Origin of the sequence: Streptomyces sp. NPDC048370, assembly GCF_043200825.1 — a bacterium.
Taxonomy (GTDB): Bacteria; Actinomycetota; Actinomycetes; order Streptomycetales; family Streptomycetaceae; genus Streptomyces.
In genome coordinates this window covers 170,629-277,456 of record NZ_JBICYI010000012.1, presented here as the reverse complement: position 1 = coordinate 277,456, position 106,828 = coordinate 170,629, and the positions used below count along the sequence as shown (strand labels likewise).

The 106,828-nt window shown below is 72.1% G+C and carries 97 protein-coding genes, 1 tRNA gene and 5 pseudogenes (1 of these 103 cut by a window edge); 50 read left to right on the top strand and 53 right to left on the bottom strand.

From position 1 onward, the window contains the following. Window positions 1–174: 174 nt before the first annotated feature. From ACGFYP_RS25595 to ACGFYP_RS25585, 3 genes are all read right to left on the bottom strand, one after another. Window positions 175–753 carry a TerD family protein gene (locus tag ACGFYP_RS25595; protein WP_361958413.1) on the bottom strand — a complete coding sequence of 193 codons (579 nt, stop codon included), beginning with the start codon at window positions 751–753 and terminating at the stop codon, window positions 175–177. A 216-nt stretch (window positions 754–969) separates the two neighbouring features. Next, a complete protein-coding gene (gene uvrB / locus ACGFYP_RS25590) occupies window positions 970–3,108 on the bottom strand; it encodes an excinuclease ABC subunit UvrB (RefSeq protein ID WP_393497856.1) in 2,139 nt (712 codons plus the stop codon). A gap of 71 nt (window positions 3,109–3,179) precedes the next feature. Beyond that, window positions 3,180–4,082 (bottom strand): MHYT domain-containing protein, encoded by a 903-nt coding sequence (locus ACGFYP_RS25585; RefSeq protein ID WP_393497853.1) that lies wholly within the window; start codon window positions 4,080–4,082, stop codon window positions 3,180–3,182. A 194-nt stretch (window positions 4,083–4,276) separates the two neighbouring features. On the opposite strand from ACGFYP_RS25585, the gene ACGFYP_RS25580 reads away from it, so the two are divergent. Both ACGFYP_RS25580 and ACGFYP_RS25575 read left to right on the top strand, forming a co-directional pair. Continuing rightward, a complete protein-coding gene (locus tag ACGFYP_RS25580) occupies window positions 4,277–4,810 on the top strand; it encodes a methylated-DNA--[protein]-cysteine S-methyltransferase (RefSeq protein ID WP_393497850.1) in 534 nt (177 codons plus the stop codon). 259 nt (window positions 4,811–5,069) lie between these two features. Further along, the gene (locus tag ACGFYP_RS25575; protein WP_393497894.1) at window positions 5,070–6,323 is read left to right on the top strand and encodes an MFS transporter; all 1,254 of its coding nucleotides are present in this window, start codon (window positions 5,070–5,072) and stop codon (window positions 6,321–6,323) included. Window positions 6,324–6,423: 100 nt separating this feature from the next. On the opposite strand, the gene ACGFYP_RS25570 is transcribed toward ACGFYP_RS25575, so the two are convergent. Then, complete coding sequence (locus ACGFYP_RS25570) at window positions 6,424–6,780, bottom strand: cupin domain-containing protein (RefSeq protein ID WP_393497847.1); 357 nt, start codon at window positions 6,778–6,780, stop codon at window positions 6,424–6,426. Window positions 6,781–7,340: 560 nt separating this feature from the next. On the opposite strand from ACGFYP_RS25570, the gene ACGFYP_RS25565 reads away from it, so the two are divergent. From ACGFYP_RS25565 to ACGFYP_RS25550, 4 genes are read left to right on the top strand one after another with little or no spacing between them, the layout of a single operon-like run. Further along, window positions 7,341–8,210, top strand: a complete 870-nt coding sequence (locus tag ACGFYP_RS25565; RefSeq protein ID WP_393497844.1) for a hypothetical protein — start codon at window positions 7,341–7,343, stop codon at window positions 8,208–8,210. After that, window positions 8,194–9,357 (top strand): hypothetical protein, encoded by a 1,164-nt coding sequence (locus ACGFYP_RS25560; RefSeq protein WP_393497841.1) that lies wholly within the window; start codon window positions 8,194–8,196, stop codon window positions 9,355–9,357. Before ACGFYP_RS25565 ends, ACGFYP_RS25560 begins: the two co-directional genes overlap by 17 nt. 49 nt (window positions 9,358–9,406) lie before the next feature. Then, window positions 9,407–10,321: a pseudouridine-5'-phosphate glycosidase gene (locus ACGFYP_RS25555; RefSeq protein ID WP_393497839.1), complete on the top strand. Its 915-nt coding sequence runs from the start codon at window positions 9,407–9,409 to the stop codon at window positions 10,319–10,321. Beyond that, on the top strand, window positions 10,318–11,214 hold the full coding sequence (locus ACGFYP_RS25550) for a carbohydrate kinase family protein (protein ID WP_393497836.1): 897 nt from the start codon (window positions 10,318–10,320) through the stop codon (window positions 11,212–11,214). The genes ACGFYP_RS25555 and ACGFYP_RS25550 overlap by 4 nt, the downstream gene beginning before the upstream one ends. Here the strand turns inward: ACGFYP_RS25550 and ACGFYP_RS25545 are convergent. Next, window positions 11,211–11,843 carry a uridine kinase gene (locus ACGFYP_RS25545; RefSeq protein ID WP_393497833.1) on the bottom strand — a complete coding sequence of 211 codons (633 nt, stop codon included), beginning with the start codon at window positions 11,841–11,843 and terminating at the stop codon, window positions 11,211–11,213. The genes ACGFYP_RS25550 and ACGFYP_RS25545 overlap by 4 nt on opposite strands. 44 nt (window positions 11,844–11,887) lie before the next feature. Here ACGFYP_RS25545 and ACGFYP_RS25540 point away from each other — a divergent pair. Then, window positions 11,888–12,641: pseudogene (locus ACGFYP_RS25540) on the top strand (SDR family NAD(P)-dependent oxidoreductase). A 3-nt stretch (window positions 12,642–12,644) separates the two neighbouring features. Beyond that, window positions 12,645–12,785 (top strand): annotated as a pseudogene (locus ACGFYP_RS25535) (MerR family transcriptional regulator); the annotation flags it as partial. A 35-nt stretch (window positions 12,786–12,820) separates the two neighbouring features. On the opposite strand, the gene ACGFYP_RS25530 reads toward ACGFYP_RS25535, so the two are convergent. Then, complete coding sequence (locus tag ACGFYP_RS25530) at window positions 12,821–13,267, bottom strand: cupin domain-containing protein (protein WP_393497830.1); 447 nt, start codon at window positions 13,265–13,267, stop codon at window positions 12,821–12,823. Between the two features lie 98 nt (window positions 13,268–13,365). Continuing rightward, window positions 13,366–14,019 (bottom strand): winged helix-turn-helix transcriptional regulator, encoded by a 654-nt coding sequence (locus ACGFYP_RS25525; RefSeq protein ID WP_393497827.1) that lies wholly within the window; start codon window positions 14,017–14,019, stop codon window positions 13,366–13,368. Between the two features lie 84 nt (window positions 14,020–14,103). Between ACGFYP_RS25525 and ACGFYP_RS25520 the strand changes: the two genes are divergently transcribed. Beyond that, window positions 14,104–15,315 carry a pyridoxal phosphate-dependent aminotransferase gene (locus tag ACGFYP_RS25520; RefSeq protein ID WP_393497824.1) on the top strand — a complete coding sequence of 404 codons (1,212 nt, stop codon included), beginning with the start codon at window positions 14,104–14,106 and terminating at the stop codon, window positions 15,313–15,315. 424 nt (window positions 15,316–15,739) lie between these two features. Here the strand turns inward: ACGFYP_RS25520 and ACGFYP_RS25515 are convergent, their stop codons facing one another. Continuing rightward, window positions 15,740–16,474, bottom strand: coding sequence for a hypothetical protein (locus tag ACGFYP_RS25515; protein ID WP_393497821.1), 735 nt, complete (start codon window positions 16,472–16,474; stop codon window positions 15,740–15,742). Between the two features lie 67 nt (window positions 16,475–16,541). On the opposite strand from ACGFYP_RS25515, the gene ACGFYP_RS25510 reads away from it, so the two are divergent. Together ACGFYP_RS25510 and ACGFYP_RS25505 are read left to right on the top strand one after the other, a co-directional pair. Further along, a complete protein-coding gene (locus ACGFYP_RS25510; RefSeq protein WP_393497818.1) occupies window positions 16,542–17,054 on the top strand; it encodes a hypothetical protein in 513 nt (170 codons plus the stop codon). Window positions 17,055–17,064: 10 nt separating this feature from the next. Next, window positions 17,065–17,724 (top strand): DUF2293 domain-containing protein, encoded by a 660-nt coding sequence (locus ACGFYP_RS25505; RefSeq protein WP_393497815.1) that lies wholly within the window; start codon window positions 17,065–17,067, stop codon window positions 17,722–17,724. A 29-nt stretch (window positions 17,725–17,753) separates the two neighbouring features. On the opposite strand, the gene ACGFYP_RS25500 is transcribed toward ACGFYP_RS25505, so the two are convergent. The 3 genes from ACGFYP_RS25500 to ACGFYP_RS25490 all read right to left on the bottom strand — a co-directional run bounded on the left by ACGFYP_RS25500 (window position 17,754) and on the right by ACGFYP_RS25490 (window position 22,986). Then, on the bottom strand, window positions 17,754–18,545 hold the full coding sequence (locus ACGFYP_RS25500; protein WP_393497812.1) for a chaplin: 792 nt from the start codon (window positions 18,543–18,545) through the stop codon (window positions 17,754–17,756). 287 nt (window positions 18,546–18,832) lie between these two features. Further along, window positions 18,833–20,140 carry an SWIM zinc finger family protein gene (locus ACGFYP_RS25495; RefSeq protein WP_393497809.1) on the bottom strand — a complete coding sequence of 436 codons (1,308 nt, stop codon included), beginning with the start codon at window positions 20,138–20,140 and terminating at the stop codon, window positions 18,833–18,835. Further along, entirely contained in the window at window positions 20,137–22,986 is a 2,850-nt protein-coding gene (locus ACGFYP_RS25490; RefSeq protein ID WP_393497806.1) for a DEAD/DEAH box helicase, read from the bottom strand. The genes ACGFYP_RS25495 and ACGFYP_RS25490 overlap by 4 nt, the downstream gene beginning before the upstream one ends. A gap of 189 nt (window positions 22,987–23,175) precedes the next feature. On the opposite strand from ACGFYP_RS25490, the gene ACGFYP_RS25485 reads away from it, so the two are divergent. Beyond that, entirely contained in the window at window positions 23,176–23,511 is a 336-nt protein-coding gene (locus ACGFYP_RS25485) for a hypothetical protein (RefSeq protein ID WP_361958356.1), read from the top strand. A gap of 25 nt (window positions 23,512–23,536) precedes the next feature. Here the strand turns inward: ACGFYP_RS25485 and ACGFYP_RS25480 are convergent, their stop codons facing one another. Continuing rightward, window positions 23,537–23,989, bottom strand: coding sequence for a DoxX family protein (locus ACGFYP_RS25480; RefSeq protein WP_393497802.1), 453 nt, complete (start codon window positions 23,987–23,989; stop codon window positions 23,537–23,539). A 108-nt stretch (window positions 23,990–24,097) separates the two neighbouring features. Continuing rightward, the gene (locus ACGFYP_RS25475; RefSeq protein WP_393497799.1) at window positions 24,098–24,793 is read right to left on the bottom strand and encodes a class I SAM-dependent methyltransferase; all 696 of its coding nucleotides are present in this window, start codon (window positions 24,791–24,793) and stop codon (window positions 24,098–24,100) included. Window positions 24,794–24,932: 139 nt separating this feature from the next. Between ACGFYP_RS25475 and ACGFYP_RS25470 the strand changes: the two genes are divergently transcribed. Continuing rightward, on the top strand, window positions 24,933–25,205 hold the full coding sequence (locus tag ACGFYP_RS25470; protein WP_393497796.1) for a DUF6343 family protein: 273 nt from the start codon (window positions 24,933–24,935) through the stop codon (window positions 25,203–25,205). Window positions 25,206–25,247: 42 nt separating this feature from the next. On the opposite strand, the gene ACGFYP_RS25465 is transcribed toward ACGFYP_RS25470, so the two are convergent. The 4 genes from ACGFYP_RS25465 to rpsA form a co-directional block, all read right to left on the bottom strand. Next, a complete protein-coding gene (locus tag ACGFYP_RS25465; protein WP_361958344.1) occupies window positions 25,248–25,616 on the bottom strand; it encodes a tetratricopeptide repeat protein in 369 nt (122 codons plus the stop codon). 187 nt (window positions 25,617–25,803) lie between these two features. Then, a complete protein-coding gene (coaE, locus tag ACGFYP_RS25460; protein WP_393497793.1) occupies window positions 25,804–26,412 on the bottom strand; it encodes a dephospho-CoA kinase in 609 nt (202 codons plus the stop codon). A gap of 31 nt (window positions 26,413–26,443) precedes the next feature. Then, on the bottom strand, window positions 26,444–27,382 hold the full coding sequence (locus tag ACGFYP_RS25455) for a PAC2 family protein (protein ID WP_361958339.1): 939 nt from the start codon (window positions 27,380–27,382) through the stop codon (window positions 26,444–26,446). A 250-nt stretch (window positions 27,383–27,632) separates the two neighbouring features. Then, window positions 27,633–29,141 carry a 30S ribosomal protein S1 gene (rpsA, locus tag ACGFYP_RS25450; RefSeq protein WP_393497789.1) on the bottom strand — a complete coding sequence of 503 codons (1,509 nt, stop codon included), beginning with the start codon at window positions 29,139–29,141 and terminating at the stop codon, window positions 27,633–27,635. Between the two features lie 357 nt (window positions 29,142–29,498). Between rpsA and ACGFYP_RS25445 the strand changes: the two genes are divergently transcribed. Both ACGFYP_RS25445 and hrpB read left to right on the top strand, forming a co-directional pair. After that, window positions 29,499–30,326, top strand: coding sequence for a class I SAM-dependent methyltransferase (locus tag ACGFYP_RS25445; RefSeq protein ID WP_393497786.1), 828 nt, complete (start codon window positions 29,499–29,501; stop codon window positions 30,324–30,326). 120 nt (window positions 30,327–30,446) lie between these two features. Further along, the gene (hrpB, locus tag ACGFYP_RS25440) at window positions 30,447–33,011 is read left to right on the top strand and encodes an ATP-dependent helicase HrpB (protein WP_393497783.1); all 2,565 of its coding nucleotides are present in this window, start codon (window positions 30,447–30,449) and stop codon (window positions 33,009–33,011) included. On the opposite strand, the gene ACGFYP_RS25435 is transcribed toward hrpB, so the two are convergent. The 3 genes from ACGFYP_RS25435 to ACGFYP_RS25425 all read right to left on the bottom strand — a co-directional run bounded on the left by ACGFYP_RS25435 (window position 32,995) and on the right by ACGFYP_RS25425 (window position 35,999). Beyond that, complete coding sequence (locus ACGFYP_RS25435; protein ID WP_393497781.1) at window positions 32,995–33,960, bottom strand: DUF3068 domain-containing protein; 966 nt, start codon at window positions 33,958–33,960, stop codon at window positions 32,995–32,997. The two genes, hrpB and ACGFYP_RS25435, sit on opposite strands and share 17 nt — an antisense overlap. 14 nt (window positions 33,961–33,974) lie before the next feature. Then, on the bottom strand, window positions 33,975–34,115 hold the full coding sequence (locus ACGFYP_RS25430; protein WP_315890806.1) for an SPW_0924 family protein: 141 nt from the start codon (window positions 34,113–34,115) through the stop codon (window positions 33,975–33,977). Window positions 34,116–34,289: 174 nt separating this feature from the next. After that, window positions 34,290–35,999, bottom strand: coding sequence for a lytic transglycosylase domain-containing protein (locus tag ACGFYP_RS25425; protein ID WP_393497776.1), 1,710 nt, complete (start codon window positions 35,997–35,999; stop codon window positions 34,290–34,292). A gap of 229 nt (window positions 36,000–36,228) precedes the next feature. On the opposite strand from ACGFYP_RS25425, the gene ACGFYP_RS25420 reads away from it, so the two are divergent. After that, window positions 36,229–37,101, top strand: a complete 873-nt coding sequence (locus ACGFYP_RS25420; RefSeq protein WP_393497773.1) for a DUF4184 family protein — start codon at window positions 36,229–36,231, stop codon at window positions 37,099–37,101. 136 nt (window positions 37,102–37,237) lie between these two features. Here the strand turns inward: ACGFYP_RS25420 and ACGFYP_RS25415 are convergent. Together ACGFYP_RS25415 and polA are read right to left on the bottom strand one after the other, a co-directional pair. Then, a pseudogene (locus tag ACGFYP_RS25415) lies at window positions 37,238–37,600 on the bottom strand (serine hydrolase); the annotation flags it as partial. A gap of 557 nt (window positions 37,601–38,157) precedes the next feature. Beyond that, window positions 38,158–40,869, bottom strand: coding sequence for a DNA polymerase I (gene polA / locus ACGFYP_RS25410; protein ID WP_393497770.1), 2,712 nt, complete (start codon window positions 40,867–40,869; stop codon window positions 38,158–38,160). Between the two features lie 124 nt (window positions 40,870–40,993). Here polA and ACGFYP_RS25405 point away from each other — a divergent pair, with 124 nt between their 5' ends. The 10 genes from ACGFYP_RS25405 to ACGFYP_RS25360 all read left to right on the top strand — a co-directional run bounded on the left by ACGFYP_RS25405 (window position 40,994) and on the right by ACGFYP_RS25360 (window position 53,276). Next, on the top strand, window positions 40,994–43,279 hold the full coding sequence (locus ACGFYP_RS25405; RefSeq protein ID WP_393497767.1) for an FdhF/YdeP family oxidoreductase: 2,286 nt from the start codon (window positions 40,994–40,996) through the stop codon (window positions 43,277–43,279). A gap of 358 nt (window positions 43,280–43,637) precedes the next feature. Next, the gene (locus tag ACGFYP_RS25400; RefSeq protein WP_393497764.1) at window positions 43,638–44,588 is read left to right on the top strand and encodes a hypothetical protein; all 951 of its coding nucleotides are present in this window, start codon (window positions 43,638–43,640) and stop codon (window positions 44,586–44,588) included. A gap of 109 nt (window positions 44,589–44,697) precedes the next feature. Further along, window positions 44,698–45,204: a hotdog fold thioesterase gene (locus tag ACGFYP_RS25395; protein ID WP_361958309.1), complete on the top strand. Its 507-nt coding sequence runs from the start codon at window positions 44,698–44,700 to the stop codon at window positions 45,202–45,204. 449 nt (window positions 45,205–45,653) lie between these two features. Beyond that, on the top strand, window positions 45,654–46,538 hold the full coding sequence (locus tag ACGFYP_RS25390) for a trypsin-like serine protease (RefSeq protein WP_393497761.1): 885 nt from the start codon (window positions 45,654–45,656) through the stop codon (window positions 46,536–46,538). A 48-nt stretch (window positions 46,539–46,586) separates the two neighbouring features. After that, entirely contained in the window at window positions 46,587–47,060 is a 474-nt protein-coding gene (locus ACGFYP_RS25385) for a hypothetical protein (protein WP_393497757.1), read from the top strand. Between the two features lie 446 nt (window positions 47,061–47,506). Continuing rightward, on the top strand, window positions 47,507–48,739 hold the full coding sequence (locus ACGFYP_RS25380) for a branched-chain amino acid ABC transporter substrate-binding protein (protein ID WP_393497754.1): 1,233 nt from the start codon (window positions 47,507–47,509) through the stop codon (window positions 48,737–48,739). A 106-nt stretch (window positions 48,740–48,845) separates the two neighbouring features. Next, window positions 48,846–49,778, top strand: a complete 933-nt coding sequence (locus ACGFYP_RS25375) for a branched-chain amino acid ABC transporter permease (protein WP_361958297.1) — start codon at window positions 48,846–48,848, stop codon at window positions 49,776–49,778. Window positions 49,779–49,783: 5 nt separating this feature from the next. Then, window positions 49,784–51,565, top strand: coding sequence for a branched-chain amino acid ABC transporter permease (locus ACGFYP_RS25370; RefSeq protein ID WP_393497891.1), 1,782 nt, complete (start codon window positions 49,784–49,786; stop codon window positions 51,563–51,565). Window positions 51,566–51,570: 5 nt separating this feature from the next. Beyond that, complete coding sequence (locus ACGFYP_RS25365) at window positions 51,571–52,563, top strand: ABC transporter ATP-binding protein (protein WP_393497887.1); 993 nt, start codon at window positions 51,571–51,573, stop codon at window positions 52,561–52,563. Next, on the top strand, window positions 52,560–53,276 hold the full coding sequence (locus ACGFYP_RS25360; protein WP_361958294.1) for an ABC transporter ATP-binding protein: 717 nt from the start codon (window positions 52,560–52,562) through the stop codon (window positions 53,274–53,276). Before ACGFYP_RS25365 ends, ACGFYP_RS25360 begins: the two co-directional genes overlap by 4 nt. An 81-nt stretch (window positions 53,277–53,357) precedes the next feature. Here the strand turns inward: ACGFYP_RS25360 and ACGFYP_RS25355 are convergent, their stop codons facing one another. Beyond that, window positions 53,358–54,014, bottom strand: a complete 657-nt coding sequence (locus ACGFYP_RS25355) for a response regulator (protein WP_315890818.1) — start codon at window positions 54,012–54,014, stop codon at window positions 53,358–53,360. Between the two features lie 98 nt (window positions 54,015–54,112). On the opposite strand from ACGFYP_RS25355, the gene ACGFYP_RS25350 reads away from it, so the two are divergent. Continuing rightward, window positions 54,113–54,187, top strand: a tRNA-Leu gene (locus ACGFYP_RS25350). Between the two features lie 110 nt (window positions 54,188–54,297). Beyond that, window positions 54,298–54,907: pseudogene (locus tag ACGFYP_RS25345) on the top strand (helix-turn-helix domain-containing protein). Between the two features lie 7 nt (window positions 54,908–54,914). Here ACGFYP_RS25345 and pyk read toward each other — a convergent pair. Both pyk and ACGFYP_RS25335 read right to left on the bottom strand, forming a co-directional pair. Further along, a complete protein-coding gene (gene pyk / locus ACGFYP_RS25340; protein ID WP_393497748.1) occupies window positions 54,915–56,351 on the bottom strand; it encodes a pyruvate kinase in 1,437 nt (478 codons plus the stop codon). A 145-nt stretch (window positions 56,352–56,496) separates the two neighbouring features. Continuing rightward, a complete protein-coding gene (locus tag ACGFYP_RS25335; RefSeq protein ID WP_393497745.1) occupies window positions 56,497–57,180 on the bottom strand; it encodes an SIMPL domain-containing protein in 684 nt (227 codons plus the stop codon). 134 nt (window positions 57,181–57,314) lie between these two features. On the opposite strand from ACGFYP_RS25335, the gene ACGFYP_RS25330 reads away from it, so the two are divergent. Beyond that, window positions 57,315–59,114, top strand: a complete 1,800-nt coding sequence (locus ACGFYP_RS25330) for a bifunctional metallophosphatase/5'-nucleotidase (RefSeq protein ID WP_393497743.1) — start codon at window positions 57,315–57,317, stop codon at window positions 59,112–59,114. A 58-nt stretch (window positions 59,115–59,172) separates the two neighbouring features. Here ACGFYP_RS25330 and ACGFYP_RS25325 read toward each other — a convergent pair whose 3' ends face one another. From ACGFYP_RS25325 to ACGFYP_RS25300, 6 genes are all read right to left on the bottom strand, one after another. Then, window positions 59,173–60,603 carry a lysine N(6)-hydroxylase/L-ornithine N(5)-oxygenase family protein gene (locus ACGFYP_RS25325; protein ID WP_393497740.1) on the bottom strand — a complete coding sequence of 477 codons (1,431 nt, stop codon included), beginning with the start codon at window positions 60,601–60,603 and terminating at the stop codon, window positions 59,173–59,175. Then, entirely contained in the window at window positions 60,600–62,060 is a 1,461-nt protein-coding gene (locus ACGFYP_RS25320) for a pyridoxal phosphate-dependent decarboxylase family protein (RefSeq protein WP_393497737.1), read from the bottom strand. The genes ACGFYP_RS25325 and ACGFYP_RS25320 overlap by 4 nt, the downstream gene beginning before the upstream one ends. 535 nt (window positions 62,061–62,595) lie before the next feature. Further along, a complete protein-coding gene (gene pepN / locus ACGFYP_RS25315; RefSeq protein ID WP_393497734.1) occupies window positions 62,596–65,088 on the bottom strand; it encodes an aminopeptidase N in 2,493 nt (830 codons plus the stop codon). 199 nt (window positions 65,089–65,287) lie between these two features. After that, window positions 65,288–66,286, bottom strand: a complete 999-nt coding sequence (locus tag ACGFYP_RS25310; protein WP_393497731.1) for an asparaginase — start codon at window positions 66,284–66,286, stop codon at window positions 65,288–65,290. Beyond that, window positions 66,283–66,591 (bottom strand): chorismate mutase, encoded by a 309-nt coding sequence (locus ACGFYP_RS25305; protein WP_361958269.1) that lies wholly within the window; start codon window positions 66,589–66,591, stop codon window positions 66,283–66,285. The genes ACGFYP_RS25310 and ACGFYP_RS25305 overlap by 4 nt, the downstream gene beginning before the upstream one ends. Window positions 66,592–66,602: 11 nt before the next feature. Next, a complete protein-coding gene (locus tag ACGFYP_RS25300) occupies window positions 66,603–67,490 on the bottom strand; it encodes an AraC family transcriptional regulator (protein ID WP_361958266.1) in 888 nt (295 codons plus the stop codon). Window positions 67,491–67,732: 242 nt separating this feature from the next. Here ACGFYP_RS25300 and ACGFYP_RS25295 point away from each other — a divergent pair, with 242 nt between their 5' ends. Next, a complete protein-coding gene (locus tag ACGFYP_RS25295) occupies window positions 67,733–69,493 on the top strand; it encodes a beta-galactosidase family protein (protein ID WP_393497726.1) in 1,761 nt (586 codons plus the stop codon). 223 nt (window positions 69,494–69,716) lie between these two features. Here ACGFYP_RS25295 and ACGFYP_RS25290 read toward each other — a convergent pair whose 3' ends face one another. Further along, window positions 69,717–70,502 carry a S1 family peptidase gene (locus ACGFYP_RS25290; protein ID WP_393497723.1) on the bottom strand — a complete coding sequence of 262 codons (786 nt, stop codon included), beginning with the start codon at window positions 70,500–70,502 and terminating at the stop codon, window positions 69,717–69,719. 159 nt (window positions 70,503–70,661) lie between these two features. On the opposite strand from ACGFYP_RS25290, the gene ACGFYP_RS25285 reads away from it, so the two are divergent. Together ACGFYP_RS25285 and ACGFYP_RS25280 are read left to right on the top strand one after the other, a co-directional pair. Next, on the top strand, window positions 70,662–71,546 hold the full coding sequence (locus tag ACGFYP_RS25285; RefSeq protein WP_393497720.1) for a hypothetical protein: 885 nt from the start codon (window positions 70,662–70,664) through the stop codon (window positions 71,544–71,546). A 180-nt stretch (window positions 71,547–71,726) separates the two neighbouring features. After that, on the top strand, window positions 71,727–73,250 hold the full coding sequence (locus tag ACGFYP_RS25280) for an ankyrin repeat domain-containing protein (protein WP_393497717.1): 1,524 nt from the start codon (window positions 71,727–71,729) through the stop codon (window positions 73,248–73,250). On the opposite strand, the gene ACGFYP_RS25275 is transcribed toward ACGFYP_RS25280, so the two are convergent. Continuing rightward, a complete protein-coding gene (locus tag ACGFYP_RS25275) occupies window positions 73,195–74,379 on the bottom strand; it encodes an FAD-binding protein (RefSeq protein ID WP_393497714.1) in 1,185 nt (394 codons plus the stop codon). The two genes, ACGFYP_RS25280 and ACGFYP_RS25275, sit on opposite strands and share 56 nt — an antisense overlap. Window positions 74,380–74,474: 95 nt before the next feature. On the opposite strand from ACGFYP_RS25275, the gene ACGFYP_RS25270 reads away from it, so the two are divergent. The 6 genes from ACGFYP_RS25270 to ACGFYP_RS25245 all read left to right on the top strand — a co-directional run bounded on the left by ACGFYP_RS25270 (window position 74,475) and on the right by ACGFYP_RS25245 (window position 80,059). Further along, complete coding sequence (locus ACGFYP_RS25270) at window positions 74,475–75,626, top strand: ABC transporter substrate-binding protein (protein WP_393497711.1); 1,152 nt, start codon at window positions 74,475–74,477, stop codon at window positions 75,624–75,626. A 166-nt stretch (window positions 75,627–75,792) separates the two neighbouring features. Further along, entirely contained in the window at window positions 75,793–76,680 is an 888-nt protein-coding gene (locus ACGFYP_RS25265; RefSeq protein WP_393497884.1) for an ABC transporter permease, read from the top strand. After that, window positions 76,668–77,561: an ABC transporter permease gene (locus ACGFYP_RS25260; protein ID WP_393497708.1), complete on the top strand. Its 894-nt coding sequence runs from the start codon at window positions 76,668–76,670 to the stop codon at window positions 77,559–77,561. The genes ACGFYP_RS25265 and ACGFYP_RS25260 overlap by 13 nt, the downstream gene beginning before the upstream one ends. Further along, window positions 77,558–78,628, top strand: a complete 1,071-nt coding sequence (locus ACGFYP_RS25255) for an ABC transporter ATP-binding protein (protein ID WP_393497705.1) — start codon at window positions 77,558–77,560, stop codon at window positions 78,626–78,628. The genes ACGFYP_RS25260 and ACGFYP_RS25255 overlap by 4 nt, the downstream gene beginning before the upstream one ends. Next, entirely contained in the window at window positions 78,625–79,278 is a 654-nt protein-coding gene (locus tag ACGFYP_RS25250) for an HAD family hydrolase (protein ID WP_393497702.1), read from the top strand. The genes ACGFYP_RS25255 and ACGFYP_RS25250 overlap by 4 nt, the downstream gene beginning before the upstream one ends. A gap of 25 nt (window positions 79,279–79,303) precedes the next feature. After that, window positions 79,304–80,059: a GntR family transcriptional regulator gene (locus ACGFYP_RS25245; protein ID WP_393497699.1), complete on the top strand. Its 756-nt coding sequence runs from the start codon at window positions 79,304–79,306 to the stop codon at window positions 80,057–80,059. Window positions 80,060–80,122: 63 nt separating this feature from the next. Here the strand turns inward: ACGFYP_RS25245 and ACGFYP_RS25240 are convergent, their stop codons facing one another. Then, window positions 80,123–80,674, bottom strand: coding sequence for a phosphonate degradation HD-domain oxygenase (locus ACGFYP_RS25240; RefSeq protein WP_393497696.1), 552 nt, complete (start codon window positions 80,672–80,674; stop codon window positions 80,123–80,125). Further along, on the bottom strand, window positions 80,671–81,360 hold the full coding sequence (locus ACGFYP_RS25235; RefSeq protein WP_393497881.1) for a TauD/TfdA family dioxygenase: 690 nt from the start codon (window positions 81,358–81,360) through the stop codon (window positions 80,671–80,673). Before ACGFYP_RS25235 ends, ACGFYP_RS25240 begins: the two co-directional genes overlap by 4 nt. Window positions 81,361–81,671: 311 nt before the next feature. On the opposite strand from ACGFYP_RS25235, the gene ACGFYP_RS25230 reads away from it, so the two are divergent. Continuing rightward, a complete protein-coding gene (locus ACGFYP_RS25230) occupies window positions 81,672–81,992 on the top strand; it encodes a hypothetical protein (RefSeq protein WP_393497693.1) in 321 nt (106 codons plus the stop codon). Between the two features lie 106 nt (window positions 81,993–82,098). On the opposite strand, the gene ACGFYP_RS25225 is transcribed toward ACGFYP_RS25230, so the two are convergent. The 5 genes and pseudogenes from ACGFYP_RS25225 to ACGFYP_RS25205 form a co-directional block, all read right to left on the bottom strand. Next, window positions 82,099–82,521, bottom strand: a complete 423-nt coding sequence (locus tag ACGFYP_RS25225; RefSeq protein ID WP_393497689.1) for a ribonuclease domain-containing protein — start codon at window positions 82,519–82,521, stop codon at window positions 82,099–82,101. Window positions 82,522–82,636: 115 nt separating this feature from the next. Beyond that, complete coding sequence (locus tag ACGFYP_RS25220; protein ID WP_393497686.1) at window positions 82,637–83,350, bottom strand: flavin reductase family protein; 714 nt, start codon at window positions 83,348–83,350, stop codon at window positions 82,637–82,639. Between the two features lie 30 nt (window positions 83,351–83,380). Beyond that, window positions 83,381–83,488, bottom strand: a pseudogene (locus tag ACGFYP_RS25215) (3-ketosteroid-9-alpha-hydroxylase); the annotation flags it as partial. A gap of 27 nt (window positions 83,489–83,515) precedes the next feature. Continuing rightward, window positions 83,516–83,734, bottom strand: a complete 219-nt coding sequence (locus tag ACGFYP_RS25210; protein WP_393497683.1) for a hypothetical protein — start codon at window positions 83,732–83,734, stop codon at window positions 83,516–83,518. Continuing rightward, entirely contained in the window at window positions 83,718–83,954 is a 237-nt protein-coding gene (locus ACGFYP_RS25205) for a hypothetical protein (protein WP_393497680.1), read from the bottom strand. Before ACGFYP_RS25205 ends, ACGFYP_RS25210 begins: the two co-directional genes overlap by 17 nt. Window positions 83,955–84,174: 220 nt before the next feature. Here ACGFYP_RS25205 and ACGFYP_RS25200 point away from each other — a divergent pair, with 220 nt between their 5' ends. Continuing rightward, complete coding sequence (locus ACGFYP_RS25200; RefSeq protein ID WP_393497677.1) at window positions 84,175–84,342, top strand: hypothetical protein; 168 nt, start codon at window positions 84,175–84,177, stop codon at window positions 84,340–84,342. A 179-nt stretch (window positions 84,343–84,521) separates the two neighbouring features. Here the strand turns inward: ACGFYP_RS25200 and ACGFYP_RS25195 are convergent, their stop codons facing one another. Beyond that, window positions 84,522–85,001 carry a 2-keto-4-pentenoate hydratase gene (locus tag ACGFYP_RS25195; RefSeq protein WP_393497674.1) on the bottom strand — a complete coding sequence of 160 codons (480 nt, stop codon included), beginning with the start codon at window positions 84,999–85,001 and terminating at the stop codon, window positions 84,522–84,524. 205 nt (window positions 85,002–85,206) lie between these two features. Between ACGFYP_RS25195 and ACGFYP_RS25190 the strand changes: the two genes are divergently transcribed. Continuing rightward, complete coding sequence (locus tag ACGFYP_RS25190) at window positions 85,207–88,380, top strand: trypsin-like peptidase domain-containing protein (protein ID WP_393497671.1); 3,174 nt, start codon at window positions 85,207–85,209, stop codon at window positions 88,378–88,380. A 103-nt stretch (window positions 88,381–88,483) separates the two neighbouring features. Here the strand turns inward: ACGFYP_RS25190 and ACGFYP_RS25185 are convergent, their stop codons facing one another. Together ACGFYP_RS25185 and ACGFYP_RS25180 are read right to left on the bottom strand one after the other, a co-directional pair. Next, a complete protein-coding gene (locus ACGFYP_RS25185) occupies window positions 88,484–89,365 on the bottom strand; it encodes an SDR family oxidoreductase (protein WP_393497668.1) in 882 nt (293 codons plus the stop codon). A gap of 1 nt (window position 89,366) precedes the next feature. After that, window positions 89,367–90,131, bottom strand: a complete 765-nt coding sequence (locus ACGFYP_RS25180; RefSeq protein WP_393497664.1) for an SDR family oxidoreductase — start codon at window positions 90,129–90,131, stop codon at window positions 89,367–89,369. A 67-nt stretch (window positions 90,132–90,198) separates the two neighbouring features. On the opposite strand from ACGFYP_RS25180, the gene ACGFYP_RS25175 reads away from it, so the two are divergent. From ACGFYP_RS25175 to ACGFYP_RS25155, 5 genes are read left to right on the top strand one after another with little or no spacing between them, the layout of a single operon-like run. Continuing rightward, on the top strand, window positions 90,199–90,960 hold the full coding sequence (locus ACGFYP_RS25175) for an enoyl-CoA hydratase family protein (protein ID WP_393497661.1): 762 nt from the start codon (window positions 90,199–90,201) through the stop codon (window positions 90,958–90,960). Next, on the top strand, window positions 90,957–91,802 hold the full coding sequence (locus ACGFYP_RS25170) for a CoA transferase subunit A (protein ID WP_393497658.1): 846 nt from the start codon (window positions 90,957–90,959) through the stop codon (window positions 91,800–91,802). The genes ACGFYP_RS25175 and ACGFYP_RS25170 overlap by 4 nt, the downstream gene beginning before the upstream one ends. Then, window positions 91,799–92,557, top strand: a complete 759-nt coding sequence (locus tag ACGFYP_RS25165) for a CoA-transferase subunit beta (RefSeq protein WP_393497655.1) — start codon at window positions 91,799–91,801, stop codon at window positions 92,555–92,557. The genes ACGFYP_RS25170 and ACGFYP_RS25165 overlap by 4 nt, the downstream gene beginning before the upstream one ends. After that, entirely contained in the window at window positions 92,557–93,606 is a 1,050-nt protein-coding gene (locus ACGFYP_RS25160) for a nitronate monooxygenase (protein ID WP_361967759.1), read from the top strand. Before ACGFYP_RS25165 ends, ACGFYP_RS25160 begins: the two co-directional genes overlap by 1 nt. Window positions 93,607–93,648: 42 nt before the next feature. Continuing rightward, entirely contained in the window at window positions 93,649–94,545 is an 897-nt protein-coding gene (locus ACGFYP_RS25155; RefSeq protein WP_393497652.1) for a tyrosine-protein phosphatase, read from the top strand. 15 nt (window positions 94,546–94,560) lie between these two features. Here the strand turns inward: ACGFYP_RS25155 and ACGFYP_RS25150 are convergent, their stop codons facing one another. The 6 genes from ACGFYP_RS25150 to ACGFYP_RS25125 form a co-directional block, all read right to left on the bottom strand. Beyond that, entirely contained in the window at window positions 94,561–96,204 is a 1,644-nt protein-coding gene (locus tag ACGFYP_RS25150) for a DEAD/DEAH box helicase (protein ID WP_393497649.1), read from the bottom strand. A 115-nt stretch (window positions 96,205–96,319) separates the two neighbouring features. Next, window positions 96,320–96,523, bottom strand: coding sequence for a cold-shock protein (locus ACGFYP_RS25145; protein ID WP_290114082.1), 204 nt, complete (start codon window positions 96,521–96,523; stop codon window positions 96,320–96,322). 234 nt (window positions 96,524–96,757) lie between these two features. Further along, entirely contained in the window at window positions 96,758–97,915 is a 1,158-nt protein-coding gene (locus ACGFYP_RS25140; RefSeq protein ID WP_393497644.1) for an acetyl-CoA C-acetyltransferase, read from the bottom strand. 26 nt (window positions 97,916–97,941) lie between these two features. Continuing rightward, window positions 97,942–98,571 carry a TetR/AcrR family transcriptional regulator gene (locus ACGFYP_RS25135; protein WP_393497641.1) on the bottom strand — a complete coding sequence of 210 codons (630 nt, stop codon included), beginning with the start codon at window positions 98,569–98,571 and terminating at the stop codon, window positions 97,942–97,944. 15 nt (window positions 98,572–98,586) lie between these two features. After that, window positions 98,587–99,369: an SDR family oxidoreductase gene (locus ACGFYP_RS25130; protein ID WP_393497638.1), complete on the bottom strand. Its 783-nt coding sequence runs from the start codon at window positions 99,367–99,369 to the stop codon at window positions 98,587–98,589. After that, the gene (locus tag ACGFYP_RS25125) at window positions 99,366–100,502 is read right to left on the bottom strand and encodes an acyl-CoA dehydrogenase family protein (protein ID WP_393497878.1); all 1,137 of its coding nucleotides are present in this window, start codon (window positions 100,500–100,502) and stop codon (window positions 99,366–99,368) included. Before ACGFYP_RS25125 ends, ACGFYP_RS25130 begins: the two co-directional genes overlap by 4 nt. 61 nt (window positions 100,503–100,563) lie before the next feature. On the opposite strand from ACGFYP_RS25125, the gene ACGFYP_RS25120 reads away from it, so the two are divergent. From ACGFYP_RS25120 to ACGFYP_RS25110, 3 genes are read left to right on the top strand one after another with little or no spacing between them, the layout of a single operon-like run. Further along, on the top strand, window positions 100,564–101,439 hold the full coding sequence (locus ACGFYP_RS25120; RefSeq protein WP_393497635.1) for an enoyl-CoA hydratase: 876 nt from the start codon (window positions 100,564–100,566) through the stop codon (window positions 101,437–101,439). Then, window positions 101,439–102,584 carry an acyl-CoA dehydrogenase family protein gene (locus ACGFYP_RS25115; RefSeq protein ID WP_393497631.1) on the top strand — a complete coding sequence of 382 codons (1,146 nt, stop codon included), beginning with the start codon at window positions 101,439–101,441 and terminating at the stop codon, window positions 102,582–102,584. The genes ACGFYP_RS25120 and ACGFYP_RS25115 overlap by 1 nt, the downstream gene beginning before the upstream one ends. After that, window positions 102,584–103,561 (top strand): acyl-CoA dehydrogenase family protein, encoded by a 978-nt coding sequence (locus tag ACGFYP_RS25110; RefSeq protein ID WP_393497628.1) that lies wholly within the window; start codon window positions 102,584–102,586, stop codon window positions 103,559–103,561. The genes ACGFYP_RS25115 and ACGFYP_RS25110 overlap by 1 nt, the downstream gene beginning before the upstream one ends. 10 nt (window positions 103,562–103,571) lie before the next feature. Here ACGFYP_RS25110 and ACGFYP_RS25105 read toward each other — a convergent pair whose 3' ends face one another. The 4 genes from ACGFYP_RS25105 to ACGFYP_RS25090 all read right to left on the bottom strand — a co-directional run bounded on the left by ACGFYP_RS25105 (window position 103,572) and on the right by ACGFYP_RS25090 (window position 106,600). Further along, the gene (locus ACGFYP_RS25105; RefSeq protein ID WP_393497623.1) at window positions 103,572–104,090 is read right to left on the bottom strand and encodes a pyridoxamine 5'-phosphate oxidase family protein; all 519 of its coding nucleotides are present in this window, start codon (window positions 104,088–104,090) and stop codon (window positions 103,572–103,574) included. Window positions 104,091–104,164: 74 nt separating this feature from the next. Beyond that, the gene (locus tag ACGFYP_RS25100) at window positions 104,165–104,539 is read right to left on the bottom strand and encodes a VOC family protein (RefSeq protein ID WP_393497620.1); all 375 of its coding nucleotides are present in this window, start codon (window positions 104,537–104,539) and stop codon (window positions 104,165–104,167) included. Window positions 104,540–104,592: 53 nt separating this feature from the next. Continuing rightward, window positions 104,593–105,312 carry a VWA domain-containing protein gene (locus ACGFYP_RS25095; RefSeq protein WP_393497617.1) on the bottom strand — a complete coding sequence of 240 codons (720 nt, stop codon included), beginning with the start codon at window positions 105,310–105,312 and terminating at the stop codon, window positions 104,593–104,595. Between the two features lie 58 nt (window positions 105,313–105,370). Further along, window positions 105,371–106,600 (bottom strand): acyl-CoA dehydrogenase family protein, encoded by a 1,230-nt coding sequence (locus tag ACGFYP_RS25090; protein ID WP_393497614.1) that lies wholly within the window; start codon window positions 106,598–106,600, stop codon window positions 105,371–105,373. 27 nt (window positions 106,601–106,627) lie between these two features. On the opposite strand from ACGFYP_RS25090, the gene ACGFYP_RS25085 reads away from it, so the two are divergent. Beyond that, on the top strand, window positions 106,628–106,828 hold the 5' portion of the coding sequence (locus ACGFYP_RS25085) for a flavin reductase family protein (RefSeq protein WP_393497611.1). Its footprint extends 360 nt past the window's final position; 201 of the gene's 561 nt are visible here — the first part of the coding sequence; it begins with the start codon at window positions 106,628–106,630; its stop codon lies beyond the right edge, outside the window.

The following is a 106,828-nucleotide window of genomic DNA, read 5'->3' as shown; positions in this document are numbered from 1 at the left end:
CCCGAAGGGCGGGGCTCGCGGCGTCCGGTGCGTGCGATCGCAAGGCGCCGGGATGCTCTCGTAGCGGAGCTACGTGGGCATTTCGGCAACGCGGCTGGGGGTGCCCCCTGCTCGAAGAGCTTGGGGGAGTGCGTGCCGGGCGTCGCGAGCCAGGCCAGACTTTCCGGACGCGACCTAGAGGTGCGGCAGGATCGCGGGCATGAGGTCCTGGAACGTCCGGCCGTTGGCCGGGTTGCCCAGGGCCGTCATCTGCCAGCCCGAGCCCGCCCGGTGCACCTTCGCCATGATCTGCGCGGTGTACTGGCCGCCGCCGTCCAGGGTGTAGCGCGCGAGCTCCTGGCCGTTGGTCTCGTCGACGATCCGGCAGAAGGCGTTCTGCACCTCCTGGAAGGTCTGTCCGGTGAAGGAGTTCACCGTGAAGACGATCTGGTCGATGTGGACGGGGACGCGCTGGAGGTCGACCAGGATCGACTCGTCGTCACCGCCCGAGCCCGCGCCGCCCACCAGGTTGTCACCGGTGTGCCGGACCGAGCCGTCGTCGCTGACCAGGTGCCGGAAGAAGACCACGTCGACCGGCTGCTTGTCGGCGAAGAGCACCGCGGAGGCGTCCAGGTCGACCTCGCGCGTACGCGAACCGAACAGGCCGCGACGGGGCGCCGCCTGCCAGCCGAGCCCCATCCGTACGGACGTCAGGCTGCCGCCGCCCTGCTTCTCCAGGCTGATGGCCTGACCCTTGGTCATGTTGACCGTCACGCGCTGTCCCCTCTCTAGCGATCCCCGCCGCCGCCTCCGCTGTGCGCGCGGTTGACCAGCACCCTACGCAGGGGCACTGACACCGCAGCAGAGAGGGACCGGTTTTGTGTCGGTCTTGCAACACACATCGGGCACTCCAGACCGTCCGGGACCGACGGACGGGCCGGATGGGCCGGAAGGTGCGGGCGGGCCGGACGGGCCGGTCCGCCCGTCGTGTCAGGCGAGTCCCGCCTCCTTCATCTGGCGCAACTCCTTCTTCAGCTCCCCCACTTCGTCCCGCAGCCGGGCGGCGACCTCGAACTGCAGCTCCGCCGCGGCGGCGCGCATCCGGTCGGTCATCTCCTCGATGATCGCGGCGAGTTCGGTCGCCGGGCGGTCGCCGAGCTCGACCGTGGAGCCCGCCTTGCCTCCCTTGGTCTTGCTCCTGGGCGCGTGCGCGGCGAGCGAGGGGACGGGGGCCTTGGCGCCCTTGCCGTCCTTCCCCTGGCGGTAGCCGGTGCCGAGGAGCTGCTCGGTGTCGACCTCCTCGCGGGCGATGGTGGCCACGATGTCGTTGATCTTCTTGCGGAGCGGCTGCGGGTCGATGCCGTGGGCGGTGTTGTACGCGACCTGCTTCTCGCGGCGCCGGTTGGTCTCGTCGATGGCCTTCTCCATCGCGGGCGTGACGGTGTCCGCGTACATGTGGACCTGTCCGGAGACGTTGCGCGCCGCACGGCCGATGGTCTGGATCAGCGAGGTCCCGGAGCGCAGGAAGCCCTGCTTGTCGGCGTCGAGGATGGCGACGAGCGAGACCTCGGGCAGGTCGAGGCCCTCACGGAGCAGGTTGATGCCGACCAGGACGTCGTACTCACCGGCCCGCAGCTCGCGCAGCAGCTCGATGCGGCGCAGGGTGTCGACGTCGCTGTGCAGATAGCGGACCTGGATGCCCAGTTCCAGGAAGTAGTCGGTGAGGTCCTCTGCCATCTTCTTGGTGAGCGTGGTGACGAGGACCCGCTCGTCCTTCTCGGTGCGCAGCCGGATCTCGTGGACCAGGTCGTCGATCTGGCCCTCGGTGGGCTTGACGACGACCTCGGGGTCGACGAGGCCGGTGGGGCGGATGATCTGCTCGACGAAGCCGTCGCCGCGCGACAGCTCGTACGTGCCGGGGGTGGCCGAGAGGTAGACGGTCTGGCCGATCCGCTCCTGGAACTCCTCCCACTTCAGCGGGCGGTTGTCCAGCGCGGAGGGCAGCCGGAAGCCGTGGTCGACCAGGGTCCGCTTGCGGGAGGCGTCGCCTTCGTACATGGCGCCGATCTGCGGGACGGTGACGTGCGACTCGTCGATGACGAGGAGGAAGTCCTCGGGGAAGTAGTCGAGGAGCGTGTTCGGCGCGGAGCCGGGCTCGCGGTCGTCGAAGTGCATCGAGTAGTTCTCGATGCCGGAACAGGAGCCGATCTGGCGCATCATCTCGATGTCGTACGTGGTGCGCATGCGCAGACGCTGGGCCTCCAGCATCTTGCCCTGCTTCTCCAGCTCGGCGAGCCGGACCTCGAGCTCGCGCTCGATGCCGTTGACCGCCTTCTCCATGCGCTCGGGGCCCGCCACGTAGTGGCTGGCGGGGAAGACGTACAGCTCGTGGTCCTCGCTGATGACCTCGCCCGTGAGCGGGTGGAGCGTGGAGAGCGCCTCGATCTCGTCGCCGAACATCTCGATGCGGACGGCGAGCTCCTCGTAGACCGGGAAGATCTCGATGGTGTCGCCGCGGACCCGGAAGGTGCCCCGGGTGAACGCCAGGTCGTTGCGCGCGTACTGGATGTCGACGAAGCGGCGCAGCAGCTGGTCCCGGTCGATCTCCTCGCCGACCTTGAGCGGGACCATCCGGTCCACGTACTCCTGCGGGGTGCCGAGGCCGTAGATGCAGGAGACGGAGGCGACGACGACCACGTCCCGGCGGGTCAGCAGCGAGTTCGTCGCCGAGTGGCGGAGCCGCTCGACCTCCTCGTTGATCGAGGAGTCCTTCTCGATGTAGGTGTCCGACTGCGGGACGTACGCCTCGGGCTGGTAGTAGTCGTAGTACGAGACGAAGTACTCGACCGCGTTGTTCGGCAGGAGCTCGCGGAACTCGTTGGCCAGCTGGGCGGCCAGGGTCTTGTTCGGCGCCATCACGAGCGTGGGGCGCTGCAGCTTCTCGATCATCCACGCGGTGGTCGCGGACTTTCCGGTGCCGGTCGCGCCGAGGAGGACGACGTCCTTCTCGCCAGCGCGGATCCGCCGGTCGAGCTCGGCGATCGCCGCGGGCTGGTCGCCGCTGGGCTGGTAGGGACTGACGACCTCGAAGGGCGCCACCGTACGTTCGATCTGGGAAACGGGCCGCATGGAACCACCGTACGACCCCCCACTGACAGTCGGGCCGCCTCCGGCTCACCGGTGGCCCTGATCCTCGCTCCTCACCACTCCTGGGAACGGTGGGCGCCCCGGCCGACGCCCTTGCGGCCGCCGCGTCCGGAGGGTCGGCGGGCCGACCAGTTCGCGGGCTCTCCGTAGGCGGGGGCGCGGCGCTGGGCGGGCAGTCCGGGGCGGTGCGGGCCCTGGGCTGTGGGGCGCTGCCAGTCCGGGTCGCCCATCACGAGCAGCGGGTCGAACATGACGACCACGGCGGCCAGGAGCAGGAAGACGGCCGGGCCGATCAGCATCGGCAGGAGGAGCGAGGTGGCTGATTCGCCGGCGCTCGTGGCGGCGCCCGTGCCGTGCACATGGACGTTGACGGCCGCCATCGCTGTGTAGTGCATGCCGCTGACGGCGAACGCCATCACCAGGCTGGCGCCGAGGCTGGCGAGGAAGCCGTGGACCGAGACGGCCGCCCAGAGGGCGGTGGTGGCCGCGACGACGGCGATCACGACGGAGAGGGCCACGGTGAGGGTGTCGTAGTCGATGGTCCCCTGGAGCCGCATTCCGGCCATGCCGAGGTAGTGCATGGTCGCCACGCCGAGGCCGGTGATGGTGCCGCCTGTGACCAGGGTGAGCGGGGTGGCGCCGCGGTAGCCGACGATGAATATCCCGATGCCCACCATCAGGATGGCGACGCCCAGGCTGGCGAAGGTGATGGGCCGGTCGTAGCTGATGGGCGCCCGGTCGACGGAGAAGCCGATCATCGCGATGAAGTGCATCGTCCAGATGCCCGTACCTATCGACGTGGCGCCGAGGGCGAGCCAGCCGGCCTTGAAGGTGTCGCGGTGGCGCAGGGATCTCGTGGTGCAGCGCAGGCCCAGGGCGCTGCCGAGGCAGGCCATGAGAAAGGCGGCGACCGGTGTGACGAGGCCGTAGCTGAAACCGTCGACCGTGCCCTGCATGAGCGTCTGTCCTCCACCCCGTGGTGTCACGTCGTCCGAAATCAGTCGGTACCGCTGAGTAGTGCTACCGGGGCGAGATTATGGCGCGCCGACGGCCGTGCGACCACGAGGTCCGGGAATTGGCATCGGTGAGATCGAGACGAGACCGGGCCGTGACGAACGCGATGTCAGTGGCCGGTCGTACCGTGAGGTTCATGGACACCACGGTGGAATGGGCGGTCGTGCCGAGTGAGATCGGCCCGCTGCTGCTCGCGGCGACCGATCGCGGCCTGGTGAGCGTGGTCTTCCACGCCGACGAGGCGGTGCGGAGGACGGCGGTCGACCGGCTGGCGGGGCAGCTCGGCGCGGAGCCGGTGCGGAGCACCTCGGGCCGGCTCTCCGAGCCGATACGACAGCTCGCCGAGTACTTCTCGGGCGGACGCAAGGCCTTCGACCTGCCGCTCGACTGGACGCTGACGACGGGCTTCAACCGCCAGGTGCTGCGCGAGCTGGCGGAGGGGGTGCCGTTCGGGGCGGTCGTCGGGTACGGAGACCTGGCGAAGCGGGTCGGGCAGCCGGGCGCCGCCCAGGCCGTCGGGGCGGCGATGGGCGCCAACCCGCTGCCGGTGGTCGTGCCGTGCCACCGGGTGGTGGAGAGCGACGGCGGGATCGGCGGCTTCGGGGGCGGCCTGGAGACCAAGCGGACACTGCTGGCACTGGAGGGCGTGCTGCCGCAGCCACTCTTCTGAGGTGCGGCGGTGGGGGCGGATGGCGCGGAGGGCTGAGTGTGGCCGTGGGGGCGGCGGCTGAGGCTGGTGGGTGGGGGCGGCCGCTGAGGCCTGTCGGTGGGCCGGCGGCGCGGAGGGGGCGTTCTCATGTGCGGGGGCGGCTGGCACACTCACGTCGGTGACCAACAGCCCCGATGCCCCTGACGCCCCTGACACGCCCGGAACTGCCCCTGCCGCCCCCGGCGTGCCCAGCGCCCCCGCCAAGGCGCTTCCGGCGGAGATGTCCGACCCCGTCACGGCCGCCGCCGAGCGCATACGCTCGCTCCGGCGGCGCACGCAGGCCGTGCTGATCACCGGCCAGATACTCGGCGGACTCGGCATCGCCACCGGTATCGCCCTCGCCGCCGTCCTGGCGAAGGACGTCAGCGGTTCGGAGGCCCTGTCGGGCCTCGCCTCGACGGCCTCGGTGGCCGGTCCCGCGCTGCTCGCCATGCCGCTGGCCGCCCTCATGGGCGCGCGCGGGCGGCGGCCCGGACTCGTCCTGGCCTATCTGATCGGGGCCCTGGGCGCCGGAGTCGTCGTCCTCGGGGCCGTCGTCGAAAGCTTCCCCCTGCTCCTCGCCGGCCTCGTCGGATTCGGCGCCGCGTCCTCGGCGAACCTCGCGGCCCGGTTCGCGGCCGCCGACCTCGCCGAACCGGACCGCCGGGGCCGGGCCATCTCCACCGTCGTCTGGGCCACGACCATCGGCGCGGTCCTGGGGCCCAACATCGCCGCGCCGGCCGGCGAGAGCGTCGCCGGTCTCGGCATCCCGGCGGCGGCAGGCCCCTTCGTCTGGGCGGCCGGCGTCTTCCTCGTCGCCGCGCTCGTGGTGGCGGTGCTGCTGCGCCCCGACCCGCTCCTTACGGCCCGCGCCCTGGCGGCCCCCGAGGAGGACCAGGCGCCCGACGCCCGCTCGTTGAAGGCGGGCATGCGGGCCGTACGGGAGTCCTCCGGCGCCCGCCTCGCGCTGGTGACCGTGGCCGCCTCGCACACCGCGATGGTCTCGATCATGTCGATGACCCCGGTGGCGCTGAGCCACCACGGCGCCGGGATCCAGCTGATCGGCCTCGTGATCAGCGGCCACATCGCCGGCATGTACGCCTTCTCGCCCGTCATGGGCTGGCTCTCGGACCGACTCGGCCGACTCTCCGTCATCGGGCTCGCCGTCGGGCTCCTCTCCGTGGCCGCGTTGCTCGCCGGCACGGCGGGGTCGAGCCACGGCCAGACCGCGGCGGGCCTCTTCGTTCTCGGCCTGGGCTGGTCGGCGGGCCTGGTGTCGGGCTCGGCGCTGCTCACGGACTCCGTGCCCCAGGCCGCCCGGGCGGCGGTTCAGGGGCTTTCGGATTTCATCATGAACACCGCCGCCGGGGTCGGCGGCCTGATGGCGGGGCTGATCGTGGCCAAGGCGGGCTACGGCTGGCTGAACCTGGTGGGCGCGTGCCTGCTGCTGCCGATGGCGGCGCTGGCGGTGCGCGGAGTCCTGCGCCGAGCCTGACCGCCCCGCGACCAACGGCGCGGATATTGGATATCGGATCTTGGATATCGGATCCAAGGTCCAAGAACGTGGATCTTGGATCCGATATCCGCCCGGGCGCTCAGAGGCTGATGTGGTACGCCTTGCGCAGCGTCTCGTGGACCGTCCAGGTGGTCCGGTCCCCCTCGCGCAGCACGCACGCGTCACCCGCGCCGATCTCCAACGTGGCGCCACCCTCGACGGCGACGGTGGCGCGCCCGCTGACGACGACGAAGAGTTCGTTGGCCTCCGTGTCGGTCACCACGCCGGGGGTGATCTGCCAGATGCCGCGCACCTGCTTGCCGTCGGCGGACTCCCAGAGGACCTTGCCGGTCACCTCGGGAGTGCCGGAGACGATCTGGGCGGGGTCGAGCGGCTCGGGCTCCAGCTCCGCGTCGGGGATATGGACGGCGAAGGAGGCCTGGTCATGTGTCGTCATGGGCGGTGACTGTAGCGGGGACCCGGGGCCTTCCCACGGCCGGGACAGGCTGGAGGAATCGACTCCACTTCCCTTCTGACCAGGCGACTTCGTCGGACCGCCGCCCGGCGACGGAATCCGAAGCAGGGCCTCGGAGCAGCGTCCGAGGGGGCCGAGCTGCGCACCCGCCGGACCCGGGGGCGGGCGCTCGCCCTCCCGGCCGGTCGCGGCGGCGACCCGGCCACCGATTTCGTACACGTCATCACACGCCCCCAGTTGGCCTACCTCAGGTCGTGGCCGGTCGGCGCGGCGGCGTATAGGTGACAGATGAACATCTCGGCCCCCTCGGGGGCGGAATCGCTCATACGCGCACACCGCCGAGGGCGGTGCCCTAGCGCCGCACGGCCGAAAACCGGGGGTGGCGGGACAGGTTACGGACCGATGTCCCCGCTGGTCACGCGTGGCGCCTTTGGTGCGCCCAATGTTGGTCGGGGGGAATCCGCCGAGCCCCCTGTCCCGCTTGGCGTGCGCGCGTCAAACTCCCTCGTAACCTCCTCCCCCACCTCCGACAGGAGAGTGCGATGCCCGCGATACCCCGCACCCGACGCAGCGCCCGCCGCACCGCCCGCCGCACCGCGGTCCTGACCTCCGCCGCGCTCCTCGCGGCCTTCGCGGCCGCCCCCGGGGCCCAGGCCGCCGCCGGACCCGACGCCCCCGAGCCGCTGGCCCCCGGCGCCTCCTACAAGGCCGCGCACGACACCCTCGGCCCGCAGCGCCTCACCCCGGCCCAGCAGAGACTGAGCGCCGCCAAGGAGGCCGAGGCGGCCAGAGGCTTCGACGGCGTCCGCACCCGGGCCGCGCTCGCCGGCTACAAGGTCTCCGGCGGACTCCACCAGTCACAGAAGAACTCGTACTGGTGCGGCCCCGCCACCCTCGTGATCACCCAGTCCGCGCGCGACGAGGTCGCGGGCCGCTCTCAGCAGAACGCGGCGACCCTCCTCAAGACCAACACCAGTGGCACGGCCTGGTACGGCATCAACATCAACGTGCCGAACCCGACCGGGTATCCGATGGCCGACGCGCTGAACAACCGCCTGCCCGGCGCCGGTTACGTACCCCGGGCACTGCCGTACACACCGACCGCCACCGACAAGGCGAACTTCAAGCAGCACATCACCCACAACACCGACAACGACTACGCGATAGCGGGCAACGCCTGGGAGGTGCCGGGCGGCCCCCACCTCGTGGGCCACCCGAACATCGAGATATTCCACTGGGTCTCGATCGACGGCTACAACACGGACAACGCCGCCGGACAGGTCAACTACCTGGACCCGGTGGGCGGAGTGAGCACGAGCGTGATCTCGTGGGCCGGCTCCGTGCCCAAGTCGGCGCACATCTCCTCCGACACCATCACCACCATCATGGGCGGCCGTGGCTACGTCTGGTAGGCGTCCCGGGCCTCCGTCATCGCCCACCGGAGCCCGGGCCCTCGCCCTGCTGCTGACGGGCGTCCTGTTCGCGGGATGCTCGTCGGCGCGGTCCGGTCCCGAGCCCGTGCCGGACCGGTCCACCGGTCCGGCACCGCGGCCGAGCGCCTTGGCGGCCGCGTGCGAGGTCGAACTCCCCACCGCCTGGCGCTCCGCGCTCGACGCCGGCGAGCTGCGGCCCCCGGCCGGACAGCGGGCGGTGCTGACCGACACCGGCCCCGGGTGGACGATCGTCCAGCTCACCGGCGGCGACCGTCGCCGAGCAGCCCTGATTCGCGCGGACGGTGCGCCCCGCACCCTGCTCGACCTCGCCGACCCCGTCGAGCACCAACTGCTCGCGGCCGACTTCGACGGCCGCCGATGGGCCGTCTTCGCCGTCCTGGAAGGACGGACCCTGGACAGCCCGTGGAGCCTGTACGTGTGGGACGCCGAGACGGGCTCGTCCCGGCGGCTCGCCCGGGCCGACCGTCCGGGCCCCCTCCCCCAACCGGTCGTCCGCGACGGCACGGTCCACTGGGCGCAGGGCGTCGGCGACGGCAAGGCCGCGGTGTACGCGGCCCCGGCGGCGGGCGGCGACCCACGCGCCCTGCGCAAGGGCGTGATGGACACGCCGTTCACCGCGGGCGGGCTCCTCGTGTGGCGCGAGTCGGCGGGCTCCGGCACCCGGCTCTCCGCCACCTCCCTCGCGGACGGCCGGCCCGCCGCGCTGCCCGACCCCCTGGCCGCGCTCCGGGACATCCGCTCCGTCGTCTCCGACGGAGGGACCTGGGCCTGGGTGGAGGGCGAGTCCGCGCCCCGGCTGATGGTGTGGCGGTCGGGGGACGCGCGGGCGACCCCCGTCGTGACCACCTCCCCGGCCGTCGACGGCATGGACCAGCTTCGGATCAGCGGCCGCCTGGTCACCTGGCGCACCCCGGAGACCTCCTACGCCCTGGACCTGAGCTCGGGCTCGTACGCGCAGATCACTCCGGCGTACGGCTACGCGCAGGCCCGGGGCGGGGCGTTGGCGGTCGCGTACAGCGTGGGCGACGCCAAGACCGCCGGCTCCCGCCCGGTGATCCAGGTGGTCGACGCGGGGCGGCTCCCCGGGCTGCCGCGCTGTGGCTGAAGCACGCCACCGAGGTTTGAGTGGTGTGCGGTCGCGCCAGAAATGGGACATGTCCACACAGGTGTCCGAAGAGGTGCGGGAAGCGCTCCACGAGGGGCGGCCCGTCGTCGCGCTGGAGTCCACGATCATCGCCCACGGTCTGCCGCGCCCGCGCAATCTGACCGTGGCCCGGGAGTTGGAGGCCCTGGTACGGAGCGGGGGTGCCGTGCCCGCGACGATCGCGGTCGTCGACGGGGTGGCGCGTGTCGGGCTCGACGAGGGCGGGTTGGTCCGGATCGCCGAGGACCCGGCGGTCCGGAAGCTGGGCCACCGCGACCTCGCGCCGGCGCTCGCGACCGGGGCGACCGGGGCGACGACGGTCTCCGCGACCGCGTGGCTGGCGGACACGGCCGGCATCCGGGTCTTCGCGACCGGCGGGCTCGGCGGGGTGCACAGGGAGTGGACCGAGACGCAGGACGAGTCGGCCGACCTGCGGCTGCTCTCCCGGGTCGGGATCACGGTGGTGTGCGCGGGCGTGAAGTCGATCCTCGACGTCCCTGCGACCCTGCAGCGCCTCGAAACCCTGGGCGTGACGGTGGTCGGGTACGGGACGGAGCACTTCCCCGGGTTCTATCTGGCCTCCTCCGGGGAGCCGGTCGACTGGACGCTGCGGACGCCCGAGGAGGTGGCGGGGGTGATACGCGCGAAGGACGCGCTGGGCGAGCCGTACGCCGGGCTGATCGTCGCCAACCCGGTCCCGGAGGCGGAGCAGTTGGATCCGGCGCTGCACGACCGGGTCCTCGCGCAGGGCCTCGCGGCGGCGAAGGAGAAGGGGATCGGCGGCCAGGCCGTGACGCCGTTCCTGCTGGAGTATCTGATGGTGCACACCGACGGGGCGTCCCTGGAGGCGAACCTGGCGGCGGTGCGCGGCAATGTGCGGCTCGGGGCGCGGATCGCGTCCGCGTACGCCGGCGTCGGCGCATGAGCGGTCTTCTGGTCGTCGGTGATGCGGTCACCGACATCGTGGCCCGGCACCGGACGCCGCTCGCTCCGGCGACCGACACGGCCGCCGAGATCCGCCGACTGCCGGGCGGAGCCGGGGCCAACGCGGCCTGCTGGGCGGCGCGTTCGGGCTGTCCGTCGGTGGCCCTGCTCGGCCGGGTCGGCACGGACGAGGCCGACTGGCACGACCTGGCGCTCCGCCGCGCGGGCGTGCGGCCGATGCTCGTCCCGGACGCGGAGGTCGGTACGGCGACGGTGATATCCCTGGTCGACGCGGGCGCCGAGCGCACGTTCCTGACCGACAGCGGCGCGGCACTGCGCCTCTCCCCCGCCGACTGGTCCGACGCGTTCCTCGACGGGGCGGCGCGCCTCCATCTGTCGGGGTATCTCTTCTTCGCCGAGTCGAGCCGTGCCGCCGCGCTTCGGGCGATGAGCGGCGCACGGCAGGCGGGGATCCCGGTGAGCGTGGACCCGGCGTCCGCGGGGTTCCTGAAGCAGCTGGGCGTGGAGAGGTTCCTCGCGGCCGTGCGAGGGGTGGAGGCGCTGTTCCCGAACGCCGACGAGGCCCTGCTGCTCACGGGGTGCGCCGATCCCGCCGAGGCGGCGGAGACCCTGAGCCGTACGTTCCCGCTGGTCGCGGTCACCCTCGGCGCCGGGGGCGCGCTGGTCGCCGAGGCGGGCGCGGTCACGGGCCGCGTTCCGGCGCCGGACGTACGGCCGGTGGACTCCACGGGCGCGGGTGACGCCTTCACCGGGGCGTTCCTCGCGGCCCGGCTGGCGGGCGCGGACGCCCTGGCAGCGGCCGAGGCGGGCTGCCGGGCGGGCGCGGAGGCGGTGACGCTGGTGGGCGGGCGCCCGCCGTCGGCGCACCCCTAGGGAAGGCCCGTCCAGGCCGGGTGGCGCGGGTCGTCGGCGCGGACGACCACGTCGGCGGCATCGGACGGACCGACCTCGTTCTCGTACCGCTCGAAGGCGGGCAGCGTCCAAGGTTCCTCGGCGCGGCGCGCGAGGGCTCCGGCCGAGAGCCGCAGATGCACGGTCGCGTCGAAGGGGAACCAGTGCCCGAGGAGGAACGGACCGTGCACCACGAGGACTCCGTCCGGCGGTAGTTCCGTGTAGGGGCTGCGGGTGGCGCGGTCGGTGGCGGGGTCCCACAGGTCGGGCAGTACGCGTCCGCTGCCGCCCGCCTCCAGCGGCCCGAACACCTCGCGCCACAGCGCTCCGGTGTCGAACCAGCCGCTGTAGTACGAGTCGGGGTCCTGCTTCCCGTACTCGTAGCGGAGCGACGCGGGCCGCAGGAACCCTCCTGTGCCGACGACGAGCACCGACCGGCCGCGCAGCCGCAGCGCCTCGGCGATCCGCTCGGCGGTCTCCCCGGTCGGCGCGGCGGGCGCCCCGTCGATGCCGACCTTCAGCCAGGCACTCCCGTCCCCGGGGGTCACGCCGTCGACGTGCGCGGCCAGGGCCTCGGAGAGGCGCTCCCAGGTGATCGCTTCGAATCGCACGGGCTTGACCTTGTCATTGGCGTCAGGGTTCGAGCATCGAGTCTATGAACAGCACAGACCCGCAGAGGATCATTGTCATCACCGGAGCCGGCACCGGCATCGGCCGGGCCACCGCCCGGTCGTTCGCCGCGGGGGGCGCCACCGTGGTCGCCGTCGGCCGCGGGTCCGGCCCGCTGGCGGAGACCGCCGAGGGGTTTCCGGGGATCCGACCGCTGATCGCCGACATCACGGCCGAGGGCGCGGGCGAGGAGATCGTACGAGCGGTGCTCGACGCCCACGGGCGGCTCGACGTCCTCGTCAACAACGCGGGCATCGCCACCGGCGGGCCCCTCGGAACGCTCGACCGAACCGTCGTCGGCCCGCTCGTCGAGACCAACCTCGTCGCCCCGATCCTGCTGACCCAGGCGGCCGTGCCCGCCCTTGAGGCGACCGGGGGTGTGGTCGTCAACGGTCACCACCACGGTCGGTCAGCGCGGCTGGCCGAACAACTCCGTCTACCCGGCGACCAAGAGCGCCCTGGAGGCGCTCACCCGCTGCTGGGCCGTGGAGCTCGCCCCGCGCGGCATCCGGGTGGTCGCCGTCGCGCCCGGCGCGATCGAGACGCCGATCGCCGACCACATGGGGCTGACTCCCGAGCAGCGCGCGGCGATCCGGACGTGGCAGATCGCACACACCCCACTCGGGCGGGTCGGGCTTCCGGAGGAGGTGGCGTGGGCGATCACCCGACTCGCCTCGCCCGAGGCCGCGTTCCTGACGGGGACGGTCCTGCCCGTCGACGGGGGTGCGCTGGTCGCGTGATACGGCGACATGACGTCCACGCCTCCGTCCCCCCGCGGCCTTGAGATCGCCCGCGAGCGGCTGGCCGTCCTGGAGGCGCGGATCGCCGCGCAGACCGCGGCCCGGGACCGCCTGGCCGCCGCTCTGGCGACCGCGCACACGTGACAGGCCGGCGGCCCTAGGGAGTTTCCGGACGCGACCTAGGTGAGGCGGAGAGCGCAGTCCGGCGCTTCCGCCTCGATCGAGAGCGGTGCGCCCTGGGGCAGCAGGCAGGTCATGTAGAGCACGACGGGCTCGGTGCCGAAGTTGTGTCCGATGTGCCGGTTCCTGCGGCCCGCGGGTTCGACGAACGCCTCGCCCGCGGAGACGGTCTCGACCGAGCAGTCGTGCAGGACGCGGGTCAGCGTGCCCGACTGGACGACGGCGATGATCTGGCCGGGGTGGTGGTGCCAGCCGGTGGAATCGCCCGGGGCGAGCGTGACGGTACGGAAGACGACGTCCGTCCGGCCCTTGGGCGGCTTGATCCGGAGCGTGCCGACGGAGGTTCCCTTCGCCAGCGCGCCATGGGTGTCCCGCGTGCCCGCCCGGCGGCCCACCAGGGTCTCACCGGGCTGTGCGGCCCGGTCGGTGCAGACGTCGATCCCCATGGAGCAGCCCTCCCACTTCCCCTCGCGACCCTCGGTTCATGGCCGCCAAACAGCCATACGCTACTCGTAAGGGGGATGACCCGGACGGGGATTGACGATCAGTTCACCGACAACGGCAGCAACCGCGCCCGCAGTTCACCGGCGGGAAGGCCGTCTCCGACCACCTCGATCCGACCGTCCCGCACCGCCTCCACGAGCGTCACCGCCCCGCCCGCCAGGGCCCGGCAGGTCGCGGAGTCCGTCCGCAGCAGCACGTCGGCGGGGTCGGCCGGCGGTCCGTCCCCGTACGAGGACGGGCCGTCGCCCCCGATCCGTACATGGAAATCCCCCTCGTCCACGGTCACCTGCACCACTCCCGTCACCACGCCCTCCAGGGCCCCGATGAGCGGGATGGCGAACCAGTGGGCGCGTACCGCGTCGGTCGGCCGGGGCTCCTCCAGTTCGGGCGCGCCCCACTCCGCAAGGGCCCGCAGGACGGGGAGCAGTTCCCGCCCGCGCGGCGTGAGTTCGTACACGTACGCGGAGACAGGCGGAGGCAGGCGGCGGCGAGTGACGAGTGCGGCGCCCTCCATGTCCTTGAGCCGGCCGGCCAGCATGTCCGTGCTGACGCCGGGCAGATCGGCGTGCAGGTCCGTGTAGCGGCGCGGCCCTGCGAGGAGTTCACGGACGATCAGCAGTGTCCAGCGGTCGCCCACGACGTCGAGGGCGCGGGCGGCGGCGCAGTACTGGTCATAGCTTCGACGACGTGGCATGCGACTCAGTCTAGACAAGTTGTTGGACTTTCCAAGCTCTCACTTGGTAAAACCAAGCATCAATACGTCTGGGGAGGTCGTCGCATGGAGTTCCGGCAGTCGAGCAAGCTGAGCGAGGTCTGTTACGAGATCCGGGGCCCGGTCATCGAGCACGCCAACGCCCTGGAGGAGGCGGGCCACAGCGTCCTGCGCCTCAACACCGGAAACCCCGCGCTCTTCGGCTTCGAGGCGCCCGAGGAAATCGTCCAGGACATGATCCGGATGCTCCCGAAGGCCCATGGCTACACGGACTCCCGTGGCATCCTCTCCGCCCGGCGCGCGGTCGCCCAGCGCTACCAGGCGATGGGCCTGCCGGAGGTCGACGTCGACGACGTCTTCCTCGGCAACGGCGTCTCCGAACTGGTCTCCATGGCCGTCCAGGCGCTCCTGGAGGACGGCGACGAGGTACTGATCCCCGCCCCGGACTTCCCTCTGTGGACGGCGGTGACCACCCTCGCGGGCGGCAAGGCCGTGCACTATCTCTGCGACGAGTCGGCCGACTGGTACCCGGATCTCGACGACATGGCCGCGAAGATCACCGACCGCACCCGGGCCGTCGTGATCATCAACCCCAACAACCCCACGGGCGCGGTGTATCCGCGCGAGATCGTCGAGGGCATCCTCGACCTCGCCCGCCGCCACGGCCTGATGGTCTTCGCCGACGAGATCTACGACCAGATCGTCTACGACGAGGCCGTCCACCACCCGGCCGCCTCCCTCGCCCCTGACCTCGTCGTCCTCACCTTCGGCGGGCTCTCCAAGACGTACCGCGTGGCCGGCTTCCGCTCCGGCTGGCTGGTCGTCAGCGGCCCGCAGCAGCACGCGAAGAGCTATCTGGAGGGCCTGACCATGCTGGCCTCCATGCGCCTGTGCCCGAACGCCCCCGCCCAGTACGCCATTCAGGCCGCGCTCGGCGGCCGGCAGTCGATCCACGAGCTCACCGCCCCCGGCGGCAGGCTCCACGAGCAGCGCGACAAGGCGTGGGAGAAGCTCAACGAGATCCCCGGCGTCTCCTGCGTGAAGCCGAAGGGCGCGCTCTACGCCTTCCCGCGCCTCGACCCGAAGGTGCACAGGATCCACGACGACGAGAAGTTCGTCCTCGACCTGCTGCTGCGCGAGAAGATCCAGGTCGTGCAGGGCACCGGCTTCAACTGGCCCCGCCCGGACCACTTCCGCATCCTGACCCTGCCGTACGCCGACGACCTCGACGCGGCGATCAGCCGCATCGGCCGCTTCCTCAGCGGCTACCGCCAGTAGGCGGGCGGCGGTCGACAGGCGGCGAGCAACAGGCGGCAGGGTGCGGGCGACAACAAGCGGGCGGGAGGCGGAAAAGGAGCGGGTCCGAGGGCGTAGCCTGCCCCCGGACCCTGTCGATGCCACTCACATCACACGCCGGCACACTTGAGAGCCCGGGTCAGTCGTCATTGCGTCGCGTCCTGCCGTTGGACCACCGCCGATCGAGCTCGGCGGACCAGATTCGAACTGGCATTTCGACGCACCAGGGCCCGGGCCCGGTCGATCCGGCGATGAGCGGCGCATACTGAATCTGGAGCAATAGTCTGAGTTTGAACGCGACCCCTCACAGAAGGGCCGCGCATTCACGACAAGGCTCAGCTTCAGCTTTGCGCTCCTCGCGCACCCCGACCGTGTTCTGTGGCCGGGGAGTTCATGGGTCTTCCCGCTACCCGAAGAGGTAGCCGAAGACGGCGTCGCCGACCCGCTGGTCGGTGACCTCGGCGCCGTTCGCCTCCTCGCGGGCGTACTTCACCGCCTGCTGCAGCTTCTCCACCCGCTCCAGGAGCTCGTTCACCCGCCGGGCCGGCAGGGCGCCGGAGAACTTCACGGTGGTCCAGTATCCGACCGGCACGTCCTCGTAGTACACCTCGACCTGCGCCGGGTGCTTGTCCGTCGCCTCCGCCTTGACGTGGTTGCGCGGCACCTTCTTCGTCCGGACCGTACGGACGACATCGGTCTTCCACGCGTCGGTCGACGGGTCCTGCGTCCACGACTCGGCCGCGTCGAGGACGGGCAGCTTGCGGACGAAGGTGTGAATGTCCGTCAGCTGCTTCTCCAGGAACAGGAGATACGCGACGGGCACCTGGTCCACGAGGACGCGGCCGTCGACGGTGACGTCGGCGCGCGCCTCGCAGTTGGCCCAGTCCTTGGTGGCGGTCACATCGAAGAGCCGCGTCAACGCCCGCGCGGTGTCGCGCAGTACGTCCTCGGCCTTCACCTGCACCAGCGTGGACTCGGGCGGAAGCTGCTCGCCCTCCTCGTCCTTCGGCTGGTAGGTACGGGAGATCCCGGCGAGCAACGCGGGCTTCTGGAGCCCATGGTGTGCCGCCGTCAGGTCCTGCTGCGCCCTGGACTTGACGCCCTTCTCCACTGCGATGATCTGATTGAGTTTCGTTGCCACACGACAGACCCTAGAGGGGGATGTGGCGATGAATCGAACGATTATTGCCTCCCCACTGTCGACCCCCATGTGCGTCGACCCACTCGTCGACACCACCGAGCGCGCCGAGGAGCAACCGGTCATGGATACGGCCCTGATAGCCGTGGCGGGAACCCTGCTGGGTGTGATCGCCACCCACTGGTTCCAGAACCGCGCCGACGAGCGCACGGCCTCGCTCGCCCGTGACGAGCAGCTGCGCCAGGAACGGATCTCCGCGTACAGCTCGTTCGCGGGCGCGGTCGTCGACTACCGGCGCAGCCAGAACGACCGCTGGTTCCGTGCCGCGCAGGACCCCGACTCGGAGCAGGCGGAGGAGTCGCGCCACGCCTCGTACCACCAGCGCACCGCCACCCGTCAGGCGCTCTTCCGCGTCCAGCTGATCTGCGACGATCCCGACACCCGCGCGTTCGCCGAGTCCGCCTTCGAGGCGACCAACTGCATGCACGAGGCGCCCGACGAGGAGGACCGCGCGCGGCGCTCCCGGGAGGCGAAGGAGGCCGTCGACCGGTTCATCGCGGCGGCCGCGCCCGGAGTGCGCTGAGGAGGCCGCCGTGGACCTGGTCGCACCCGTCGTCGTCGAACCGCTCAAGCGCCGCCGCTGTTCGGAGTGTTCCCAGGGGCCTCTGGAGCGGATGATCGTCGAGTTCAACGCACCGGTCTGCCTGGACTGCGCCGACCTGGGCCATCTGGTGTTCCTGCGCCGAGGGAACACCGCCCTCACCCGCCGGGCGCGGGAGGGCAGCGCGCTGTGGGCGGTGGTCGTACGGCACAACCGGCGCCGGACCCGGTACGAACGTCAGGGCCTCCTCGTCGAGGAGGCCGCGCTCGCCCGGGCCGAGGCGGCCTGCCTCGCGGACGCGGAGGCGCGGGAGCGGCGGCGGGTACGGGACGCGGCGCGCCGCGCGGAGCGGGACGCGGAGGTCACGGCGGCCCTGGAGGCCGAGATCCTGCGGCTGTTCCCGCGCTGTCCCGTGGACCGGGCCGCGGAGATCGCGGCCCACGCCTCCCGGAAGGGCAGCGGCCGGGTGGGGCGTACGGCGGCGGGGCGGGCGCTCGACCGGGGAGCGGTCACGGCCGCGGTGCGGGCCGCCGTACGGCATGTCGACACCGAGTACGACACGCTGCTCATGCGCGGGGTTCCCCGGCACCAGGCCCGGACGAGCGTCGCACCCACCATCGAGGCGGTGCTCCGGACCTGGCGCCCTGGATGAGGGCGGGGGAAGGACCCGCGCCGGGGGCGTCAGACCTGCGCGCCCGTGCCACGCGAACGGCGGTAGAGGAGCGCGCCACCGAGCAGCATCGCCGCGGCGGCCGGGGCGGCGTAGCCGACCATGTCCGAGCCGGTGCTGGCGAGCTCGACCGAGTCGCCCTGCGGGCCGGGCGCCGGAGCGGGGGCCGGGACCTCCGCCTCGTCGTCGACGGGGGCGGGCAGCGTCTTCGGCGGCACCGGCGGCTTCGGCTCCTCGCCGGGCCCCTCGGGCTCGGAGGGGCCGTTGACGGCGGTGTTGCCGATGGCCGGGTTGCCGATGCCGACGACGTTGACCGAGTTGCCGCTCACGTTGACCGGGAGGTCGATCGGCAGCTGGAGGCCGTTGCCGGAGAGCACACCGGGCGAGCCCTTCGCGATCCCCTCGGCGCTGGCGCCACCGCCGTTGGAGGAGCCGCCTTCGTGCGCGCCCCCGCCACTGTGGGAGCCGCCGCCCTCGTGCCCGATGCTGCGCGGGGTGCCGGGCTGGTCCTTGTGGTGCCGGCCGCCGCCTTCGGCGTCCGAGCCGTACCCGTCGGACGGGCTCGTGTTGGCACAGCGGTTGCCCACGGCCGGGTTGAGCAGTCCGACGACGTTGACGGTGTTCCCACAGACATTGACCGGGGCGTGCACCGGCAACTGGATCGCGTTGCCGGAGCCGACGCCCGGCGAACCGACGGCGGCGCCCTGTGCACCGGAGTCGGCGTGCGCGGCGCCCGCCGAGAGCGCGAGCGCGCCACCCGTGACCATCAGTGTGGCCAGACCACTTCGGCGAATCTGCCTCATGGCTTCCTGCCTTCCGGAGGTGTTCACGGGCATTCGCCCGTACCGCAATTAACGCGATCCTGGCGAGGCCGGATCAGGCCGTTGGCGGGTTTCACTCCATCGAGTGGGAATGACCTCGAACGGACGGGGTAAACGCTGCCGTTCGAACGACAAGCGACACGGCAAGGGATGCCCGCCACGCGGCAGGAGGTCGGCGACCGCGGTCAACTGCCGGCGGGGGGTGGTCAGCGGTCATCGGTCCGCCGTCAACTGCCAGCGGTCAGCGGTCAGCGGTCAGCGGTCAGCGGTCAGCGGCCCAGGAGATCCGTGAGTGCGCCGACGGGGTCGGCGTCGGGGCTACCGCGCGGCCACCAGTCCTCGCGGTCGGCGTCGGACTCGTAGCCGTACCAGAGTCCGTCGCGGCCCAAGCGGAGTTGGAGGGACCGGGTCGACAGGTGGTTGCGCCAGGGGCGGAAGGCCGGGAAGTCGGCGGCGAGCAGGGCGGGGCGAGCCCGGTCGAAGGGGCCGGCCGGCGGGTCCCAGGGCTCTTCGAGGACGGTGAGTCCGGCGATTCCGCCCTGCCGCCAGGCGGCGACGGCGCGGGCCAGGTCGGTGGGGGTGCGGTCGAGGGCGTGCGCCAGGTCGCGGTAGAGCGCGCGGGTGGAGGCCGTGAGCCCGGAGCCGGGGTGGGCGGCGGCCAGCCGGACGGCGTCCTGCCAGGGGGTGAGTGCGGCGACGGGGTCGTGGCCTGTGGTCAGAAAGGCGTGGGCGCGGGCGGCGGCCTCGGTGGCGAGCAGGTCCAGGGCGAGAGGGTCGGGGGCGTGGGGGTCCGGCGGGTACGCGGGCGGCCGGCCGGGCTGGGCGGGCGCGGGGAGCGGCGGCGGCAGCGCGGGCAGGGCGTGGCCCGTCTGCGGGGCGAGGGCGGTGCGGGCCGGGACGGTCGCCATGGGCGGTGCGCTCGCGCTCGTCTCGGCCGCCGAGCGGGCCGCGTTGCGGTGGGTGAGGGCGGCCAGGATCTCCTGCTCGCCACGGCCCCGCATCAGGAAGAGGACGAAGGGGTCCTCGTCGAGGAGCCGTGCCGACTGGTAGCAGAGGGCGGCGGCGTGCTTGCAGGGGAAGCCGTCGTCCGGGCAGGAGCAGTCGGGGACGAGGTCGCCGGGGGCGGGCAGCAGACCGGTGACGGCCTCCAGGGCGTGCGGGACGTCCTTGTCGAGGAGCGCGGCGATGTGGTCGGGGCGGGCGGCGACCTCGTTCAGGAACCGCTCCCAGCCGTCGTCGCCGAGCGTCCGCAGGCGGATCTCGGTGCGGTACGGGCGGGGGCGGCTGCCGTGGACGTACGCGATGACGCGGCCCGGGGTGACCGTGATCGCGTCGACGTGGCCGCGCCCCGCGTACGCCTTGCCCCGGGCCAGCCGCGCCGGGTCGAGGGCGGTGTCCTCCAGGGCCTCCACCCAGGCGTTGCCCCACCAGGTGGCGGCGAACCGTCCGTCCGGTGCCTCGCGCGGGGCGAGGGCGGGGAACGTGCGGCGCAGGTCGTCGTGGCGGGGGCCGGCGAACCTACCGCCCCCGGGGCGGTAGGCGGCGGAGCGCGGCGAGGAGCCGGAGCGGCGGTTCACGACGGCCTCCTCAGGGACACCAGGTCGGCCAGCTCGCGGTCGGTGAGTTCGGTCAGGGCGGCCTCTCCGGAGCCGAGGACGGCGTCGGCCAGGGCGCGCTTGGCGCGCAGCATCTCGGCGATGGTGTCCTCCACCGTGCCCTCGGCGATCAGCCGGTGGACCTGGACGGGCTGGGTCTGGCCGATGCGGTAGGCCCGGTCGGTTGCCTGCTCCTCGACGGCCGGGTTCCACCAGCGGTCGAAGTGAACGACGTGCCCGGCTCGGGTGAGGTTGAGGCCGGTGCCCGCCGCCTTCAGCGACAGCAGGAAGACAGGGACGTCGCCGGACTGGAAGCGGTCGACCATGCGCTCGCGCTCGGCCACGGGCGTTCCGCCGTGGAGCAGTTGGGCCGGGATCGCGCGGGCGGCCAGGTGGTCGGCGAGCAGCCGGGCCATGGAGACGTACTGGGTGAAGACGAGCACGGAGCCGCCCTCGGCCAGGATCGTGTCCAGGAGCTCGTCGAGCAGGGCGAGTTTTCCTGAGCGGCCGGCGAGCCTGGCCGTGCCGCCGCCCTTGGCCGTCTGCTCCTTGAGGTACTGCGCGGGGTGGTTGCAGATCTGCTTGAGCGAGGTGAGCAGCTTCATGATGAGTCCGCGGCGGGCGATGCCCTCGGCACCCTCGATCTGCGCCATGGTCTCCCGGACCACCGCCTCGTAGAGCGAGGCCTGCTCGCGGGTGAGGGCCACGGGGTGGTCGGACTCGGTCTTCGGGGGCAGTTCGGGGACGATGCCGGGGTCGGACTTGCGGCGGCGCAGCAGGAAGGGCCTGACCAGGCGGGCGAGGCGCTCGACGGCCTCCTTGTGCTCGATCTCCTCGTTGTTCTCGACGGCGCGCGCGTGGCGGGAGCGGAAGGCCTTGAGGGGGCCGAGGAGGCCGGGGGTGGTCCAGTCGAGCAGGGCCCACAGCTCGGAGAGGTTGTTCTCCACGGGGGTGCCGGTGAGGGCGACGCGCGCCGCCGTGGGGATCGTGCGCAGCGCCTTGGCGGTGGCGGAGAAGGGGTTCTTGACGTGCTGCGCCTCGTCGGCGACGACCATCCCCCACTCCTGTTCGGCCAGCTGGGGGGCGCTGGTGCGGAGCGTGCCGTAGGTGGTGAGGACGAAGCCGGCAGGGCCGGAGTCGGGGGCGAGTCCGTCGAGGGAGCGGTCGGCGCCGTGGAAGCGGCGCACGGGGACGCCGGGAGCGAAGCGCTGGATCTCCCGCTGCCAGTTGCCCAGCAGGGAGGCGGGGCAGACGACGAGGGTGGGGGCGCGGCGGGCGCGGCGCAGGTGGAGGGCGATGAGGGTGACGGTCTTGCCGAGTCCCATGTCGTCGGCGAGGCAGCCGCCGAGTCCGAGCGAGGTCATCAGGTCGAGCCAGGCCAGTCCGCGCAGTTGGTAGTCGCGCAGGGTGGCGTCGAGTCCCGCGGGGGCCTCGACCTCCTCGGGGCCTGCGACGAGCCGGTCCCGGAGCGTCGCGAGGGCGCCGACGGGCACGGCGCGGACGGTCTCGCCGTCCACCTCTGCCGTACCGCTGAGGGCGACCGCGAGGGCGTCGACGGGCTCCAGCAGGCCGAGTTCGCGCTTGCGGGCCTTGCGGACCAGGTCGGGGTCGACGACCACCCACTGGTCCCGCAGTCGCACGATGGGCCGGTGGGACTCGGCGAGCGCGTCCATCTCCCGCTCGGTGAGCGGGTCGCCGTCCAGGGCCACCTGCCAGTTGAAGCGGAGCAGTTCCTCGCTGTCGAAGAACGCGGTGCCGTCGGTGGCGGAGCCCGGGGCGGCGAGGGGCGGCCGGACGACGGCGGAGGCGCTGAGCGAGCGGGCCAGTTCGCGCGGCCAGTGGACGGCCACTCCGGCGTCGGCGAGACGGGCGGCTGCGGGGCCGAGCAGCTCGTACAGCTCGTCCTCGGTGAGGGCGAGGACATCGGGGACGTCGCGCTCCAGGAGCCTGCCCAGGGGTGGCCAGACGCGGGCCGCGCGGCGCAGCGCGAGGACGGCGTCGATCCGGGCGCGCGGCCCGAAGAGCTCCTCGCCGTCGCCCGCCCAGAGGGCGGCGGCGTCGATGACGAGGGTGGGGTCGGCGAGGCTGTGGATCTGGAGGAGGGCCGCCGCGGCCTGCCGCTCGTCGCCGCCCTCCTCGGCGATGTCGAAGAGTTCGTACCCGGCGAGGTCGAGGCGGAGCGAGACCCGGACCCCGGCGTCCATGCCGGCCGCGGCCTCGGCCGCCCAGGCACGCGCGCGGGGGAGGTGCTGGGGGGCGCGCGCGGCGAACGGCGCACCGGCCGCGTGGGCGGCGGCGGGCGTACGGGGCAGGGTGTCGGCGACCGCGTCCAGGAAGGCCCGCACCAGCGCCTCCGGCTCGGGCAGCTGGAGTGGGCTGCGGCCGGGCACGGGCACCGCGTGGGCTTCGTGGGGCATGGCGGCGGCGACGGCCCGCAGATGCGCGATGTCGTCGGCGTCCAGCGGCCCCGCCCGCCAGGCGTCGAGGTCGTCGGCGGTGAGGCCCGGCAGGAGTCGGCCCCTCGCGGCGAGGTGCAGGGCGTGCAGGGCGGCGGCGCCCCAGCAGGCGGTCGCGGGGTGGGCGCCCGGCCGGTGACGGGCGGCCACCAGATCCGGGAGCGCCTCGGCGACGCCGAGGACGACGGCGGGGACCGTCCGGCTGCGGACTCCGGCCCCGTGCCGCCGTACGACGGTGAGCTCGGTCGGCTCCGCGCCCCCGCCGACGGGAAGCTCGCCGCCGTCCGGGGCCCAGAAGGCGACGCGTCCCTCCCGGGGCAGCGCGGCGGGGAGGAAGACGGCGGCGCAGGTCTGCCGACTGTGCTGGGTCACTGTCCTGCTCACCTCCCGTTCCGCGACGGATTCCGACTGGATCTCCGACCTTACGGGTGGGGTCTGACAACGGGCCCTCGCCCCGCTTCGCCCGAGCGGCCCAGCAGCGGATGACAGCCCGGTCGGCAGGCGGCAGGGTGACGGGGAACAGGGCTTCTGCCGCCTTCGCCCGACAGACGAGGATCCGCCATGTCCGTTCACCGGCGTCTCGGCACCGCTGCCGGGGCCGCGCTCCTGACGCTCGCCGTCGCGGGCTGTTCTGGCCTCGGCCGCTCCGCGGTGGGAACGATCTCGTACGAGACCGAGCGCGAGGTCGTGATCACCGTGACGAGCCCCTCGGTCAAGGGCTGCCACCGGCTCGCGCCGTCCGGTGTGACGAAGGTCGAGAACCGGAGCCTGGTCGACCTGCGGATGTTCCGGACCCCGGACTGCAAGGGCAAGGAGAACATCTACGTCCCCAGCCGCTCGGGCAACACGATCGCGCCCGACACGCTCCCCTGGCGCAGCTACAACATCGTGCACTAGGGGATGTGCGGCGGATCAGGCCGGATCAGGGCCGGCGTCGGAGCCGTGCGACAAGCTCCGCGTTGTGGTGGCGACGGGTCCAGGCGATGACCGCGAGCGGTACGGCGAAGAGGACCGGCGTCAGGGCGTACTGGCCGTCGAAGACGGTCAGCTGCGTGACGACGGCCCCGATCATCAGGCCGATGAGCGCGCTCGCCGCGGCGCTGGACAGCACCGGGACGAGCAGCGCGACGGCTCCGGCCAGCTCCAGGGCGCCGACCACGTACATCAGCCAGTCACCCCAGCCGATCCGGTCGAAGCTCTCTGCGGCCGACCAGTGTCCGACCAGCTTCGGCCCGGCGCTCGGGATCGCGAAGGCGAGCGCGAGCAGGATCTGCAGGACGCGTACGGAGATGTCGGCGCGGCGGCTCAGCCGACTGCCGGCCCGTCGGCGTCCGGCGGTCGTGACGGCGGTGGCGGTCGCGGTGGTGGTGGTCATGGGTCCCCCCTGGTGTCGGCGTGGCGTGTTCGCTTCACAGGGGTAGACGGGGCGGGCGCCGGAAACTCATCGCCGTTCCGGCGCCCGACTCGATCTTTTCGATTCTCCTCAGGAGGACGTGGGGCGGGCCCTCACCCACGTGCCGTCGTCCGTCAGATAGGTGTCCACCGCGAGCCCCGCCTCACCCAGATACCGCTCGAAGTCCTCCTTGCTCAGGGGCCGCGAACGGAAGGTCTGGGTCCAGCGCAGATCCGGGAACACGTACTCGGCGAGGACCGAGTTCACGCCGTCGCCGACCGGTTCCGCCGACACGATCCGTACCGTGCAGCCGCTCGGGTCCTGGCGTTCGCGGGGCACGTCCAGGTGCCAGCCTTCGCCCTCGCGCTGGATCAGGACGCAGCCGTCGTCCCGCACATGACGTCTGCAGGTCTCCAGCAGCGCCTGCCGCTCACTGTGCTCTGCCGTGTGCACCAGGTACGACGCGAGCATCACCACGTCGAACCGCCGTGCCAGATCCAGCGATTCGATCGGGCTGCGCACGGTCTCCGTGCCCGGCACCCGCTCCCGTACCGCTTCGAGCATCTCCGCCGACTCGTCCACCGCCGTCACGGCGAAGCCCCGAGCGACCAGAGGCCCCGTCACCCGCCCTGCTCCGCAGCCCAGTTCGAGCAGCGAGGCGCCCGGCGGCACGGCGGCCTCGATCACGTCGGGCTCGATCCCGACGCCCAGGCGTCGATACACGTCGACGGCGCAGCCGTCCGGGGTGATGGCTCCGGTCCCTGTCCCTTGATGTCCCTCACGCATCGGTACGCTCATGCCCGGAAGAACGAGGTGGGCCGGGCGGCCGTTCCCGCCGACGCCCCGGCGGGCCCTACACCCCTCGTTCGAGTGACGTTCGCACGGGCGCCCCGGGGGTAGACCCTCAGTAGGAGATGCGAGCGTCATGCGTACTGGGAGTGAGCCGGTGACCGCACGCAGTCCCCTGCGGATGCGGTTCTGGCTGAGTCTGTGGGGTCTGCTCTGGGCCGCCTTCGGCACGACGGTGTTCGCCCTGGTCGGCAGCCCGGGATGGGCGGCCGCCTGCGGCGTGCTGTTCCTGGTCGCTGCTGTCGACATGTCGATGGTGCTGCGCCACATTCGACAGGGGCCTCACTGGCAGCCCGGACGGAACATCCCGCCGTACGAGCCCGACCACGGCGGCACGGGCCGCCGCTGAGGCGCCCGTCGCCGGGGCGCACCGTAGCCAGAGAGGCTCCGGTCAGCCCTCCGCGTCGAAGCGGGCCGCCTGGAGGTACTCGGGCTTGGGGTCGAGCGCGGCCGCGAGCCGGAAGTGCCGGGTGGCCTGGTCGGGCCGACCGGAGCGCTGGAACGTGCGGGCCAGAGCGAAGTGCGCGAACGCGTTGTCCGGCTCCCGCTCAAGCACCAGCTCGAACTCCAGCTCGGCGGGACGCAGTTGGGCGGAGGCGAAGAAGGCGCGGGCGCGCAGCAGCCGAGCCGCGGTGTTCTCGGGGTGGGCGGCGATCACCGAGTCGAGCAGTTTCACGGCACCACGAGGGTCCCGCGCTGCCAGCAGTTGCTCGGCGGCGCGGAAGTCGATGACGTGGGTCTCGGGGTTCCTCTCGGCCACGGTGGCATCCTTCCCTTGCTCCGGCGGTTCAACATCGGGTGCGGCAGGGCTATTCCGCGCCGGCGTACGACCGGCCGGGACAGCCCGGCGCGGCGGGCGGGTCCCGGTGAACCCGTGATCCGACCGCCGCATGCGCGATCCCTACCCAGCCGGGAGCGTGACCGATCGGCGCGGGCGCCCCGGCTTTCTACCGGGTCTCCTCCGCGGCTCGCCTGGTCAGCTCGTCCCAGACCTTGCGGACCTGGGGTTCCAGCGCCTCCAGCGGCCCGTCGTTGTCGATGACGAGGTCCGCGATCGCCCGGCGCTGCTCGCGCGTGGCCTGGGCGGCCATCCGGGCGCGCGCCTCGGACTCGGCCATGCCCCGCAGCCGTACCAGCCGGTCGAGCTGTGTCTCGGGGGACGCGTCCACGACGACGACCAGGTCGTAGAGCGGCGCGAGGGCGTTCTCGGTGAGGAGGGGCACGTCGTGGACGACGACGTCGTCCGGTCCCGCCGCTCCCTCCAGCTCGGCGGAGCGGGCACCGACGAGAGGATGGACGATCCGGTTCAGGGCGGCCAGGCGGTCGGCGTCCGCGAACACGATGGAGCCGAGCTTCGGCCGGTCAAGCGCTCCCTGCTCGGTCAGGATCTCCGGCCCGAACGCCTCCACGACGGCCGCGAGCCCGGGAGTCCCGGGCTCGACGACCTCGCGCGCGATCTTGTCGGCGTCGATCAGCACGGCCCCGTACGAGACGAGGAGCCGCGACACTGCACTCTTGCCGGCGCCGATACCGCCGGTCAGGCCCACCTTCAGCATGAGCGGCAGCTTAGGACCCCCGGCCCGGCGGTCAGGCGTCGCCCTCCCGCTCGGCGAGGAAGCGCTCGAACTCGCGGCCCAGTTCGTCCGCCGACGGGAGGTCGACGGGCTCGGCGACGAGGCTGCCCCGGGTCTCGGCGCCGGCCACCGCGTCGTACTGGTGCTCAAGGCCCTGGACCAGGGCCGTCAGCTCGTCGTCGCCCTCGCCGATCTGGCGCTCGATCTCGGTCTGGGTGCGCCGGGCCTCGGTGCGCAGGGTGTGCGCGACACCCGGGAGGACGAGACCGGTGGCGGCCGTGATGGCCTCCAGGGCGGTCAGCGCCGCGTCGGGGTAGGAGGACCGGGCGACGTAGTGCGGGACGTGCGCGGCGACACCGAGGGTGTCGTGGCCGGACTCGGTGAGCCGGAACTCGACGAGCGACTCGGCGCTGCCGGGCACCTGCGCCTCGTCGAAGGGGCTCTTGTGGCCGGGCATGAGGTCCGTGCGGCTGCCGTGCGGGGTGAGGCCGACGGGCCGGGTGTGCGGGACGCCCATGGGGATGCCGTGGAAGTTGACCGAGAGCCGGACGCCGAGCCGCTCGACGATCTGGCGGACGGCGACGGCGAAGCGCTCCCACTCCACGTCCGGCTCGGGGCCGGAGAGCAGCAGGAAGGGCGCGCCGGTGGCGTCCTGGACGAGTCGGACCTCGATGGCGGGCGTTTCGTACGCCGTCCAGCGGTCGCGTCGGAAGGTGAGCAGCGGCCTGCGCGCCCGGTAGTCCACGAGCCGGTCGTGGTCGAAGCGGGCCACCACCTGGTGGGGCAGTGTGTCCAGCAGACGCTCGACGATCTGCTCGCCGGCCTCACCCGCGTCGATGTAGCCGTCGAAGTGGTAGAGCATGACCAACCCGGCCGACTCCTGCGCCAGGGCCACGTCCACCACGGCCAGGCCCTTCTGGTCCCATTCGTACAAATCCTGGGGATCAAGCACGATTACCGCTCCTCCTCGCGTTCCTAGGAAAGAACGCTCCTCGGAGCACGAGCATTCCCCGAGTCCCGGTATTCGTGAACGGAGTGTCAGCGCGCGAGCACGCACCACGCGCCCCCGGCGATCACCGGGGGCGTACGGGGCGGGCCGTGCCGGGGCGGGGCGTGCCGGGGCGGAAAACGACTGAGGCCCGCTCCCCCGGAGGGGAGCGGGCCTCGATCGTTGGCTAGCTAGTGCCTGGCGCAGAGCTGATTCAGCTCTGGCCGCCGGCCAGCTTCTCGCGCAGGGCAGCCAGGGCCTCGTCCGACGCCAGGGCGCCGGAGTTGTCGTCCGACTCCGAGGAGTACGAACCACCCGTGACACCCGCCGGGGCGCCGGCCGGAGCGGCGGTGCCACCCTCGGCAGCGGCGGCCTCGTCGGCCTCGCGGGACTTGATGACCTGAGCCTGGTGCTGCTCGAAGCGCTGCTGCGCCTCGGCGTACTGGGTCTCCCAGGCCTCGCGCTGGGTCTCGTAGCCCTCGAGCCAGTCGTTGGTCTCGGGGTCGAAGCCCTCGGGGTAGATGTAGTTGCCCTGGTCGTCGTAGGACGCGGCCATGCCGTACAGGGTCGGGTCGAACTCGACCGACGCCGGGTCGGCACCGAAGGACTCGTTGGCCTGCTTCAGGGACAGCGAGATCCGGCGACGCTCGAGGTCGATGTCGATGACCTTGACGAAGATCTCGTCGTTGACCTGGACGACCTGCTCCGGGATCTCCACGTGGCGCTCGGCCAGCTCGGAGATGTGGACCAGACCCTCGATGCCCTCGTCCACGCGGACGAACGCACCGAACGGAACCAGCTTGGTGACCTTGCCCGGGACGACCTGACCGATCTGGTGCGTGCGGGCGAACTGCTGCCACGGGTCCTCCTGCGTCGCCTTCAGCGACAGGGAGACACGCTCGCGGTCCATGTCCACGTCGAGAACCTCGACGGTGACTTCCTGGCCGACCTCGACAACCTCGGACGGGTGGTCGATGTGCTTCCAGGAGAGCTCGGAGACGTGCACGAGACCGTCGACGCCACCCAGGTCCACGAAGGCACCGAAGTTGACGATCGAGGACACGACGCCGGAGCGGACCTGACCCTTCTGGAGGGTCGTGAGGAAGGTCTGGCGAACCTCGGACTGGGTCTGCTCCAGCCAGGCGCGGCGGGACAGGACCACGTTGTTGCGGTTCTTGTCCAGCTCGATGATCTTCGCCTCGAGCTCCTTGCCCACGTAGGGCTGGAGGTCGCGGACGCGACGCATCTCGACCAGGGAGGCCGGGAGGAAGCCGCGGAGGCCGATGTCGAGGATGAGACCACCCTTGACGACCTCGATGACGGTACCGGTGACGATGCCGTCTTCTTCCTTGATCTTCTCGATGGTGCCCCAGGCGCGCTCGTACTGGGCGCGCTTCTTCGAGAGGATCAGGCGGCCTTCCTTGTCCTCCTTCTGGAGAACCAGGGCCTCGATCTCGTCGCCGACCTTGACGACCTCGTTCGGGTCGACGTCGTGCTTGATCGAGAGCTCGCGGCTCGGGATGACACCTTCGGTCTTGTAACCGATGTCGAGCAGGACCTCGTCCCGGTCGACCTTCACGATGACGCCGTCGACGATGTCGCCGTCGTTGAAGTACTTGATCGTCTCGTCGATCGCGGCGAGGAAGGCTTCCTCGTTACCGATGTCGTTGACCGCAACCTGCGGGGTGGTGCTGGTGGCGGTGGTCTCGGTGCTGCTCGTCATGTGGGAAAGGGCTCCGGTTACGGACAGAAAGTCGTAGGTACTGCTACGCCGTGAGCCCGTGATCGCACCGAAGAAGCCGGACAGCCAATGAAGCGCCTTCCCGGATGAACGGGTGGGCGCCTCGAGAACCGAGGGGACATACAACCGTGCGAGCGCGGCCTGCTCCGTCTGAGGCGCGCAGGCCCGCAGCGCAACCTTTAGCATACGGGGGCAGCCGGACAGGGTCAATGCGCGAAGCGCGCACGCGGGGCGGATCCCCACATACCCGGCACAACTCAACTCTCCCCAGGCCATGACAGCCATGAGGGACCGGGGTTCGCACGGCGGCGCTGTGCGCAAAATACAACGACGGGCGAGATGAACCAAGAGTACGAACAGGAAGCCGGTCCCGAGGACGAGGCGGAGGCGACCCGACGGGACGCCGACGATTCGGAGAGCAGCCGGGCGAGCCGGGGCTGGTGGGACCGGAACGCCGACGAGTACCAGAGCGAGCACGGGGCGTTCCTCGGGGACGACCGTTTCGTCTGGGGGCCGGAGGGGCTCGACGAGGCCGAGGCGGGGCTGCTCGGCCCGAGCGAGGCGCTGAAGGGGCTCGACGTCCTGGAGATCGGCGCGGGGGCGGCGCAGTGCTCACGCTGGCTGGCGGCGCGGGGCGCGCGGCCGGTGGCCCTGGACCTCTCGCACCGCCAGCTCCAGCACGCCCTGCGGATCGGCGACGACGTGCCGCTGGTCGAGGCGGACGCGGGCGTGCTGCCGTTCCGCGACGGCTCCTTCGACCTGGCGTGTTCGGCGTACGGCGCGGTGCCGTTCGTGGCGGACCCGGTGAAGGTGTTCCGCGAGGTACGCCGGGTGCTGCGGCCGGGCGGCCGGTGGGTCTTCTCGGTGACGCACCCGATCCGCTGGGCCTTCCCCGACGAGCCGGGCCCCGAGGGCCTGTCGGTCGCGGCCTCCTATTTCGACCGCACTCCCTATGTCGAGCAGGACGAGCAGGGCCGGGCCGTCTACGTGGAGCACCACCGGACGATCGGCGACCGGGTACGGGACGTGGTGGCCGGCGGCTTCCGGCTGATCGATCTCGTCGAGCCGGAGTGGCCGGAGTGGAACAGCCAGGAGTGGGGCGGCTGGTCCCCGCTGCGGGGGAACCTGATCCCGGGCACGGCGATCTTCGTGTGCGAGCGGGACTGACGCACGGCTCACCGGCCGCCGGTCGCCACACTCGCCACACGAGGCGCGTCGGTCATATAAGAGGACAGGGCCTGTGGACAGCCGCGCCCGTCACCGGCGACGACGTATGAAACTGAGTGCGTGATCCGAAACGACGCACTCGATCGTCTCCCCGTCCGCCAGGCCGTCCCCGAGCTGCTGACCGCGCTCGAGGAGCGCGGTGCCGCGGTGCTGTACGCACCTCCCGGTACCGGCAAGACCACGCTGGTGCCCCTCGCGCTCGCGGGACTCATAGGGGACGGGCCTCGGCGGCGGGTGCTGGTGGCCGAACCGCGCCGGATGGCGGTGCGGGCGGCCGCCCGGCGGATGGCGTGGCTGCTCGGCGAGGAGGTCGGCGAGGCCGTCGGTTTCTCGGTGCGCGGCGAGCGCCGGACCGGTCCCGCGACCCTCGTCGAGGTGGTGACGACGGGCGTCCTGCTCCAGCGCCTCCAGCGCGACCCGGAGCTGGCGGGCGTGGACGTGGTGCTGCTCGACGAGTGCCATGAGCGTCATCTCGACGCGGACACGGCGATGGCGTTCCTGGTGGACGTCCGGGCGACGCTGCGACCGGAGCTGAAGCTGATCGCCGCCTCGGCCACGAGTGACGCCGAGGCATGGGCGCAGCTCCTCACGGTGCTCGACGGCAGCGGTCCTGCGCCGATCGTGTGGGGGAAGGGCGAGGGCCACGGGTACCGCGTGCACTTCGCGGCACCGCCCGCCGGCATCAGGCCCTCCCACGGCACCTGGGTGGATCCGGCCCTCCTGCGCCATGTGGCGGCAACCGTCCGGCTCGCCTGCGAGCGGCACGCGGGCGACGTCCTCTGTTTCCTGCCCGGTACGGGTGAGATCGCGCGGACGGCGGGCATGCTGGCCGACCTCGACGCCGAGGTCTTCCAGCTGCACGGGCGCGCCCCGGCGGCGGTGCAGGACGCGGTGTTGAAGGGGGCGGAGCCCGGTGGGCGGCGCAGGGTGATCCTCGCGACGTCCGTGGCCGAGTCGAGCCTGACGGTGCCGGGCGTGCGGATCGTCGTGGACTCGGGCCTGGCCAGGGAGCCGCGGATGGACCACGCGCGGGGCCTGGGCTCACTGGCGACGGTGGCGGTGTCCATCGCGGGCGCGACCCAGCGCTCGGGCCGCTCCGGGCGTGAGGCCTTCGGTGTCGTCTACCGCTGCTGGGCGGAGGCGGACGACGGGCGCCGGGCCCGTTTCCCCTCCCCCGAGATCGAGATCGCCGACCTGGCCTCGTTCGCGCTGCGGACGGCGTGCTGGGGCGACCCCTCGGCACAGGGCCTCGCCCTCCTGGACGCACCACCGGCCGGGGCGATGGCGGCGGCCCGTTCCGTGCTGACGGCGATCGGCGCGGTCGACGAGGAGGGGCGGGCGACGGACCGGGGGGTACGGATGTCCCGGCTCGGGGTGCACCCCCGGCTGGCCCGGGCCCTCCTGGACGGCGCCCCCGAGGTCGGGGCGCGGCGGGCGGCCGAGGTGGTCGCGCTGCTCAGCGAGGAGCCGCCCCGGGAGTACGGGGACGACCTCACGGCGGCCTGGCGGGCGGCGCGGCGGGGAGTCGACGGCTACGGGGCACGGTGGAAGGCGGAGGCCCGGCGCCTCGAACGGTCGGCGGGCGAGGCCGCCTCCGGTGTCGGAAGAGGGGACGGGGGTGGTGGCCTGGCCGGGGGTGGGGAGGACGTCGTGGCCGGGCTTGTGACGGCGTTCGCGTTTCCCGAGCGGGTGGCCCGGGCGCGGGAGGGGAGCGGGTTCCTGATGGTGTCGGGGACAGGTGCCGAGCTGGCCGAGGGGTCCGGGCTCGGGAGCGCGTCCTGGCTGGCCGTCGCCGTGGCGGACCGGACCGCGCGGAGCGCCACGGCCCGGGTGCGGCTGGCGGCCGTGGTGGACGAGGACGTGGCGCGGGCGGCCGCCGGGCATCTGCTGGCCTCGGGTGAGGAGGTGCACTGGGAGGACGGGGACGTCGTCGCGCGGTCGGTCTCCCGGCTGGGCGCCGTCGAGCTGGCCGCCCGTCCGCTCAGGGACGGGGCCGACCCCGTGCTCGTACGGGCGGCGCTCCTGGACGGGTTGCGGCGCGAGCGGCTCGGGCTGTTGCGGTGGAGCCGTGAGTCGGAGGAGCTGAGACAGCGGCTCGGCTTCCTCCACCGGGTGCTGGGTGATCCGTGGCCGGAGGTCTCGGAGGAGGCTCTGCTCGGCCGGGCGGACGAGTGGCTGGAGCCCGAGCTGTCCCGGGCCCGGCGGCGGGCCGACCTCGGCCGGATCGACGCGGGGCAGGCGCTGGGGCGGTTGCTGCCGTGGGCGACGGGAGAGGCGGGCCGGCTCGACGAGCTGGCGCCCGAGCGGATCCAGGTGCCCAGCGGGTCGCGGATACGGGTGGACTACAGCGGCGAACAGCCGGTCCTCGCGGTGAAGTTGCAGGAGATGTTCGGGTTGGCCGAGACGCCCAGGGTGGCGGCCGGGACGCCAGTCGTGGTCCATCTCCTCTCCCCCGCCGGACGGCCTGCGGCCGTCACCGCCGACCTCGCCTCCTTCTGGCGGGACGGCTACCGGGCGGTGCGGGCGGAGCTGCGCGGGCGCTATCCCAGGCATCCGTGGCCGGAGGACCCGGCCGGGGCGGAGCCGACGCGGCACACCAGCGCGCGGCTCAGGAGGGAGCGGTAGCGGGGCCGTCCTCGGCGGGGCGCCGGCCGCGGGCCTCGAGCCAGAGGGAGAGGGCGAGCAGAAGGAGGGACAGGGTGAGGAAGGTCCACGGCAGATAGGAGGTGACGAGCAGGATGATCGTCCGGTTGCCCTGGACCAGCTCGACGGTGTCGACGATGTAGTCCTCGCGCATCTTCACGTGGCCGGAGAAGGCGGTGACCTTCCAGTCGGTCTTGTCGTTGCGGAGCTCCTCCTCGTGGATCTCCTCGCCGTTGACCGGGGCGCCGGTGACCGGGTCGACCCAGAACATCCGCTTGGTCGTGTACCAGATGGACATGCCCGACTGGCTGATCATCTCGGGGGTGACGCCCTTGATCGGCATCGTCTTGGGCATGGGGACCTTGGTCCAGGGGATGGTCTGCTCGAAGTAGTAGACCTCCATGCCCCGGAAGTCGCGGGTGCCCTTGTAGTGGATGGGGGAGGTGGTGCGGGAGCGGGCGTCGAAGTACTGGTAGTCCCGCTTCTCGGTGAGGAAGGGCCACTTGAACTCGATGCCCTCGCGTCGGACCGCGTCGCCGTCGACCATCGCGCCGGTGGCGTTGACCGGGTCCTGGGTGTGGGCGTCGAAGACGTAGCGCTCGGGGATCTGGGAGACCATCTTGCCGTCGGGGCCGGTGATGTAGGTGAGGGCGTCCCAGACCACGACATCACGGCCGGCGTCCAGCTCGATCCGCTTCGACTCCTCCACGTTGCCCTTGAGGGTCTGGATGATCGTGAGTTTCTCGACCTTCTTGGCCGTCAGGGTGGAGTAGTCGACGAGGGTGGCGGGCTTCGCCTCCAGGACGATCTCCTGGTACTGGTTCGGCGGGATCTTCGCCACGCGGGGGAAGACGTACCAGCGGAGCGTGGGGGCCATCGCGGCGAAGAAGACCGCGAAGGAGAGCAGGACGAGGCTGGCTCGGCGGCGCATGGGCGGTGCTCCTCCTACTTCTTGGGGCCGGGGTCGGCGGTGAGGAGGGGCTTGGGCGATGTGGGCCCGTCGGGCGGCAGGTCGACCACGGAGACGAGGAGGACGACGAGGAGGACTGGGACCAGCCCGATGGCGGCGGCTACGAGGGCGCGCATGGTCGGCCTCCCGGTGCTCGATCTGATGCGGCGTCAGGGCTGGGGCACCGTAGCAACGTGGGCACGAGATGAGAACACGTTGCACTCAGAACGCAGAGCGCCGCCCTCCCGTCCGGGTGGACGGGAGGGCGGCGGCAGGACTGCAACGACGGCCGGGCCTGTGCCGGCGGTCGCTCAGGGAGTCGGCGTCGGCGTCGGCGTCGGCTCGGGCTCCGGGGCCGGGGCGGTGACCTTGAGCTCGATGGTCACGCTGCCGCCGCCGGGCGCCGTGAGCCGGAGCAGGAAGGTGCCGGTCTGGTCGTCCGCGAAGACGTCGGGGAGGGTGAGCAGTCCGGAGGCGTCCGTCTTCAGGCCGGTGAGGGTGCGGACCGGGTTGCCGTCGGCGTCCTTGAAGTACGGGCCCTTGGTGTTCTGCTGCGGGTCGTCCGCCGAGTTGATCATGGTGGCGGTCAGGCCGACCGAGGGGGCGACTGCGCCGTCGAGGGTGGCCTTCACCAGGATGCGGTCGGCGAACCGGCCGCCGGTGGTGGTGGTCAGCTCCGTGGAGTCGGCGCGGACCAGCGTGTCGGCCTGCCGCTCGGTGACGGTCGCGGTGAAGGAGACGGGCGCGATGTTCCGGCCCACGACCGTGGCGCGGACCGTGAAGGTGCCCGTCTGCTCGCCGGCCCGCACGGACGGGGCGACGGCACGGCCGGAGAGGCCGGTGACGACGGTCACGCTCTTCGCCACGCCACCGAGGTTGGCGTCGGTGGAGCCGACGATCTCGAAGCGCACGCCAAGCCCGGAGACGGGCTTGCCCGCGGCGTCCAGCGCCTCGACCGTAGGACGCCCGGTGAAGACGGTGCCGACGGTGGCCGTCAGCGTGCCGGTGCCGGCGTCCTTGAGCTTGACGACCTTCGCGGTCGGCGGCGCGGTGATGGGCGGCGTGACCGGCGGGGTGGTGCCGGGCTTCGACGGGTTCGGCTTCGGCGTCGTCGGGGAGGGCGACGGGGTGGGCGTCGTCGGCGTGGGAGTGGGCGAAGGGCCCGTGCTCGGGATGTCGTTGTCGCTGCGGTCGATCGGCAGGACGCCCGAGCCGTCCGGGACCTGGTGGCTGCCGCGCTGGTAGTACTCGAACCAGGAGAGCACGGTACGCAGGTACTCGGTCGAGCGGTTGTAGCTGAGGATCGCCCGGTCCAGATCCGCCTTGACCGCGAGGTCGCGGTTGTTGGCGCACAGGTAGAGACCGGCGGCCTGGGCGGCGTCGTAGATGTTGTTGGGGTCCTTGCGGCCGTCGCCGTTGGCGTCCTGACCCCAGGTCGCCCAGGTGGAGGGGATGAACTGCATCGGGCCGACGGCCCGGTCGTGCGTCGTGTCGCCGTCGAAGGCGCCGTCGTCGGTGTCCGAGATGTTGGCGAAGCCGACACCGTCGAGCTTCGGGCCGAGGATCGGCGAGAGCGTGGTGCCGTTGGCGTCGACGCGACCGCCGCGCGCCTGCCCGGACTCGACCTTGCCGATGCCGGCGAGCAGCTGCCACGGCAGGCGACACGAGGGGTCGCTGGACCGGATCGACTGCTCGGCCCGCTTGTAGGCGGCGAGCACGGTCGCGGGTATGCCGGCCTCGGCGGGACCGGTGATGATCGGCAGGTCTATGGAAGTGCCGGGCTTGTTCGGCGTGTTCAGCGGCGGCAGGTCGGTGTAGTACGGGGAGTCACCGGTCGCCGAACCGTCGGGCGGAGTCGGCGTCGCGTCACCGGCTCCGACCGGCCGGTCCCCGCCCGCACTGTCGGAGGGCGGCGGAACGACGCCGGGCGCCTGCGAGGCGGCCAGTGCCGCCACCGCCGCGGCGACGACGGCACCGCTCGTGGCTCCCCGGCGCAGACGGCGGCCGAATTGCGCTGCCATACGTGTGGTCCTCCCCCTCGACTGCACCCGCGCTCCCCGCGCGTGGCTTCAGGAGACCCTATGACACCGACCGGCCCCGGGACACAGCGCCCTGACCGCGTTTCACGCTTTCGTCACCTCTTGGTCGCCCATCGGCCGGACGGAGATCGCTCCCGCATACTGGGCGTGACCGCCGACCGCCGCCGTGGAGATGTCCGGGGCCGGCGCGGATTTCGAGGGGGATGTTCCGATGCCGTTCACGCTGAGCCATGCCGCCGCGGTGCTGCCAGGCATCCGCCGCGACGGCACCGGACGCGGACCGCTGATCGCCTGCGCGCTCGTGGCGGGGTCGTTCTCACCCGACATGACCTATTTCGCGGCCACCGCCGTCCCGGGTGCGATGCTCTTCGGGAGCGTCACGCACTCCCCCGTGGGCATCCTGACGGTCGATCTGCTGATCACCGCCGCGCTCGTGGCCGTGTGGCTGATGGTGCGTGAGCCGCTGGTGGCCCTGCTGCCGGGCCGTCGGCAGAGCCGGGTGTACGCCTTCGTCCGAGGCGGCTCCTGGCGGGGCCGGCCGGTCCTTCCGCTGGCCACCTGGTTCTGCCTGTCGGCGGCGCTCGGCGCCTCGACGCACGTGGTGTGGGACTCCTTCACCCACCTCGACCGCTGGGGCACCCGCGCGATCCCGTTCCTCGACGCGCTCGTGGCCGGCTTCCCGGTCTATCTGTACTTCCAGTACGGAGGATCGGCGCTGGCGCTCGTGCTGCTGGTGTGGTTCACGGTACGGGCGCTGCGGGCCGCGCCCGGCGAGGCGACGCCGCCCACCGAAGTGCCCGTCCTGACCCGCCGGGGCCGGTGGCTGGCCGGCGGGCTGATCGGCGCCTGCGTCCTGGCCGGGATCGTGCACCGGTGCCTGCGCTGGTACGCGTACTGGGGGCGGATCGAGACGCCCCTCGACATCATCCCGACGGCCTGCTTCGGGGCCGGCGCGGGGCTCGCCGTCGGCCTGCTGCTGTACGGGGCGGGGATGCGGCTGCGCGGAACGCGCCCGGGTCCTGCGGTGTCCCGTGAAGGGGCAGCGGGTCGTGAGCCGGCGCGCTCCCGTCCGGGATCTCGCTGATCGCGCTCTCCGGCGTGAAGCCGCGGGACGCGACACCGCCGGCGAGCCGCCGATGGACGGCGTTCGCCACGCGTTCCAGGGTGTTGACGCCGTAGCTCATGGTCGCGTTGTCGTGGCTGAGCAGGGCGAGGCGGTAGTCGTGGCCGCCGCCTCTGACGGCGCCGATGCTGTGCACCCGCCAGCCGTTGGAGGCACGGGGCAGCCAGCCGTTCTTGAGGTGGACGCGCGCGGCGCGCGGGGCGCCCGCCGAGACGCCCCAGGTCTGTGAGGCGATGACCTGCCCCATGAGCGTGAGCGCGGCGGGGCGGCGGGAGACGGTGGCGAGCAGGGCCAGCTGGTCCCGCGCGGTGGTGTGGGTGAGGCCCCAGTAGCGGTCGTGGCCGAGGACGGTGTCGTGGGCTCCGGCGTCGGTGAGGACCCGGCGCATCCGGTCGCGGGACAGGCCCCACCACAGGGCCGTCGCCGCGTCGTTGTCGGACCGGGTGATCATCGCCTTCATCCGGTCGGACTCCAGGCTGGTGGGCTCGCGTCCGAACTCTTCGGCCCGGCCCATGACCGACTCCATGATCAGTACCTTGGCGACGCTGGCGGCGTCGTAGTACTCGTCGTCGGCGAGCCCGCAGCGCAGGCCGCGTCCGGGGTCGTGGACGGCGACGGACACCGTGCTGTCACGGCCCTTGAGGGCGGCGGCGATGTCCGTGGACAGCCTCGCGGCCAGCGCGGGGTGGCCGGCGGAGGTACAGACGGGGGCCGCGGCGGCGGAGGCCCGGTGCACGGCCTCGGCGGGCGCGGCGACGCCCAGCACGCCGAGGACCGCGCCGAGGGCGACCCAGCTGCGCGGACGGGGACGACGGCTCCTGAACATGCACCCAGTCTCGGGAGCGCTCCGGTGCGAAGCGCTCCCGAACTGGTCCACCTGGCGCAAGCGACGCCCGGGCCGGCCCACGCCAGGTCGCGCCCGCCCCGGTCGGGACGGACGCCCGGTCGGGACGGACGCCAGGTCGCGCCCGCCCCGGTCGGGACCGTGGACGGCCCGACCGTCGACGGGCCGGTCCGTCAGTGGGCCGCCGACTCCCAGTCCTCGCCCACGCCGACCGACACGTCGAGGGGGGCGCGGAGCGAGGCGGCCGCGGACATCTGCTCGCGGACCAGGGCCTCGAGCTGCTTCCGCTCGCCCGGGGCCACTTCGAGGACGATTTCGTCGTGGACCTGGAGCAGCATGCGGGAGGCGAGACCGGCCTGGATGAGCGCCCGGTCCACGTTCAGCATCGCGACCTTCACGATGTCCGCCGCCGTGCCCTGGATCGGAGCGTTCAGCGCCATCCGCTCGGCGGCCTCGCGGCGCTGGCGGTTGTCGCTGTTCAGATCCGGGAGGTACCTGCGACGGCCGAGCATCGTCTCGGTGTAGCCCGTGGCCCGCGCCTCGTCGACGACGCGGCGCAGATACTCCCGTACCCCGCCGAAGCGCTCGAAGTAGGTGTCCTTCAGGGCCTGGGCCTCGCCCGGCTCGATGTTCAGCTGCTGGGAGAGGCCGAAGGCGGACAGGCCGTACGCCAGGCCGTAGGACATGGCCTTGATCTTGCGCCGCATCTCGGCGTCGACGGCGGACGGCTCGACGCCGAAGACCTGCGAGGCGACCGTGGTGTGCAGGTCCTCGCCGGAGTTGAAGGCCTCGATGAGGCCCTCGTCCTCGGAGAGGTGGGCCATGACCCTGAGCTCGATCTGGCTGTAGTCCGCCGTCATCAGGGCCTCGAAGCCCTCGCCGACGACGAAGCCGTGCCGGATCGCCCGGCCCTCGTCGGTGCGCACCGGCACGTTCTGCAGGTTCGGGTCGGTGGAGGAGAGCCGACCGGTCGCGGCCACGGTCTGGCTGAACGTGGTGTGGATACGGCCGTCGGCCGCGATCGTCTTGATCAGACCCTCGACCGTGGAGCGCAGCCGCGCCTGCTCGCGGTGGCGGAGCATGATCACCGGCAGCTCGTGCTCGGTCTGCCCGGCCAGCCACGCCAGCGCGTCGGCGTCCGTGGTGTAGCCGGTCTTGGTCTTCTTCGTCTTCGGCAGGTTCAGCTCGCCGAAGAACACCTCCTGGAGCTGCTTGGGCGAGCCGAGGTTGAACTCGTGCCCGACCGAGGCGTGCGCCTCCTTCACGGCCTGCTGCACCGCTCCGGCGAACTGCTGCTCCATGGCCTCCAGATGGGCCCGGTCGGCGGCGATGCCGTGCCGCTCCAGACGGGCCAGGAGCCCGGACGTCGGCAGCTCCACCTCGTGCAGCAGCTCCCGGGCGCCGACCTCGCCGAGCTTCTCCTCGAAGGCGTCGCCGAGGTCGAGGACGGCCCGGGCCTGCGTCATCAGGGCCTCGGCCTCCGCCGTGTCGTCGGCGCCGAAGGCGAGCTGGCCGTCGGCGGCGGACGCCGGCGCGAGCTCACGGCCGAGGTACTCCAGGGAGAGCGCGTCGAGCGCGAAGGAGCGGCGGCCCGGCTTGACGAGGTAGGCGGCGAGCGCGGTGTCCATGGAGACGCCGGCGACGCTCCAGCCGTGCTCGGGGAAGACTCGCATCACGCCCTTGGCGTTGTGCAGCACCTTGGGCCGGTCCGGGTCGGCGATCCAGGCGGCGAAGGCCTGCTCGTCGGCCTCGTCGAGCTCGGTGGTGTCGAACCAGGCGGCGGCGCCGTCGGCGGCGGCCAGCGCGATCTCGCCCACGTTCCCCGTGCCCAGCGCCCAGCTGTCGACCGTGGCCACACCGAGCGGCTTCGTGCCGTGCTCGGCGAGCCAGGGGGCGAGCTCGCCCGCGCCGAGGACCGAGCCGTCCAGCTCCACACCGGCGGCGGGCGCCGGGGCCTGCTCCTCGCCGGCGCCCGGGTCGACGGCGAGCAGCCGCTCGCGCAGCGAGGGGTTACGGATCTCCAGGGTGTCGAGGACCATCGCCACGCCCGTGCGGTCGTACGGCACGCGCTCCAGGTCCTGGACGGTGCTGGGCAGCTCGACGTCCCGCACCATCTCCGTCAGGACGCGGTTGAGCTTGACCGATTCCAGGTGGTCCCGGAAGTTCTGACCGGCCTTGCCCTTGATCTCGTCGGCGCGCTCGACCAGCTCGGCGAACGAACCGAACTGGTTGATCCACTTCGCGGCCGTCTTCTCACCGACACCGGGGATGCCCGGCAGATTGTCGGACGGGTCGCCGCGCAGCGCGGCGAAGTCCGGGTACTGCTGGGGCGTGAGTCCGTACTTCTCCTCGACCTTCTCCGGCGTGAACCGGGTCAGCTCGGAGACGCCCTTCGTCGGGTACAGCACGGTCACGTGGTCCGTGATCAGCTGGAAGGAGTCCCGGTCGCCGGTGACGATCAGGACCTCGAAACCGGCGGCCTCGGCCTGGGTGGCGAGGGTGGCGATGACGTCGTCGGCCTCGAAGCCGTCGATCGCGAACCGCGGCGCGCGCATCGCGTCCAGCAGCTCGCCGATCAGCTCCACCTGCCCCTTGAACTCGTCCGGCGTCTTGGAGCGGTTCGCCTTGTACTCGGGGAACTCCTGGGAGCGCCAGGTCTTGCGGGACACGTCGAACGCGACGGCGAAGTGCGTGGGCGCCTCGTCGCGGAGCGTGTTCGCCAGCATCGACGCGAAGCCGTAGATGGCGTTCGTCGGCTGTCCGGTCGCGGTCGTGAAGTTCTCCGCGGGCAGCGCGAAGAACGCCCGGTACGCCAAGGAGTGCCCGTCCATGAGGAGCAGGCGCGGACGGGTTTCTTCGGTCTTCTTCGATGCTGTATCAGCCACGGACACGATCCTGCCACGGACCACTGACAATCCCGCCCACAGCAGCCCTCGGGCACGCGCTGTCGGTGGCCCGTGACAGGATCGGAGACGTACGCCACACAATGACCGCTCAAGGGAGAGCGCGATGGTCAGCAAGCCCCCCGCAGGCGACCCGGTCCAGGACGCGCCGCAGGTCGAGCCGCCGCAGCACGCCGCCGCCGGCCTCGCCGCCGTCGCGCACACCCTGAGGATCTCGCAGGCGCAGATGGGCGTGCGGCGCACCGCGCGGACCCTGCTCAAGGTCAACCAGAAGGACGGCTTCGACTGCCCCGGCTGCGCCTGGCCCGAGGGCGACAAGCGGCACGTGGCCGAGTTCTGCGAGAACGGGGCGAAGGCGGTCGCCGAGGAGGCGACGCTGCGCCGCGTGACCCCGGACTTCTTCGCCGCGCACCCGGTGGCGGACCTGGCGAACCGCAGCGGGTACTGGCTGGGCCAGCAGGGCCGCATCACCCAGCCCGTCCATCTGGCGGAGGGCGCCGAGCGGTACGAGGCGGTGACCTGGGAGCGGGCGTTCGCGATCATCGCCGAGGAGCTGACCGCCCTCTCCTCCCCCGACGAGGCGCTCTTCTACACCTCGGGACGGACCAGCAACGAGGCCGCGTTCCTCTTCCAGCTCTTCGCCCGCGAGTTCGGCACGAACAACCTGCCGGACTGCTCCAACATGTGCCACGAGTCCTCCGGTTCGGCGCTCAACGAGACCATCGGGATCGGCAAGGGCAGTGTCTCCCTGGAGGACCTGCACCAGGCCGACCTGATCGTCGTCGCCGGCCAGAACCCGGGCACGAACCACCCCCGGATGCTCTCCGCCCTGGAGAAGGCCAAGGCGGGGGGCGCGCAGATCATCTCGGTCAACCCGCTGCCCGAGGCGGGCCTGGAGAAGTTCAAGAATCCCCAGACCCCGCAGGGGCTCCTCAAGGGCGCCTCGCTCACCGACCTCTTCCTCCAGATCCGTATCGGCGGCGACCAGGCCCTCTTCCGCCTCCTCAACAAGCTGGTCCTGGAGACCCCGGGCGCGGTCGACGAGGAGTTCGTACGGGAACACACCCACGGGTACGAGGAGTTCGCGGCGGCCGCGCGCGCCGCCGACTGGGACGAGACGCTCGCCGCGACCGGCCTCGACCGCGCCGAGATCGAGCGGGCCCTGGGGATGGTCCTCGCCTCGAAGCGGACCATCGTCTGCTGGGCGATGGGCCTCACCCAGCACAAGCACTCCGTGCCGACGATCCGCGAGGTCGTCAACTTCCTTCTGCTGCGCGGAAACATCGGCCGCACCGGCGCGGGCGTGTGCCCCGTGCGCGGCCATTCGAACGTGCAGGGCGACCGCACGATGGGCATCTTCGAGCGCCCCGCGCCCGCCTTCCTGGACGCCCTGGACAAGGAGTTCGGGATCGTCTCGCCGCGCCACCACGGCTTCGACGTGGTCCGCTCGATCCAGGCGCTCCGCGACGGCGAGGCGAAGGTCTTCTTCGCCATGGGCGGCAACTTCGTCGGGGCCACCCCCGACACGGAGGTCACCGAGGCGGCGATGCGCCGCGCCCGGCTCACCGTCCACGTCTCGACCAAGCTGAACCGCTCGCACGCCGTCACCGGCACGCGCGCGTTGATCCTCCCCACGCTCGGCCGCACCGACAAGGACGTCCAGGGCAGCGGAAAGCAGTTCGTGACCGTCGAGGACTCGATGGGCCAGGTGCACGCCTCGCGCGGCAACCTGCCGCCCGCGAGCCCGCACCTGCTCTCCGAGCCGGCGATCGTGGCCCGCATGGCCCGGGCCGTCCTCGGGGCCGGTTCGGCCACGCCGTGGGAGGAGTTCGAGAAGGACTACGCCACGATCCGCGACCGCATCGCGCGCGTGGTGCCCGGTTTCGAGGACTTCAACGCCCGCCTGGCCGCCTCCCCCGGCGGCTTCGCGCTCCCGCACGCGCCGCGCGACGAACGCCGCTTCCCCACGGCGACCGGCAAGGCCAACTTCACGGCCGCGCCCGTGGAGTACCCGACGGTGCCGGAGGGCCGGCTGCTCCTGCAGACCCTGCGCTCGCACGACCAGTACAACACCACGATCTACGGCCTGGACGACCGTTACCGCGGCATCAAGGGCGGCCGCCGGGTCGTCCTCGTCCACCCCGAGGACGCGGGGGCCCTCGGCCTCGCCGACGGGGCGTACACCGACCTCGTGAGCGAGTGGAAGGACGGCGTGGAGCGGCGCGCTCCCGGCTTCCGGGTCGTGCACTACCCGACGGCCCGGGGCTGCGCGGCCGCGTACTACCCGGAGACGAACGTCCTTGTGCCGCTGGACTCCACGGCGGACATCAGCAACACCCCCGCCAGCAAGTCCGTGATCGTCCGGCTGGTTCCGGCGGGGTCCGAGGGCTGACCGGCCCGGCTCGCGGTGGCGGGTGGCGGGCTCGGGCGACTGATCGGCTGCGGCTTGGGTGCGGCTCGCGGGCGGCTGGGGTGCGGCGGTTGCTCGGCAGGGTGGCCTGTTCTGCTCTGTCGGGGGTTCCGGGGCGTTCTGTATCCTCCACTCCCATTCACGGACGCCACGGGGGCTCCTGTTGTCCACTCCACCCTCCGCCGAGCCGCCACCGCCGGATCCCCCGGCCACACCGCCAACTCGCCCACCGGCACCGCCGGTTCCGCCGGTTCCGCCGGTTCCGCCGGTTCAGCCCGCTCGACAGGAGCAGTCGGCGCCGCCGCCCGAGCCGCAGGGGCCGTCCCTGAGCGATCTCGCGATGGAACGGATCGCTCCCGGCGCCGAGGTACCGCCCTCCCGGCGGACGCGGATCCTCGTCCGCGGGCTCGTGGTCATCGCCCTCGGAATCCTGGCGACGGCGGGCCTCGGACAGGTCGTCACCTACCTCTACGACACCCTCTCCACGGAGTCCCGGCTGCGCGCCGAGGACGACGCCCAGAAGCAACTGGACAAGGAGGAGGCGCCGTTCACGGCCACGACGGACGCCGACACCTCCGCGCTCGACAGCGACGACTGGACCCTCGTCCTCGACAGGACGATCACCCCGGCGGAACAACGCGAGCTGGCGGCCCTGGACATCGCCGTGCCCGACTACGGACGGAACGCGTGGCGGATCCTCGGGCCCCTCGGCGCGAGGGTCATCGGCGCGAGCCCCCGCCTGGCCGACGAGAGCCTCATGCTCGGGCCGACCACCGTCGTCAAACTCAACCTCTTCAGCGACCGGACCTCCCAGCTGTCGATCACCGACATGCGCGCGGTCGACGTCCGCTGTGCCCCCTCGACCGCCCGCTTCGTCCTGCGACACCCGGCCCAGGGCGAGGCGGCCTACCCAGGGGTCCTCTTCGACCTCCGGCGGAAGAACCCGGTTCCGGTCATCACCGACGAAGGTGACGATCAGGGCCTGCCGTACTTCGACCACCGGAAGATCGATCTCGGTGGCGGCAGCACACCCGGCGGCCTGCGGGTGGCGGCCACCGTCACCGAGCGCGAGAGCTGCGACTGGGAGATCGCGGCCGACTACCGGGACGCGGCGGGCACCCGCGGCGAGCTCCGGATCCGGGACGACGACGGCAATCCGTTCCGCGCGGAGGCGCCGCCCGTGGCGCCCGACCAGTACTTTCTGCTCCAGGTCCGCCCGTACCGGCTCGTCCCCTGCCACGAACCGCAGCACGCGGACGACCACCTCTGCAGGCTCTTCCTCCGAGGGTGACTGGGGGTGACTGGACCGCGCCCCGGATCCGTCTGGAACAATCGCCAGGCGCCTAAGCGTTTGCTCAGGCACGCACTGACGACGTACGAAGACGAACGGAGCCGGGCCGATGGGCGAGCAGCAGCACGTGAAGTTCCCGCAGGAAGTCCTCGACGAGTACGCCGCGCTCGGCGTCGACCTTCCCGCCCTGTTCTCGGCGGGCCACCTCGGCAACCGCATGGGCGTGCAGATCGTCGAGGCCTCGGCGGAGAAGGTCGTCGGCACGATGCCGGTGGAGGGCAACACCCAGCCGTACGGGCTGCTGCACGGCGGCGCCTCCGCCGTCCTCGCCGAGACCCTCGGGTCGATCGGCTCCATGCTGCACGGGGGCGTCTCCAAGATCGCGGTGGGCGTGGACCTGAACTGCACCCACCACCGAGGGGTCCGCAGCGGCCTCGTCACGGGTGTCGCGACCCCGGTCCACCGCGGCAGGTCCACTGCGACGTACGAGATCGTGATCACCGACGAGCAGGACAAGCGGGTCTGCACCGCCCGGCTCACCTGCCTGCTGCGAGAAGTCACGGCCAAGGACGCGGGGAACCTCCCGGACGCAGGCGCAACCGGCGGCGCGGCCTGATCACAGGCGGCCCGACCCCGCCACCGCAGACGGCCGGACCCGTCACCGCAGGCGGCCCGGCCCGCCACCACACCCGGCCCGGGACGGCGCTCCGTCCCGGGCCGTGCCGTGTCACGGCACACACAGAGTCACCGTCGGGGCCCCGAGTGCGGGCACCCGAGCCGGCGTTCTGCCCCCGGGAGCGGGCGCCGGTACCGGGACGAATCCCACGCTCGGGTGCCGGTTCGGGCCCGCTGCGGCGAAACCCGGTCTCCGGAGACGGAACGTCGGCTTCCGAACGTCGCGTCGCCGGGCTCCGGTACCAGCCTCCGGACGCCGGAACAGGGTCCGACCTGACTCACTCCACCAGCCACCCCCGGCCCTCTTGTCCCCGCACCCGACACCCGTTTCACTGACGCACCTCCCCCACAGGAGAGCACCGGTCCCACTCACACACCGAGGGGTTCTTCGTGACCGTCGTACGCTCCACCACCGTGGCGAGCGCCATCACCGCCGCGGCCTGCGCTGCCGCCCTCGCCACCGCGATCCCGTCCGCAGCGATCAACTCGTACAACGCCGCCCCCGCGCCCGAGCGCACCGAGGTCGGCGCGCTGGTCGCGACCTGGGACGCCGACGGCGACCCGGGCACGCCCGACCGGGTCGACTGGGTCTGCTCCGGCACCATGATCGACGCGGACACCTTCCTGACCGCGGCGCACTGCACCACCGACTGGCCGGAGAACGTCCGGTTCCACGTGTCGCTCGACCAGGACGTGCAGGCCGGCCTGGACAAGGCCGCCGCCGAGCACCCGGGCGACCCGACCGCCGTGGCGGAGACAGTCGCCGTCGAGGGCACCGCGCACAACCACCCCGCCTATCCCGGCCCGGCCTCCGACACCCACGACATCTCGGTGATCCAGCTGCCCGCCGCGAAGGTCGCCGAGCGCTGGTCCTTCAAGCCGGCCGCCCTCCCCGCCGCCGGCGCGCTCTCCGCACTCGGCCCACAGGGCCTCGACGACACCTCGTTCGTCGTCGCCGGCTACGGAACGCAGGAGGCGCGCCGCGGGCCCGGCGGGCACACCCACCCGGGCGGCGGCGTCCGCCTCAAGGCCCCGGTCACCTTCAACGCGCTCAACGACGCGTGGATCCGGCTCGCCATGAGCGCGCCGCAGGGCAACGGCGGTGCCTGCTACGGCGATTCGGGCGGCCCGAACTTCGCCACGCTCGACGGCAGGCTGACCCTGGTCGCCACCACGATCACCGGCGACACGCCCTGTTACGCAACCAACGTGGTGTACCGGCTCGACACCCCCGGCGCCCGCTCCTTCCTGGCGCCGTTCGTCCAACTGCCGTAGTCCGGACTGCTGTTGTGCCCGCACGCGGGATCCCCTAGCGTCCCACCCATGGGCTTCCCGCCGCGCGCACGCACGGACGCACGGACGTCCGTACGCGCGGGCGCACCGGCGTACGGACAGCCGCGCCCGCGGGCGTACGCACCGGCCAGGGCCGCACTCTCCGCGGCCCTGGCCGTCGGCGTTCTGACCGTGACCGCCGTCCTCTCCGGCTGCTCGCGCGACCACCCCGACCCCGCCCCACCGCAGGCCAGGACGGCCGTGGAGACCTGCACCGATCTCGTCGCGTACTGGGTCAAGGAGGCCCTGGTCGGGAGCAAGTGGGCAGGGCTCGACTGGGAGCAAAAGGGGCTGTCCAACGAGCAGTTGGTGATACACGACGAAATCCTCGCGCTCGCCCGCGCCCAGGAGCGCACCCGAGGCCGCGAGGCGGCGTCGGAATTCGTCGACAAGGAGACCCGAAGACGGTGCGCGTCGGCGAACGGCGCGACCGGAAGCTCGGAGAACTGGAAGCCCCCGCCGTAACACTCCGTAACATTCGCGCAATGAGAAAACGGAGCCCTGCACTCAGCGTTCCGTCCGCTGACATTGGGCGACTGTCCGATATCCGGAGACCCTCACGGGCGGCCCGACAGGAGCAAGATCCGCTCAAGCCCCTTAGCGGAACTGGGCATTCTCACCATGCGGACACCGGCGTGCTGACCGAATTGCGCCAATTTACCCACCCCCTGTCCACCTCCTCTCCCCCTCGCGATAACAAGACAGTCACATCCTGACCTCGCCGCTCCCCACCTCCTCCACCTGCGCTTAGAGTCACCGCCAGTTACCGCGCCGCCGGGCGCGTCCACTGCACGGCCCTGCATCACCCAGTCATCCCCAGTACGGCCCGGCATTCACAAACGGCACCTCCAGCTCCATGCTTCACGGCACCGCCTCAGCTCGAGGGGGCCGCGCCAGGGAAAGGATTCATCGTGCGACACCGTTCCTTGCTCATCCTCACCACCGTGATCACCACGGGAGCACTCACCCTCACCGCCTGCGGTTCGCGCGACGACAAGGGCGGAAGCGACAACTCCAGCGGCGGCACCACCGTCGTCATCGGTGTCGACGCGCCGCTGACCGGCTCGCTCTCGGCGCTGGGTCAGGGCATCAAGAACTCCGTGGACCTGGCGGTCCAGACCGCCAACAAGAACAAGGAAGTCCCGGGCGTCACCTTCAAGATCGAGGCCCTCGACGACCAGGCCGTCCCGGCCACCGGCAAGGCCAACGCCACCAAGCTCGTCGGCATCAAGGACGTCCTCGGCGTCGTCGGCCCGCTGAACTCCGGCGTCTCGCAGTCGATGCAGGCCGACTTCGACAAGGCCAACCTCACCCAGGTCTCCCCGGCCAACACCAACCCGTCCCTCTCCCAGGGCGACAACTGGGGCAAGGGCGAGTTCAAGCGCCCCTTCAAGACCTACTTCCGTACCGCCACCACCGACGTCATCCAGGGCAAGTTCGCCGCGAACTACCTGTTCAAGGACGCCGGCAAGAAGAAGGTCTTCGTCGTCAACGACAAGCAGACCTACGGTGCGGGCCTCGCCGCGATCTTCTCGGACGAGTTCAAGCGCCTCGGCGGCACCGTCGTCGGCACGGACTCCGTGACGGTCAAGGAGACGGACTTCTCCTCCACCGCCAACAAGATCAAGGGCTCGGGCGCCGACTCCGTCTACTTCGGCGGCCAGTACCCCGAGGGCGGCCTGCTCTCCGACCAGGTCAAGAAGGCCGGCGCCAAGATCCCCACCATGGGCGGCGACGGCATCTACGACCCCGAGTTCATCAAGGCCTCCGGCGAGGCCAACGACGGTGACCTGGCCACCTCGGTCGGCTTCCCCGTCGAGAAGCTCCCGACGGCCAAGAAGTTCATCGCCGACTACTCGGCGGCGGGCTACAAGGACCCGTACGCGGCCTACGGCGGCTACTCCTACGACGCCGCGTGGTCGATCATCCAGGCCGTCAAGGCCGTCGTCGCCGCCAACGACGGCAAGCTCCCCGACGACGCCCGCGCCAAGGTCACCGAGGCCATGTCGAAGGTCTCCTTCGAGGGCGTGACCGGCAAGGTCTCCTTCGACCAGTACGGCGACACGACCAACAAGCAGCTCACCGTCTACCAGGTCAAGAACGGCGCCTGGGTCGACGTCAAGTCCGAGACCTTCCAGGACTGACACCCCGCACTGCCCCGCACACGCACCACCTGAACCAAGCCGCGCGAGGGCGCAAACAGCGCCCTCGCGCGGTGTCATATCCGACACGCTCATCGGAGGCCCTGCGGTGAACGAACTGCCGCAACAGCTGGCCGACGGCCTTGCCCTGGGGGCCCTTTACGGCCTCATCGCCATCGGTTACACGATGGTCTACGGCATCGTCCAGCTCATCAACTTCGCCCACGGCGAGATCTTCATGGTCGGCGGCTTCGGCGCGCTCACGGCATACACGATCCTGCCCGAGGGCACCGCCCTCGTGATCGCGATCCCGATCATGCTGATAGGCGGCGCGGTGGTCTCCGTGGCCGTCGCCACCGCCGCCGAACGCTTCGCCTACCGTCCCCTGCGCGGGGCGCCACGGCTCGCGCCACTGATCACGGCCATCGGTCTGTCGATCGTGCTCCAGCAGCTCATCTGGGGTTTCTACCCGGGAGCCAAGAGCAAGGTCACCTTCCCCGAATTCAAGGGCGGACCCTTCGAGATCTTCGACGGCCTGTCGATCTCCCGCGCCGACACGTTCGTCCTCGTCGCCGCCCCCGCGTGCATGCTCGCCCTCGGCCTCTTCGTCTCGAAGAGCCGCAGCGGCCGCGCCATGCAGGCCACGGCGCAGGACCCGGACACCGCGAAGCTGATGGGCATCAACACCGACCGCATCATCGTGATGGCCTTCGCCATCGGCGCCGCGTTCGCCGCGGTCGCAGCGGTCGCCGAGGGCCTCGACAAGGGCCAGATCCGCTTCGAGATGGGCTTCCTGCTGGGCCTCAAGGCCTTCACCGCAGCAGTCCTCGGCGGCATCGGCAACATCTACGGCGCCATGATCGGCGGCGTGGTGCTCGGTCTCGCGGAGACCCTCTCCATCGCCTACGTCGAGCACATCCCCGGGATGGCGCAGTTCGGCGGCGGTGCCTGGAAGGACATCTGGGTGTTCTCCCTCCTCATCCTGGTGCTCCTGTTCAGGCCACAAGGTCTGCTCGGACAACGCGCCGCGGACAGGGCGTGATCGCGATGACCACCGACCTCACCAAGACCCCCGACACCCCCGAGACTCCCGCGGAGTCCGGCACGCCGGCCCCCGAGAAGACCGACGCCAAGGCGCCCGGCCTCCTCCACTGGATCGTCGCCGCCGGTGGCCTCGCCACCGTCGCCAGCACCTTCCTCGCCTGGACCTACACCACCGAGTTCCCCGGCGACCTCACCGTCACCGGCTACCCCGGCGGACTCCAGCTCCTCACCCTCGTCGGCGGCCTCCTCCTGACGCTCTTCGCCCTCTCCGGGCTCGGCGTCAAGGGCCTCGGCTGGCTCACCCCCGCCGGATCGACGAAGGCACTGCAGTTCCTCGCCCTCGGCACGCTCGGCACCACCTGGTACACCGTGATCGCCATCGCGGCCCAGCTCGGCGGCATCGCCCACTGGGAACCGGGCGCCTACGTCGCCTTCGTCGCGGCACTCATCCCCCTCGCCGCGTTCCTCGTCAAGGACGACAGCCACAAGGCGGCGAAGCCCCGGGAGATCCCCTCCTGGGCGGAGATCCTCCTCATCGTCGTGGCCTTCGCCATCGGCATGTACGCCGTCACCTACGGCATCTCCACCGAGTACCCCGAGCTGTTCCTCGGCTACCTGCTCCTCGTGGGCTTCGGCGCGGCCGCCCTCAACAAGGCCGGCCTCATGGGCCGCATCTCCGCCCTGGCCTCCAAGAACAAGCAGGTCGCCGCCGTCGCCGCGTTCGCCGCTGCGGCCGTCTTCCCCTTCACCCAGACCACCGACACGTTCACCGTGATCGCCGTGCAGATCCTGATCTTCGCGACGGTCGCCCTCGGACTGAACGTCGTCGTCGGCCTGGCGGGCCTGCTCGACCTCGGTTACGTCGCCTTCCTCGGCGTCGGCGCGTACACCGCCGCCCTCGTCTCCGGGTCCACGGCCTCCGCGCTCGACATCGAGCTCCCGTTCTGGGCCGCCATGATCATCGGAGCGCTCGCCTCGCTGATCTTCGGCGTGATCATCGGCGCTCCGACCCTCCGGCTCCACGGCGACTACCTCGCCATCGTGACGCTCGGCTTCGGAGAGATCTTCCGTATCACCGTCAACAACATGGACGGCGACAACGGACCCCAGATCACCAACGGCCCCAACGGCATCCCGAACATCCCGGCGCTGAACATCTTCGGCTACGACTTCGGCGAGACCCACACCATCCTCGGCGTGGAACTCGGCAGCTACGCCAACTACTACCTGCTGATGCTGCTCGTCATGGTCTTCGTCGTCCTGGTCTTCAGCCGGGCACAGGACTCCCGCATCGGCCGCGCCTGGGTCGCCATCCGCGAGGACGAGACCGCCGCGACCGCCATGGGCATCAACGGCTTCAGGGTCAAGCTCATCGCCTTCGCCCTCGGCGCCACCCTCGCCGGCGTCGCCGGCACCGTCCAGGCCCACTTCCAGGGCACGGTCCTCCCCGAGATGTACGTGTTCGCCGGCCCCGTCGCCCCGAACTCCGCGTTCCTCCTCGCGGCCGTCATCCTCGGCGGCATGGGCACCATCCGCGGCCCGCTCCTCGGCGCGGCGCTGCTCTTCCTCATCCCCGAGAAGCTGGCCTTCCTCAAGGACTTCCAGCTCCTCGCGTTCGGCCTCGCGCTCATCCTGCTGATGCGCTTCCGCCCTGAGGGCCTCATCCCCAACCGGCGCGCCCAGCTCGAGTACCACGAGCACGAGGAGAGCGCCGACAAGCTCGACGTACCGGACCAGCGGCCGCCCGCCGACCCGATCGTCGGAACCTCGAAGGCGGGTGCGTGAACGCCATGACGACGACCACCACCACGGAAAACACGGCAGCGGCCTCCACCGCCGCCACCGTCCTCGACGCCAGCGGCGTCACCATGCGCTTCGGCGGACTCACCGCCGTGCGCAACGTGGACCTCACCGTCCGCGAGGGCGAGATCGTCGGACTCATCGGCCCCAACGGCGCCGGCAAGACGACCTTCTTCAACTGCCTCACCGGTCTGTACATCCCCACCGAGGGACAGGTCAGCTACAAGGGCACGGTCCTCCCGCCCAAGCCGCACCTGGTCACCAAGGCCGGCATCGCCCGGACCTTCCAGAACATCCGCCTCTTCTCCAACATGACGGTCCTGGAGAACGTCCTCGTCGGACGCCACACCCGGACCAAGGAGGGCCTCTGGTCCGCGCTGCTGCGCGGCCCCGGCTTCAAGAAGGCGGAAGTCGCCTCCCGCGAACGGGCCATGGAACTCCTCGAGTTCGTCGGCCTCGCCGCCAAGGCCGAGCACCTGGCGCGGAACCTGCCCTACGGCGAACAGCGCAAGCTGGAGATCGCCCGCGCCCTCGCCAGCGACCCCGGCCTGCTCCTCCTGGACGAGCCGACCGCCGGCATGAACCAGAACGAGACCCGCACCACCGAGGAACTCGTCTTCGCCATCCGTGACAAGGGCATCGCCGTCCTCGTCATCGAGCACGACATGAAGTTCATCTTCAACCTGTGCGACCGCGTCGCCGTGCTCGTCCAGGGCGAGAAGCTCGTCGAAGGCACCTCCGAGGTCGTCCAGGGCGACGAACGCGTCGTCGCGGCCTACCTCGGCACGCCGTTCGAGGGCGCGCCCGGCGCGGAGGAGGTCGCCGAGGTCGAGGCGGCGGAGGCGCACGCGGAGGCCGAGGCTGAGGCCGAGGCCGCCGAAGCCGAGGCCGAGACTGAGGAGGCTCCCTCGGAGGAGGCCCCCGAGGCTCCCGAGGCCGACGCTCCGGCAGCGGACAGCACCACCGAAGGAGACACCAAGTGACCGCTCTTCTCGAGGTCGAGGACCTCAGGGTCGCCTACGGCAAGATCGAAGCCGTCAAGGGCATCTCCTTCTCCGTCGAGGCCGGCCAGGTCGTCTCCCTCATCGGCACCAACGGCGCCGGCAAGACCACGACCCTGCGCACCCTCTCGGGCCTCATCAAGCCCAGCAGCGGAAAGATCACCTTCGACGGCCAGGTCCTCAACGGGATCCCCGCCCACAAGGTCGTCTCCCTCGGCATGGCCCACTCCCCCGAGGGCCGGCACATCTTCCCCAAGCTCACCATCGCCGAGAACCTCCAGCTCGGAGCCTTCCTCCGCAAGGACAAGGACGGCATCGAGAAGGACATCCAGCGCGCCTACGACCTCTTCCCCATCCTGGGCGAACGTCGCAAGCAGGCCGCCGGAACCCTCTCGGGCGGTGAGCAGCAGATGCTCGCCATGGGCCGGGCCCTGATGTCCCAGCCCAAGCTGCTCATGCTCGACGAGCCCTCCATGGGCCTCTCCCCGATCATGATGCAGAAGATCATGGAGACCATCGCCACCCTCAAGGCCGAAGGCATGACCATCCTGCTCATCGAGCAGAACGCCCAGGCCGCCCTGTCCCTCGCGGACCACGGATACGTCCTCGAGGTCGGCAAGATCAAGCTCTCCGGCACCGGGCAGGACCTCCTGCACGACGACGAGGTCCGCAAGACGTACCTCGGCGAGGAGTAGCCCGTCCCCACGGACAGAAGGCCCGCCCCACAAGGATGTGGGGCGGGCCTTCTCGTACTCGGTGGCGCGTGGGCGCCGCTCCTACTGGCCCTTGGCCGCCTTCTTCTCCTCGGCGTCCTCGATGACCGCCTCCGCGACCTGCTGCATCGACATGCGCCGGTCCATCGACGTCTTCTGGATCCACCGGAACGCGGCGGGCTCGGTCAGGCCGTACTGCGTCTGAAGGATCGACTTCGCCCGGTCGACCAGCTTGCGCGTCTCCAGCCGCTGCGAGAGGTCCTCGACCTCCTTCTCCAGCGCCCGCAGCTCCGCGAACCGCGACACGGCCATCTCGATGGCCGGCACGACGTCACTCTTGCTGAACGGCTTCACCAGGTACGCCATGGCCCCGGCGTCCCTGGCACGCTCGACGAGGTCGCGCTGCGAGAAGGCGGTGAGCATGAGGACCGGGGCGATGGACTCGCCCGCGATCTTCTCGGCGGCGGAGATGCCGTCCAGGACGGGCATCTTCACGTCCAGGATGACGAGGTCGGGCCGGTGCTCCCGAGCGAGCTCGACGGCCCGGGCACCGTCGCCGGCCTCGCCGACGACCGAGTAGCCCTCTTCCTCGAGCATCTCTTTGAGGTCCATGCGGATGAGGGCCTCGTCCTCGGCGATGACGACACGGGTCGTCAGCGGCGGGACGTGCGACGCGTCGGCATCGTCGGCGGCGGGCTGGGGCGACTCGGGGGCGGTCACGGGGGCTCCTCGTTGGCGGGCAAGCTGCTCCCCATGAGCCTACCTAGCTGCGGTATGGTGGACGCGCAGCGGGTCATCGGAAACCTTTGATTTCGCGGGCCCCGGTAGCCCAATTGGCAGCAGGCAGTGGATTCAAAACCCACACAGTGTCGGTTCGAGTCCGACCCGGGGCACCTTTCCTTCGATTCCAAGGTCACGAGCTAGCGATCATCGTTCACTCTCTCCGGTGAACGACTCGCGAAACCCACCCGGCGGCTAACCGTCGCGCACGATGCTCGCATGTATGTACGACCTTCAGACGCGCAAGCGCGCCCTGACACTCGTCGCCGAGGGGCGCAGCCTCAACTCCGTCAGCAAGCAGACCGGCATCTCCCGAGCCGCGTTACGGGCATGGACGACGCGACTTGAGCCCTTGCCGAGCGTCAACAGCCAGACCGTTCCCTGCCCAAGGTGCCGTCCACTACCGGGGGTACCGGAGAACACCCCCGCGTACTCCTACCTGCTCGGCCTCTACCTGGGAGACGGCTGCATCAGCGAGCATCCCCAAGGCGGCCACCATCTCCGCATCGCGTGCGCGGACGCCTGGCCGGGTTTGATCGAGGCGTGCCGCGCGGCGGTCCTGGGCGTTCATCTGGGGGCTCATCCACTCCGACGGGTGCCGGATCGTCAACTGGACCGAGAAGCTCATCGGCGGGCGCATGAAGCGGTACGAGTACCCCCGGTATTTCTTCACCAACACGTCCGCCGACATCATCGGGCTCTTCACGGCCGCCCTCGACCTCGTCGGCGTCGAGTGGAAGGGCGCCAGACAGTCGCGTACCGCGCAGAACATCTCCGTCGCCCGCAAAGCCTCCGTCGCCCTCATGGACCTCCATGTCGGGCCCAAGTCCTGAACCACGGTCAGGGAGTTCGGGTGACCGGGTCGCCGATGTGGTGGACGTGGACCAGGTTCGTGGAGCCGGGGACGCCCGGAGGGGAGCCGGCCGTGATGACGATCGTGTCGCCCTTGCGGCAGCGGCCGATGCGGAGGAGCTCCTCGTCGACCTGGGCGATCATCGCGTCCGTCGAGTCGACGTGGGGGCCCAGGAAGGTTTCCACGCCCCACGTGAGGTTGAGCTGGGCACGGGTGGCCGGGTCGGGGGTGAAGGCGAGGAGCGGGATGGGTGAGCGGTAGCGGGAGAGGCGCTTGACGGTGTCGCCCGACTGGGTGAAGGCGACGAGGAACTTCGCGCCGAGGAAGTCGCCGATCTCGGCGGCGGCCCGGGCCACGGCTCCGCCCTGGGTGCGGGGCTTGTTGCGTTCGGTGAGGGGCGGGAGGCCCTTCGCCAGGACGTCCTCTTCCGCGGCCTCCACGATGCGGCCCATCGTGCGGACGGTTTCGATCGGGTAGCGGCCGACGCTCGTCTCGCCGGACAGCATCACCGCGTCCGTGCCGTCGATGACCGCGTTGGCCACGTCGCTGGCCTCGGCGCGCGTCGGGCGTGAGTTGTCGATCATCGAGTCGAGCATCTGGGTGGCGACGATGACCGGCTTCGCGTTGCGCTTGGCGAGCTTGATGGCGCGCTTCTGGACGATCGGGACCTGTTCGAGGGGCATTTCGACGCCGAGGTCGCCGCGGGCGACCATGATGCCGTCGAAGGCGGCGACGATGTCGTCGATGGCCTCGACCGCCTGGGGCTTCTCGACCTTGGCGATGACGGGGAGGCGGCGGCCTTCCTCGTCCATGATGCGGTGGACGTCCTCGATGTCGCGGCCGCTGCGGACGAAGGACAGGGCAATGATGTCGGCTCCGGTGCGCAGGGCCCAGCGGAGGTCGTCGATGTCCTTCTCGGAGAGGGCGGGGACGGAGACGGCGACTCCGGGGAGGTTGAGGCCCTTGTGGTCGGAGACCATGCCGCCTTCGACGACGCGGGTGTGGACGCGGGGACCGTCGACCGCGGTGACTTCGAGGGTGACGCGGCCGTCGTCGACGAGGATGCGCTCGCCGGTGGTGACGTCGCCGGCGAGGCCCTTGTAGGTGGTGCCGCAGGTGGTGCGGTCGCCTTCGTGGTCTTCGACGGTGATGGTGAAGTCGTCGCCGCGTTCAAGGAGTACGGGACCTTCACGGAAGCGGCCGAGGCGGATCTTCGGGCCTTGAAGGTCGGCGAGGATGCCGATGCTTCGGCCGGTCTCGTCGGCGGCTTTGCGTACGTGCTGGTAGCGCTCCTCGTGTTCGGCGTAGGTGCCGTGGCTGAGGTTGAATCGGGCGACGTCCATTCCGGCTTCGACCAGTGCCTTGATCTGGTCGTACGAGTCGGTGGCGGGGCCCAGGGTGCAGACGATTTTCGCTCGGCGCATGGTTCGAGCCTAGGGCTTACCGGCGGGTAGTTGAGGGGTCGGGCATGGCCGTTCAACAACCTTTGCGTGAAAGGTTGTTGACAAGTCTTGAATCTGTGCGGGTGGGTGCTCCGATGAGCACGTCGGGCCGGTTCGGGGCGACCCTCTACAGCGTCGGTGGGGTCATGGTGAAGCGGGCCATGACCTCGGCCGTGACGGTCTGTCGCTGGGGTTCGAGGTCGAGGGGTGGGGCCGTGTCGACGGATTCCGCCGCGAAGGCCATCCGCATGCCGCCCACCGGGGCGGGCGGGGGGACGAGGCCGGTGTCCGAGAGTTCGAGGAGGGCGGCCAGGGAGGTGCCGAGCGCGTCGGCGTAGGCGCGGGCGCGTTGGACGGCTTCCCCTACCGCCGTGCGGCGGGCCTCCGCGTAGGCCGGGGAGTCGGGGCGCAGTGCCCACCAGGGGCCGTCGACGCGGGTGAGGTCGAGGTCGGCGAGGCGGGTGACGAGTTCGCCGAGGGCGGTGAAGTCGCCGAGTTCGGCGGTGAGGTGGACGTGGCCCTGGTAGGCGCGGACGCGTTCGCCGCGTCCGTGTTTGGCGGGTTCGGGGGTGATGGAGAAGGAGCCGGTCTCCAGGTTCTCGACGGCTCGGCCGTAGGACTTGATGAGGTCGAGGGCGAGGGTGTTGCGCCGTGTGAGGTCGGCGAGGGTCGTGGTCCGGTCCGTGCCGCGGGCGCTGATGGTGACGCCGACGCGGGCGATCTCGGGGTCGACGTCGAGTCGGGCTTCTCCGCGGACCGCGACCTGCGGTGCTTCGGGGGTCGGGTGGGGCGTCGACCGGGGGGTCGTCATGGCTGGCTCCCTCGTGGGCGCATCGCTGTGGTCCCGGATACTTTCCCACTCCGTAACCGGAAACCTCTGTTGCCGGTGGGACGGCGTGGGCCAGAATCTACGCGCGTTGTGCGCCACTGGACCAAGGAGAACACATGCCGTTGAACCGTCGGACGTTCCTGGAGAGCTCCGTCGCGGTCGGAGCCGGAGCCGCTGTCGCCACGGGGGCCGCGGTCGCACCGGCGCGGGCCCACGAGTCTCGTCCCCGGCCGGCCAAGCGGTACTCGTTCACCGTGATGGGCACGACCGACCTGCACGGCAACGTCTTCAACTGGGACTATTTCACCGACAAGGAGTTCGACGACAAGGCGCACAACGACGTCGGCCTCGCGAAGATATCGACCCTGGTCGATCAGGTGCGTAAGGCGAAGGGGAGGCGCAACACGCTTCTCATCGACGCCGGTGACACCATCCAGGGCACCCAGTTGTCGTACTACTACGCCAAGGTCGACCCGATCACCGCTCGCCGGGGTCCGGTGCACCCGATGGCGCAGGCCATGAACGCCATCGGCTACGACGCCGCCGCGCTGGGCAACCACGAGTTCAACTACGGCATCCCGGTGCTGCGGAAGTTCGAGGAGCAGTGCGACTTCCCGCTGCTGGGTGCCAACGCGCTCGACGCGAAGACGCTGCGGCCGGCGTTCCCGCCGTACAGCATGCACCGGTTGCGCACTCCGCACGGTCGGGACGTGAGGGTCGCCGTTCTCGGTCTGACCAATCCGGGGATCGCCATCTGGGACAAGGCGAACGTCAGCGGCAAGATGGTCTTCCCGGGTCTGGAGGAGCAGGCGGCGAAGTGGGTGCCGAAGCTGCGGTCGATGGGCGCCGATGTCGTGGTCGTGTCCGCCCACTCGGGTTCCAGTGGCACGTCCTCGTACGGTGATCAGCTTCCGCACATCGAGAACGCGGCCGGTCTGGTGGCCGAGCAGGTCCCCGGGATCGACGCGATCCTCGTGGGGCACGCGCACACCGAGATCCCTGAGTACCGGGTGAAGAACAAGGAGACGGGTAAGGACGTCGTGCTGTCCGAGCCGCTGAAGTGGGGGCAGCGGTTGACGCTCTTCGACTTCGACCTCGTGTGGTCGCGGGGCCGCTGGGTGGTGGAGAAGGTCGGTGCGCAGGTCCTCAACTCCAACACGGTGGAGGAGGACCCGGAGATCGTGGGGCTGCTGGCGGACGAGCACAAGAAGGTCGTGGCGTACGTCAATCAGGTGATCGGTACGTCCTCCGCGACGATGGCCACGGCCCAGGCGCCGTGGAAGGACGAGCCGATCATCGATCTGATCAATCACGTGCAGGCGGAGACGGTGCGGGCGGCGCTGGCCGGCGGCGAGTACGCTGCTCTGCCGGTCCTGTCGCAGGCGTCCTGCTTCTCCCGTACGGCGGCGATCCCTGCCGGGCAGGTCACCATCAGGGACGCGGCGGGTCTGTATGTCTTCGAGAACACCCTGGAGGCGCGACTTCTGACGGGTGCGCAGATCAAGGACTATCTGGAGTTCTCCGCGCGGTACTACGTGCGGACGCCGGCGGGGGCGCCGGTGGACACGGCGAAGTTGACGAACGCGGACGGCACGCCGGACTACAACTACGACGCCGTGTTCGGGGTGACGTACGAGATCGACATCGCCAAGCCGGCGGGTGATCGGATCGTGAACCTGTCGTACGGCGGTCGGCCGATCGATCCGGCGGCGCGGTTCGTGTTGGCGGTGAACAACTACCGTGCCAGCGGCGGTGGTGCGTTCCCGCATGTGGCGAACGCGCCGCAGCTGTGGGCGAATTCGGATGAGATCCGCAACACGATCATCCAGTGGGTGAAGGCGAAGGGGTCGATCGATCCGGGCCAGTTCGCGTCGGTGGACTGGAGGCTGACCCGGGACGGCGTGCCGGTGTTCTGATCACGGCGGTTCAGCTGTGCGTTGAGCTCGGTGTTCAGCTCTGAGTTCAGTTCTGAGTTCAGTTCTGTGTGAGAGGCGTCAGCGCCTGGCCTTGGGCCGGGATGCGTGGCGCCTCTTGCCGTTCCAGGCCGAAGCTGGTGAAGGCGGTGCGGCGCGGGAGGGGGTAGGGCTCCTTGCCGGTGAGGGAGTTGAGGATGGTGGCGCTGCGCCAGGCGGCGAGGCCGAGGTCGGGGGCGCCGACGCCGTGGGTGTGCTTCTCGGCGTTCTGTACGTAGACGGAGCCGGTGACGGACGGGTCGAGGACGAGGCGGTAGTCGGTGTCGATCCTGGCGCGTCCGGCGGAGTCGTGACGGAGGTAGGGGTCGAGTCCGGCGAGCATCCGGTCGACGGGGCGTTCGCGGTAGCCGGTGGCGAGGACGACGGCGTCGGTGGTGATGCGGGAGCGGGCGGACTGCTGGAGGTGTTCCAGGTGGAGTTCGACCTTGGTGGTGGCGACGCGGCCCGCGGTGCGGACACGGACTCCGGGGGTGAGGACGGCGTCGGGCCAGCCGCCGTGGAGGGTGCGTCGGTAGAGCTCGTCGTGGATGGCGGCGATGGTGTCGGCGTCGATGCCTTTGTGCAACTGCCATTGGCGGGGCACGAGTTCGTTGCGGGTGGGTTCGGGGAGTGAGTGGAAGTAGCGGGTGTAGTCGGGGGTGAAGTGTTCCAGGCCGAGCTTGGAGTACTCCATGGGGGCGAAGGCCTCGGTCCGGGTGAGCCAGTGGATCTTCTCGGCTCCGGCGGGGCGGGCGCGGAGGAGGTCGAGGAAGATCTCGGCGCCGGACTGTCCTGAGCCGATGACGGTGACGTGGTCGGCGGTGAGGAGCTGCGCGCGGTGGAGGAGGTAGTCGGCGGAGTGGATGACGGGGACGGTGGGGGCGTCGGCGAGTGGTTTGAGGGGTTCGGGGACGTACGGCTCGGTGCCGACGCCGAGGGCGACGTTGCGGGTGTAGGCGCGGCCGAGGGCTTCGGCTTCTCCGTCGGCGTCGAGTTGGGTGAAGTCGACCTCGAAGAGGGCGCGTTCGGGGTTCCAGCGGACGGAGTCGACCTGGTGGCCGAAGTGCAGGCCGGGGAGTTGGCCGCTGACCCAGCGGCAGTAGGCGTCGTACTCGGCGCGCTGGATGTGGAACTTCTCGGCGAAGTAGAAGGGGAAGAGGCGGTCGCGACTGCGTAGGTAGTTGAGGAAGGACCAGGGGCTCGCGGGGTCGGCGAGGGTCACCAGGTCGGCGAGGAAGGGGACTTGGAGGGTGGCGCCCTCGATGAGGAGGCCGGGGTGCCAGTGGAAGGCGGGGCTCTGTTCGTAGAAGGCGGCGTCGAGGCCGCCGGGGACGCCGTGGGCGAGGGCGGCGAGGGAGAGGTTGAAGGGGCCGATGCCGATGCCGACCAGGTCGTGGGGCTGGTCGAGGTCGCGCGGGGGGTGGTGGGGGCGCTGGGGGGTGCTGCCGGTCATCGGTCGGTGCTGCCTTCCGTCTGGGCCTCTACGAGGGTGAGGAGCTGTTCCAGGTCGCCGGGGGTGGTGTGGGGGTTGAGCAGGGTGACTTTGAGCCAGAGCCGGCCGTCTTCGTGGGCGCGGCCGAGGACGGCGCGGCCTTCGGTGAGGAGGGTGCGGCGGACGGCGGCGACGGTGGTGTCGTCGGCGTCGGTGGGGCGGAAGAGGACGGTGGTGAGGGTGGGGCGTTCGTAGAGCTGGAGGCCGGGGGACTTCTCGACGAGGTCGGCGAGGTGGTGGGCGAGGGCGCAGACCTGATCGACGAGGGCGCCGAGTCCGTTGCGGCCGAGGGCGCGCAGGGTGACGGCGATCTTGAGGATGTCGGGGCGGCGGGTGGTGCGGAGGGAGCGGCCGAGGAGGTCGGGGAGGCCGGCTTCGGTGTCGTCGGGTGCGTTGAGGTAGTCGGCGGTGTGGGAGAGGGCGGTGAGGTCGTTCGCGTCGCGTACGGCGAGGAGTCCGGCGGCGACGGGCTGCCAGCCGAGTTTGTGCAGGTCGAGGGTGACGGTGCGGGCGCGGTCGAGGCCGGCGAGGAGGTGGCGGTGGGTGTCGCTGAAGAGGAGGGGACCGCCGTAGGCGGCGTCGACGTGGAGGTCGGCGTGGTGGGCGTCGCAGAGGTCGGCGATCTCGGGGAGGGGGTCGATGCGGCCGGTGTCGGTGGTCCCGGCGGTGGCGACGACGAGGAGGGAGCCGTGGCCGTGGAGATCGGTGAGGGCCTCGTCGAGGGCGACGGGGTCGAGGGTGCCGTTGGGGGTGGGCACGGTGACGGGTTCGGGGAGCCCGAGGAGCCAGGCGGCGCGGTGGAAGGAGTGGTGGGCGTTGGCGCCGACGACGGTCTGGACGGTGTGGCCGGGGCCGTGGCGTTGTCGGGCGAGGAGGAGGGCGAGTTGGTTGGACTCGGTGCCGCCGGTGGTGACGAGGGTGGTGGAGGTGTGGCGGGTGATTTCGGTGTGCGGGTGCGCCTCGGCGGCGCGGGCGTCGGGCGTGTGGCCGGTCTGCGGGTACACCTCGCGGGCGAGGGCCTCGGTGACCAGGGCTTCCAGGGCGGAGGCGGCGGGGGCCTGGTCCCAGGAGTCCATGGAGGGGTTGAGGACAGAGGCGGCGAGGTCCGCGGCGGCGGCGAGTGCGAGGGGTGGGGTGTGGAGGTGGGCGGCGCAGAGGGGGTGGGAGGGGTCGGCCGCGCCTTCCGCGAGGGTGCGGGTGAGGGTGTGGAGCGCGGCTTCGGGGGTGGTGCCGGTCTCGGGGAGGGGGGCTCCTCCGAGGGCCTCGCGGACGCGGGCGGTGACGGCGTCCGGGCCGCCGGGCGGGATCGGGCCGCCGCGTGCGGCCGCGCCTTCCTGGAGGGCGGTGAGGACGGTCTCCAGGAGGGGACGCAGGGCGGTGGGGTCGGTCGCGAGGGGCGGGGTGGGCTCGGCACGCATGGGCACGAGCCTGCCGGGGGTTTTCAGGGTTTGTCCGTCGATGTCGCCGGAGCAACCCGAACGGGGGACGGGGCCTGGACAAGGCCCCGTCCCCCGTGATGGACGGCTCGTGGTGCGGCCCGGTGGTCGGGTTGTGCCCACCCGTTCCGCCCTGCGGAACGATGGCCCACAACCGGGGTGGGCGGGGGTTGTTGGGCGGGGCGAAGCCTCCGGCCGGGGTGGGTGGGGGTGGGCGGGTCCCGGGCCCGGCCGGGGCGGGCGGGTCCCGGGCCCGGCCGGGGCGGGCGGGTCCCGGGCCCGGCCGGTGGGTTTCGGGGCCGGATGGTGGGTGGGATGGGATCCGGGCCGGGCCCGGCCGGTTAGGGAGTGTCCGGAAAGTATGGTCGTCCGCCCGAAGGGCGGGGCTCGCGGCGTCCGGTGCGTGCGATCGCAAGGCGCCGGGATGCTCTCGTAGCGGAGCTACGTGGGCATTTCGGCAACGCGGCGAGCGTGCGTGCCGGGCGTCGCGAGCCAGGCCAGACTTTCCGGACGCGACCTAGGGCTTGCGGGTCTTCAGGGCTCGGTGGAGGTCGGCGAGTTGGTCGGTCAGCTTGCGGTGGAGGGCCGGGGTGAGGGTGGGGTCCTCGAGGTGGGATTCGCCCAGGGCCAGGGAGTCCTGGTCGATCGCGTACGCCGGGAAGGCGTGGCGGCCCGCCGCCTCCGCGATGGCCGGGCCTCGGCGGGCGCCGAGTGCGATGGCCGCCGGGTAGAAGCGGGGGACGTACTCCCGTACCAGTTCGGCCTGTTCGGGCTGCCAGAAGCCCTGGGCCGTGGCCGTGAAGAGGTAGTTGGAGAGGTCGTCCGTGTCGAAGAGGCGGGACCAGGCGGCCGCCTTCGCCTCCGGGGTGGGCAGGGCGGCGCGACAGCGGGCGGCGCCTTCCTGGCCGGTGGCGCTGGGGTCGCGTGCCAGTTCGGCGTCGATCGCGGCGTCGTCGACGGCGCCGAGGACGGCGAGGCGGGCGAGGATGCGCCAGCGCAGTTCGGGGTCGATCTCGGGGCCGCCGGGGACGGTTCCGTCCGCGAGCCAGCCGGCGATGGTGTCGGGCTGGGTGGCGCTGCTGATGAACGTACGAACGGCGGTGAGGCGCAGTCCGGGTGCGTCGCCGTCCTCGGTGTGGCGGATGAGGGTGCGGGCCAGGGCCGTGAGCTGCGCGAGGGCCGCGGGACGTTCGTCGAGCGGGAGGTAGCGGTCGGCGATCTGGGTGCGGGCGAAGGCGAGGACGCCCTGCACGATGGCCAGGTCCGTCTCCTCGGGGAGGTGGGCCACCGCGGTCGTGAGGTAGGCGTCGGGCTCCAGTTCGCCGTCGCGGACCATGTCGCGCAGGGTGTTCCAGACGACGGCGCGCGTGAGGGCGTCGGGGATGCCGGAGAGACCGCGCAGGGCGTTCTCCAGGGAGTGCTCGTCCAGGCGGACCTTGGCGTAGCTGAGGTCGCCGTCGTTGAGGACCACGAGGGCGGGCCGCGGGCCGGGCAGTTCGAGGGGCTCGGTCTGCGGGACGTCGATCTCCAGGTGCTCGCGCGGGACGAGGCGACGGCTGTCGACGAGGTCGCGGTCGTGGACGCCGACGGCGATGCGGTGCGGGCGGCTGCCGTGCTGGTGGACGGTGAGCGTGGTGCGGGTCTCGTCGCCGCCGAGTTCGGAGGTGAGGGTGTCGACGCCGGTGGTGCGGAGCCACTCGTCGGCCCAGGCGTGGACGTCACGGTCGGTGGCGGAGGCGAGGTTGTCGATGAAGTCGGCGAGGGTGGCGTTGCCGAAGCGGTGGCGCTTGAAGTGCGTGTTGATGCCGGCGAGGAAGTCCTTCTCCCCCATCCAGGCGACGAGTTGGCGCAGGGCCGAGGCGCCCTTGGCGTAGGAGATGCCGTCGAAGTTGAGCAGCGCGGACGCGGTGTCGGGGACAGCGTCGGGGTCGGGCGCGACGGGGTGGGTGGAGGGGCGCTGGTCGGCGTCGTAACCCCAGGCCTTGCGCTCGATGCCGAAGTCGATCCAGGTGTCGGGGAAGCGGTCGGAGCACGCTTCGTTGATCGTCTGGTAGCCCATGTACTCGGCGAAGGACTCGTTGAGCCAGATGTCGTCCCACCACTGCAGGGTGACGAGGTCGCCGAACCACATGTGGGCCATCTCGTGGGCGATGACCATCGCACGGGTCTGGCGTTCGGTGACGGTGACGGCGGAGCGGTAGACGAACTCGTCGCGGAAGGTGACGAGGCCGGGGTTCTCCATGGCGCCGGCGTTGAACTCGGGTACGAAGGCCTGGTCGTAGGAGTCGAAGGGGTAGGGCTCGTCGAACTTCTCGTGGAAGCGGTCGAAGCAGGCCTTGGTGATGTCGAGGATCTCGTCGGCGTCGATGTCGAGGTGGGGGGCGAGGGAGCGCCGGCAGTGGAGGGCGAAGGGCAATCCGGCGTGTTCGGTGCGGACGGAGTGCCAGGGGCCGGCGGCGACGCAGACGAAGTACGTGGAGAGCAGCGGGGTGGTGGCGGCCTTCCAGCGGCCGTCGGGCTGCTGCTCGGTGATGCCGTTGGCGAGGACGGTCCAGCCTTCGGGGGCCGTGACGCTCACGTCGAAGACGGCTTTGAGGTCGGGCTGGTCGAAGGCGGCGAAGACGCGCTGGATGTCTTCCATGAACGCCTGGGTGTAGACGTACGCCTCGCCGTCCGTCGGGTCGGTGAAGCGGTGCATGCCCTCGCCGGTGCGGGAGTAGCGCATGGTGGTGCTGACGCGCAGTTCGTGCTCGCCCTGGGTGAGGCTGAGGGGGAGGCGGTTCTCGGCGAGTGTGGCGGGGTCGAGGGGGGTGCCGTCCAGGGTGGCGGAGTGGAGCGTGACGGGCTTCAGCTCGACGAACGTGTCCCCGGCGGTGCGGGCGGTGAACCGGATCGCGGTCGTGGATTCGAAGGTCTCGTCGCCTGTGGTGAGGTCGAGGTCGACCGTGTAGTGCTCGATGTCGAGGAGCTGGGCACGGGTCTGCGCTTCGTCGCGCGTCAGTACGGACATGGGCCCATGCTGCCCGATGGGGTGGTGGCGGGGCACGGGGGTTCCGCCCAGTTCCGCCGAGAGCTCAGCGGCGGGTCGTCGTTTCCTCCGAGAGCCGGGCGGCGGGCCTCGTTTCCGCCGCGGGCTCGGCGGCGGAGCTCGTCTCCGCCGCGAGCTCGGCCACGGGGCGTCGGGCGCGCTCTCGTCGGGCGCGCTCTTGTCAGGCGAGGCCCGCGCCGGTGACGTGCGCGAAGGCGGCGGTGATCCCGGGGCGGTCGTAGCCGCTGGGGCTCTTGGCGCCGGTGGAGAGGAGGGCGTGGAGGAGGAGCCGGGCCTTGGCCGGGTCGAGCGGCCCTGCGGGGATGAGGCCCCGGTGCAGGAGGTCGTGTTCGGAGCCGGGGCCCCGGTAGGTGTGGGTGAGGGTCGCGCCGGCGCCGGTGCGGGAGGCGAGGACGACGGGGATCCGGCCGGCGAGCCGCTCCAGGGGGTCGACGAGCCAGGTGGGGACGTGGCCCGCGCCGAAGGCGGCGACGACGAGGCCGTCGTGGCGGGAGTCGATGTCGTCGAGGAGTTCGCCCCGGTCGCCGACGGAGAGGGCGACGAGAGCGATCCGTACGGCCGGATCGAAGTGGAGGGGGTGGATCGCGCTGGTGCCGGCGGGGCGGAGCAGGATGCGGGGTTCGCCTTCGACGACGGTGCCGAGGGGGCCTGCGCCCGGGGAGGCGAAGGTGGTGACGGAGGTGGTGTGGGTCTTGCGGACGAGGCGGGCGGCGTGGATCTCGTCGGCGAGGACGACGAGGACGCCGAGGCCCGCGCAGCCGGGGTCGGCGGCCACGGTGATCGCGGCGGCGAGGTTGGCGGGGCCGTCGGCGCCGGGCAGGTCGGGGCGGCGCATGGCGCCGGTGACGACGACGGGCCGGGTGGTCTCGCAGAGCAGGTCGAGGAGGAAGGCGGTCTCCTCCAGGGTGTCGGTGCCCTGGACCACGACGACGCCGGATCCGGCGGCGATGGCCTCGCGGACGTCGTGGGCGAGGGCCGCGAGGTCCTCGAAGGTGAGGGAGGAGCTGGGGAGGCGGCGGAAGTCGCGCAGCTCGACGTCGGTGGCGGCGGCGTCGGCGAGGCCCAGGCCGGCGAGGACCTCCGTGCCCGTCATGCGGCTGGCGTCGCCGCCGCGGGCGGAGATGGTGCCGCCGAGGGTGAAGACGGTGACGCGGTTCATGGTTGTGCTCCGTCCGCGATGGTCTCGTGGTGGCGAATGACCTCGGCGATGATGAAGTTCAGGAGTTTCTCGGCGAACGCCGGATCCAGTTTCGCGCTCTCGGCCAGTTCGCGCAGCCGGGCGATCTGACGGGCCTCGCGTGCGGGGTCGGCGGGCGGGAGCTGGTGGCGGGCCTTGAGGACGCCGACCTGCTGGGTGCACTTGAAGCGTTCGGCGAGCATGTGGACGACCGCCGCGTCGATGTTGTCGATGCTTTCGCGCAGCCGGGTCAGTTCCGTGGTGACGGACTCGTCGATCTCACTCATGAGCAGCGAGCTTAGACGGATCGCGAGGCGATCGTCGGTGGGTGTTCGGGATCCGGGATGCGGTTGCTCCAGCCGCCGGGGACGGCCCTGCCCTGCTGTTCACGGAAGCGGACGGGGGCCGTGCCGACCCGGCGGGTGAAGAGCCGGGAGAAGTAGGCGGGGTCGTCGTAGCCGACGCGGCGGGCGACGGCGGCGACGGGCAGTTCGGTGGCGGCGAGGAGTTCCTTGGCGCGGCCGAGACGGATGGTGAGGAGGTAGTCCTTGGGGCTGCAGCCCGCGGCCCGGCGGACGGCGGTACGGAGTTCGGTCTGGGTCATGCCGTGCCGGGCGGCGTGTTCGGCGACGGACAGCGGCCGGAAGGCGTCGCGGGCGAGGGCGGTGAGGACGGGGTCGCCGTCGGCGTTGGTGTCGGCGCGGGCGCGGCGCAGGGCGACGAGGAGTTCGTGGACGGCGGCGCCGGTCTCGACCTCCAGGAGGGGGTTGCCCCGGCGGGCGGCGCGGGCGATGCGGCCGACGGCGGCGCGGGCGGGGGCGGCGTCGGAGAGGGGGACGACGGGCCGGTCGGGTTCGATGTAGCCGAGCTCGGTGTACGTGGTGGTGGCGGGTCCCGCGAAGTCGACGAAGGACTCGTCCCAGCCGGTTTCGGGGTCGGCGGAGTAGTGGTGGGGTACGCCGGGGGTGAGCCAGATCAGGGCGGGTGCGGTGATGGTCGTACGGCGGCCGTCGGGGCCCCGGTACCAGCCGCTGCCGGCGCTGACGACGACGGCGACGTGGTGGTCGAGGGTGCGGGGGCCGACGGTGGGCAGGGTGCCGTGCTGGAGTCCGACGCCGAGGCAGACGAGCCCGAGGCGGTGGTGGACCGGGCTGGGCGTGAAGTAACGCATCCAGGTGTGATACATCGGCGTACCTGCCTTCCTCCGCCGCATCCGCGCCGCTCTTGCGTGCTGCTCTGCTGTGCCGGTCTTCCGTGTTGGGCTTCCGTGCCTGGCTTCCGTGTTGGGCGTCCGTGCCTGGCTTCCGTGCTGCTTCGCGCGAGCTCTTCGGGCTGCTTCCGTGGCGCTCTTCCGCACCGCTCTTCCGTCCAAACAGCGACGATCTTTGTCCATGGACCCCTCCGGCGCCAGAGGGCGAAGGTGAGGCCATGAGCACGTTCGCTGTGGGTGACGAGGATTTTCTTCTGGACGGCCGGCCGGTGCGGCTGCTGTCGGGGGCGCTGCACTACTTCCGGGTGCACGAGGAGCAGTGGGGTCATCGGCTGGGGATGCTCCGCGCGATGGGCCTGAACTGTGTGGAGACGTACGTGCCGTGGAACCTGTACGAGCCGGAGCCCGGCCGGTACGGGGACGTGGCGGCACTCGGGCGGTTCCTGGACGCCGTGGCGGCGGCCGGGATGTGGGCGATCGTGCGGCCGGGTCCTTACATCTGCGCCGAGTGGGAGAACGGCGGGCTGCCGCACTGGCTGACGGGGCGCCTGGGGCGGCGGGTGCGGACGGACGACGCCGAGTTCCTGGGCCATGTGGAGCGCTGGTTCCGTGCGCTGCTGCCGCAGGTGGTGGAGCGGCAGATCGGCCGGGGCGGGCCGGTGATCATGGTCCAGGTGGAGAACGAGTACGGGAGTTACGGCTCGGACCAGGCATATCTGCGCCGGGTCGCGGATCTGCTGCTCGACTGCGGTGTGGAGGTGCCGCTGTTCACCTCGGACGGCCCGGAGGACCACATGCTGACGGGCGGGTCGGTGCCGGGTGTCCTGGTGACGGCGAACTTCGGCTCGGGGGCGCGGGAGGCGTTCGCGGAGCTGCGGCGGCACCGGCCGTCGGGGCCGCTGATGTGCATGGAGTTCTGGTGCGGCTGGTTCGACCACTGGGGTACGGAGCATTCCGTACGGGACGCGGGGGACGCGGCGGCGGCGCTGCGGGAGATCCTGGAGTGCGGGGCGTCGGTGAACGTCTACATGGCGCACGGGGGTACGAACTTCGCGGGTTGGGCGGGGGCGAACCGGACCGGCGAGTGGCACGACGGTGAGCTGCGGCCGACGGTGACCTCGTACGACTACGACGCGCCGATCGACGAGGCGGGGCTGCCGACGGAGAAGTTCTGGCGGTTCCGGGAGGTGCTCGCGGAGTACGTGGAGGGTCCGCTGCCCGAGGTGCCGGAGCCGCCTCGGCGGATCGCGGGGCCGGTGGCGGCGGGCTTGGCGGAGTGGGCGCCGCCGGCGGAGGTCCTGGAGGCCCTCGGCGACGAGGAGTCGGTGACGGCCGTGCCGCCGACCTTCGAGGAGCTGGGGGTGGACCGGGGTCTGGTGCGGTACCGGCTGGAGATCCCCGGGCCGCGGCAGCCGTATCCGCTGGTCGTGACCGGGCTGCGGGACCGTGCGGTGGTGTACGTGGACGGGGTGCGGGCGGGCGTCCTGACGGCGGAGGACGGGGCGCTGCCTGAGCCGGTGGCGGGACCTGCGGTGGTGGAGCTGTGGGTGGAGTCGCTCGGGCGGGTCAACTACGGGCCGCGGGTGGCGGAGCCGAAGGGGATCACGGGCGGGGTCCGGCACGAGCGGCAGTATCTGCACGGGGTGCGGGCCCGGGGCTTGCGTCTTGACGCCTTCGAGGCGGGGGCGGTGGCGAAGGTGCCGTTCCGGCCGGTGGTGGCCGAGGCGGCGGTCTCCGACGGACCACCGGGGCTCTACCGGGCGGTCGTGGAGGTGTCGGGGCCGGGTGACGCGGCGCTCTCGCTGCCGGGCGGGACGCGGGGCTTCGTGTGGGTGAACGGTTTCTGCCTGGGCCGGTACTGGGGTGTCGGCCCGCAGGAGTCGCTGTTCGTGCCGGGCCCGGTGCTCCGGGAGGGCGCCAACGAGGTGTGGGTCCTCGAACTGGAGGGCGGGGCGCCGGAGTCGGTGCGGCTCGCGTAGGCGTACGGGCTGGGCGGGACCGACAGAAGCCGACGGGGTCCGGCAGGGACGACGGGACCGACGGGGACGGGCGGGACCGACGGGGACGGGCGGGACCGACGGGGACGGGCGGGTACGGGGGCGGAGGCCCGTCCCGTACCCGCCCGGAGTGGTGCCTGTCGTGCCTGTGGTGCGTGCGGAGCGGGTACGGGGCGGCGGAGCCCCGCACCCGCTCGGGGTCGTACTAGAGGGTGGCCGCCGCGGACTTGATCTGGGCGGCGAAGGTCGAGACCTCGGTGTACACGCCGGGGTAGTTCGGGCGGGCGCAGCCCTGGCCCCAGCTCACGATGCCGACCTGGATCCAGGCACCGGCGTTGTCGCGGCGGAACATCGGGCCGCCGGAGTCACCCTGGCAGGTGTCGACGCCGCCCTGGGGGAGGCCGGCGCAGATCTCCTCGCCCGCGATGAGGTCGCTGCCGTAGGCCTTCTTGCAGTCGGTGTCCGAGACGAACGGGACGGTGGCCTTGAGCAGGTAGCGCTGCTGCGCGCCGCCCTCGCGTGCGGCACCCCAGCCGGCGACGGTGAACGTGCCGCTGTTGTACGCGGTCGTCTCGGCGATCTTCAGGGTGGGCACCGAGGTGATCGGCGAGGCCAGCTTGATCAGGGCCCAGTCCTTGCCCGAGCCGTTGTAGCCGGGGGCCTGGAGGACCTTGGTGGACCTGACCTTGATGGCGCTGCTGGACTGGAGGTCCACGACGCCGACGGTGGCGGTGATGCTGGTGTTGTTGCCGGAGCCGCTCACACAGTGGGCGGCGGTGAGGACGATCTGCGGGGTCAGCATCGAGCCACCACAGCCCATGGAGAGCCGGACCATCCAGGGGAACTCGCCCTGGGCGGCGCGGGTACCGCCGACGACGGGCGCGGGCGCGGCGGAGGCGGTGGTGGAGGGCTGGAGGCTGACGGCGGCGAGGACGACGACGCCGGCCGCGGCGATTCTCTGCAGGGCGCGGACGAACCTGTTCTTCTTCAAGTGTCTGCCTTTCGTGGGGGGTTCGCCTTGATGGCATGTGCCCGTCAAGGTTTGGTCCGGATTATGGACAGCGCCCGGCGGGGGCCACAAGGGGACGATTTCGGCCAGCGCGGTGGCACCGCGCGGACTCGTACAGTGGTGGAGGGAAGGGGGTGCCGCGTGCCGAACGGAAGCGGAGCCGACACGGTGGAGCACGGGTTCCCGCACCTCGCCACGGTCCGGGCCGCGATCACCGCGCTGTACCGGCGGCTCTCGGCGGACGGGGTACGGCAGTACGTGGCGAGCGTGCCCGCGACGGCCGTCGCCTTCTCCGGCGAGGAGGACCTCCACCTCGGGGCGCAGCGGGTCGCCAGGGCCCTGGTGCACCATCTGCGGCTGCCCGAGGCCCGGATGATCGTGAGCTTCCGGCAGATGGAGCACGCGGCGACCGTCGAACTGGCGGCCGGACCCGAGTACTTCGTCGAGCTGAACGACCGCTTCCGCGGCCACCGCAGGGACGTGGGCGCGGCGCTCGCCCATGAGATCACGCACGTGCTCCTGCACCGCCTCGACCTCGACTTTCCCGGCACCCGGGACAACGAGATCCTCACCGATGTGGTGACCACCTATCTGGGGGCGGGCTGGCTGCTGCTCGACGCGTTCCGGGAGGACGGGATGTCCAGCCAGAAGCTGGGCTATCTGACGCCGGAGGAGTTCGGGTACGTGCTGGCCAAGCGGGCGGAGGTGTTCGGGGAGGACCCCTCTCCGTGGTTCACCAGCCCGCGGGCGTACGAGGCGTGGACGCGGGGACGGGAGGAGGCGGTACGGGACTCCCGGCGGCCCCCGCTGGCGGCGGCCGGGTGGGCGGCCCGGCACCGGTACGCGAAGGACCGCCGCTACGGGCGGGCGGCGGCGGACGCTCCGTACGCCTTCGAGGGGAGCGGGGCCTCGGCGCGGGTCTCCTTCCCGTGTCCGGTGTGCCGGCAGCGACTGAGGGTGCCGGCGGGGCGGCGGGTTCGCGCCAGGTGCGGGGTGTGCGGGACGGTCCTGGAGTGCGACGCGTAGGACGTTCGCGGGGCGGGCGAGGGCGCGGGGGCGGGGTCCGGGGCGTGTGTCGGGGTGTGCTTGGACGTTTGGCCGGACGTGTGCCGGGCTCTGCGCATGCGCCTGGGCGTGCGCCTGGGCGCGCGCCTGGGCGCGCCAACTCATTTGCGCCGGATCGGCCCGGCGGGTGAAGGTCGGTGGATGAGCACGCTGTTCGACGCATTGCACGAGGGGGCCGACGCCGTGGTGCGCGCCCTGCGGGCCGGCGCCTCCGCCGAGACGGCCGACGAGGACGGGGAGACCGTGCTGTACCGGGCGGCCGTGGCGAACGAGCCGGGGATCGTCCGGCTCCTCCTTGCCGCAGGCGCGGATCCGGCGCGGGGCAGCGGCGAGGAGGCCGGGGACCTGCCGCTGTGCGGGGCGGCCTGCGGCGGGCACGCGGAGGTGGTGCGGGCGCTGCTCGCCGCCGGAGCGGCGGCCGACCAGGCGGAGGCGTACGGCTTCACGGCCCTGGACTGGGCGGTGCGGCTCGGGCACGCGGAGACGGTACGGATCCTGCTCGAACACGGCGCCGCCCCGAGTCGGCCCGGGCCCGACGGGCTGCCGCCGCTGGTGGCGGCCGCGCGGCGCGGCTCGACCGCGAGCGTGCGGGCGCTCCTGGAGTTCGGCGCCGGACCGGCCGAGGACGCGCTGCGCGAGGCGCGGCGCTGGATCGGCGTGGACATCGCCGAGGAGCTGCGGCGCGGGCTGCTCGACACGGGCGGACCCGAAGGCGCGGGCGGACCCGAAGGCGGGCCCGAGGGGGCTCCCGAGACCGTGGTGCGGCGGGTGCGGGAGGACGGTGGGGTGACCGTCGTCGTCGACGTGTTGCGGGAGGACGGCGCGCCGAGCAGGGGCAACGAGCAGCAGACCGGGCACGCGGCGGTCGCCACGCTCCTGGAGGGCGCGCTCGGTGTACGGGTCGCGCCCGAGGAGCTCGCCTCGCGGGCCCTGCGCTGCGGCGACCCGGAGTTGGACGACTGGAAGGAGGCGGTCCGCGCGCTGGGGGCCCGCGACGACGAGGAGTCCTTCCGGGCCGCGTCCGCCTGGTGCGCGAGCCAGGACCCGCTGCGCCGCGCCCTCGGCGCCCGCGTCCTGGGCGCCCTCGACAGCTTCACGCCCCGGGGCCTTCCGGTCCTGCGCCGCCTGGCGGCGGAGGCGGCGCGCGGCGAAGGGCCTGCGACGCCCGGCACCGCCCGTGAGCCCGCGCTCTCCGTCGCCGTCGCGCTCGGGCAGTACGGGGAAGCGGAGGCGTTGCCCGAGATGCTGGGGCTTGCCGCCCATCCCGACGTCGAGGTACGCCGGGCGCTCGGGTGCGCGCTGACCGGGCCCGTGCCCGCCGGGGACCCGGTGGCCGTGGCGACCCTGGTCGCGCTGAGCCGGGACCACGACCACGGGGTACGGGACTGGGCGACGCTCGCGCTCGCGGAGGTGCCCGAGGACACCCCGGTCCTGCGGGAGGCGCTCGCGGCGCGGCTCGCGGACGACGACGAGGACACGGTGGCCGAGGCGGCCCGGGGTCTGGCGATGCGTCAGGATCCGCGTGCCATAGAGGTGTTGGCGTCGATCCTGGCCGACGGGGACCCGGAGGGCACCGCCCGCGACACCGCGCTCGCCGCCGTCGAGTACATCAAGGACCCCCGGGCCAGGACCCGGTTGGAGTGGACGAGCCCGCGATGTCGTTGACGGCCGCCCACGCGAAGGCCATCGCGGGGCCGATCGTGGCGCCCGGTCCCGGATAGGTCTCCCCCATCACGGCCGCCGAGCAGTTCCCGGCCGCGTACAGGCCCTCGATGGCGCCGCCGTCCTCGCGCAGCACCCGCCCGTCGCCGTCGGTGACCAGGCCGCCCTTGGTGCCGATGTCGCCCGCGCGGGCGATGCGGACCTGGGCGAAGGGGTCCTCGGCGACCTGCTGGCCGTACGAGACGCGGAACCGCTCGCGGGTGGCGGCGACATGGCCCTCGTAGGCGCCCTCGGCGATGCCGACGATCGGGGTGGAGATGGTGGTGGTGAAGACGGAGGCGTACGGGAGCCGGTAGAGCGGCTCGGGGTTGGCGGCGAGGCCGGGCGCGTCGAGGGCGGTGACGGGTCCGAAGCTGAGCGCGCGGTGGTCGGGGACGAAGACGTCCTCGCAGACGACGTCGTTGGAGCCCGAGCCGCGCAGGCCGACGGTGTCCCAGACGTCGTCGACGCGGTAGGCGGTGCGCGGGACGAGGAAGGTGCGCATGTCGACGGGGCGGCCGTCGGCGTCGGTGACGAGGCCGCCGAGGAGGGCCCGGTCGGTGTGGTCGCAGCCGGACGAGAAGTGCCGGCGGCCGGTGAGGGTGAAGCCTCCGTCGACGGGGGTGACCTTGCCGGTGGGGGCGTACGAGGAGCAGATCCGGGCGTCGGGGTCGGCGCCCCACACCTCTTCCTGGGCCTTCGGCTCGTACAGGGCGACGTGCCAGGGGTGGACGCCGACGACCGAGGCGACCCAGCCGGTGGAGCCGCAGGCCTTCGCGATCTCCTTGACGGCCGTGCAGAAGGCGACGGGGTCGGCGGCGTGGCCGCCGTGGGCGCGGGGCTGGAGCAGCTTGAAGAATCCGGTCGCGGCGAGCTCCTCGACGGAGGCCTCGGGGACCTTACGCCGGGGGTGTTCCGAAACGGCATAGGGGGTTCCCGCTGAGCGGGAAGAGCCCGGGGGCCGACGCCTCCCGCCGAGCGACGCGGGCGGGGCGCGAGTGCGGGCGCGGGCGCAGGTGACCCTGGCAGCCTCGAACTCACGGGTAACCCGTTCCGCCGGGGAATCGCAGGGCGGGCTTCGCCTCGCGTTCACCGAGGGGTCATCGTGACCCCCCGTAATGCAGGAGTTGTATGGACAACAGTTGTTCATACATCTTGGCCCCGCTCCCCTTCCCTCATGGAGTACGCGTGACCTCCCCTGCCCGCGCCGCCGTCCTGCTCGGCGCACTCGGTCTGACCGCCCTGACGCTCACCGCCTGTGGTGCCGCCCCCACCAAGGGCGCCGCCGGCGCCGACGGGAAGAACCTCGCCACCGCCACCTCCGCCACCGAAGCCGGCGGCATGGACGCCCTGGTCGCCGCCGCGAAGAAGGAGGGCACGCTCAACGCGATCGCCATCCCGCGCGACTGGGCGAACTACGGCGCGATCATCGACGGCTTCACCGCGAAGTACGGCATCAAGGTGAACGTCGAGAACCCCGACGGCTCCAGCCAGGACGAGATCAACGCGGTGAAGTCCCGCAAGGGCCAGGACCGCGCCCCCGACGTCCTCGACCTCGGCGCCTCCTTCGCGCAGTCCGCCGGCGAGCAGGGCCTGACCGCCCCGTACAAGGTCGCCGCCTTCGGCAAGATCCCCGAGACCCAGCGCGACGCGCAGGGCCGCTGGTTCAACGACTACGGCGGCTACGTCTCCATCGGCTGCGACGCCAAGCGCGTCAAGGTCTGCCCGCAGACCTTCGCCGACCTGCTGAAGCCCGAGTACAAGGGCAAGGTCGCCCTCAACGGCAACCCGACCAAGTCGGGCTCGGCCTTCGGCGGCGTCTACGCGGCGGCGCTCGCCAACGGCGGTTCGTTCGACGACATCAAGCCGGGCATCGACTTCTTCGGCAAGCTGAAGAAGAACGGCAACTACAACCCGGTCGAGTCGACCCCCGCCACGATCGAGAAGGGCGAGACGCCCATCTCGATCGACTGGGACTACCTGAACGCCGGTTACGCCGAGCAGTTCGCGCCCAAGGGCATCGACTGGAAGGTCGCCGTGCCCACGGACGGCGTCTACGCCCAGTTCTACTCGCAGGCCATCAACAAGGACGCCCCGCACCCGGCGGCCGCCCGGCTCTGGCAGGAGTACCTGTACAGCGCCGAGGGTCAGAACCTGTGGCTCAAGGGTCACGCCCGGCCCGTGCTGATGCCGGCCATGGAGGCCGACGGCACGATCGACAAGACCGCCGCCGCCGCGCTGCCGAAGGTCGCGGGCACCCCGAAGTTCCCCACCGAGCAGCAGACCGCCAAGGCCAAGGAGACCCTGTCGCAGGGCTGGGCCGCGGCCGTCTCCGGGTGACGCCTCGATGACTCCGCACTCCTCCACCACCCCGTCCGGGGCAGCCGGCGCGCCCACCGCGCGCCCGGCCGCCCCGGCGGGGCCCGGCCCGGCCGCCGCGGCCGACCGGACCGCCACGGCCGCCCGGACCGCCGGGGCCGTGGCAGCCGGGGCCGCCGGTTCCCCCATGACCGACGGCTCCCCCACGGCCCCGGCCGTACCCGCGGCCCCGGCGCGACGGGCCCGGCGGCGGCCGTCGTCGGGCCGGCTCGCCGCGCTGCCGCTGCTGCTCCTCGTCGCGCTCGCCTTCGGGCTCCCGGCGCTCGCCATGACCGACGGCGCCTTCACCGTCGCCGACGGCGGGTACGGCCTCGACAACCTGTCCCGGTCCGTGGACGGCGCGTACGCGACCGCGCTGCTCGGCAGCGTCAGGCTCTCCGCGCTCACCGCCGCCGCCGGCACGGTCTTCGGTCTCTTCCTGGCCCAGGCCGTGGTCTCCTCGCGCGGCCGGGCGCTGCGCGAGGCCGTCCTCACCGCGTCCGGGGTGCTCGCCAACTTCGGCGGAGTCCCGCTCGCCTTCGCCTTCGTCGCCACCCTCGGCAACGCGGGCGTGCTCACCACCACGTTCGGCCTGGACGAGCACGGCTGGTCGCTGTACGGGTTCTGGGGCCTCTCCCTGACCTATCTGTACTTCCTGGTCCCGCTGATGGTGCTGACCGTGGCGCCCGCGCTCGACGGGCTGCGCGTCCAGTGGCGCGAGGCGGCCCACGACAACGGGGCGACGACCTGGCAGTACTGGCGCCATGTGGGCATCCCGGTGCTGCTGCCGTCCCTGCTCGGCGGCTTCGTGCTGCTCTTCGGCAGCGCGTTCGCCGCGTACGCGACGGCTGCGGCGATGGTCGGCAGCTCCGTGCCGCTGGTCACCCTGCAGATCGCGGACGCGCTCTCCGGCAACGTCCTGGTCGGCCAGGAGAACGTGGCGCTCGCACTGAGCCTCGACATGGTCGTGGTCGCGGCGCTCGTGATGGCCGTCCACCTCCCCCTCCAGCGAAGGAGCACCCGATGGCTCGCCTAGGACGTCCTGTCGTCCTCCTGGTCGCGGGGGTCTACTTCCTGGTGCCGCTGCTCGCGTCCGCCGTGTTCACCCTGGACGTCCCCGGGCAGGGGCTCACCCTCTCCTCGTACACGCGGATCTTCGCCGCGCCCGGCTTCACCGGCAGTCTGCTGCTCTCGCTCGGGCTCGCGGCGGCGACCGTCGCGCTGGTCCTGCTTGTCACCATCCCCGCGGCGGTCGCGGCGCGGCTCTCCGCGCCCCGGCTGCGGCCGGTCCTGGAGGTCGTCTGCACGCTGCCGCTGGTGGTGCCGCCGGTGGCGCTGACCGCCGGGCTCGGGACCGTGCTGCGCTGGGGACCGGAGAAGCTGTCCACGACCCCGCTCTACCAGACCTTCGTGGCCGTGCAGAACCCGGACTTCCCCTTCGTCCTCGTCCTCGCCTACGCGGTGATGGCGCTGCCGTTCGTCTACCGGGCGCTCGACGCGGGGCTGCGCTCCGTCGACGTCCGCACGCTGGTGGAGGCCGCCCGGGACTGCGGGGCCTCCTGGCCGCGCGCGCTGGTCTCGGCCGTGCTGCCCAATCTGCGCGGCGCGCTCCTGAACGGCTCGTTCCTGACGCTCGCGCTGGTGCTCGGCGAGTTCACGGTCGCCTCGCTGCTCGGCTTCCAGCCCTTCGCGGTGTGGATCGTGCAGGCGTCCGGCTCCGACGCCCGGCTCTCGGTGGCCGTGTCGCTGCTCAGCCTGCTGCTGACCTGGGTGCTGCTGCTCGCGCTGACGACCGTGGGCAACCGGCGCCGTCGCGCACCGCGCGGGTCCCGTACGTCCGCGTCCCGTACGTCCCCGTCGTCCCCGTCCCGTACGTCCGAAGCCCTCGCGGCTTCCCTAGGAAAGACCTCCCGATGACCGTGACCGACACCCCCACCCGGACCGGGGCGGCTCTCCACCTGCGCGGTCTGCGCCGGTCCTTCGGCTCCTCCGTCGCCCTCGACGGCCTCGACCTCGACGTCGCTCCCGGTGAACTCCTCGCCCTGCTCGGCCCGTCCGGCTGCGGCAAGACGACCGCGCTGCGCGTGCTCGCCGGTTTCGAGCGCCCCGACGAGGGCCAGGTGCTGCTCGACGGCGAGGACATCGTGCCGGTGCCCGCCAACCGCCGTGACACGGCGATGGTGTTCCAGTCGTACAGCCTCTTCCCGCACCTCACGGCCGCCGACAACGTGGCCTTCGGGCTGAAGATGCGCAAGGTGCGGGGCGCCGAGCGGCGCGCCCGCGCCGCCGAGCTGCTCGACCTCGTGGGGCTCGCGGGCCACGGCGACCGCTTCCCGCACCAGCTCTCCGGCGGCCAGCAGCAGCGGGTCGCCCTGGCCCGCGCGCTGGCGCTGCGGCCCCGGCTGCTGCTGCTCGACGAGCCGCTTTCCGCACTCGACGCGCAGGTGCGGGTGACGCTGCGGGAGGAGATCCGCCGGCTCCAGCTGGAGCTGGGCATCACCACCGTCTTCGTCACGCACGACCAGGAGGAGGCGCTGTCGATGGCCGACCGGGTCGCGGTGATGAACGACGGCCGACTCGAACAGTGCGCCACTCCCACGGAGTTGTACGAGCGTCCCGCGACGGACTTCGTCGCGGAGTTCATCGGCACCATGAACCGGGTGCCTGGCCGGGTCGTCGGCGACGGCCAGGTCGAGGTGCTCGGCGTCCGGCTGCCGGTCGAGGAACCGGACGGGCGCACCGGGGACGTACGGGTGCTGCTGCGGCCCGAGGCCCTGGAGGTCACGGAGGGCGGGACCGCCCGTGTCACCGGCACCTCGTTCCACGGGCCGACGACCCGGCTGCGGATCGCCCTGCCCGACGGTACGGACGTCAAGGCGGACGTCCCCACGCACGCGGCGGCCGGGCTGACCCCGGGCGCGGCCGTCTCGGTCCGGCCCCAGTCCCGGCCCGTGCTCCTCGCCTCCGCCGGAGGTGTGGTGTGAGGCGGCTGCAGGCGGTCCTCTTCGACATGGACGGCACGCTCGTCGACACCGAGGGCGTCTGGCTCGACGTCGTCGAGTCGGCGGCCGTGCGCCGGGGTCGCGCCCTGGACGCGGGACGCCGTACGGCGGTGACGGGACGGTCGGTCGAGGACTCGGCGGAGCTGCTGCACGCCTACCTGGACACCCCGGCGGAGGAGCTGGCCGCCGAGCTGGGCGGGGACTTCGCCGCCCGGCTCGCGGTGGCGGTGGCGCCCCGCCCGGGCGCGCTGCGGCTGCTCGCGGCGCTGCGCGAGCGCCGGGTGCCGACGGCGCTCGTCTCGGCCTCGCCCCGGGCGGTCGTCGACCAGGTGGCGAGCACCCTGGACGGGCACCGGTTCGACGCGCTGTTCGGCTCCGAGGACACCGTGCGGACGAAGCCCGAGCCCGATCCGTATCTGGCGGCGGCCGTGGCGCTCGGCGCCGAACCGGCGCGGTGCGTGGCGGTGGAGGACAGCCCGACGGGGGTCGCCTCTGCCGTCGCCGCCGGGTGCCGGGTCCTCGCTGTGCCGTCGACGGAGCCGCTGCTGGACTTCGCCGGGACCGAAGGCGTCACGCTGGCGGGCTCGTTGACCGAGGTCGACCCCGAGCTGCTGAACTCCCTGGTCGGGTGAGCCGCGCACATGGCAGGGTGGGCCCGTGAGTGAGGAACGCGGCAGGACACCGCTGTACCTGAAGGTCGCCGCGGATCTGCGGACCGCCATCACGGCGGGGGAGTACGGTTCGGGGGCGAAGCTCCCCGCCGAGGACGAACTGGCCCGCCGCTACGGCGTGTCCAGGGGCACGGTCCGCCAGGCGCTCGCCGCGTTGCGCACCGACGGTCTGATCACCTCGCGGCGCGGTTCGCGCCGGGTCGTCCTCGGCGGCCCGCGGCTCCACAGCTTCGGCGAGCTGCGCTCGTTCACGCGCTGGGCGCGCTCCCTCGGCGAGGAGCCGGGCGGCCGGATCGTGGCGGTCGACCGGGTGCCGGCGGACGCGGAGGAGGCGGAGAAGCTGCGCGTCGAGGAGGGTACGCCGGTCTTCCGGGTGCGCAGGCTGCGGACGTTGGCGGGCGTGCCGGTGATGGTGGAGCGGACGACGTATCCGGAGCGGATCGGGGAGCTGGTGGCCGGGATGCCGCTGGACACGGTCTCGCACTCGGAGCAACTGGAGCTGCACGGCGTGCTGTTCGCGGACGCGCGGCACACCATCGACCTGGTGCCGGCCGACGCCGACGACGCGGAGCTGCTCGGCTGCCGGGTCGGGGAGTCGCTGCTGCGGGAGCGGCGGCACTCGACGGATCCGGCGGGGACGCCGGTGGAGTGGTCGCAGGACCGCTATCTGCCGGGGACGGTGGCGTTCACGATGCAGAGCTCGACGGCGACGAGCGCGCTGGGCCGAAGACTGGGCGCGTGAATCGCCGTACACGACTGAACCCGGGGTCCTGGACCCCGGGTTCAGTCGTGTACGGAGGTGGTGTCACGCCGGCCGGAGCAGCGCCGCGAGCAGCGGCCGGAAGTGCTCGAAGCCGGGAGTCGGCATGTCCGGGTCCTTCGCCTGCTCGTCCCAGCGGCGTACGGCGACGGCGTCGGCCGCGCCCGGGTGGGCCTCGAAGGCGCGCACCTGCTCCTCGGTCATCGGGCCGCCCTGGACGGCCAGGGTGTGCACGGAGGCCTCGGAGAGGAGGGCGAAGTAGCCGGGCTCGACGGCGCAGAGGTAGCGCTTGGCGGCGACGTGCAGCCGTACGGGTTCGGTGACTTCGGGCCCGAACCACTGGTCGAGCCAGTCGGCTCCGGTGTGGCTGTGCCGGTTGTCGCTGCCGTTCTCCATCAGGTCGCGGCCGGTGACCGCGCCCCGGAAGTGGCCGACGTCGTGCAGGAGCGCGGCGGCGACCAGGTGCGCGGGGGCGCCGGCGGCCTCGGCGAGGGCGCCGGCCTGGAGCATGTGCTCGGCCTGGGTGACGGCCTCGCCGAAGTACTCGGCGCTGCCCTCGCCCTCGAAGAGCCCGGCGAGCGTGTCGAGCGGGTTCACTTCGCGTCCCCTTCCCTGCGCAGGACGGCGAGGGTGGAGGCAAGGCCGTCGATGTCGGCGTACGCACCCTGGAGGTGCCGGTCGCCGGACTCGGCGAAGGCCGTACGGGCGTGCAGCAGCCGGGTGTTGTCGAAGATCAGGCAGTCGCCGGGGGTGAGCCTGAAGTCCAGCTGGAGTTCCGGCCGCAGGAGGATCTCGCCGAAGCGCCGGTAGGCGGCGTAGAAGACGTCGAGCAGGTCGGCGGGGAGGCTCAGGGTGCCGATGGAGCGGTTGTTGAAGCGGATCTCGCGGAGTCGGCCGGTCGGGTCCGTGCCGATCAGGGGCCGGTGGGCGCGGAGTTCGGTGTGCTCGTCGGCGAAGGCGAAGGGGACCGGGACGCGGGTGAGGATCTCGTACGCCTCCGGGTCCTCCGCGCGCAGCAGCGCGGCGGCGTGGAAGCCGTCGACGAGTCCGGAGTCGCCGCCCTGGGCCGCGTTGGTGAGGCAGTGCAGGAGCTGGAGGGTGGGGACCGGGTCGCGGTAGGGGTTGTCGGTGTGCGGGGTGATGCGGGCGCCGGTGAAGGCGAGGTTGTTGGGGTCGGCCTCGACGCGGACCTCGAAGAGCTCGCCGTAGTTGGTCTCGCGTACGTGGCCGAAGGTGCGGGCCACGTCGAGGACCTGGCGGTCGCGCACGGGGACCGCGCGCAGCAGGACGAAGCCGAGGCGCAGGACGGAGTCGAGGGCGTCGGCGCGGACGGCCGGGTCGGTGGTGTACGTGTCCCAGGGGGCCTCAGGGAGTCCACCGTCGAAACGGTCCGCGGCCCAGAGTTCCTTGTCGTCCTCGGTGCGGCCGTCGCCGGGGGCGGTGGCCGCGCCGGGGAGGTGGGCGCCGAGCCAGGCCTCCGCGTAGACGGAGCGGTGGCCGTCGGGGGTCCGGCATCCCGCGCTCCTCGGCGCACCGCATCCTCGACCAGCTCGTCCAGCTGCGCTGGCTCGACCGGGAGGGCCGGGACTACCGCATGGGGATGCGGATGCTGGAGCTGGGCGCCCTCGCCGCGCACCACAACCGGCTGCGCAGGGCGGCGCTCCCCCGCCTCCACGCGCTCCACGAGTCGACGGGACACCTGGTCCATCTGTACGTCCTCGACGGCACGGAGGTCGTCCGCCTGGAGCGGATCGGCGGCGCGGAGGACTCCGCCGTCCCCTCCCGTGGTGACCTGTTCGGCCCGGGCCGGACCCCGGCGCCGCCCGCGGCCGCCGCGCCGCAGCCGAGGACCCGGGTCTCGGAGGGCGAGATGGACGCGATGATGGGGTGGCTGCGCTTCAGCGAGTGGATGTAGCCAGGGCGTGCTGCGGGAGGGCGGCGGGGGTTCCGCCCTGCCCGGTCCGCGGCCGGGGGCGTGGGGAAGATGCGGCCGCGGACCGGGTGTTCAGGGAGTCGCGCGGTCAGCAGTCGTAGTCGACGAGGTCGAACGAGGCGTAGTGGTCGGCGGTGTAGTAGTCCTCCTGGTGCGACTCGCCGGTCACGATGCGGCGCGCGCCCCGGGTGGTGGAGCCCGGGGTCTTGACCGTGTACTCGTGGTAGTAGCCGGTGGAGTGGGCCGGGAGGATGCCCTCCCGGTTCTGGAAGACGCTGCCGTCCTGGCGGTAGGGGAAGGGGCCGCCCTGCTCGATCAGGCGGAGGGTGTCGTGGGCCTGGGAGGGGAGGTCGGAGTAGCAGATGTCTCCGACGGGGGCGGCCGAGAACGCGGACGCGGCCGGTGCGGCGGAGGTCGGGGCGACGGCCGCGGTGGCCGGGGCACCGAGGAGGAGAGTCGAGACGAGCGCGGCCGCGCCGCCGATGGCTGAGATTCGTGGGGGGATCCTCATGGCTCGATGATGACGCGCGTAGAAGTGACTCGAACAGTCCAACTCCCTTCAATTCCACGGACGTTAACTTTTTCCGCACGTTGTGGGGACGGCGTGTGCGGCCCTCACTCGTACGTCACTTCCAGCCGCTCGCCGAGGGGCACCGCCTGGCAGGCGAGCACATCTCGGCCAGGTCCGACGGGTCCAGGACCTCGTTGCGGGCCATCTTGACCTCGCCCGCCGTGATCCGGCAGGTGCAGGCCGCGCAGGCGCCCTCGCGACAGGAGTACGGGGCGTCGACGCCGGCCGCGAGGAGGGTGTCGAGGAGCGGGGTGGCCGGTCCGCCGGTCACCCGGTGGACCTGGCCGTCCAGGCGGACCTCGGCGGTGTACGTGGCCTGGTCGACCACCGTCTCCTCGCGGGTGAAGACGTCCTCGGCGAGGGAGAAGTACCGCTCCCGGTGGACGCGGCGCCCGCCCGCCGACCGTACGGCCGTCTCCGCCGCCTCCATCAGCGGGGCCGGCCCGCACAGGTAGATGTCCCTGGCTGCGTACGGGGCGAGGGCGGGGGCGAGCAGGTCTGCCGTCGGCAGGCCCTGGAGGGACTCCAGCCAGTGGGTGAGGACGAGACGCCCTGCGAAGTCCTCGGCCAGTTCGCGCAGTTCGTCGCGGAAGACGACGGAGGACTGGTCCCGGTTGGCGTAGAACAGCGCGACCCGCCCCTCCCCCGCCACCAGCGCCGACTTGGCCAGCGAGATGACGGGGGTGATGCCGCTGCCACCTGCGACCAGCAGCATGTCGCGGCCGGGGAAGGCGGGGGTGAAGGTGCCGGCGGGCGGCAGAACCTCCAACTCGTCCCCGATACCGACCCGTTCGCACAGCCAGCCGGAGCCGCGCCCGCCCGGGACCTTCTTGACCGTGATCTTCGGAGCCTCGCCGGTGTGCGGCGAGCTGGCGAGGGAGTAGCAGCGGGCGCCGCCGTCGGGCAGCCGTACGGTGAGGAACTGGCCCGGGCGTTAGGGGAAGTCGGCGTCGAGGACGAGGGAGACGGCGTCGTCCGTCTCGGGGACGACCTCGGCGACCGTGACCCGGAGGCTACGGGCACGACCGATTCCGTCACTGCTTCGGGCGCTGGTCCCACCACTGTTCCAACCACCGGTCCCGCCGCCGGTCCCGCCGCCGGTCCCGCCGCCGGTTCCGCAGCCGGTCCCCGCGACGCTACGGAAGGTCTGCACCGGTCACCTCCAGCGTGCCGCTCGCCACCGCCGCGTCGATGGAGCCGCGCAGCTCCTCGCACGCGCGGACCCGCCCGGCGGGCTCGCCCCCGGCGACCCGCGCCCGGACGACCGGGCACACGGCCGCCGAGGGGCCCGACCACTGCACGGAGGTGTGCGCCGGGCTGAACTTCTCGCACAGCACCTGGTTCCCGCAGGCGGCGCACTCCACAGGGCGCATCACCGCGCGCGCCTTGCCAGGTTCTCGGCGACCTCGGCCTCCCACGCCCGGTTGGCCCGAGTGGTGTCGATCTCGAACTCGAACCGCTCGACCATCTCGTCCCCTCGGCGTCGAGGTGCGCGGTGAGGTTGGCGGGCGGGACGACGGCCGGGCCGAGGGCCGCGGGGGTCAGATCGACGGCCTTGATGCCGCGTTCGCGGTAGCGGGGAGCGTTGGCCCGGTGGACGAGCGCGGAGGTCGCCTCGAAGACGAGGTCGGGGAGTTCGGCCCCGTCGAGGAGCCGGTCGACCCCGTCGTCGAAGGTCCGCAGGCCGATCCTGCGGGCCCGGGCGAGCCCTTCGCTCTCCGGATCGACGCCGATCATCCAGCGGGGCTCGATGTGGGGTGAGCGCAGGAGCTTGTGGAGCAGGTCGGTACCGATGTTGCCGGAGCCGACGATGGCGGCGGTGAGGGTGGTCATCGTGCCTCAGCAGAAGGAGAGGGAGACGGAACCGAGCCCGGTGAACTCGGCGGTGTACGTACGCCCGGCGGTCACGTCGACGGCGCGGGTGCAGGAGCCGGGCAGGATCAGGTGCCCCTTCCTGAGCGGGACGCCGAAGCGGGCGACGGTCCTGGCGAGCCAGGCGACGGAGACGGCGGGGTCGCCGAGGACGGCGTCGCCGCGGCCTTCGGCGAGGGGCGCGCCGTCCTCGTGGAGCCGGGCCTCGACGGCCTTGGGGTCGACGTCGCCGGGTGGGCGGCCCTCGCCGTGACGACGAATCCGGCGGAGGAGGCGTTGTCGGCGATCGTGTCGCCGATGGTGATGCGCCAGTCGGCGATCCGGCTGTCGATCAACTCCAGGGCGGGGACGACGCGTTCGGTGGCGGCGAGGACGTCGGCCGGGGTGCAGCCCTCGCCGGGGAGGTCGACGCCGAGGACGAAGCCGATCTCGACCTCGACGCGGCGTGCGCAGTAGCGGGCGACGGGGACGGGCTCGTCGGAGCGGAGCTCCATGTCGTCGAGCAGGTGGCCGTAGTCGGGCTCGTCGACGCCCATCATGCGCTGCATGACCGGTGAGGACAGGCCGACCGACCGTAGGCCGGTGGGGCGGCGCGGGGGGAGCGCGGATTCCCGCTGTCCGGGAAACCGCCGCCTCGCGCATTGCGGGCGCCCCACGCGCCTCTTCACGCCCCCAACAGGGATGATTACAGTACGTGATGGTACGGGCACATCTCGTGACGAGCGCATTGCCGCGAACCCACTGGAGAGATCCATGTCGCACATCACCGGCACGGTCCAGACCTTGTCACCCGCCGTCGTCATCGGGCCCGCCTCGGGCGCGCCCCCGACCTCGCCCGGAACGTGGGCGATCGACTTCCCGTACACGCCCGCGCCGTCGGGCACGAAGCTGGTGGTCCTGCACTTCCAGGGGGTGAGCCTGCCGGCGAACAACCGCCTGGAGGTCGAACTCGGCTACGGCAAGGACGTGTTCACCGCCGCCCACGGCTCCGAGTTCTGGTCCCGCCCGGTCAACGTGTACGCGCTGCCCGGCGGGCGGGTGCCCATCCGGTACGTCACCGACGGCGCCGCGACCGGCGGGGCGACGCTCGACCGGTACGCACGCGGCGAGCGGCACGCGGGCGAGCAGGACCCGACGGCGTTCTCGAACAGCGACCCGTTCCTGGGCGAAGCGGTGTACACGGAGCCGAAGTACGACCCGTTCTGGTTCTGCAACACGCCACCGAACTGGGAGAACGCGGCCTGCGCGACCCCGGCTTCGGACGTGCGGGCCCGGGTCGCGAAGAGCGTCGGCATGATCGTGGCGGCCCACGGCCACCACTTCTCGACCTGCTCCGTCACGCTCGTCGAGCCGAACGTGGTGCTGACGGCCGGACACTGTCTGACGGACGTGGCCGCGGAGGCCGCCTCGGCCTCGGTGACCTTCGACTACGCGACGGACTGCGCGGGCGCCCGGCCCGCCGGGTACGCGGCGCGCTTCCACAAGGTCGTGAAGGTGCTGCGGCACCGCTGGGACCCGAGCTCGGGCCTCGACTACTGCCTGCTGCAACTGGAGGTGCCCGCGGCCGGGCTCGGGATCACGCCGATCCCGATCAGACCGGACCTCCCGGCGCCCGGCGAGGCCGTCTTCGGGGTGCACCACCCCAATGGAGCGGTGAAGAAACTCTCCCCGCCGCACGCCTCGTTCGGCGGGATCATCACCAGCTCGGCGGCTGGGGTGGACGTCAACTTCGACGTGTCGGGCGGCAGTTCGGGCTCCGGTCTCTTCGACACCTCCGGCCGGGTGATCGGCGTCCTGTCCCGCGGCGGCGCGTGCCGGCTGTCGTACTCCCCGACGGCGAGCGTCCTCCGCGACCTCGCCACACCGCCCGGGCCGCCCGCGAACCGGGACGTCATGGTGGTGGTCGACCGCTCCGGCAGCATGACGGAGAAGGCCGGGACGGGCCGCGACCGTACGAAGATCGAGGAGGCCCGGGACGCGGCCTCGCTCTTCGTCCGGCTGGTCCGCGCGGGCACCGGGAACCGGCTCGGGCTCGTCTCCTTCTCCACGTCCGCGAGCTCACCCGTCGACTTCGCCCTGGCGCCGGTCACCGACGCGACGAAGACGGCGCTGGCCGGGCCGCCGCCGTACTCGGGCGGTGTGGTCGGCGGGCTCTCGCCCGGCGGGATGACGACGATCGGCGGCGGACTCGACGCCGCGCGCGGCCAGTTCCCCGCGCCGGGCACCAACCAGCGCTCCGTGCTGCTGCTCACCGACGGGCTGCAGAACACCCCACCGATGATCGCCGACGTGCGCGGCGGGCTCGCCGGGATCGACGTCAGTGCCATCGGCTTCGGCACGGAGACCAGTCTCGACGGGGCGCTGCTCACCCAGCTGACGCAGGAGCGCGGCGGGCTCTACACCCGGGCCGGGAACGGTCTGGCGCTGAAGAAGTTCTTCGGCCTCGCCTTCGGGAACATCTTCGAATCGGGCGCGCTCTTCGACCCCGAGTTCGACATGCCTGCGGCGGTGCGACGGAGCGATCCGATCCCGTTCCATGTGTGCGGGGAGGAGTCGCTGACCGTGGTGGTCGGCTGGGACAACGTCGACGGGGAGCTCGGCATCGGGCTGCTCACACCGGACGGCGACTTCGTGTCGACGTCCACCGCCGGGGTCGTCTCGGAGCACGGGCACACCTGGACGTTCCTGCGGGTGCCGCTGCCGTACGGGGAGGAGCGCGACGGCCAGTGGAGGGTGCAGGTGTTCCGGCCGGGCGGCGGCGAGATCCCGCCTCCGGGGGTGGACCTGCGGTACTTCGTGCAGGTGGTGGCCTCCGGCGGGCCGAGGCTCGACCGGGTGGCGGGACCGAGCCGCTTCTACACCGGCGACGTGATCAATCCGCGGGTCTTCCTGCGGTACGAGGAGGGCGGCAGCCCGCACCACGCGCGCATCGACCTCACGGCGACGCGGCCCACGGCGGGCGCCGGCAACGTCCTGACCCAGGCGGGGCTCAGGGCGCCCGTGACCGTCGGCGGTGACACGATCCCGGCCCGGCACGCGACGCTGCGGGCGCTGGAGCGGGCGGCGGGGAGGCCACTGTTCGGATACGTGAGCGAGACGTTCCCGCTCTTCAACGACGCCGCCCACACGGAGGGGGCCTTCGAGGCGGGCGGCCTCTTCGGCAACCCGCAGACCGAACTGCTCACGGTGGAGGGGAACTACACGTTCCACGCCCGGGCGGTGTACGGCGAGGGGTGCGTGTCGACCCGGGAGACGCAGTGGACGGTGCACGTCGACGTCTCGGTGGACCCGGGCCGGACGACGGTCACGGTCACCGGACCGCCCGACGGCGGCACGCTCACGATCGTCCCGCGCGACCGGTACGGCAACCACGTGGGGCCCGGTCACCTCGACGACCTCCCGATCACGGGGGCGCCCGGCACGACGGTCACGGGACCGGTGAGGGACAACGGCGACGGCAGCTACACGATCCCGGTCACCTGGGACCCGGACGTCCCGGGAGCCCCCGGGGTCATCGTCACCCAACCGGGCCGCCCGCCGGTGGTCGTGGCCCCGCCGGCCCCGCCCCCGGGCGGCGGCGACCCCTGCGAGGCGACCCTCCGCCGCCTGCTCAAGGCCCTCTGCCGCTGCCTGACCCGCCCGCCGCACGGGCCGTGCGGGTGCGGGCCGCATGGGCCGGGGGGACCGGGTGGGCCTGGTGGACCGGGTGGACCGGGTGGACCTGGCCCGTGTGGGCCGCACGAGCCGGGTGGGCCGCACGAGCCGGGTGGGCCGGGTAAGCCGCACGGGCCCAGCGACCCCGGCGGCCCCGGCGGCTCCGGCGGCCCCGGCGGCCCCGGCGGCCCCGGCGGCTCCGGCGGCTCCGGCGGCCCCGACAAGCCGAAGCCGCCGCGCCCCGGCGGCGGTTGCTGCGGCGACCGCACCTGACGACCGGGCTCCTGGCGGGGGGCCGGGGGGCGGGGGCTCGGCCCCCCACCCCCCCACCCCCCCCCGCCCCCGCACCCCGCCGCCCCCGCACCCCGCCGGCCCCTCAGCCCGTCGCCCCGTACACCCGCCCCGGCACCTCCGCATCGGCCAGCAGCTTCAGCGTCGCCTCCCCCGCCTCCGCCGGGGTCCAGCGCGCGCCCTTGTCCGTCGAAGGGCCCGGCCGCCACCCCTCCATGACCCTGATCCGGCCCGCCTCCGCCTCGAAGACGCGGCCCGTCACGCCCGCCGAGGACGCCGAGCCCAGCCAGACCACCAGCGGCGAGACGTCCTCCGGCGCGCCCTCCAGACCCGCGAAGGCCTGCTCGGTCATCCGGGTTCTCGCGGCCGGGGCGATCGCGTTGACCTGGACGCCGTAACGGCCCATCTCCGCCGCCGCGACCAGCGTCAGACCGACGATCCCGGCCTTCGCCGCCGCGTAGTTCCCCTGCCCGACGCTGCCCAACAGGCCCGCCCCTGATGTCGTGTTGACGACCCGCGCCACCGGCTCGCGTCCCGCCTTCGCCTCCCCCCGCCAGTACGCGGCGGCATGCCGCAGCGGCAGGAAGTGGCCCTTCACATGGACGCGCATGACCGCGTCCCAGTCGTCCTCGCCGAGGTTCACGAGCATCCGGTCCCGCAGGAATCCCGCGTTGTTGACCAGCGTGTCCAGGCGGCCGAAGGCATCGAGCGCGGCGGCCACCAGCGAGGCCGCGCCCTCCTCCGTGGCGATGTCGCCGCCGTGCGCGACGGCCTCGCCGCCCGCCGTGCGGATCTCCTCCACCACCTGCCCGGCCGGTGACCCGGAACCGGCGGAGCCGTCGAGCCCCACCCCCAGGTCGTTGACGACGACCTTCGCCCCCTCGGCGGCGAAGGCCCGCGCATGCGCCCGCCCGAGGCCTCGCCCCGCGCCCGTCACGATCACGACCCGGTCGTCGCACAGTCCCATGTCAGCTCTCCTTGTTGACAGTCGCGGCATCCAGAAACGCGGGGCGCTCGCCGCCCCCGTGCACCAGCAGTGCGGCCCCCGAGACGTACCCGGCCCGTTCGGAGGCGAGGAAGACGGCCGCCTCGCCGACGTCCGACGGCTCGGCGAGCCGGCCGAGCGGCACGGTCCTGGCGACGGCCTCGATCCCGTCCTCGTCCCCGTAGTGCAGATGGGAGAGTTCGGTCCTGACCATCCCGAGGACCAGGGTGTTCACCCGGACGTACGGGGCCCACTCGACGGCCATCGACCGCGCGAGGTTCTCCAGGCCGGCCTTCGCGGCGCCGTACGCGGCCGTGCCCGGCGAAGGGCGGGTCGCGCTCACGCTGCCGATCATGACGACCGAGCCTCGCGCTTCCCGCAGCAGCCCGTGGGCGGCCAGCGAGGCCATGAGCGGGGCGGTCAGGTTCAACTCCACCACCCGCGCGTGCCGTTCGGCCTCCCCCTCCTCCAGCAGCCGGTACGGCGTTCCGCCCGCGTTGTTGACCAGGACGTCGAGCCGTCCGTACCGCTCGCCGACCGCGGCGAAGAGTTCGCCGACGGCCGTGGGGTCCCGCAGGTCGACGGGGACGAAGTCGGCCTCCCTGCCCGCGTCCCGCACCGGCTCGTCCGGTGGCCGGCGGGCGCAGACGACGACCCTCGCCCCCGCCCTGAGGAAGGCCCGCGCGATGCCCGCGCCGACCCCCCGTGTGCCGCCGGTGACGACGGCCACCCTCCCGTCCAGCTCCATCGGCTGCTACCTTCCTCACCAAGCAGTCACCTAACAAATGTTTGGTGGAAAGGTAGCTGATCCGCTCATGGGTGTCTCCACCTCAAGCCCCGGCAAGGGCATCTCACTCGTCACCGTCGACTTCCCACCCGTCAACGCCCTGCCCGTACAAGGCTGGTACGACCTGGCCGACGCCGTACGCGCCGCCGGCCGCGACCCCGAGACCCGCTGTGTCGTCCTCGCCGCCGAGGGCCGCGGCTTCAACGCGGGCGTCGACATCAAGGAGATGCAGCGGGACCCCGGCCACGGCAGCCTCATCGGCGCCAACCACGGCTGCGCGGAGGCGTTCGCGGCGGTCTACGACTGCGAGGTGCCGGTCGTCGCGGCCGTCGGGGGCTTCTGTCTGGGCGGCGGCATCGGGCTCGTCGGCAACGCGGACGCGATCGTCGCCTCCGAGGACGCCACCTTCGGCCTGCCCGAGCTGGACCGGGGCGCGCTCGGCGCCGCCACCCACCTCGCCCGGCTCGTCCCGCAGCACCTGATGCGCGCGCTGTACTACACCTCACGCACCGCCACCGCCGCCGAGCTCCACGCCCACGGCTCCGTCTGGAAGGTCGTGCCGCGGACGGAACTCCTCGATGCGGCCCTTGAGTTGGCGGGCGAGATCGCGCGCAAGGACGGGTATCTGATCCGGCTCGCCAAGGCCGCCATCAACGGCATCGACCCCGTCGACGTGCGCCGCAGCTACCGCTTCGAGCAGGGCTTCACCTTCGAGGCCAACCTCAGCGGGGTCGCCGACCGCGTCCGCGACACCTTCGGCAAGGACGAGGCCAGGGAGGCCGGCTCGTGACCGACAAGACGATGACACCCGACGAGGTGGTGGGCCGGCTGCGCTCCGGCATGACCCTCGGCATCGGCGGCTGGGGCTCGCGCCGCAAGCCGATGGCCCTGGTCAGAGCGTTGCTCCGGTCCGAGATCACCGATCTCACCGTGATCTCGTACGGCGGCCCCGACGTCGGCCTGCTGGCCGCCGCGGGCCGGATCCGCCGGTTGGTGGCCGCGTTCACCACCCTGGACTCCATCCCCCTCGAACCGCACTTCCGCGCCGCCCGCGAACGCGGCGACCTCGCCCTGACCGAGCTCGACGAGGCCATGTTCATGTGGGGACTGCACGCCGCCGCCAACCGGCTGCCCTTCATGCCGGTCAGGGCCGGTCTCGGCTCCGACGTGATGACGGTCAACCCCGAGCTGCGCACGGTGACCTCGCCGTACGAGGACGGGGAGACGTTCGTCGCCGTGCCCGCCCTGCGCATGGACGCCGCCTTCGTCCACCTCAACCGCGCCGACCGGCTCGGCAACGGCCAGTACCTAGGCCCCGACCCGTACTTCGACGACCTCTTCTGCGAGGCCGCCGACACCGCGTACGTCTCCTGCGAGCAGCTCGTCGACCGGTTCGACGCCGACACCGCCCCGCAGTCCCTGCTCGTCAGCCGGCACAGCGTCACCGGCGTCGTCGAGACCCCGAACGGCGCCCACTTCACCTCCTGCGTCCCCGACCACGGCCGCGACGAGCCCTTCCAGAAGATGTACGCCACCACCCCCTGGCCCGAGTTCGCCGAGCGCTTCCTCTCCGGCAAGAGCGAGGACGACTACCAGCAGGCCGTCCGGACCTGGCACGAGGAGCAGCAGTGACCACGACCACCACGACACGAGCCCCCCTCCTCCCGCCCACCCGTCCCGAGTACTGCGTCGTCGCCTGCGCCGAGGCCTGGCGCGACAACGGCGAGGTCCTCGCCGCCGCCATGGCCCCGGTCTCCTCCTTCGGCGCCCGCCTCGCCAAGCGCTCCTTCGCCCCCGACCTGCTCCTGACCGACGGCGAGGCGATGCTCGTGGGCCTCGACGGGGAGCCCGAGGGCTGGCTGCCGTACCGCCGCCATCTGACGATGGTCACCGGCGGCAAGCGGCACGTCATGATGGGCGCGAGCCAGATCGACCGGCACGGCAACCAGAACATCTCCTGCATCGGCGACTGGTCCCGGCCCGCCCGCCAACTCCTCGGCGTACGCGGAGCGCCCGTCAACACCCTCAACAACCCGGTCAGTTACTGGATCCCCAAGCACTCGCCCCGGGTCTTCGTCGAGCGCGTGGACATGGTCAGCGGCGTCGGCTACGACCGGGCGGCGGCCGCGGGGGCGGAGCGCTTCCACCGGATCCCCCGGGTCGTCTCCGACCTCGGCGTCTTCGACTTCGAGACGCCCGACCGCTCGATGCGGCTCGCCTCCCTGCACCCGGGCGTCACCGTGGAGCAGGTCCGACAGGCCACCGGCTTCGCGCTCGTGATCGGCGAGGACGTCCCGTACACCCGCGAGCCGACCGCCGAGGAGCTGCGGATGATCCGCGAGGTGATCGACCCCAAGGGGCTGCGGGACCGGGAGGTACGGGTCTGATGGAGACGGCGCTGACCCGGCTCACCGGGGTCCGGTACCCGATCGTCCAGACCGGCATGGGCTGGGTCGCCGGGCCCCGCCTGGTCTCGGCCACCGCCGAGGCGGGCGCCCTCGGCATCCTCGCCTCGGCGACGATGACCGTCGAGGAGCTGCGCGCGGCGGTCCGCGAGGTGAAGTCCCGTACGGACCGGCCCTTCGGGGTCAATCTGCGCGCGGACGCGGGCGACGCCCGCGAGCGGGTGCGGATCATCATCGACGAGGGCGTACGGGTCGCCTCCTTCGCGCTCGCCCCGTCCCGGGAGCTGATCGCGGAGCTGAAGGACGCGGGCGTGGTCGTCGTCCCCTCGATCGGGGCGCGGCGGCACGCCGAGAAGGTCGCGGCCTGGGGCGCGGACGCGGTGATCGTGCAGGGCGGCGAGGGCGGCGGGCACACCGGCGACGTGGCCACGACGGTCCTGCTGCCGCAGGTCGTGGACGCGGTCTCCATCCCGGTGATCGCGGCCGGCGGCTTCCACGACGGCCGCGGTCTGGTGGCCGCGCTCTCCTACGGGGCGGCGGGCATCGCCATGGGCACCCGCTTCCTCCTCACCTCCGACTCCACCGTCCCCGACGCCGTGAAGGCGAAGTACCTCGCCGCCACGGTGAAGGACGTGACGGTGACGACGGCCGTCGACGGGCTGCCGCACCGGATGCTCCGTACGGAGATGGTCGCCGCCCTCGAACGGGCGGGCCGGGTACGGGCGTTGGCGCAGGCGGTCCGCCGGGCGGCGGGCTTCCGCAAGCTCTCGGGGCTCTCCTGGCCGGCCATGGTCCGCGACGGCCTCGCGATGAAGCACGGCAAGGACCTGTCGTGGAGCCAGGTCCTGCTCGCCGCGAACACACCCATGCTCCTCAAAGCGTCCATGGTCGAGGGCCGCACCGACCTCGGAGTCATGGCGTCCGGACAGGTCGCGGGGATCATCGAGGACCTCCCCAGCTGTGAGGAACTCGTCCTGCGGGTCATGTCCGAGGCCGAGAAAGTGCTCCGCACCCTGCCATCACCAGGGTGAACCCACTCTCCCCGCACGGGAGTTCAGACAGGGAGTTCAGTCATGCCCCTTTCGAGACGCGCACTGCTGAGCACCGCCACCGCCACCGCTCTCGTCTCTCTCGCCCCACCGGCCGTCGCGGCGCCCCGCCGTCGGCTCCGCGCCTCGGCCGTCCGCCACATCCCGCTCCAAGGCGCGGTCAACGTCCGTGACCTGGGCGGCTATCTCACGTACACCGGCGATCGGGTGCGTCAGGGCCTGGTCTACCGGGGCGACGCCCTGGGCAAGCTCACCGACGCCGATCTGACCACGCTCGCGGGGCTGCGCCTCGCCACGGTGGTCGACTTCCGGATCCCGCTGGAGGTCCAGTCCGACGGCGCCGACCGGCTGCCCGGCGGGCTCGTCCCCGTCGCACGTCCGGTGACCGACAACGGTCTCAACGCGCTGATCCGGGCCGCGATCGGCTCGCGGGACCCGGTGAAGCAGGAGGAGATGCTGGGCGGCGGCCGGGCGGCCGCGTTCATGGAGGGGGTCTACCGCTCGTTCGTCACCAGCGCCGACAACCGGTCACGGTTCGCCGCGACGATCCGCGACATCGCCCGTCCGGGCGGCGGCCCGCTGCTGTACCACTGCACCTCGGGCAAGGACCGTACGGGCTGGCTGAGTTATCTGCTGCTCACGGTGGCCGGCGTACCGGAGCGGTACGCGGTGGAGGACTTCCTCGCCTCGAACACCTTCCGGGCCGCCTATGACGCCAAGCTGCGCGAGGGGCTCCGGCAGGCCGGGCTCATGCAGAACCCGGACCTGCTCATCCCGATGCAGGAGGTACGGACCACGTACCTGAATGCCGCGCTGGCCGAGGTGAGGACCGGCTACGGCAGTCTCTTCCGCTACCTGACCGACGGACTTGGCCTGGAGCCGCGCACGCTGGCGGAGCTCCAGGACCGACTCGTCGACTAGGCGACCGGGGAGGAACTAGGCGGCGCCGCCGGCGGCACGACGGCCACGGCCGCCGCCACCGCTGCGGGTGCGGGTGGGCGAACCACCCGTACCCGTACGCGCACCGCCCGTACCCGTACGCGCACCGCTCGCGCCCGTACCGGTACGCGAACCACCCGTCGCCGTACGGGCGTTGGCGCCCGAGCGGGAGCGGCCGGCGCCACCGGTGCCGCCACCGCCGCCACGGCGCGCGCGCTGGCCGCCGTTCCGGGCGGAGGCGGGCTGGGTCGGCTGCGGGACCTCGATGACGACCGGGATGCCCGAGGGCTCGCGGGCGCCGGTGACACGGGTCAGTTCCTCGTCGCTCGACTTGATCTGCGCCGTGCGCGGGCTGATCCCGGCGTTCGACATCAGCCGGCTCATGTCGCGCTTCTGCTCGGGCAGGACGAGGGTGACGACGCTGCCGGACTCGCCGGCCCGGGCGGTGCGGCCGCCGCGGTGCAGGTAGTCCTTGTGGTCGATCGGCGGGTCGACGTTGACGACCAGGTCGAGGTCGTCGACGTGGATGCCGCGGGCGGCCACGTTGGTCGCCACCAGGACGGTGACCTGGCCGGTCTTGAACTGGTCCAGGGTGCGGTTGCGCTGCGGCTGCGAGCGGCCGCCGTGCAGCCCGGACGCCCGGACGCCGCTCGCGAGGAGCCGCTTGACCAGCCGGTCCACGGCCCGCTTGGTGTCGAGGAAGAGGATCGTGCGTCCGTCACGGGCCGCGATGCGGGTGGTGACGGCCTTCTTGTCGGTCTCGTCGGCGACGTAGAGCACGTGGTGCTCCATGGTCGTGACGGCGCCCGCCGAGGGGTCGACGGAGTGCACGACCGGGTCGTTCAGGAACATCTTCACGAGCCGGTCGATGTTCTGGTCGAGGGTGGCCGAGAACAGCATCCGCTGACCGTCCGCCTCGACCTGCTTGAGCAGCGCCACGACCTGCGGCATGAAGCCCATGTCGGCCATCTGGTCGGCCTCGTCGAGGACCGTGATCGCGACCTGGTCGAGCCGGCAGTCGCCCCGCTCGATGAGGTCCTTGAGGCGGCCGGGCGTGGCGACGACGACCTCGGCACCACGGCGCAGGGAGTTCGCCTGCTTGGTGATCGACAGACCGCCGACGACGGTGGCGAGCCGCAGCTGCACCGAGGTGGCGTACGGCGAGAGGGCGTCGGTGACCTGCTGGGCGAGCTCACGCGTGGGCACCAGGACCAGGGCGAGCGGCGCCTTGGGCTCGGCGCGGCGGCCCGCGGTGCGGGCGAGCAGGGCGAGGCCGAAGGCGAGGGTCTTGCCGGAGCCGGTGCGGCCGCGGCCGAGGATGTCCCGGCCGGCGAGCGAGTTCGGCAGCGTGGCGCCCTGGATCGGGAAGGGCTCGGTCACTCCCTGCGCGTTGAGCGTCTTGACCAGGGCCGCGGGCATGTCGAGGGCGTCGAAGGATTCGACGGAGGGGAGCGCGGGCGTCAGCGTCTCGGGCAGGGTGAACTCGCGCGGCGGCGGAGGCGTGGCCGGTCCACGGCCGCGACCTGCGGCCTTCGGCCTGCCGTTACCCCTGGGGGCGGCGGAGCCACGGCGAGGATTTCCGGACATGGTTCCGGAGCGGGATTCCGCGGCCCGGCGGGGCCGCTTTTCGGAGCGAGTCATGGGAAATGCCTTCCTGGCCTGAGCAGAGCGCCCGAGCAGAGTGCCTGAGCACAGCGCGAGCCGGGACCCGCACCTGCGCGGTGCGGGTCCCGGCTGCGAGAATCGCGTACGGCGATCAGGCGGGGAGGATGTTCTCCGCCTGCGGGCCCTTCTGGCCCTGCGTGACGTCGAAGGTGACCTTCTGGCCTTCCTGCAGCTCACGGAAGCCGGAGGTCGCGATGTTCGAGTAGTGGGCGAAGACGTCGGCGCCGCCGCCGTCCTGCTCGATGAAGCCGAAGCCCTTTTCGGCGTTGAACCACTTCACAGTTCCGGTGGCCATGTTTTCTCCTGAATAGGTAAGGGTCCCATCCCGGAGAGTCCGGAAAACAAAATTGCGCCTGAGGAACATTCCCGTCAGGCGCACATAAAGTTCATGGGTACCAACTAGCAACACCAAGACCTTAGCACGCCGTCCCACCCGAAAGGGCGGGACGGCGACGCACGTCACACCGGGACCGGCGCGGAGATCCGTGGAGATCAGAGCCGCTCGGCGCCGGACGGCGTGTGCCGAGCGTCAGAGCCGCTCGATGATCGTCACGTTGGCCTGGCCCCCGCCCTCGCACATCGTCTGGAGGCCGTAGCGGCCGCCCGTGCGCTCCAGCTCGTGGAGGAGGGTGGTCATCAGCTTCACGCCGGTCGCGCCCAGGGGGTGGCCCAGGGCGATCGCGCCGCCGTTGACGTTCACCCGTGCCGGGTCGGCGCCCGTCTCCTTCAGCCAGGCGAGGACGACCGGGGCGAAGGCCTCGTTGATCTCGACGAGGTCCATGTCGTCGATGGTCATGCCGGTCTTCTTCAGGGCGTACGCGGTCGCCGGTATGGGCGCGGAGAGCATCCGGATCGGGTCCTCGCCGCGCACCGAGATGTGGTGGACGCGGGCGCGGGGGGTGAGGCCGTGCTCCCGTACGGCCCGCTCGCTCGCGAGCAGCATCGCGGCGGCGCCGTCGGAGACCTGGGAGGAGCAGGCCGCGGTGATGGTGCCGCCCTCCACGACGGGCTTGAGGCCGGCCATCTTCTCCAGGGTGGTGTCGCGGCGCGGGCCCTCGTCCACGCTGACGTCCCCGTAGGCCACGGTCTCCCGCGCGAAGCGGCCCTCGTCGATCGCGCGAAGGGCCCGCTCGTGCGACCGGAGGGCGAATTCCTCCTGGTCACGGCGGGTGATCCGCCACTTCTTCGCGATCAGCTCGGCGCCGTGGAACTGGTTGACGGGCGCGTCGCCGTACCGGGCCCGCCAGCCCTCGGAGCCCGCGTAGGGGCCCTCGGTCAGCCCGAGGGGTTCGGCGGCCTGCCGGGAGGCGAACGCGATCGGGATCATCGACATGTTCTGGGTGCCGCCGGCCACGACCAGGTCCTGGGTGCCGGAGAGGACGCCCTGCGCCGCGAAGTGCACGGCCTGCTGGGAGGAGCCGCACTGGCGGTCGATCGTGACCCCGGGGACCTCCTCGGGGAGCCCGGCCGCCAGCCAGGCCGTACGGGCGATGTCGCCGGCCTGCGGGCCCACGGTGTCGAGGCAGCCGAAGACGACGTCCTCGACGGCGGAGGGGTCGACGCCCGATCGCTGGACGAGGGCCTTCAGGACGTGCGCGCCGAGGTCCGCCGGATGTACGGAGGCGAGGCCTCCCTTGCGGCGGCCCACCGGGGTGCGGACCGCTTCGACGATGTAGGCCTCGGCCATGACGACTCCTCCAGACGTAAGAACGTTTATGTGCGTACGGCGATCCCGTCCAGGACCATCGACAGGTACTGGCGGGCGATCTCCTCCGGGCTGTGCTGTCCGCCCGGGCGGTACCAGGACGCGGCGACCCAGACGGTGTCGCGCACGAACCGGTAGGTGAGCCGGATGTCGAGGTCGGCGCGGAAGGTCCCGGCCTCGACCCCGCGCTCCAGCGTGCCGAGCCACGCCTTCTCGAACTTCTGCTGAGAGTCCGAGAGGTAGTGGAAGCGGGGCTGGTCGCTGAGGTGCCTGGACTCCTTCTGGTAGATGGCGACGGCGGCGCGGTGCCGGTCGATCTCCCGGAAGGACTCGGTGACGAGGGCCTCGATGGTCTCCCTGGGTCCGAGTCCGGCGGCGAGGACGGCGTCGTACCCCTCCCACAGCTCGGTCAGGAAGGTGGAGAGGATCTCGTCGAGCATCGATTCCTTGGAATCGAAGTGGTAGTAGAGGCTGCCGGCGAGCATGCCGGCGGCGTCGGCGATCTTGCGTACGGTCGTGGCGTTGTACCCCTGGGCGGCGAACACCTCGGCCGCTGTGTCCAGGAGCTCGCGGCGCCGCTCGGGCGAGGCGGTCACCGGGGGCTTCTTCTTGCTGTTGCTGCTGGCGGTCTTCGGCACACGTCCATTCTGGTCCTACGCGTGCTGGCTGCTGACCGAGACGGTCTCGCCGGTCATGTAGGAGGAGTAGCCGCTGGTGAGGAAGACGATGACGTTGGCGATCTCCCAGGGTTCGGCGTACCGCCCGAAGGCCTCGCGTTCGGTGAGCTCGGCGAGCAGCTCGGCGGAGGTGACCTTGACCAGGTGCGGGTGCATGGCGAGGGACGGTGAGACGGCGTTGACGCGGACGTCGTGGGTCGCCGCCTCGACGGCGGCGCATCGGGTGAGGGCCATGACGCCGGCCTTGGCGGCGGCGTAGTGGGCCTGGCCCGCCTGGGCGCGCCAGCCGACGACGGAGGCGTTGTTGACGATCACGCCTCCGTGGTCGTTCTCCGCGAAGTGGCGCAGGGCGGCGCGGACGCAGCGGAAGGTGCCGTTGAGGGTGACGTCGAGGACACGGCTCCACTGTTCGTCGGTCATGTCGACGAGGGCGGCGGTGCCGCCGAGCCCTGCGTTGTTGACGACGGCGTCGAGGCGGCCGTGGAGCCGTACGGCGGTGTCGAAGAGGGCCTGGACCTGGGTCTCGTCGGTGACGTCGCAGGGGAGGGCGTCGATCCGGTCGGCGCCGAACTCGGCGGCGAGGGCGGCCTCGGTCTCCTTGAGGCGGCGCGCGTGGGCGTCGCTGATCAGGATCCTGGCCCCCTCCTCCAGGAAGCGGCGGGCGGTGGCGCCGCCGATGCCGGCTCCGGCGGCGGCGGTGATGACGGCGGTACGGCCGGTGAGGAGACCGTGCCCCGGAAGGTAGGCGGGTGGGGTCATGGGCGCGGCTCCTTCGGGAGGCCGAGCACCCGCTCGGCGATGAGGTTGCGCTGGATCTCGCTGGATCCGGCGTAGATGGTGTCGGCGCGGGAGAAGAGGAACAGCCGCTGCCATTCGTCGAGTTCGTAGGGTTCGGCGGCGACGACCGTGGAGGCGGCGCCGCAGATGTCCATGGCGAGTTCGCCGAGGTCGCGGTGCCAGTGCGACCAGTAGAGCTTGGCCATGGAGGGGTCGGTGCCGCGCAGGGCGTTGGCGCGCATGGCCTGGAGGCCGGTCCACGCCTGGACGAGCCGGTCGCGGACGAGGGGGTCGGCGAGTGCGCCGTTGCGCCGGGCGAGCGCGGCCAGGCCTTCCCACTCGCGCCGGAATCCGACCTGCTGGCCGAGGGTGGAGACGCCGCGTTCGTAGCCGAGGGTGGCCATGGCGACCCGCCAGCCGTCGCCCGGCTCGCCGACGACGTGCGTGGCGTCGGTCCTGGCGTCGTCGAAGAAGACCTCGTTGAACTCGCTGGTGCCGGTGAGCTGGACGATCGGCCGGACCTCGACGCCCGGCTGGTCCATGGGGACGAGCAGGTAGGAGAGGCCTGCGTGGCGTCGCGATCCGGGTTCGGTGCGGGCGACGACGAAGCACCACTGGGACTCGTGGGCGAGCGAGGTCCAGATCTTCTGGCCGTTCACCACCCACTGGTCGCCTTCGAGGGCGGCGCGCGTACGGACGGCGGCGAGGTCGGAGCCGGCGTCGGGTTCGCTGTAGCCCTGGCACCAGAGCTCCTCGACGGCGCGGATCGGGGGCAGGAAGCGGGCCTTCTGCTCCTCGGTGCCGTGGTCGATGAGCGTGGGTCCGAGGAGCTGTTCGCCGATGTGGTTGACGCGGGCGGGGGCGTCGGCGAGGGCGTACTCCTCGTGGAAGGCGATCTGCTCCTCGATGCTCGCGCCGCGCCCGCCGTACTCCTTCGGCCAGCCGACGCAGGTCCAGCCGTGGGCGGCCAAGTGCCGTTCCCAGGCCAGTCGTTCGGCGAACGCCTCGTGTTCGCGGCCCGGTCCGCCGAGGCCCTTGAGGGCGGCGAACTCTCCACCGAGGTGGGTCTGTAGCCAGTCCCGTATCTCGGTGCGGAACTCCTCGACGCTGCTCATGGCGCTGCTCATGGCCGTACGTTAACCTACCAAACACTTGTTAGGGAAGGAGCGTCGAAGGATGCAGATGCCCGTGCTGTACGAGCGTCGCGGCCCGGTCGCGTACGTGACGATGAACCGCCCCCGCTACCGCAACGCCCAGAACTCCGCCATGACCTACGCCCTGGACGAGGCCTTCTACCGGGCCTCGGACGACTCCGAGGTCAAGGTGGTCGTACTCGCGGGCGCGGGCGAGCACTTCTCCGCGGGCCATGACATCGGCACTCCCGAACGCGACGCCCATCTCCCCTTCGACCGCCGCGCCGGACTGTGGTGGGACCACTCCGACAAGCGCGGCGCCGAGTCCCGCTTCGCCCGCGAGTCCGAGGTCTACCTCGGCATGTGCAGGCGCTGGCGCGAGCTCCCCAAGCCGGTCGTCGCCTCCGTCCAAGGGGCCTGCGTGGCGGGCGGGTTGATGCTGGCCTGGGTCTGCGACCTGATCGTGGCGAGCGAGGACGCGTTCTTCGCCGACCCGGTGGTACGGATGGGGATTCCGGGCGTCGAGTACTTCGCCCACCCGTGGGTGATGCCGCCCCGGATCGCCAAGGAGTTCCTCTTCACCGGGGACCGGATGACGGCGCGCAGGGCGTACGAGATCGGCATGGTCAACCGGGTGGTGGAACGCGAGCACTTGGCGTCGTCCACCGAGGAACTGGCGCTACGCATCGGCGAGATGCCCCGACTCGGCCTCGCCCTGACGAAGCGGGCGGTGAACCAGGCGGAGGACCTCCAGGGCCTGCACGCCGGGATGGACGCCGTCTTCGGGCTCCACCATCTCGCCCACGCCCACAACGCGGAGACCGCCGCGGACCCTCCCCCAAGCTCTCAACTTCGTTCGAGCAGGGGGGACCCCCTTGGCGGGATGGACGTGGCGGCCATGAAGGAGGCGGGCGTCTGATGGACCTGTCGTACACCACGGAGGAGCAGGAGTTCCGCGCGGAGGCGAGGGAGTGGCTGAGGACCCACGTACCGGCCGTGCCACTGCCGTCCCTGGAGACGGAAGAGGGCTTCGCCGCGCACCGCGCCTGGGAGGCCGAACTCGCCGCCGACCGCTGGTCGGTGGTGTCCTGGCCGGAGCGGTACGGCGGCCGGGAGGCCGACATCTTCCGGTGGCTGATCTTCGAGGAGGAGTACTACGCGGCAGGGGCGCCCGGCCGGGTCTCGCAGAACGGCATCAACCTCCTCGCCCCGACCCTCTTCGACCACGCGACGGAGGACCAGCGGGCCCGGGTGCTGCCGACGATGGCGACCGGGGAGGTCGTCTGGGCGCAGGCCTGGTCCGAGCCGGAGTCCGGCTCCGACCTGGCATCGCTCACGTCGCGCGCGGCACGGACGGAGGGCGGCTGGCTGCTGTCCGGCCAGAAGACCTGGTCCTCGCGGGCCGCCTTCGCCGACCGTGCCTTCGGGATCTTCCGCACCGACCCGGAGACGGACCCCGCCCGGCCGCACCGGGGGCTGACGTATCTGATGTTCGACCTGCGGGCGCCGGGGGTGACGGTCCGGCCGATCGGGCGGCTCGACGGGAAGCCCGCGTTCGCGGAGCTCTTCCTCGACGAGGTGTTCGTGCCGGACGAGGACGTGATCGGGGAGCCCGGCCAGGGCTGGCGGATCGCGATGTCCACGACCGGCAACGAGCGCGGCCTGACGCTCCGCTCCCCCGGCCGCTTCCTGGCGGCGGCGGACCGCCTGGTCGCGCTGTGGCGGGAGACGGGTGCGGACCCGGGGCTACGGGACCGGGTCGCGGACGCGGTGATCGGCGCGCGGGCGTACCAGCTCTTCACGGCGGGCGGCGCGGCGCGGTTCGCCTCGGGGGCGTCGATCGGGGCGGAGTCGAGCCTGAACAAGGTCTTCTGGTCGGAGTACGACATCGCGCTGCACGAGACGGCGCTCGACCTGCTGGGCGACGAGACGGAGTCGGCGGAGGGCGAGTGGGGCGAGGGGTACGTCTTCTCCCTCGCGGGCCCGATCTACGCCGGCACGAACGAGATCCAGCGCGACATCATCGCCGAGCGACTGCTCGGCCTGCCGAAGGGGCGGCGCTGATGCGATTCCAGCCGACGGAGGAGCAGCGCGACTTCGCGCGCTCGCTGGACGCCATGCTGACGGCGGCGGACACGCCGACGGCGATACGCGCCTGGTCGACGGGCGACCACGGCCCCGGCCGCACCTTGTGGTCCCGCCTCGCGGAGGCGGGCGTCTTCGCCCTGCCGATCCCGGAGCAGTACGAGGGTGTGGGCCCCCTCCCGGTCGAACTGACGACGGCCTTCGTGGAGCTGGGCCGCCACGGGGTTCCGGGCCCGGTGGTGGAGACGGTGGCGGCTTCGGCCCTGCTGACGGAGCTGGCCGGCTCGGGCGGCGCGGGCCCGGCGAAGCGGCTGCTGCCGGGGCTCGCGACGGGCGAGACGGTGGCGACGCTCGCGCCGGACTCCCAAGGCCTCGCGCTCGACGCGGACGTCGCCGATCTCGTTCTCGTCGTCCGGGGGGAGGAATTGTGGCTGGCCGCCGGGCACCAGGGCGTGCGCGCGTCCGCCGATCCGGCGCGGCGGCTCGCCCGGCCCTCGCCCGGTGGGGAGTTGCTGGCGGCCGGGCCCGCCGTGCGGGAGGCCGCGGCGCGCGCCCGGGAGTGGGCCATGCTCGCGACAGCCGCCCAGGCGCTCGGTGTCGGGCTCACGCTCCTCGACCGGACCGTGGTGTACGCCAAGCAGCGCCGCCAGTTCGGGGCGCCCATCGGCTCCTTCCAAGCCGTCAAGCACCGCCTGGCCGACACCCTGATCGCCCTGGAGTTCGCCCGCCCGCTCCTCTTCGGAGCGGCGGTCACGTTCCGGAGCACCGATCTCGCGGCCGCCAAGGTCGCCGCCGGCGAGGCCGCGTACACCGCCGCCCGTACCGCCCTGCAGATCCACGGCGCCATCGGCTACACCGAGGAGCTCGACCTCTCCCTCTGGCTGCGCAAGGCCCGGCCCCTCCGGGACGCCTGGGGCACCCCTTCCTGGTGCCGGGACCGGGTCCTGGCGCCCTGAGGGGAGCGTCTCAGTTCGGGTCCTGCGTCGGCGGGCTGTCGTCGTTGCCGCGGCGGAGCGTCCGCGCCGGGCGCCCCGGGGCCCAGGTGCGGACGACGAGCTGCTCGCCGTCCACGTACGTGCGGACCACCTCCGTGAGCTCGATCCGGAACAGATGGAACGGTTGCGGCTCACCGGCCGCCTCCACGTACCGCGCGACGGTCTCCGCGTCCGTGACCTCCACCGCCCGCCCGGAGATCCGGACGTCGCCCCCGCCCATGTCCGTCCCGGCGCCCGGGTTGGCGAGCAGCGAGAGCCGGGGGTCGCGCCGCAGGTCGAGTGCCTTGCGGGAGTTCGGCATCATGCCGAGCCACAGCTCGTCGAAGCGGAAGCCTGCCTCGATCCCGCTGAGCCGGGGCGAGCCGTCCTTGCGCAGGGTGGCGAGCGCGTGGTGGGTGAACTGCCCGAAGCGCTCCCGTACGGTCGCGGCGAGGTCGGGCTCGGCGGCTTCGAAGGCTGCCCAGGTGTCTGCGGTACCGGTGTCTCCCATGGGTCCAGGAAACACCGGATACCCGACATCTTCTGTCTGGATTACTCCACGTCCACGCGGTCAGCCACCCACGCTCACGCGCCGCGCTCGGCCGCGGACCGCTCCACGCAGAACTCGTTGCCCTCGGGGTCCGCCATCAGCGCCCACCCCGTGCCGTCCGGCTTGCGGTGGTCGTCGACCAGCGTGGCGCCGAGGCCGAGCAGCCGCTCGACCTCCTCGTCACGGCTGCGGTCCTGCGGCTGGAGGTCGAGGTGGACCCGGTTCTTGACCGACTTCTTCTCCGGCACCTGGATGAAGAGCAGACCGCCACCGGCCGTCGCGACCAGCGCCTCCGGGTCACCGGGCTGGTCGTCGTCGGAGACCTTGGAGTCCAGGACGGCGGCCCAGAAGGTCGCCAGGGTGTAGGCGTCGGAACAGTCGATCGTCACATGTCGCACAAGAGAAGCCATGGCGCCACTATCACCCGAACGACGGCCGTGCGGCCAGGAGTTAACGAGAGGCCCTAGGGACGGACGATGGACCGCGCCCGGGCCGCGGAGAGCCAGGCGGGGAACTCGGCGACGATCCGGTCGTACAGCTCCGCGTCCGGGACCGTGCGCGGGTCCATGCCGGCGTGGAAGAAGCCGGCGTTGTCGACGGAGCGCTTCTGCGGTACCGCCAACTCGTCGAGTTTCCGCAGGAATTCGAACTGCCGGCTGCCCGGGTCGCCGAAGCCGACGAACTGCCAGAAGAGCGGCAGCTCGGCCGCCTTGCACAAGTACCGCTCCGCGGCGAGCTTGTTGATCGGACCGCCGTCCGTCTGGAAGACGACGAGCGCGGGGGCGGTCGCGCCGCTGTCGAGGTAGTGGTCGATGACGGCGTCCATCGCCAGGTGGTAGCTGGTCTTGCCCATGTGGCCGAGTCCGGCGACGATCCGGTCGATCCGCCCGTGGTGGTCGGCGAGTTCGATGTCGGTCTCGGCGTCGATGTCGGTGGAGAAGAAGACCACCGGCACCCGCCCGTCGTCGTCCAGGTTGGCCGAGAGCCCCAACACCCGGTCGGCCAGGGCCTGCACGCTGCCGTCCTTGTAGTACGGCTTCATCGACCCGGAGTAGTCGAGCACCAGGTAGACGGCCACGCGCTGTCCGTCCATCCCGTGCTTCCGCAGGGACACCCCGGCCGACTTGTAGAGACTCACCAGCGCGGGCGCGGTCTCCTCGACCTTGCGCAGACTCAGACCCACGGATCCCCCCTCGATCTTCCGAGGGGCCCCATCCCCCCGGAGTGCCGAGCGTACGTGATCAGGGCGCGGGAACGAGGCCGAGCGCGGCGGCGATGCGGATCCGGTGTGCGGCGGGGGCGCCGAAGAGGCGGGCGGACTGGTGGGCGCGTTTGAGGTGGTCGTGCGCCGGGTGTTCCCAGGTCACCCCGATCCCGCCGTGGAGCTGGATCATCTCGCCCGCCACCGTCTCGTACGTCTGCGAGCAGACCGATCGCGCGGCCGCGGCGGCCAGGGGTTCGGCGTCCGCGTGCGCGGCGGCCAGGGCGAGGGAGCGGGCGGACTCGACGGCGGTGTACAGGTCGGCCAGGCGGTGCTTGAGGGCCTGGAAGGAGCCGATGGGCCGTCCGAACTGGACGCGCTCGCCGACGTGGCGGACGGTCTCCTCCAGGGCCCGTTCGGCGCCCCCGACCTGCTCGGCGGCGAGGACGGTCGCGGCCACGTCGCGCACCCGCGCGAGGACGGCCTCCCCGTCGGCGGTCAGGAGCCGGGCGGGCGCCCGGTCGAGCAGGATCCGGGCGAGCGGGCGGGTCCGGTCGAGGGTGGCGACCTGAGTGAACTCCCAGTTCCCGTCGGTGAGTTCGTAGACGCCGAGGCGGCCGGTGCGCTCGTCACGGGCGAAGACCAGGCACACGTCCGGGCGTTCCGGTGCGGCGAGGACGTACTCCTTGCGCCCGGAGAGACGGCACGCGCCGTCGTCCGCCGTCGTGAGCGCCACCGCCTCCCAGCCGCCCTCCTCCGCCCAGGCGAGCGCGCCGGCCCGCGCGCCCTCGGCGAGGCCGGGCAGGAGGCGGGCGCAGGCGTCCCAGTCGGCCGAGGCGAGGAGGGCGGTGACGGGCAGGACGGCGGAGCCGAGGAACGGGACCGGGCTGAGCGCCCGCCCCAACTCCCCCGCCACCACGGCGATCTCCGGCAGCCCGCAGCCGAGTCCGCCGTACGCCTCCGGTACGGCGAGGGCGGCCACGCCGATCTGCCCGGCCAGCGGGGCCCAGGCCGCCGCGCCCTCGTGGCGGGCGAGCACGGACCGCACCGCCGCCCGCAGTTCGCCGACCGCGACCGCGCCGAGGGCGGCGGTGATCCAACGGCGGCTGTTGGGGGCCCAGATCGCGACCCGGTCGCCGTGCCGTACGCCGTGGGCGACGGCGGCGCGCGCGGCGGCGGCGATCTCGTCGCGCAGCCGGGGGAAGCCCCAGCGGACCTCGCCGCCGGCCCCGCTCCCGACGAGCGCCTCAAGGGCCGGATCGGTGTGCACGGCCGCGGCCCAGCCGGGCCCATGGACATGAAGTCCGCACTGGCCGGCTTCTGCACGGGTGTCGCCGTCGTGACCGCGCTCGACCCGGAGGACGGACGGCCCGTCGGCATGGCGGTGCAGTCGTTCTCGTCCGTCTCGCTCGATCCGCCGCTGGTCTGCTTCTGCCCGGCACACACCTCGACGACCTGGCCACGGATCCGGGCGGCGGGCCGGTTCGCGGTGAACGTG

Bases quoted from the DNA above. Each gene is read 5' to 3' on its own strand.
- uvrB (WP_393497856.1), bottom strand. From the start codon at position 3,108: ATGCGGCCCGTTTCCCAGATCGAACGTACGGTGGCGCCCTTCGAGGTC.
- ACGFYP_RS25585 (WP_393497853.1), bottom strand. From the start codon at position 4,082: ATGCAGGGCACGGTCGACGGTTTCAGCTACGGCCTCGTCACACCGGTC.
- ACGFYP_RS25580 (WP_393497850.1), top strand. From the start codon at position 4,277: ATGGACACCACGGTGGAATGGGCGGTCGTGCCGAGTGAGATCGGCCCG.
- ACGFYP_RS25575 (WP_393497894.1), top strand. From the start codon at position 5,070: ATGTCCGACCCCGTCACGGCCGCCGCCGAGCGCATACGCTCGCTCCGG.
- ACGFYP_RS25570 (WP_393497847.1), bottom strand. From the start codon at position 6,780: ATGACGACACATGACCAGGCCTCCTTCGCCGTCCATATCCCCGACGCG.
- ACGFYP_RS25565 (WP_393497844.1), top strand. From the start codon at position 7,341: ATGCCCGCGATACCCCGCACCCGACGCAGCGCCCGCCGCACCGCCCGC.
- ACGFYP_RS25555 (WP_393497839.1), top strand. From the start codon at position 9,407: ATGTCCACACAGGTGTCCGAAGAGGTGCGGGAAGCGCTCCACGAGGGG.
- ACGFYP_RS25550 (WP_393497836.1), top strand. From the start codon at position 10,318: ATGAGCGGTCTTCTGGTCGTCGGTGATGCGGTCACCGACATCGTGGCC.
- ACGFYP_RS25530 (WP_393497830.1), bottom strand. From the start codon at position 13,267: ATGGGGATCGACGTCTGCACCGACCGGGCCGCACAGCCCGGTGAGACC.
- ACGFYP_RS25525 (WP_393497827.1), bottom strand. From the start codon at position 14,019: ATGCCACGTCGTCGAAGCTATGACCAGTACTGCGCCGCCGCCCGCGCC.
- ACGFYP_RS25520 (WP_393497824.1), top strand. From the start codon at position 14,104: ATGGAGTTCCGGCAGTCGAGCAAGCTGAGCGAGGTCTGTTACGAGATC.
- ACGFYP_RS25510 (WP_393497818.1), top strand. From the start codon at position 16,542: ATGTGCGTCGACCCACTCGTCGACACCACCGAGCGCGCCGAGGAGCAA.
- ACGFYP_RS25500 (WP_393497812.1), bottom strand. From the start codon at position 18,545: ATGAGGCAGATTCGCCGAAGTGGTCTGGCCACACTGATGGTCACGGGT.
- ACGFYP_RS25485 (WP_361958356.1), top strand. From the start codon at position 23,176: ATGTCCGTTCACCGGCGTCTCGGCACCGCTGCCGGGGCCGCGCTCCTG.
- ACGFYP_RS25480 (WP_393497802.1), bottom strand. From the start codon at position 23,989: ATGACCACCACCACCGCGACCGCCACCGCCGTCACGACCGCCGGACGC.
- ACGFYP_RS25475 (WP_393497799.1), bottom strand. From the start codon at position 24,793: ATGCGTGAGGGACATCAAGGGACAGGGACCGGAGCCATCACCCCGGAC.
- ACGFYP_RS25470 (WP_393497796.1), top strand. From the start codon at position 24,933: ATGCGTACTGGGAGTGAGCCGGTGACCGCACGCAGTCCCCTGCGGATG.
- coaE (WP_393497793.1), bottom strand. From the start codon at position 26,412: ATGCTGAAGGTGGGCCTGACCGGCGGTATCGGCGCCGGCAAGAGTGCA.
- rpsA (WP_393497789.1), bottom strand. From the start codon at position 29,141: ATGACGAGCAGCACCGAGACCACCGCCACCAGCACCACCCCGCAGGTT.
- ACGFYP_RS25445 (WP_393497786.1), top strand. From the start codon at position 29,499: ATGAACCAAGAGTACGAACAGGAAGCCGGTCCCGAGGACGAGGCGGAG.
- ACGFYP_RS25435 (WP_393497781.1), bottom strand. From the start codon at position 33,960: ATGCGCCGCCGAGCCAGCCTCGTCCTGCTCTCCTTCGCGGTCTTCTTC.
- ACGFYP_RS25430 (WP_315890806.1), bottom strand. From the start codon at position 34,115: ATGCGCGCCCTCGTAGCCGCCGCCATCGGGCTGGTCCCAGTCCTCCTC.
- ACGFYP_RS25425 (WP_393497776.1), bottom strand. From the start codon at position 35,999: ATGGCAGCGCAATTCGGCCGCCGTCTGCGCCGGGGAGCCACGAGCGGT.
- ACGFYP_RS25420 (WP_393497773.1), top strand. From the start codon at position 36,229: ATGCCGTTCACGCTGAGCCATGCCGCCGCGGTGCTGCCAGGCATCCGC.
- ACGFYP_RS25405 (WP_393497767.1), top strand. From the start codon at position 40,994: ATGGTCAGCAAGCCCCCCGCAGGCGACCCGGTCCAGGACGCGCCGCAG.
- ACGFYP_RS25400 (WP_393497764.1), top strand. From the start codon at position 43,638: ATGGAACGGATCGCTCCCGGCGCCGAGGTACCGCCCTCCCGGCGGACG.
- ACGFYP_RS25395 (WP_361958309.1), top strand. From the start codon at position 44,698: ATGGGCGAGCAGCAGCACGTGAAGTTCCCGCAGGAAGTCCTCGACGAG.
- ACGFYP_RS25385 (WP_393497757.1), top strand. From the start codon at position 46,587: ATGGGCTTCCCGCCGCGCGCACGCACGGACGCACGGACGTCCGTACGC.
- ACGFYP_RS25370 (WP_393497891.1), top strand. From the start codon at position 49,784: ATGACCACCGACCTCACCAAGACCCCCGACACCCCCGAGACTCCCGCG.
- ACGFYP_RS25365 (WP_393497887.1), top strand. From the start codon at position 51,571: ATGACGACGACCACCACCACGGAAAACACGGCAGCGGCCTCCACCGCC.
- pyk (WP_393497748.1), bottom strand. From the start codon at position 56,351: ATGCGCCGAGCGAAAATCGTCTGCACCCTGGGCCCCGCCACCGACTCG.
- ACGFYP_RS25335 (WP_393497745.1), bottom strand. From the start codon at position 57,180: ATGACGACCCCCCGGTCGACGCCCCACCCGACCCCCGAAGCACCGCAG.
- ACGFYP_RS25330 (WP_393497743.1), top strand. From the start codon at position 57,315: ATGCCGTTGAACCGTCGGACGTTCCTGGAGAGCTCCGTCGCGGTCGGA.
- ACGFYP_RS25325 (WP_393497740.1), bottom strand. From the start codon at position 60,603: ATGACCGGCAGCACCCCCCAGCGCCCCCACCACCCCCCGCGCGACCTC.
- ACGFYP_RS25320 (WP_393497737.1), bottom strand. From the start codon at position 62,060: ATGCGTGCCGAGCCCACCCCGCCCCTCGCGACCGACCCCACCGCCCTG.
- pepN (WP_393497734.1), bottom strand. From the start codon at position 65,088: ATGTCCGTACTGACGCGCGACGAAGCGCAGACCCGTGCCCAGCTCCTC.
- ACGFYP_RS25310 (WP_393497731.1), bottom strand. From the start codon at position 66,286: ATGAACCGCGTCACCGTCTTCACCCTCGGCGGCACCATCTCCGCCCGC.
- ACGFYP_RS25305 (WP_361958269.1), bottom strand. From the start codon at position 66,591: ATGAGTGAGATCGACGAGTCCGTCACCACGGAACTGACCCGGCTGCGC.
- ACGFYP_RS25300 (WP_361958266.1), bottom strand. From the start codon at position 67,490: ATGTATCACACCTGGATGCGTTACTTCACGCCCAGCCCGGTCCACCAC.
- ACGFYP_RS25295 (WP_393497726.1), top strand. From the start codon at position 67,733: ATGAGCACGTTCGCTGTGGGTGACGAGGATTTTCTTCTGGACGGCCGG.
- ACGFYP_RS25280 (WP_393497717.1), top strand. From the start codon at position 71,727: ATGAGCACGCTGTTCGACGCATTGCACGAGGGGGCCGACGCCGTGGTG.
- ACGFYP_RS25265 (WP_393497884.1), top strand. From the start codon at position 75,793: ATGACCGACGGCTCCCCCACGGCCCCGGCCGTACCCGCGGCCCCGGCG.
- ACGFYP_RS25260 (WP_393497708.1), top strand. From the start codon at position 76,668: ATGGCTCGCCTAGGACGTCCTGTCGTCCTCCTGGTCGCGGGGGTCTAC.
- ACGFYP_RS25255 (WP_393497705.1), top strand. From the start codon at position 77,558: ATGACCGTGACCGACACCCCCACCCGGACCGGGGCGGCTCTCCACCTG.
- ACGFYP_RS25230 (WP_393497693.1), top strand. From the start codon at position 81,672: ATGGGGATGCGGATGCTGGAGCTGGGCGCCCTCGCCGCGCACCACAAC.
- ACGFYP_RS25225 (WP_393497689.1), bottom strand. From the start codon at position 82,521: ATGAGGATCCCCCCACGAATCTCAGCCATCGGCGGCGCGGCCGCGCTC.
- ACGFYP_RS25205 (WP_393497680.1), bottom strand. From the start codon at position 83,954: ATGCGCCCTGTGGAGTGCGCCGCCTGCGGGAACCAGGTGCTGTGCGAG.
- ACGFYP_RS25195 (WP_393497674.1), bottom strand. From the start codon at position 85,001: ATGCAGCGCATGATGGGCGTCGACGAGCCCGACTACGGCCACCTGCTC.
- ACGFYP_RS25190 (WP_393497671.1), top strand. From the start codon at position 85,207: ATGTCGCACATCACCGGCACGGTCCAGACCTTGTCACCCGCCGTCGTC.
- ACGFYP_RS25185 (WP_393497668.1), bottom strand. From the start codon at position 89,365: ATGGGACTGTGCGACGACCGGGTCGTGATCGTGACGGGCGCGGGGCGA.
- ACGFYP_RS25180 (WP_393497664.1), bottom strand. From the start codon at position 90,131: ATGGAGCTGGACGGGAGGGTGGCCGTCGTCACCGGCGGCACACGGGGG.
- ACGFYP_RS25175 (WP_393497661.1), top strand. From the start codon at position 90,199: ATGGGTGTCTCCACCTCAAGCCCCGGCAAGGGCATCTCACTCGTCACC.
- ACGFYP_RS25160 (WP_361967759.1), top strand. From the start codon at position 92,557: ATGGAGACGGCGCTGACCCGGCTCACCGGGGTCCGGTACCCGATCGTC.
- ACGFYP_RS25155 (WP_393497652.1), top strand. From the start codon at position 93,649: ATGCCCCTTTCGAGACGCGCACTGCTGAGCACCGCCACCGCCACCGCT.
- ACGFYP_RS25150 (WP_393497649.1), bottom strand. From the start codon at position 96,204: ATGACTCGCTCCGAAAAGCGGCCCCGCCGGGCCGCGGAATCCCGCTCC.
- ACGFYP_RS25145 (WP_290114082.1), bottom strand. From the start codon at position 96,523: ATGGCCACCGGAACTGTGAAGTGGTTCAACGCCGAAAAGGGCTTCGGC.
- ACGFYP_RS25140 (WP_393497644.1), bottom strand. From the start codon at position 97,915: ATGGCCGAGGCCTACATCGTCGAAGCGGTCCGCACCCCGGTGGGCCGC.
- ACGFYP_RS25130 (WP_393497638.1), bottom strand. From the start codon at position 99,369: ATGACCCCACCCGCCTACCTTCCGGGGCACGGTCTCCTCACCGGCCGT.
- ACGFYP_RS25125 (WP_393497878.1), bottom strand. From the start codon at position 100,502: ATGAGCAGCGTCGAGGAGTTCCGCACCGAGATACGGGACTGGCTACAG.
- ACGFYP_RS25120 (WP_393497635.1), top strand. From the start codon at position 100,564: ATGCAGATGCCCGTGCTGTACGAGCGTCGCGGCCCGGTCGCGTACGTG.
- ACGFYP_RS25115 (WP_393497631.1), top strand. From the start codon at position 101,439: ATGGACCTGTCGTACACCACGGAGGAGCAGGAGTTCCGCGCGGAGGCG.
- ACGFYP_RS25110 (WP_393497628.1), top strand. From the start codon at position 102,584: ATGCGATTCCAGCCGACGGAGGAGCAGCGCGACTTCGCGCGCTCGCTG.
- ACGFYP_RS25105 (WP_393497623.1), bottom strand. From the start codon at position 104,090: ATGGGAGACACCGGTACCGCAGACACCTGGGCAGCCTTCGAAGCCGCC.
- ACGFYP_RS25100 (WP_393497620.1), bottom strand. From the start codon at position 104,539: ATGGCTTCTCTTGTGCGACATGTGACGATCGACTGTTCCGACGCCTAC.